Source organism: Micromonospora peucetia (genome assembly GCF_900091625.1).
Lineage (GTDB): Bacteria > Actinomycetota > Actinomycetes > Mycobacteriales > Micromonosporaceae > Micromonospora > Micromonospora peucetia.
Map to the genome: position 1 here is coordinate 7,142,477 of NZ_FMIC01000002.1, position 114,458 is coordinate 7,256,934.

Genomic DNA, 114,458 nt, shown 5'->3' on the forward strand with positions numbered 1-114,458 from the left:
GACACGATCATCGAGGTCGACGCGGACGACTGCATCACCGGCATTCCGGTGCGCTCCCGGCTGCGACGGGGACAGACCCCGCAGGCGTTCCGCTCCGGCACCATCCGGGAGGCGTACCGGCGGGCCGAGGGCGACCCGGACTTCGCCGCCACGGACGACTGCGGCGTGGTGCTGCGCTACCTGCCCGGCACCCCGATCAAGGTGATCGACGGCGCCGACGAGAACATCAAGGTGACCCATCCGGTCGACGTGCACCTCGCGGACAAGCTCTTCCAGCTCGCCGCCGCGCAGTCGCACCAGCTGGCCGACCACCGCGGCTACACCGAGGAACTGGCCGGCCGGACGATCGTGGTCTTCGGCGGCAGCTACGGCATCGGCCACGAGCTGGCCGAGCTGGCCACCCGCTTCGGCGCCCGGGTCTTCCCGGTGAGCCGGTCGGCCACCGGCACCCACGTGGAACGCGCCGAGGACGTCGAGGCGGCGCTGCGCACCGCCTACGAGGCGACCGGCCGGATCGACCACGTGGTGGTCACCGCCGGAATCCTGGAGAAGGGCGCCCTCGCCGAGATGGACGAGGAGACCATCGACCGGCTGATCCGGGTCAACGTCGTCGGCCCGGTGACCGTCGCCCGGCGGGCCCTGCCGTACCTCCAGCAGACCCGTGGGCACCTCCTGCTCTACACGTCCAGCTCCTACACCCGGGGCCGGGCCCGGTACGCCCTCTACTCGGCGACCAAGGCGGGCCTGGTCAACCTGACGCAGGCGCTGGCCGACGAGTGGGGCGAATTCGGCGTACGGGTCAACTGCGTCAACCCCGAACGGACCGCGACACCCATGCGTACCCGTGCCTTCGGGGAGGAACCGGCGGGCACCCTGCTGTCGGCGGAGGCGGTGGCGCAGGCGTCCCTGGACGTGTTGTTGTCCGACCTCACCGGCCAGGTGATCGACGTACGCCGGTCCGCCGACGACCCGGCGCGGGAGGTGCGCGCGGCGGTGGTCCCCGCGCAGCCCGGCGGCCCGGCCGACGGCACCGGCACGGCAGCGGCGGGAGCGGAACAGCATGCGTGGTGACCTCGTCCGGAAGCTGGCCGCCCGGGGCCTGGCCACGGGCCTGGCCGTGTCGGCCTTCCTCGTCCTCGCGCTGACCGGGGCGACCGGCTGGGGCCTGGGCCTCGCGGTGGCCGCCCTCGCCGCGGCCGGCTGGGAGCGCCGCGTCCGCCCCGGCGCCGACAACGTCGCCGAGACCGTCCTGGTCGCGGCGGGGGTCCTGGTCGGGTACGCCCGGCGGCTCGACGCCGGATTCGACCCCGTGTTGGCCGCCACCGCGCTGGTGCTGCTGGGGCTGGTCCTGCTCGCGGGTCCGGTGCGCGAGGCCGCCAACCTGGAGGTCCGGACGGCCAATCTGCCGGTGCGGTCCTGGACCCCGCTGGTCGCCGCGCGGCTGGGCGACGCGCTGTCGGTGCTGCTCGCCGTGGTGGCGGTGGCCGCCGTGGCAACCCTGCCGGCCGGCGTCGCCCTCGCGGCCGTCCTGCTGGTCGGCGCCGCCGCCGGCGCGGTCGCGCTGGACCTGGCGCGACGGCGGTTCCGGCCGTCGGCCGGCGGCTCGGCGGTCTCCCGCGCGCTGCGCCGGCACCAGCCCGAGTTCCTGCTCCACTTCTCCGCGCCGCCCGGCTCGGAATACCAGGTCACCATGTGGTTGCCGTACCTGGAACGGATCGGCCGGCCGTTCCTGGTGATGCTGCGCGAGCCGGACTTCCTGCCCGCCGTCGCGGCGGCCACCAGCGCGCCGGTGGTCTACTGCCCCACCACGAAGGCGATGGACGAGGCACTGGTGCCGAGCCTGCGGGTGGCGTTCTACGTCAACCACGGCGCCAAGAACAGCCACTGCATCCGGTTCACCCAGCTGACCCACGTCCAGCTGCACCACGGCGACAGCGACAAGGCCCCCAGCGCCAACCCCGTCTCGGCGATCTTCGACCGGATCTTCGTCGCCGGCCGGGCGGCGATCGACCGGTACGCCCGCGCCGGGGTGGACATCCCGGCGGAGAAGTTCGTCATCGTCGGCCGCCCCCAGGTCGAGTCGATCGAGGTACGCCCGGGGCAGGTGCCCGCCCGGGCCAACCCGACCGTGCTCTACACGCCGACCTGGACCGGGCACAACGCGGACGCCAACTACTGCTCCCTGCCGGTGGCCGAGGCGCTGCTGCGCCGGCTGCTCGACCGGGGCGCCACGGTGATCCTGCGGGCCCACCCGTACACCTCGCAGAACCCGGCCTCGGCCCGGCAGTTGGGCCGGTTGACCGAACTGCTCGCCGCGGACCGGTCCCGTACCGGCCGGCGGCACGTTTTCGGTGCCGCCGCCAGCCGCGAGCTGACCCTGACCGAGTGCGTGAACCGCTCCGACGCGCTGGTCTCCGACGTCTCCGGGGTGATCTCCGACTACCTCTTCTCGGGCAAGCCGTACGCGGTGACCGACATGGTGGACTCCGGCGACCGGTTCCCCGAGCAGTTCCCGCTCGCCGGGTCGGGCTACGTCCTGCGCCGGGACATGTCGAACGTGGACGAGGTGCTGGAGCGGTTGCTCGACAGCGATCCGCTGGCCGAGACCCGGTGGGCCACCCGGAGCCGCTACCTGGGCGACTTCCCGGCCGACTCGTACGCCGAGGGGTTCCTGGGCGCCGCCCGCCACGAGCTCGACGCCGGTCGTCCGGTGCCCGCGCCCCGGACGGCCGGCGGGCCGAACCCCGCCGCGCTCTCCCCCACGCCCTGAGCCCGACGTGCGGCCTGCCCCCGTCCGGCCCGGCCGCACGCGAGGTCGGGTGGGCGGGGGAACCTGGTTCAGCGGTACGGTTCGACGAGCTCCAGGACCGCCTCGGGGTCCTCGACGTGGGCGTTGTGCCCCAGGCCGGGCAGGGTGGCGACCGGCACGCCCAATTCCTTGAGCTGCGCGTCGGTGACCATGGGGTCGTGCTCGCCGCGGGCCAGCAGCACCGGCACGTCGGTCGCCGCCAGCAGGGCGGGCAGGTCCGGCTCGCCCACGCCGAACCCGGCCGGGTCCATCGCCAGCCGCCAGCGGCCGTCGACCTGCCGCAGCCCGGCCTCCACGACGGGATCCTCCGGGGCGAAGAGCCCCGTCAGGCCGGCCACCCGCAGGTAGCGGCGGGCCGCCTCGTCCCGGCTGGCGAACCAGGTCACCGGCCGGGCGGCCAACTCGCCCGCCTTGGCCAGCTCCGCCGGGGACCAGACCGCCTTGATGCCGATTCCGACCACGGCGTCGACCGGCAACCCGGCGCTGCGGGCAGCCAGCGCCAGCCCGACCACCCCGCCGAGGGAGTGCCCCAGCACGACGAACCGGCCCCCCGCCGCGAGCCCCGTGCCGATCCGCGCGGCCAGCTCCGGGAACGAGTACGCCAGCAGTGGCGGCGACCAGCCGTGGCCGGCGAGGTCTGGCGCCAGCCACCGCCCCGACCACCGACGCTCCAGCAGCGGCGCCCAGGGCAGCCACACGTCGCCGGTCGCGCCCATGCCGTGCAGCAGGAGAAGCACCCGCCGGTCGTCCCGGTCACCCGATTCGTCGACCATGGGCGCAGTGTGCCACCACGGGGCGGCACCGGCGAGGGCCGTGACCCGGACACGACATCGGGCGCCGGCCCCCGGGGTGGGGAGCCGACGCCCGACGGTGTCGATGTCGGTCAGGCGGAGTAGCCGCGGGTGGCGGCCCAGTTCGCCAGGGCGATGGTGCTCATCCAGTACGACGCGGTCGCCGGGTTCGCCGAGTCGGCGATCTTCACCAGCTTCCCCTCGTCCTGGTAGCCCACGACAGCGACGTAGTGGCCGCCGGGGAACGAGTGCCAGCCGCCGTCGGTGTCCGTGGCGCTGCCGGCCACGTTCACCACGACGCCCCGCGCGTCGGTGATGGCCGCGACCACGTCGGCCTGGAGCCGATCCATCTGGGCCGGGGTGGCGGAACCGCCCGGGATCATCCGGGTCCGGTACGGGTCACCCTTCACCGTCGCGTTCAGCACGCGGGTGGTGTCCTCGGCCGAGTCGGTGCCCATCTCGTCGGTGCCCAGCTGGGCGCCGAGGGCATCCTGGCTGCGCGCGATGCCGGCGGCGCTGAGGGCGTTCCGGACGGCGGCCGGACCGCAGTTGTAGAAGGTGGTCTGGGCCTGGTAGTCGTACTTCAGGGTCTTGGCCGCCGGCGGCTTCGGCGCCTCCGGCTTACGGGTCAGGTCCGGATCCGGGGCGGCGCTGGTGGCGCTGGCCGACGGGGCGGCGCTGGACGCGGCCGGGGCGGCGCTGGACGGGGCGGTCGCGACCCGGGCCTGGCTGCGCGAGGCGGCGGTGTCGTCCCGCAGCTCGGTCGCGGCCACCGGGGCCTGCGCGGCGGCGGGGGCCTCGTCGGCTCCGGCCAGCAGTGCGCCGGTGCCCGACGCCAGCACGAGCGCAGCGGCAGACGCGGCGGCCAACTGGTAGGGACGCTCGGACGCGAGACGACGTAGCTGTCGCTTGAGGTGGTGCTTCACAGTTTCCTCCACGGGCTCGGGGGTGAGCGGCCGTCGGTCCGCACCGAAGGCAGGGCGGACCGACCGCGCGGACGGCAGTCCGGACGGGTGGTGGACCACTCAGGGGATGCGCCCGGGATGCCGGGCGACGGACGGTGACCGGTGGATCAGCTCGTGGCCTGCGGGCGTACGAGCGCGGGCACCGCGGTGCCGTGGAGACGGCGGAACAACCGAGAGGTGGGTGGGTGCTGCACGAGGATGAAACTCCTTCCGACACCGCCGACCGGGTTAGCTGACGGATTCGGGCGGGAAGAACGCCCTACCACGGGCCTGCGGCCCACGGATTCACCCCACAAGCACTGGGTCCCCGGTTCGTCGTTCACGATTAGGCGGGTCGGCGCGGCGTCGCCTCTTGCGATCGGTTACCGCACCGGACGCGCCGACACTACTGGCCGTTCCACACCCCTGCCAACCCCGTCCCACCTGCTTAAACCTTGATCAGGAAACAATTTTTGCGGGCACCCGAGCACTGACGTGACTCAATGGGACAGCCGTTCTCAGAGGCGCTTCGGGGCAACAACGGGACGAGTGGCGGACATCGGCGCCGAACCCCCGACGAGAATCGGCCCACCATGCCGGAATGACCGTTTCCCCGCCACCGTGACCGGCATCACCAAAACCACCAGCCCACACCCCCGCCCGCCACCCCGCCGCGCCCCTGCCGCCCCTGCCCGCGCCCCTGCCGCGCGCCCCGCCGCCCCGCCGCCCCGCGATCTTGCACTTTGGGCCCCTGGAGTACGGCAGATGTCTTTTTTTGTCGGGGCGGAAAGTGCAAGATCGCGGAGTCTGGGCGGGGCGGCGGGGGCGCGGTGAGGGGCGGCAGGGGCGGGGTTGGCTTGCCCCGGGCAGGGTGCCAGCGGGTGGAGGGAACGCGACGCGGCGGGCACCGAGGGCTGCGCGGGAAGCCCGGTTGGTCGGAGTTCGGTCAGGATGGAGCGGGGTCCGGGCCGTCAGCGCGAGTCGACGTACGTCGGTCGGTGGTCGGCCTGCGGGTCGGCGGGGCGGGGGCGCGGCACGACGTTGCCACGCTCCCCCGCCGCCGGCCCCGGGGCGCCGGGCCGCTCCCCGGCGGCGTCCGCGCCCTGCGGCGTCGCCCGGGCCGTCCGGCGCGGGGTGAGCAGCCGCATCATCGGCGTCTCGACGAAGCGGTGCAACAGCCCGGCCAGGGCCAGGTTGACCAGCAGGAAACCGAGCACCACCGCCACCCCCCACCAGCCGGTGAAGCCGGCGCCCCAGTCGCCGGTGAGCCGCAGCACAGTGATCATCACCAGGACGTGCACCAGGTAGAAGGCGAAAGAGACCTCGCCGAGCCAGATCATCGGCCGGGACCGCCACGGCGAGCGCCGCCCGCGCACGTCCGCGTCCGCAGCCGCGGCGATGACCAGGATGTACGCCATCGAGAGCAGCGCCGCCCACAGTTCGGCGCGGACCCACTGCGCGGCGACCACCCATGTGGCCACGAAGACCAGGCTGGCCACCGGCAGGCCCGGCCCCCGCCACCGGCCGCGCCGCATCAGCTCGGCGGCGGCCACACCCATCCAGAACTCCAGCGACCGCACCGGCGGGAAGACCTGGGTGAACCACCAGCGGCTCTCCTCCGGCACCAGTGCCTGGGCCGGCCAGAGCGCCAGGATCAGCAGCGGCACCGCGACCACGACGGCCCACAGCGCCCACGGCCGGGCCCGGCGGATGAACGGCAGTGCCAGCGGCAGGCAGAGGTAGAAGAAGAACTCGCAGGACAGCGACCAGCTGACCGTGTTGATGCTGTAGAAGTAGCCCGGTCGCGGGTCCCAGGCCTGGAGCAGGAACAGGTTCTCCAGCGCGACGCCCCGACCCACGGGGTCGGCGAACCAGGCAGCGACCGCCAGGGCCGCCGCCCACAGCACCACGTGGCTCGGCCAGATCTTGGCCACCCGGCGACGCCAGAACGCCCGACGAGTGTCGGTGGGTCGGGCCGACCAGACCAGCACGAAGCCGCTGAGGATGAAGAAGAACTGCACGCCGGAGAGACCGAGGGTGAAGAACCAGTCCATCACCGCCTGGTGGCCGGGCTCGGCGATGATGCCCATCGTCCCGGCATGGAAACCGAAGACGAGCAGGGCAGCGACCCAGCGCAGCCCGGTCAGCGACGGCAGGCGACTGGCCGGCGACGCCAGCCGGACGGCCGGCGCGGGGGTCGGGGTGCCCGTCATTCCGGGATCCCGACGGTCCGCAGGGTCACCAGCACGTGCGTCTCCTCCTCGGCCGGTCGGCACTCGGCCCTCGGCGGCCCCCGGTCGGGACCGTCCCGCCGGGCACCTTACCCGGCGAACGGGGCGAGCTCGTACGTACCGCCCGTGAGGGCCACGCCGCCGGACGTCGGATCAGGGCAGCCCGCAGGCGAGCCGGGAACCGCTGAACGTCCGGCGTCCCGGCGCCGCTCAGGATCGGGCCACCACCCCGCCAGCGTCCGCTCCCGACCGCACGGGGTCATCGAAGCATGCTGATCGCTGTAGAGTCCGACATCTGGCACCGGGCGGGCCCGCCCGCCGAGTCGGTCCTGATTGGAGCATCCCTTGCGTCGGAGGAATCGGTCAGCACAACTGCTGGCGGCACTCGCGCTCGTCGCACTCACCGCGGTCCCGGGCCCGCAGGCATCGGCGCTGGCCGCCGAAAAGGGCGACACGTCGGCCACGGCGCAGGACCGGGTCCTGCGGGTCTACAACAACAACATCGAGAACCTGGTGGTGAACAACGCCGGCGGCACGTGCACCCGGATCTCCGGGCCGGAGCACCTGACCTCGATGCTGGTGGACGACAGCGGCCGGGCGGGCACCGCCGGCGTGCTGGCGCCCGACATCCTCATCGTGCAGCAGGTTCGCGGCACCGGACAGGCCGAGGCGTACGCCGACCAGCTCTCGGCGAAGTTCGGCTACCCGGCGGGCACCTACGGAGCGGTCGTGGCCTGGAGCGACCCGGAGCCGTGGGGCAGCACGCACAAGTGCAGCTCGCAGGAGCTCGGTGACCTGAAGAAGAAGCAGACCAACGGGATCATCTGGAACAAGCAGACGCTCAGCCTCGCTGCCGGTGACATCTCGAAGTACTGGAGCGCCGGCTGGCTGAAGCCGGGCACCAGCTACCAGGGCGGCGCCGGGTGCACCCTGTACAAGCCGCCGAACAGCGACCCCGACACCACCGACTACCACAAGTGGAAGCGTACGAGCGCCATCGCGGCCCGGTTCACCATCAAGGCGACCGGCACCACCGTCTTCGCCGCCACCATGCACCTGCCTCAGGAGAACCGGCAGAACGCGTGCGCGGGCGACGGCTACACCGGCATCGCCGACACCGGAATCCACCTCGGAGCGGACGCCACCAGCCTGATGAACGCCTCGACCATCCGGATCGTCGGGATCGACGCCAACCGCACGGGCATCGCGCCGAGCACGTTGAGCGGCTTCGGCATGACCGGCTACGGGTCGGCGGCGACCAGCGGATCCAGCAAGATCGACTATCTCTTCATCAAGGGCGGCGTGCAGCCGTCGCCGGTCGACCACACGGTGAGTGGCACCAGGTCCAACCACCTGGCCCTGTACGGCTTCATCACCTACTGACGCCGGGTGCCGGCGCTCCGGCACCCGGGCCACTCCACCACGGCCACGGGTCGCACACCTGTGCCAAACCAGCCGGTACGCTGGGCGGATGACCGGGGCCGCCTACCAGCCGTCGATGCTCGACCTCACCGCCGCCGAACCGTCACTCGGCCCGCTGGCCGGCGGGCTGCGCCGGCACCCGCTCACCCACGGCGCGTGGGTCGACCATCTCCCCGGCTGGGTCACCGGCTCCGACCAGGTCTTCGACGTCCTGCTGCGGGACGTGCCCTGGCGGGCCGAACGCCGCACGATGTACGACGCCGAGGTCGACGTGCCCCGGCTGCTCTGCTGGTATGCCGGGCACCGCCCGCTGCCACACCCGCTGCTCACCGAGGCGCGCACCGCCCTCACCCGGCACTACGCCCCCGAGCTCGGCGAGCCCTTCGTCACCGCCGGCATGTGCCTCTACCGCTCCGGCCGGGACAGCGTCGCCTGGCACGGTGACACCCAGGGTCGCTCCGCGCACACCGACACCATCATCGCCATCGTCTCGTTCGGCTCGCCCCGCTCGCTGCTGCTACGGCCTCGCGGCGGCGGCGAAAGCCTGCGCTTCCCCCTCGGCCACGGCGACCTCGTGGTGATGGGCGGCTCCTGTCAACGCACCTGGGAGCACGCCATACCCAAGACCACCCGTTCTGTCGGGCCCCGGGTCAGCGTCCAGTTCCGCCCCGTCGGCGTCGCCTGACAGCGGACGTGGTCACATCCACCCGGGCCACCGGCCGGGCCGGGCCGGGCCTCTGCTAGAAACGACTCCTGGGTTTCACCTGCGCCCCCGTCATCTCTTGACGACGCGAAGGGCCTGCCATGACCCAGTCCTCCACCGAGCCTCGCTCCCGATGGTCCGCGTGGTCGATCCACGGCGACGGCCGGTCCGTCCGCCCTGGCGACGTGGTCCACCCCGGCGAACGCCTCTCCTGGCCGCGAACCCTCGGCATCGGCGTGCAGCACGTCGTGGCGATGTTCGGCGCCACCTTCACGGTGCCGCTCATCACCGGCTTCCCGCCGGCCACCACGCTCTTCTTCTCCGGGCTCGGCACCCTGCTCTTCCTGCTGATCACCGGCAACCGGCTGCCCTCGTACCTCGGCTCGTCCTTCGCCTTCATCGCGCCGGTGCTGGCGGCGAAGGCCGGCGGCGACATCGGCCCGGCGCTCGGCGGCATCGTGGTCGCCGGCGTCGCCCTGGCCGTCGTCGGGCTGGTCGTCCAGCTCGCCGGGTCGCGTTGGATCGACGCGCTGATGCCACCCGTGGTGACCGGCGCGATCGTCGCGCTGATCGGCCTGAACCTCGCCCCGGTCGCCTGGGACGGCGACGGGAGCGGCACCGGCGTGAAGGCGCAGCCGCTGATCGCGGTGGTGACGCTGGCCGCGATCCTGCTCGCCACGGTGGCCTTCAAGGGCTTCCTGGCCCGGCTGTCCATCCTGCTGGGGGTGGCGGTCGGCTGGGCACTCGCCGCCGCGCTCGGCGACCTGGACCCGAAGGCGGTCGACGGACTGCGCGACGCCGCCTGGGTCGGCCTACCCGAGTTCCACGCGCCGAGCTTCAGCCTGCGCGCGGTCGTGCTGGTCATCCCGGTGATCCTGGTGCTGGTCGCCGAGAACGCCGGGCACGTCAAGGCGGTAGCCGCGATGACCGGCCGCAACCTGGACCGGGACATGGGTCGCGCGTTCATGGGCGACGGGCTGGCCACGGTGCTCGCCGGCTCCGGCGGCGGGTCCGGCACCACCACATACGCCGAGAACATCGGCGTGATGGCGGCCACCCGGGTCTACTCCACCGCCGCGTACTGGGTGGCCGGCCTCACGGCGGTGCTGCTGGGGCTGAGCCCGAAGTTCGGCGCGCTGATCCTCACCGTGCCGGCCGGTGTGCTCGGCGGCGCCACCACCGCCCTCTACGGCCTGATCGCCATCCTCGGCGCGCGGATCTGGATCGAGAACCGGGTCGACTTCCACGACCCGGTGAACCTGATGACCGCCGCCGTCGCGGTGATCGTCGGCGCGGCCAACTACACCCTCACCGCCGGCGACCTCTCGTTCAACGGCATCGCCCTGGGCACTGCCGCCGCCCTCGCCGTCTACCACGGCATGCGTCTGGTGGCCCACCTGCGCGGCACCACCCACACCCCCCACACCACCCACCACACCCCCACCGACCCCACCCCCTGACCGCCCTCCGAAACCAGCCACCCGCTTCAGGCCCCAACCCGGCCCCACCCGGCCCGGCCCCGGCCCCGGGCCGCGTCGATCATGAGGATGGCGGTGCAAGATGTCCGGTTCCGAGCGGTCAACCTCATGATCGACAGCGACATGTGAGCCGACGGGGCTGCCGGGCCGGATCGGGGGCGTGGAGACAGGAAGGGCCGGCTGCACACACAGCCGGCCCTTCCTGTTGGTGGGTCAGTCGCGTTCGATCTGGTGGCCGACGACCGTGGGGCCCAGCATCACGGCGAAGCCGGAGCCGTCCCGGCGCGGGTCCGCCGCCGGTAGCTCCACCGGCTCGCCGGTGGCGGTGGCGCCCACCGGGCGCGCCCCCACCCAGGCCACGACCACGTCGGTCTCACCCTTGAGGAAGCGATGGGCACGCACACCGCCGGTCGCCCGCCCCTTCGCCGGGTACGCCTCGAACGGCGTGACCTTCACCGTGGCGTCCGTGGAGGTGACCACCATCGGCTCACCGTGGCCCGGATCGTCGGTGCGGACCGCGCCGAAGAACACCACCCGGGCGCCGGCCGTCAGGTTGATGCCCGACATGCCGCCGCCCTTGACCCCCTGCGGCCGGACCAGCCCGGCGGAGAATCGCAGCAGCGACGCCTCCGAGGTGACGAAGGTGAGCGCCTCCGCGCCATCGGTGAGCCAGGTCGCCCCGACCACCTCGTCGCCCTCCCGCAGCCCGATCACCTCGAACTCGTCGGAGCGGACGGGCCACTCCGGCGCGCAGATCTTGACCACGCCCTGCCGGGTGCCCAGCGCCAGCCCCGGGGAGCCCTCGGCCGTCGGCCCGAGCGGCGCCAGCCCCACCACGCTCTCTCCCGGTTCCAGCGGCACCAGCTCGGCGGCGGCCATCCCGCCGCGCAACGACACCGTCCCCGCCTGCTCGGGCAGGACCGGCAGCGGCAGCACGTCGACCTTGAACGCCCGGCCGGCGCTGGTCACCAGCAGCACCCGGCCCCGGGCAGTGGAGTGCGCGACGGCGCGTACGGCATCGTGTTTGACCCGGCCGTGCCGCCGGCGCCCCTCGGACGCCTCCTCCGACTCGGCCGCCGTCCGGGCTACCAGCCCGGTGGCGGAGAGGATCACCTGGCAGGGATCGTCGGCGACCTCCAGCGGACCGGCCGGCACGGACGCGGCCAGCACCTCCTTGAGGTCCCCGTCGACGAGCGTGGTGCGCCGTGGCGCGCCGAACTGCTTCACCACCGCCGCCAACTCGTCGGAGACGACCTTCTTCAGCACCTTGGGGTCGTCGAGGATCGTGGAGAGCTCGGCGATCTCCTTGCGGAGCTTCTCCTGCTCGGCCTCCAGCTCGATCCGGTCGAACTTCGTCAACCGGCGCAGCGGAGTGTCCAGGATGTAGGTGGCCTGGATGTCCGAGAGGCCGAACTGGCGCATCAGGCCGTCCTTGGCGGCCTGCGCGTCGTCGCTGCCCCGGATCAGCTTGACCACCTTGTCGATGTCGAGCAGGGCGATCAGCAGGCCGTCGACCAGGTGCAGCCGCTCCTCGCGCTTGCGGCGGCGGTAGGAACTGCGCCGGGTGACGACCTCGTAGCGGTGGGCCAGGAAGACCTCCAGCAGCGCCTTCAGCCCGAGGGTCTGCGGCTGCCCGTCGACCAGCACCAGGTTGTTGACGCCGAACGACTGCTCCAGCGGGGTGAGCCGGTAGAGGTCGGCGAGCAGCGCCTGCGGGTTGACCCCGACCTTGCACTCGACCACCAGGCGGGTGCCGTTCTCCCGGTCGGTGAGGTCCTTGACGTCGGCAATGCCGGTGAGCCGCTTGGTCTTGTTGACCTCGTTGGTGATGGCCGCGATGACCTTCTCCGCGCCGACGCCGTACGGCAGCTCCACGACAGTGATCGCCTGCCGGCCCCGGCTGCCCTCCAGCGGGCCGATCTCGACCTTGCCCCGCATCCGCACCACGCCGCGACCGGTCTCGTAGGCCCGGCGCACCTCGTCCAGCCCGAGCAGCAGCCCACCGGTGGGCAGGTCAGGCCCGGGTACGAACTCCATGAGCCGGTCCAGCGTGGCGTCCGGGTGGTTGATCAGCCACCGGGCGGCGGAGACGACCTCGCCGAGGTTGTGCGGGATCATGTTGGTCGCCATGCCGACCGCGATCCCGGACGCGCCGTTCACCAGCAGGTTCGGGAACGCGGCGGGCAGCACGGTGGGCTGGGTCAGCGAGCCGTCGTAGTTGGGCTCGACGTCGACCGTGTCCTCGCCCAGCTCGCCGACGAGCAGCATCGCCTCCCGCGACATCCGGGCCTCGGTGTATCTCGACGCCGCCGGTCCATCGTCCGGGCTTCCAAAGTTTCCATGCCCGTCGATAAGTGGCGCGTTCAGGGAGAAGCCCTGGGCCAGGCGGACCATCGCGTCGTAGATCGCGGTGTCGCCGTGCGGGTGGTACTTGCCCATGCAGTTGTGGACCACGTAGCCCTCAGCCGCGAAGGCGTGCTCGTCGGAGTCGACCTGGATGTCGTAGGTGGTAGCGGAAGTCACGGCCTCGACGGCGACGACCCGCAGGAACGACCGCCCAGCCAACGCCTCGAGCCGGCCGGCGAGGGGCGAGCCGATGCGCCGGAGTTTGCGGACCCAACCGTCCCGCTCCGCGCGCCAGAGAGGAAACGACCGCTCCGGCAAGGGCAGGCCGTTGCGGTCCTTGCCGTACCGCACCTTGCTTCCGGGGCCTGACAGGGACGCCCGGAAGGCGTTCCCGTCCTCGTCGCGGAACCATCCACCGCCCTGATGGGCGCTGGTGAACTCCTGCATCACCGGCCGGCACGGCAGGCGGTCGTTGCCCTGTTTACCCCCATACCGATAGCCCAGCTCGACCACCCGCCGAAGGTCGTCGCTCTTGTAACCGATTCGCACCCAGGGCAGGAGCAACTCGGCGACCACAGCAGCATCCCGTCCGGTGACGGAGAGGCCGAAAAGCGGGCGGTGGCCGTCGCGCCTGCTGTTCCAGTGGTGACCGTGCACCCCCAGGTCGGCGAGCATGGAGTAGATCTGACGCACCAACACCTCGCTGGTGCTCACGAAGACGAGTTCGCGGGAACGCTTGCGGACGTAGCCATCACCGTCGAAGAAGCCGGCGAGGAACGGCGTCCACGCGGAACGATTTCCGAGCACGTCGTCGGGCACACGCTTCGCGTGACTGAGTGGCGTGCCGGCCTCGAGCAGCCCCTCGTGCCGTGCGAATGTGAGGATGTGCTGGTCGCGATGGCGCGGATTGCTTGCTTCGCGCTTGCCTCGGGAGGCGTTCAATCCATTCGCGATGGCCCACCCGTGTGCGACGTCGAGCGGTTCGACGTCGCACATGTGCAGCCGTACGCGGCCGTCCGCGTCGCGAGACCGATCGACGGCGAAGCCTTCGGCCACCACGAGCCCACGGACATAGTCGTACGGGTCGCCGCCAGATGCGGGTGCCGCCCCGCGGCGCGTCCCGTACGCGACAGTGAGCTGTCCCGTCAGGTCTCGGGCTTCCACCCACCGGACAGCCAGGTCCTCATCCACCACACGGAACCGCTGTCCGGGCGTCACGACCATGGTGTGGCCGTTGCTCCACGTGACCCGGACCAGGTCCGAGTCCGGGTTCCGATAAGCAGCGGCCACCGGGATGGCAGCCCCGTCGCCGTCCAACACGAGGTCACCGACGTCGACATCCTCGATCGGCCGCAGGCCCTCGGGCGTCGAGACCAGGGTCCCGGCGACGAAGCAGTCGCCGACGATGCGGGCGGACTTCACGTGCCCCCGGTCGGGGCGGTACCCCTGCTCGTGCATCGACCAGAGGATGCGCCGGTGCACCGGTTTGAGGCCGTCGCGGGCGTCGGGCAGCGCCCGGGAGTGGATCACCGAGAAGGCGTACTCCAGGTAGGAGTCGGAGACCTCGGTGACCAGCGGGTTGTCGAAGACCCGCGCGCCGGCCTGGTCGAAGGCGGAAAGGTCCGCCTTGGCGCGGTCGTCCTTGCGGCGTGCCATCGTTCAGCTTCCCTTTCGGCGGGCGGTGCTCATGCGTCGATCGCCTCGCGGTCGACCCGGTCGGCGGAGTCGATCAGCCAGTTGCGGCGCGGCTCGACCTTCTCCCCCATCAGCAGTTCGAGGATCCGCTCGGCGGCGTCGACGTCGTCGAGGGTGATCCGGCGGACCGCCCGGGTGGCCGGGTTCATCGTGGTCTCCCACAGCTCGTCGGCATCCATCTCGCCGAGGCCCTTGAACCGCGGGATCGGGGTGACGATCTGCTTGCCAGCCTTCTCCAGCTTGCGGACCGTCGCCTCCATCTCCGCCTGCGTGTAGGTGTAGATGATCTGCGGGTTGCGCCCCCTGGTGGTGATCTTGTGCAGGGGCGGCATCGCCGCGTAGAGCCGGCCGACCTCGATCAGCGGCCGCATGTAGCGGGCGAAGAGCGTGATCAGCAGGGTGCGGATGTGCGCGCCGTCCACGTCGGCGTCCGCCATGATCAGCACCCGGCCGTAGCGCAGCGCCGACAGGTCGAACGTGCGGCCGGAGCCGGCGCCGAGCACCTGCACGATCGCGGCGCACTCGGCATTGTCCAGCACCTGCTGGAGGTTGGCCTTCTGCACGTTGAGGATCTTGCCCCGGATCGGCAGAAGCGCCTGATATTCGGCAGATCGAGCAAGTCGGCCTGTCCCGAGGGCGCTGTCCCCCTCCACAATGAACAATTCACTGCGGTCGATTCCGATCGCGCGGCAGTCGACCAGCTTGGGGGGCATCGACGCGCCCTCCAGGGCGGTCTTGCGCCGGGCGGCGTCCTTCTGCTGCTTCTGGGTCAGCCGCACCCGGGCCGCGTCGACGATCTTCTGAAGGACCGTACGTGCCTCGGCCTTGGTCCTGCGGTCCTCCAGCCAGGCCTTCAGGTGCTGCTCGACCAGTGCCTGGATCACCTTGGTGATGCCGGCGGTGGAGAGCTCGTCCTTGGTCTGCGAGGTGAACTGCGGCTCCGGGATCCGGACGTGCACGACCGCGGTCATGCCCTCCAGGACGTCGTCCAGGGTGGGCGGATCCTCCTTGGCCTTGAGCAGGCCACGGGTGTTGCGGACGGCATCGGCGAGGGTGCGTGCCAGGCCCCGCTCGAAGCCCTTGCGGTGGGTGCCGCCGTGCGCGTTGCGGATGGTGTTCGTGAAGCACTCGACGGTGCGCTCGTAGCCGGTGCCCCAGCGGAAGGCCACCTCGACCTCGGCCCGACGCTGCACGTTGGACTGCATGACCCCGTTGGCGTCGGCGGCGTTCTCCCGGTAGGTGCCCTCGCCGGTGACCATCAGCATGCCGGAGACGGGCCGGTCGCCGGCCGGGGCGAGGAACTCCACCATGTCGGTCAGGCCGTCGGGGTAGTGGAACCGCTCCTCGGTCCGCTCCTCCCCGGTGTGGTCGCGCAGCATGTAGCTCACGCCCGGCACGAGGAACGCCGTGTTGCGCAGCTTCAACCGCACGGCGTCGGCGTCCAGCGCGGCGCCGGTCTCGAAGTAGCGCGCGTCGTGCCACCAACGGATCGAGGTGCCGGTGCGCTGGCCGCGCTTCATCGCGCCGACGATCTGGAGCCCGGGGCCCGGGGTGAACGTCGCGTCGGGGCTGTCACCGTCGAAGATCCCCGGCACGCCGTGCCGGAAGGACATCGCGTGGACCTTGCCACCCCGGCGAACCGTGACGTCGAACCGGAGGGACAGCGCGTTGACCGCCGAGGCGCCCACGCCGTGCAGGCCCCCGGAGGTCTTGTAGCCGGAGCCGCCGAACTTCCCGCCCGCGTGCAGCCGGGTGAGCACCAGCTCGACACCGGAGATGCCGGATTTGGCATGCACGTCTGTGGGGATGCCCCGTCCGTCGTCGTCGACCTGGACCGAGCCGTCGGCGTGCAGCGTCACCTCGACCTTCGTGGCGTGGCCGGCGACGCCCTCGTCCGTGGAGTTGTCGAGGATCTCGTTGACGAGGTGACCCACGCCACGGCTGTCGGTGGAGCCGATGTACATGCCGGGCCGCTTGCGGACGGCGTCCAGCCCCTCGAGGTGCGTGAGGTCGTCGGCCCCGTACAGGGTCTCAGGCTCTGCGGTCAACTGGTCGTACTCCCAGGTCTCGGCGATGTGTGTGCCGCGTCCGACGCCGTGGGTCGGCCGGCGCGCCGCAGCGAGCGTAACCGGGAGATCCGACAGGACGACGGCGCCCCGCAGCGAGGCGTACGCCTCGTCGCGGCGTGGAGCGGGCGGCGTCGTCGTGCGTTCCGTCCGGATCCGGCACGTCGGTGCCGCTGTGACCGGTTCGTGAACGAGCCGGCCGCGGGCGGGTCCACCTGGACAACAACCATGCCCTGGCCGGCCTTCCCCGACGCGCACGCCGTGGCCGGGAGGACCGCGCGGCGGAGACATCACGGGCACGGTGGTTCCAGCAGGAGCGTACGGGTTGCCGGGCAGTCGAAGGCGTTGCGGTACCGGACTCCCCCGTCGTAGCGGTTCAGGGCGGTGTCCGCCGGGCGGACCCCGCCGGCCGTCAGGTCAGTGCGTGCCGCTCCCGCCAGGGGCGCTTGAAGTCGTCGAGGCTGGCGCGGAGCACGGGACGACCGGTGGCGCTGATCCGTTCGACCAACTCGTGGCCGAAGCTCATCCTGCCGGCAAGGGCTGCTGCCAGGTGGAGATCGACCGGTACACCAGGGCGGATGTGCCCTCCATCGAAAGATCTTGTTACAACTCATTGACGCCCGTCACATCGAAGTGATGTGATCTCGCTCTCAGAGGATCTTTCATATTTCGATGGACAGATGGGGGACGTCATGTCCAGGTTCCGTCGTACCGCTCTCGCGGCGGCGCTCGCCGTCGCCACCGCCACCCTGTCGACCGCTGTCGGACTGACCGCCCCGGCCTCGGCGGCCCCACCTACCGCCGCGGTGGCACTCGGCGACAGCTTCATCAGCGGCGAGGGGGCCGGGGCGTACACCCCGGTGGCTGACGCCAACGGGGTCGCCCAGGGCTTCCCTGGCTGGACCGCCCCGAACAACAACGCGTTCTTCTGCCACCGCTCGGCGAACGCGTCACTGCACAAGGCCAGCCTGCCGGGCATCCAGGACCGGTTCAACCTCGCCTGCTCCGGCGGCCAGCCGCACGACATCGCCGCCGCCTCCTCGGCCCGGGCCAGCGGCCGTCAGGTGGCCGCCCAGCTCGACCAGCTCCGCGCGGTCGGCCGGACCCACGACATCGACCTGGTGCTGCTCGGGCTCGGCTCGAACAACAGCTCGTTCACCTTCGGCAGCGTCGCGGAGAAGTGCGCCAACCGGTTCATCGCCGACGCCTGGACCGGCTGGTGGGAGTTCTGGGCCTACCTGGGCGGGCCGGTGGAGCAGAAGCCCTGCACCGACGCCGACCTGGCCACCGCCGCCCAGTGGAACGCCGCGACCGCGGAGACCACCTCGGCCGTACGCCAGCTCCTCACCACGCTGCGCGAGATCGACACCGACGGTCAACACCGGATCGTCTTCCAGGACTACACCAACCCACTGCCGTTCGACCTCGCCCCTGGGTTCCACGAGGAGGACAGCCGGGACGACACCCGGGACAAGTTCCGCGCGCTGGGCGCCGAGCGGTACGCGGCCGGCTGCCCGATCCACCGGGCCAGCCTGCTGCCGGGGCACCGCTTCTCGCAGGGACTGGGCACCCTGGTGAAGTCCACCCGGGACACCCTGGCCGCCGAGTTCCCCGGCGCGGACCTGGTCTACCTCAACGTCCAGCGGGCCTTCGACGGCGCCCGGCTCTGCGAGTCGGCGGCCAGCCCGACCGGAGCCCTGGCCACCCCGATCCGGCTCCAGGACAACCCGCCGAACGGCGCCTTCGTCACCAGCCTCGCCGGCAAGGACAAGATCGCCATCCAGCGGATCGCGAACACCTGCGTGAGCTACTTCCAGACCTGCCAGGAGTCGTGGCACCCGAACGCCGCCGGCCACCAGGTGCTCGGGCAGTGCCTGACTGGCGCGGCCACCACCGGTACCCGTTCCGTGGCCTGCGTCCGCGCCGGGGACGGCTCGATCACGGTCTCCTGACCCCGACCGCGTCGGTGGAACCCCGCGCCGCCCGGCGCGGGGTTCCGCCGCGCCCGGCCCGGATCGCGGCCACCGGATCGCGGCCGGTGTGGCAGCCGTCGCAGAACCACGGGACGGGAGACCGTGCTGCGGGAAATCGTCACTCCTCGGACCGGGTCTGGTACGGCGCGTCGAGTGCCGGCCGGGGGCGGGGCAGGCCGAGGGCGAGCAACACCGGGCCGGTCGGCCCGTCGACGAGCCCGCCGAGGGTCACGCCGTCCAGTACGGCGAGGAAGGCGTCCCGGGCCCGGCGCAGTTCGCCGCGCAGCCGGCAGGCCGTGCGCAGCGTACAGGCCGGCTCGTCGCAGGACACCACCTCGTCGTCGCCCTCGAAGGCCCGCACCACCTGCCCGACCGTGACGCCCCCGCCGCTCTCGGCGAAGGCGACCCCGCCGGAGCGGCCCCGGATCGTGACCAGCACCCCGAGTCGCTGCAACCGCTGCACGACCTTCGCGACGTGGTTGCGCGGCAGGTCGAGCCGGTCGGACAGCTCGTCCACGGTCATCCGTCGCGGGTCCGCGGCGGTGAGCATGGCGATGCGCAACGCCATGTCGGTGGACCGGTTGAGCTTCACGTCCCGACCCTAGCCAGCGCGGTCGGGCACCCACCACGGCCCATCGTCCCCCCGGTGTGATCCGGACGACTCTCGACACGGGACCTTCGGCCCTTAAGAGGTATTTCAAATGCCTGTTTTGCTGTCGGTGTCAGAGCGTTTCAGCCCAGAAGGAGACAGCCGTGCTCTCGAAGTCCTCAGCAGCAGTGGTGACGGCGACCCTGCCCGCCGTGCAGGCGCACGGCGAGGCCATCACCGGCCGGTTCTACCAACGGATGTTCGACGCGCACCCCGAACTGCTCGACATCTTCAACCGCAGCAACCAGGCCACCGGCGCCCAGAAGGCCGCCCTCGCGTCCGCCGTGGTCGCGTACGCGGAGCACCTGACCGGCGGCAGCAGCGTGCCGTGGGGCCCGATCCTGGACCGCATCGCGCACAAGCACGCCTCGCTGGGCATCACCGCCAGCCAGTACACGATCGTCGGCCGGCACCTGCTCGCCGCCGTCGGTGAGGTGCTCGGCGACGCCGTCACCCCGGAGGTCGCGGCGGCCTGGGACGAGGTCTACTGGCTGCTGGCCTGCGAGCTGATCGCCCGGGAGGCCCGCCTCTACACGGTGGCCGGGCTGGCCGAGGGCGAGTCCGTCTGGCGGGACTGGCGGGTCACCGGCCGGGCCACCGAGGCGCTGGACGTGGTGTCGTTCACCCTGGTCCCGGCCGACGGCGGCCCGGTACCCAGCTTCGTCCCGGGCCGGTACACCTCGGTCGCCGTCGATCTGGACGGCGGGCGCGGCCAGCAGATCCGCCAGTACAGCCTCTCCGGCCGCCCGGGAGCCGACCACTGGCGGATCACCGTCAAGCGGGTCCGCGGCACCGGCGACGCCCCTGACGGCATGGTCTCCACCTTCCTGCACGAGCACGTCGGTGTCGGCGACACCCTCCGGCTCAGCCCGCCCTTCGGCGAGGTCAGCGCGGTGGCCGGGCAGGGCCCGCTGCTGCTGGTCAGCGCGGGCATCGGCCTGACCCCGGCGATGGCCGCGCTGGAGCACCTGGCCACCACCGAGCCGCAGCGACCGGTGGTGCTGGTGCACGCCGACCGGGCCGGCGCGGCGCACGCGTTCCGCAACGACCTGCCGCGCCTGCACGCCGCGCTGCCCAACCTGCGCACCGCGCTCTGGTACGAGGACCTCACCGACGGCGAGTTGGCCGGGGTGACCGCCGAGGTGGCCGCCGGCCGGATCGACCCGGCGCTGATCCCGCTCTCCCCCGACGCCCACGTGCACCTCTGCGGGCCGCTGCCGTTCATGAACACGGTCCGGGGCGGCCTGCTGCGCCGGGGCGTGCCGGTGGAGCGGATCGCCTACGAGGTCTTCGGGCCGGGCATGCTCCACGACGATCGGACCTGACCAGATGTCATCGACCGGTGACGGGCGGTGGGCGGTTCGCTCCGCCGCCCGTCGGCGCCCGCACAGCCGACCCGCCGCCACGTCCGGAGAACCCGGGCAGGCGGCGGTTAGGAGAGGAGGCCGGGGGTAGGGACTCCTGCGGCGGGGTCCGGAGGCGTTGAGGGGAAGACGCCCGGGCTCGACCGGTCTCCCGCCGACCGGGCCGGGGAGATGGAGGATGCACATGCGTATCGCGATGATCTCGGAGCACGCCAGTCCGCTCGCCGTCGGAGGGGCGGACGGGTCCGGCGGTCAGCACACGCACGTGGCGGAGCTCGCCGCCGCCCTGGTCGGCGAGGGGCACGACGTGCGGGTCTACACCCGCCGGGACTCCGCCGTCCAGCCCGAGTCGGTGGGCACCCCCGACGGCTACCGGGTGTGCCACGTGCCGGCCGGCCCGACGCTGCGGGTGCCGAGGGACGAACTGCTGCCGCACATGGGCGAGTTCGGACGCTGGCTGGCCGGCCAGTGGCGCGACGGCGACTGGACGCCGGACGTGGCGCACGCCCACTTCTGGATGAGCGGGCTGGCCACATTGCACGCCGGCCGGCGCACCGGGGTGCCGGTGGTGCTGACGTACCACAGCCTCGGCTCCGTGAAGCGGCGGCTGTCGGGCGCCCGGGAGACCAGCCCACCGGGCCGGGTCGGCTACGAGCGGGCCCTGGGCCGGGCCGCCGACCGGGTCATCGTGCAGTGCCAGGACGAGGTCGGCGAGCTGGTCCGCCTCGGCGTGCCCCGGTCCCGGATGGCGCTGGTCCCCGCCGGGGTCAACCAGGAGCTGTTCCGTCCCGACGGACCCGTCGCGCCGCGCGACCCGGCCCGCCCCCGGATCATCACCGTCGGCCGGCTGGTGGAGCGCAAGGGCATCCAGGACGTCATCCGGGCCCTGCCGGCCGTGCCGGACGCCGAGTGCGTGGTGGTCGGCGGCCCGCCGGCGGAACTGCTCCCCGCGAACGGCTTCGCCCGCCGGCTCCACGCGCTCGCCGAGTCCTGCGGGGTCGCCGACCGGGTGAAGCTCCTCGGCGGGCTGCCCCGGGAGCAGTTGGGCCGCTGGTACCGCTCGGCGGACCTGCTGGTGGCCGCCGGCTGGCACGAGCCGTTCGGGCTCACCCCGCTGGAGGGCATGGCGTGCGGGGTGCCGGTCGTCGGCACGAACGTCGGCGGGATCGCCGACAGCGTGGTCAACGGCCTGACCGGCGACCTCGTGCCACCCCGCGACCCCCGGGCCCTCGGCACCGCGGTCCGCCGGCTGCTCGCCGACCGGGTCCGTCGCTTCGCGTACGCGACGGCGGCGCTGGACCGGATCCGCAACCGGTACTCGTGGAAGCGCTGCGCCGAGCAGCTGAGCAGCGTCTACGCCACGGTCAGCACGGTCGGCCGGCCCGCTCCGGCGGTGGCGTGACCCGGCGCGGCCGGCGGTCGACGACGGCACGTGATGCCCACCACCCCACGGTTACCCACCGGTAGTACCGGGCCTTAGCCTGGGGCGGTGAACGCGACGGGGGAATACCGGCAGGAGTTCGTCGAGGTCGACGGGGCCCGCATCGGGCTACAGGTGTATCCCGAGCCGGACGGCGTCGACGACGCCCCGCTGGTGCTGATCACGCCCGCGATGGGCGTCCGGGCGCGCTACTACCGGCCGTTCGCCGCCGCGCTGCGCGCCGCCGGCCTGGCCGTGGCGGTGGCCGACCTGCGCGGCACCGGGGAGAGCACCCCGAAGCCGAGCCGCGCCTGCCGGTACGGCTATCCGGAACTGGCCGCCGACGTGGGCGCCACGCTGGCGGCGCTCAAGACCCGGCGGGACGGACGGAAGACCGTGCTGCTCGGGCACTCCCTCGGCGGGCAGGCCGCGCTGCTGCACCTCGCCCTGCACGGCGAGCACGACGTCGACGGGTTGGCGCTGATCGCCGTCGGCGTGCCGTGGTGGCGCAGCTTCCCGGGCCTGCGCGGGTACGGCGTCCTGCCGTACACCCAGGGGATCGCGGCGACCGCCCGGCTGCTCGGCGTCTGGCCGGGCTGGGGCTTCGGCGGCCGGCAGGCGCGCGGAGTCATCCGGGACTGGGCCCACACGGCGCGGACCGGCAACTTCCCGCACCTGGACGGGGTGGACGCCGAGGCGGCCCTGCGGGCGCTGCGTACCCCCGTCCTCGCGGTCAGCGTCGACGACGACCAGTACACCCCGCACGAGACGCTCGACCACCTGTGCGCGAAGCTGGCCGCGGCGCCCGTCGCCCGCGAGCGCTACACCGCGGCGCAGGCCGGCGCCCGGATGGACCACTTCACCTGGGTACGCGCGAGCACGCCGCTGGCGGCCCGGGTGGCCCGCTTCGCCACCGACCTGCCGGCCCGCTGACCCGCTCCCCGACCTGCCGGCCCGCTCCCGGGCGACGCGCCCGCCGCCCGGGAGGCGCGCTCACTCGTCGGCGTCGACGGGCACCATCTCGCCGTCGCGTTCCACCAGGATCGCGCCGTGCTCGGCCGGCGGCGGCACCTCGGCGGTGGTCTTGCTCAGATCGTTGTCCGGGTGCTTCAGCACCTGATCGGTCGAGGCGGTCTTCTCCCGGCTCTCCTCGGGCTGCGACATCCTCTTCCCCTCTCGCTCGGATCGTCCGTCCGGCGATCTACCCGCCACCGGCCCGCCGACTCCCCCCGCCCCGTCCCGTATCAGCGGGCGACGGCCGGGATTAGCCGACCGGACGGCGGGTATGCCGCACCGCCCGACACGGTGGATAGGGGGATCAGATGTCCGAACGGCACACCGCACTGCGCTCGATGCACGATCTGGGTCTGGCAGCCTGGTTCGGGGGCTCCCTGATGGGAGCCTTCGGAGTCAACGGCGCGGCGGCACAGATGAACGACTCGACCCAACGGTTGCCGATGGCCTCGGCCGGCTGGGCCCGGTGGACCCCGGTGAACGCCGCGGCGATCGGCGCCCACCTGGCGGGGGCCGTCGGGGAACTGGTGACCGAGAGCCCCCGGGTGGCCGCCCAGTCGGGAGTGGCCCGGGCCAGCACGCTCAAGACGGCGTTGACGGTCGGCGCGCTGGCCGTGACGGGCTACAGCCGGCTGCTCGGCATGAAGCTGGAGAAGGCCGGCGGGCCGCCGGTCGAGGGGGTCACCGAGCCGAACTCGCACACGCCGTCGAACGTGGCGTCGTGTCAGCGGCAGTTGCGGATGCTCCAGTGGGCGGTCCCGGCGCTGACCGGGGCGCTCATCGTGGTGACGGCGTACATGGGCGAGCAACAGAAGCCCAGCGAGGTGTTCCGGGGGATGCTGGCGCGCGTCGGCGGGATGCGGCACGCGCCGAAGGGGATGGGCGCGCTCGTGGCGATGGGCGCGGCCAAGCAGAGGCGGATGGCGAAGTCCGGCCACTGCTGACCGGACGTACCGGCGGACCGAGCAGCGAGGTGGCCATGACGGCAGGAGACGGACGCGGCGGGGACCGACGCACACCGGAGTCGGTCGCCCCGTGGGTGACCAGGGACGGACTCGACGCGGATCCGCCGTGGGGTGCCGGCGAACACGACCCCATGGACGAGGGCAGCGAGGAGACCGCCGTGCCGGAGGTGCGGCGCGGCGAGCGGCGGGCCGGCGAGCACGCGGGGCCGTCCGGACCGGCCGGGCGGCACGGCTTCGGCCCGGTCGAGACGACCCCGACCCGGCCGGCGGGCCCGGGCGCACCACCGGACCCGGCGCCGGCCCGACGGTCCTTTCCCGACGCCGCCGACGTCGAGGATCGGACGGAGGACGCGCTGCGGACCAGGGGGCGACGCTCCTGACGGCACGCCCGGTACGCGGCCGGGTCGGGCGCGGCCGGAACGAATTCCGGTCCAGGTGCCGGGGCGGTCAGGCGCTCGCTGCGGCGCGCAGCAGCCGGAGTTGCCCGATCTCGGCCGCGTTCTTCATCAACTCGGCGTTGACCCAGCCGAGCATGTGCGCCACGGTGTGCTCGTCGTCGTCCTGCCACGGGAATGGCGCGGTGCCGTCGAGGTCGGCGTCGGTGAGGCGATCGAGCTGACCGAGCCACTCGACGCGCAGGCCCCGCAGCCAGGCGACTGTCGGCTCGCCCGCGCCCGGCCATCCGACGTCGGTGCGCTGCCGTACTGGCCGTCCCCCGAGATGGTCCGAGGCCACCGTCCACCACCAGCCGATGTGCCACGACAGCCAACCGATCGTCGGGACCGGGATCGGGTCGGGTTCGGTGTCGGCCCAGTCGGGTGTCCAACCGCCGTCGGAACCGCGGCGCACCGTCCAGCAGTACGCGGCCGGTTCCCAGAGGAAGTCCGCCGCGTCAAGGCGCTCGAGGTGGTATTCGAACAGCGACCAGGTCAGGTCGAACTGCCAGCGCAGGAGCACCCGGGAGGTTACCGACATCCGGCGATCATGCCGCAGCCCGGTGGCCCGGTCGATGGAATAAGGACCCGGTCGGTCCTTCGGGGACGCCCGGGACCGGACCGCGGCCGACGATCCGCGCGGAGGGGCACCGGGGGTCAGGAGGGCGAGCCGGCTCCCGCCCGCACCGCCCCGTCGGGTGCCACCGGCCGCACCCCCAACAGCTCCGCGAGCCGGGCGGCGTCGCGCTGGGCCTGGTCGCCGCAGCAGTTGTTGAACAGCGCGTGCAGCTCGCCGGCCTGCCCGGCCAGTTCGACGAGCAGCTCCGACCAGCGGCGGAGTTCCTCGTCGCCGTACGCGTAGCGGAACTTCTCCTGCTTGTCCCCGGTCGCCCAGGCGGCGCTGTGCCCGTGGAAGCGGACGACCGCCAGCTGTGCCGTGGCGAACAGGATGGGCGGCACCGACGACGGGTGTCCCTGCGGCATGTCGACGCAGACGAATGACAGCCCGCGCTCCCGCAGGAACGCGAGCGTGTCCAGCGCCGCTGTGCCGTCGAACCAGGACCCGTGGCGCAGCTCGACGGCGACCCGCCACGGCCGGCACCGCTCGGCCAGCTCGGCGATGCGCCGCTGGGCGGCGTCCCCACGGGCCAGCCACGGCGGGAACTGGAGCAGGACCGCGCCGAGCCGGTCGGCCGCCGCGATCGGCGCCAGTGCCGCCCGGAACCGGTCCCACAGCTCGTCGTACGTGGCCGCCGGGAGGTCCCGGCGGCGGATCCGGTCCGGGCCGCCGGCCGGGCGCAGGTCACGAGGCAGCGCCGCCACCGGTGTCGGGTGCCCGGTGAAGAGACTGAACGCCTTGACATCGAAGGTGAAGCCCTCGGGGGTGGCGTCGACCCAGCCCCGCGTCGTCTCCGGCACGGGCACCGCGTAGTAGGAGGTGTCCACCTCGACCAGGGGGAACCGTCCGGCGTAGAAGTCGAGCCGGCCGGCCGGGGTGCTCGCCGCACGCGGATACCAGCCCGAACTCAGCAGCATCCGGTCCGCCCAGGACGACGTGCCCACCTTGATCACACCCATGTGACCCAGTGCACCGCGGACCGGACGAATCGGCAACCGCTGACGGAGAACGCCCGTAGCGCCGCTGTTGACGGCGGTCCGCACCGGCGAGTTGGCCGGGGCGGAGGTTGCCATACGGGCCTACCGGCCGACCTGGGCCGGGTGGACGGACGACCCGGCCGGAGGCGTCACCGCAGCCGGCGCCGGGAACTGCGCTCCCCGGCGCCCCGATCCCGGCCGTACGCGTCGGCGAGCCCCCACCGGCCCGGGACGTCCAGCAGCTCGACCCGGCCGAATCCCGCCGGCAGGGCCGGATCGACCAGCAGGTTGTCGCCGCACGGTTCGAGGCCGAGCAGGGTGCCCAGCAGCATCAGCAGCGCGCCGGAGGACCACGCCTGAGGGCGACCGGCGACCGGAAGCCGGACCGGAAACGTGGTCAGCTGCCGCGGATAGCCGGCGATCACCTCCGGCACCGGACCGCCGATCGTCCGCGCGACGTCCAGCACGCCGGCGGCGATCCGGGTCGCCTGCTCGTCGCGGCGGTAGCGACGCAGCCCCGCGACGATCAGCGCGTTGTCCGACGGCCACACCGCCCCCAGGTGCGAGCCGAGCGGGTTGTACGGGCGCTGGCCGGCCGCGACCGTCCGCACGCCCCAGCCGGAGAAGAGGTCCGGGCCGACGAGGTGGTCGGCGACGGTCCCGGCCCGCTCGTCGTCGACGATGCCGCTCCAGAGCAGGTGCCCGACATTGGACGTGAGCGTCTCGACCGGCGTGCCGTCGGGCTCCAGCGCCAACGCGTAGTACCCCCGGTGGGGCAGCCAGAAGTCCCGGTTGAACCGCTGTCTCAGCTCCGCGGCCTGGCGTTCCAGCCGGTCCGCGTACGCCGGGTCGTCCCAGAACTCACGGGCCAGCCGGGCACCGCGACGCTTCGCGTCGTACGCGTAGCCCTGGAGTTCACAGGTGGCGCGGGGGAAGCCGGGCTCGCGGCCGTCGCGGTGGACGATCGCCCCCGGGGAGTCCTTCCAGCCCTGGTTGACCCTGCCGTGGCGGGTGTCGCGGCACTGGTAGCGCAGGTAACCGTCGCCGGTCAGGTCGCCGTACTCGTCGATCCAGTCCAGCGCCATCCGGGCCGGGTGACGCAGCTGCCGCACCAGCTCGGCGTCGCCCGACCAGCGTTCGTACTCGTCGAGCAGGATCACGAACAGGGGCGTGGTGTCGGCCGCGCCGTAGTAGAACGCGCCCAGTTGCTCGTCGAACGCGGCGGCCTCGCCGTAACGCAGCTCGGCCAGGATCTTGCCCGGCTCCTCGTCGTGCCCGTCGTCGAGCCGGCCGCCTTGGAGCAGGGCCAGCAGGCGCAGCGTCGGGGGCGTCAGTTCCGGGGTGAACGGCAGGGTCTGCAGGCAGCTGATCATCGCGTCCCGGCCGACCAGCGTCATGGCCCAGGGCAGGCCGCCCACCGGGACCAGGGCGGTCGACGACAGCGGCTCGTAGCGCAGCGCGGCGAGGTCGGTGAGGCTGTTGCGGTACAGCGCGGTCAGGACGTCGTCCTCGGCGACCAGTCGTGGCGCCCGGGCCAGCCAGTCCCGCAGCTCGTCGCGCATCCGTACCCGGACGTGCTGCTGGTGGGTCGTGAGGTCGGCCCGCATGTCGTGCCCGTGCTCGCCCAGGCCGACCATGGTCACGTGCAGGTCGGTCTCCCAGTGCCCGTTCGGCTCCACCCTGATCCGGAACGTCATGCCGTTGCGGTCGATCTCGGCCGGGGCGGTGCTGGAGATGACGGTGTCCCGCCCGAACCGCTCACGCCGGTAGCGCAGCCTCAGCTGCCACCGCGCCCGGTCGATGTCGAACGCGATGTCGCGGCGCCGGGGCTGACGGATCTCGGAGATGTCCGCGAAGTCGTTGCCGATTTCCATGCGGACGGTGAGCTCCGCCGGCTGCGCCGAGTGGTTGAGCACGGTGAGCCGCTCGTTGAAGCTGTCGTCCAGGGAGCGGTGCCGGATCACCGAGACGTCGGCGTCGATGTAGTGGCTGGCCGTCCCGGGGACGAGGAAGAAGCGGGTGTCGAAGTGCGTCATGTCGTCCCGCGAGAGCGTCTTCAGCCGCTCGCCGTCCACGGTCAGCAACCAGCGGGACAGGAACCGGGTGTCGAACGAGAAGAGCCCGACCGGCGCCTGCGGGTCCGGCTCCATGTCCCCCTGCGCGTCGCTGATCGCGAAGGCGTTGCCCGCCAGCACGTACACCCGCTCCTGCCTCACCTGGCGGCATCCTCTCGTCGGGCGGCCTCCCGCGGGTGCCGCGCGTCGGGCGGCCCGGGGAAGATACGCCGCAGGAGCATGAACAGCCGGAAGTCGCCCCGCACGGTCAGTTCGTTGCGCATCAGCGCCGTCGCGGGGTGGATCCGCCCGGCGGCGAGCTGGTCGAGAACCCGGCGGTCGGCGCGGACGACCAGGTCGGCGTCCTCATCCGAGCGGGTCACGTCGACGTGCTGGTCGGCGACGGTGAGATACCAGTGCTCGGTGCTGCTGCCGGCGTCCCGCACGTCGAACCGCAGGGTTCCGTTCGCCGTCTCGGGCAGGTCCGGGCGGCGGCCGGAGCCCAACCCCCGCAGGTACTCCGTCACCGACACCGTCATCGTCCCTCCCCACCCCTGGCACGCTGGCATCACCCGGGGTGAGACCGGCTCACCCGGACCGGGTGAACCGGGGGTACGCCGACGGGCGTTTGACCTGCGGCTGAGCGGGCAGCCGAAGGACGGACCGGAAGCCGGAGAACAGGAGACGTCCCGATGCGCGCACTGCGGTTGCCGAAGTGGAAGTCGGAGCCCGAGCTGGTCGAGGTCGACGAACCGACGCCCGGCCCGGGTCAGGTGGTGGTGAAGATCGGCGGATCCGGCGCCTGCCACTCCGACCTGCACCTGATGCACGACTTCGAGACAGGCTCGGTGCCGTGGAACCCACCGTTCACCCTCGGCCACGAGAACGCCGGCTGGGTGCACGCGCTCGGCGACGGGGTCACCGGGCTGACGGTGGGCCAGCCGGTGGCCGTGTACGGGCCGTGGGGCTGCGGCACCTGCGCCCGCTGCCGGGTGGGCGTCGACACCTACTGCGAGAACGTCGCCGAGGCGCCGGTGCCCGGCGGGGGCGGCGGCCTCGGCCTGGACGGTGGCATGGCCGAGTACATGCTGGTGCCGCAGGCCCGGCAGGTCGTGCCGCTGCCCGACGGGCTCGACCCGGTGCTCGCGGCGCCGTTGACCGACGCGGGGCTCACCCCGTACCACGCGGTCCGCCGTTCCTCGGCGAAGCTCGGCCCGACCAGCACCGCCGTGGTGATCGGCGTGGGCGGGCTCGGACACGTCGGCGTGCAGATCCTCAAGGCCACCACCGCCGCCCGGGTGATCGCGGTGGACACCCGCGAGGATGCGCTGAAGCTCGGCACGGAGTGCGGCGCGGACCTCACCATGCTCTCCGGCGAGGACACCGCCCAGGAGATCCGCCTTGCCACCGGCGGCCGGGGCGCCGACGTGATCCTGGACTTCGTCGGCGCCGACGCCACCCTCGCGCTCGGTGCCGCCGCCGCCCGCACCGTAGGTGACCTCACCATCGTCGGCATCGGCGGTGGCACGCTGCCGGTGGGCTTCTTCTCGGTGCCGTACGAGGTGAGCATCCAGACCACGTACTGGGGCAGTCGGCCGGAGCTCATCGAGGTGCTCGAACTGGGCGCCCGGGGCCTGGTGAAGCCGAAGACCAGCACCTTCCCGCTGGAGAAGGCGGTCGACGCGTACCGCAAGATGCGCGAGGGCACGCTGGAGGGACGGGCCGTCATCGTGCCGTGACCACCGCGCCCCTAGGCTGATCATGTGGTCGCCGCGCTGGAGCTCTACCTGGACACCGACGCCACCCGACGGATCCGGGTGCTCTGGGACGCGCTGGAGTCCGAGGGCGTGCAGAGCATGCGTTCGCTGCTGGAACAGCGTCACCGGCCGCACGTCTCGCTCGCCGTCGCGCCCCGATTCGATCCGGAGCGGGTCGCGACGGCGCTGCGCGGGACGGTGGTGGCGGCGCCGCTGCGGCTGAGCTTCCAGCACGCCGGGCAGTTCGTCGGCCGGGTGCTGTGGCTGGGCCCGACCCCCACCGCCGAGTTGCTCGCGCACCACGCGCGGGTGCACGGCCGGCTGGCCGAGGCGGGAATCGGGCTGGTCGAGCACTACCAGCCGGGGCGCTGGGTGCCGCACTGCACGCTGTCGATGCGGGTGCCGAACGCCCTGATGGCCGCCGCGGTGCGCCGCTGCCTGGAGGTGCTGCCGCTGGAGGCGACCGTGGTCGGCGCGGCCCTCACCGACCACGCCCGAGGCATCTCCCACCCGCTGCCCTAGCCGGCCCGCACCGGTGGACGCACGCCGAGGATGTCGGTGCCACCCCGTACGGTCTGCGGTCGTGAGTGAGATCAGCGACCCGTTCGACTTCCTGGCCCGGGGTGACGTCGCCACCACCGTGGCCACGGTCGATGCCCTCGACGAGCAGCGCCGCCGACGGTTGGGCGCCGAGCTGGTGGCGCACGTGCGCCGGCGGCGCGACACCTGGTGGGCGGACGACGAGGCGACGGCCCTGGCGGTCTGCGCGGTCGGCTGCCTGCCCACCGCGGCGAAGGCCGCCGAGCTGTTGGGCCGGCGGTCCGTGTTCCTGCGGTCCGCGGACCCGGCACCGGTGATCGGGATGGCCCGGCGGCGGGGAGCCACCTGGCTGCCGGAGCTGGCCCGCCGGCTCGCCGACCGGCTCGACCGGACGGACCCGGCGGAGAGCTGGTCCTTCGTCGCGGATCTGCTCACCGCCGAGAACGTTCCGCCACCCACCGACGACCGCTTCGTGGAGGGCTGGCTAGCGACGATGGCGTGGCCGGCGGAGCGGTTGCAGCCGCTCCCGCTGCTGGAGCGGCTGCGCGTGGATCCGTTCCTGGTCGCGATGGTGCCCCGACTGTTCGAGGTGGACGGCATCGGTGCCCGGATGCCGGCCCCCGATTTCCGAGGCATCGAGGAGACGGGCCTGCCGGGTGCGCTGGCGCGGCTGGCCGGCGAGGGCCGGTTGGCCCGCGCAGAACTGCTCGACGGGTGCGTCAACCGGTTCCTGCGGGGCGACCGGACCGCCGCGCTGCGACCGTTCGTCGCGCTGCACGCCCTGCTCGCGCCCACCGCCGCCGAGATCGGCGAGCGGCAGGCCAGCTACCTGCGGCTGCTCGCCGACGCGCCCACGCCGGTGGCGACCCTGGCGCAGAAGGCGTTGCGGGGACTGGCCGACGTGGAGTTCGACGCGTTCATCGAGGCGTCCCGGGCCGTGCTGGCCCGACCGGACAAGACGCTGGTCCGCACCCAGCTCAGCTGGCTGGACCAGGTCGCCCGCCGGCATCACGACCGGGCCGGGGAGGTCGCCGACGTGTTCGCGACGGGAGCCGAGCACCCCGTGGGCGACATCCGCGACCGGTCCGGCGCGCTCGCCGTCAAGCACGGGCACCGGGCCGCCCCGCCCGTCGTGACCGCCCCGGTGGGCGAGAGCCTCCCGCAGCCGCCCCCCGTCGCGCCGGCGCCAGCACCGATCACCGACCCCGACGAGCTGGCGGAGGAGGTCGTCGCCGGCGCCACCCGTTCGGCGATGGCGCTGGAACGGGTCCTCGACGCCGTCGTGCGTCTCGCCGGGGAGGACCGGCAGCGCCTGGGCGCGGCCCTCGCCCCGGTGCTTCGCCGCGAGCCAGGCCGTTTCGGAGGCGGGGAACACCAGTGGGACCCGTGCTGCCTGTGCGGCCTCATCGGCGACGTGCTGCACGCGGCCACCGACCCGCTCGCGGCGGACGCCCGCCGGGACCGGTGGACCGCCCCGCTGGCGGCCTGGCCGGGCACCGTACCCGGCCCGGCGCCCCAGGCCACTCCCCCGGGCCCGCCCCCCGTCGATCCCCGGGTGCCCACGCCCCAGCGCCTCCTGCGGGCCCGGCTCGCCGAGATCGGCAGCCTGGTCGGCGCACCGCACGCGGGCCTACTCGCCGCGCCCACCCTGACGAGCGGCGCGCTCGACCCGGTCGCCCTCTACGAACGCCTGGTGCGCCTCGGCGACCGCGACCCGTGGTCGACGGACCTGACCCAGGCGTTGCTGCGGCTGCCCGCCGTCGTCGACGAGCCGCTCGCCGCCCGGGCGGCGGCACTGCGCACACCGGCGGGCGACCGGCTCGCCGCCTGGCTGCGCACCGGCGGGCTGCCCCGTCCGACGCAGCGGGTCGTCACCGTGCGCCGACAGCTGCCGCCCGACTGGAAGGCCCGCGGGCTGCCGCCCCAGCGCACGCATGTGGAGCTCGCTCCGCCGGAGGGCTTCGCCGATCCGCTCGGTCTGCTCACCGTGCCGCCGCCGACCAACACGTGGCACGGCGACTGGGTGGCGTTCTGGCCGGCGGCGCTGCCGGGCTACCGGGGTCTGGTCGCCGCCCACGTGCTGCCGACCGTCGCGAGCGGCGTCCGCGACGACGCCTCGGGCACCGCCGCCGTCCTGCCGTTGCTGGCCGAGGGCACCGGGACCGGCGGCCCGGCCCTCGACCTCGCGCTGGCCTACGGGCTCGGCGCCCGGCACGAGGCCGACCAGGTCGCCGCGCTGGACGCCCTGCTCCTGCTGGCTGGCAGCGGTGACCTCGACGCGACCGCGGTCGGCGCGCACCTCGGCACCCTGGCCGCCGACGGCGTGTTCCCTCCCTCCCGGGCGCTCCGGCCGCTGCGGGACGCGGCGGCGGCCGGCGCCCCGCTGACCGTCTGGCATCTCCTCGCCGCGGCCCTGCCCGCCGTGCTCGCCGCGTCGCCCGCGCCGCGCGGCACCCCGGACCTGCTCACCCTGGCCGCCGAGACGGCCGGCGCGACCGGCGTACGGATCGAAGTGCCGGGCCTGGCGGACGTCGTCGCCCGGCGCGGGTCGGCCCGCCTGGTCACCGAGGCACGCCGGCTGGCCACGCTCCTCGACCGGTAGGCGACGGCCCGGCTCCCGCTGCGACGGCCGGGCCGGGCCGGCCCCGGCCCGCGCCGCGTCCACCGCACGGCGGACCGACAGCACCCCGGGCACGCCCGCCGGGACGCCGGGGCCGCACGTGGAATCCGGCCCGCCGCTTGTCCGCGTCACGCCCGAGGGTGGATCCTCTATGGAATCGACAGAGACGAATTCATGGAGGTTCGATGCGTCGTCTCCCACTCCCCCTGCTCCTGCTCGCCGCGCTGCTGCTCGGCCTGCCGGCACCCGCCCACGCCGCCACCGACCACGGCGAGTCCACCCCCGACCACGACGCCGGCCGCGCCGCGGCCACGCTCGCGGAGATCCGCACCGCCGGCACCGCCTGGGGGCTCGACCCGGCCACCGGACGGATGACCCTGACCGTCGACGACACCGTCTCCGCCCGGGACGTGGCCGCGCTGCGGGCGACCGCCGCCCGGGCCGGCGCGCTGCTCCGCCGGGAGCCGGGTGCACTACGCATCCTCATCGCCGGCGGACAGGCGATCTACGCCGGCGGCGGGCGGTGCTCCCTCGGCGCCAACGTCCGCAGTGGCACCACCTACTACTTCGTCACCGCCGGCCACTGCACCACCGTCGCGTCCACCTGGTACGCCGACGGCGCGCAGAGCACCGTCCTCGGCACCCGGACGGGCAGCAGCTTCCCCGGCAACGACTACGGGCTGGTCCGCTACACCGGCCGGATCTCCCACCCCAGCGCCGTCTACACCTATCCCGGCCTGCTCACCGTCAACGGCGTCGGCAACGCGTACATCGGCCAGGCGGTCTGCCGCAGCGGTGCCACGACCGGAGTGCGCTGCGGCACGGTCACCGGGCTCAACGCGACCGTCAACTACGCCCAGGGCAGCGTCTCCGGCCTGATCCGGACCAACATCTGTGCCGAGCCGGGCGACAGCGGCGGACCGCTCTACGTCGCCGCCACCGGGGTCATCCTCGGCATCCTCTCCGGCGGCAGCGGCAACTGCACCAGCGGCGGCACCACCTACTACCAGCCGATCACCGAGATCCTGGCCGCGTACGGCGTGACGATCCCCTGACCTGGCCACCCGCGGGCCTGGCCCGACCCGCACGACGGGCCGGGCCCACCGGGGCCAGCCCCTGCCGGCTCGGAAAGGGGTCAGGCGGCCTGCGGGGTGAGGAGGTAGTCGTCGGCTTCGGCGCTCCACCGCAGGTCGACGACCCCGCTGGTGGCGGCCGCCTTGCAGAACTGGAGGAAGCTGCGGTAGCCCAGCTTCTTCTCGCTGAAGTCGGGCCGCGCCCGGCGCAGCTGGTTCTTGAGGCCGGAGAGGGCCACCGCCCCCTCTTCGCCGGCCAGGTCCGCCACCACCGAGCCGAGCAGCCCGAACGCGACCTCGCGGTCGCCGTGCTCGGGCAGGGAGACCTCGGGATCGCCCTTGGCGGGCCCCTCCGCCAACTCGACGACGTTGTGCTGGGCAAGGTGCCGCAGGAGTTCCCCGAAGGTGCGGAACCCGTAGTCGGACTCGCTGAACGTCGGGTCCTTGCGGAGCAGGGTGCGCTTCAACGTCGAGGCGGTCACCTCGCCGCTGGAGCTGCCCTGGAGGCCGGCGACGGTCTGGGCCACGAGCACGGCGAGGGTGTCGACGTCCCGGGCGGCCTCCTCGGCCGCCGGCTGCGGCTCGGGCTCCTGCTCCAGCCGCGGTACGTCCGGGCTGGGCAGCCGGGCCGGGCGACCCCGCCGGGCGCGGGCCGGCGGGATGTCGACGCCCTCCAGCCGGTCGTAGTAGAGGAACTCGTCGCAGGCGGGCGGCAGCAGCGCCGAGGTCGACTTCTCCACCCCGACGCCGATGACCCGCTTGTTCAGCTCGCGCAGCTTGTGCACCAGCGGGGTGAAGTCGCTGTCGCCGGTGCAGATCACGAAGGTCGAGATGTAGCCCCGCTCGAAGGCCAACTCCACCGCGTCGACGGCCATCTTGATGTCGGCGGCGTTCTTGCGCGACGCCCCCATCCGCTGGGGTATCTCGATGAGCTCGACGTGCGACCTGGTGAGCATCCGCCGGTCCTCGTCGAAGTACGACCAGTCCGCGTACGCCCGGCGCACCACCACCCGGCCACGCTCGGCGAGGGCGTCGGCGATGGGACGCAGGTCGAAGGCCGCGCCGTCGAGATGGTCGCGTGCCCCCAGCGCGAGGTTCTCGTAGTCGAGGAACAGGGCGATTCGGTCCTCTTGATCCACGCGACCACCCTACGCCGCCGCCGGGCCGACGACCGGCCACCCGGCGGGCCGCGGGCCGTGATTCTCCTGCTGGCCGGGCCGTCCGGGGCGGTACCGGGGGTAGTGCTGGGTATACCCCGGGACTACGCCCAGCCGGCTGGGGCGGCGATCCGGCCCGGACTAGCGTCTGCGGCATGACCACAGCTCCACCCCCGCACCTGGCCGAGGCCCTGCGCCGGCCCGGCTACCTGCTCTCCGGCTGGCCGTGGCGGGCGCTCGCCTACGCGGTCACCACCGTGCCGATCGCGGGTGCGCTCTCGGTCGGGTTGCTCGTCGTCGGGGCACCGGTGCTGGTGGCCGTGAACTCCGTACGGCAGGGCCGTCCGGTCGAGCTTCCCCTCGTGCTCTTCCTGACCGTCGGCGCGCTGATGATCCTGGTGTCGGCCCCGATCGTGAGCATCGCGGTGACCACGGTCGAGCGACAGCGTCTGGGAATCGTGGATCCGCGCCCGGTGCCCGCGTACCGCTGGCAGGGCCTGGCCGCGCGGTACACCACCGCCGCCGCGTGGCGGGAGGTCGCCCACACGTTCTGGCTGGGCGGTCTCGTGCCGCTCGGGTACGCCGTGTTCACCCTGCTCGTGCTGCTCGACCTCACGCTGGTCGCCAGCCCCTGGCTGGCCAACGTCGACGACGAGGTCATCGTGATCTGGAACACCATCGACACGCCCGGTCAGGCCGTCCCGTACGCCGTCGTCGGGGTGCTGCTCCTCCCGGCGCTCACGTACGGGCTCGGCGTGCTCGCCGCGGTCCAGGGCGCGGTGGCCCGGTGGCTGCTCGCCCGGCCCGCCGACGGAGCGGCGCTGCGGGAGATCAACCGCTCGCGGGCCCGGCTCGTGGACACGTACGAGGCCGAACGCCGCCGCATCGAGCGCGACATCCACGACGGCGCACAGCCCCGGCTGACCAGCCTCACCCTCCAGTTGGGCCTGGCCCGGCTGGACGTGCCCGAGGACTCCCCCGCCGCCGCTCCGCTCGCTGTCGCGCACGACCAGGCCAGGAACCTGATGGTCGAGCTCCGACAGATCGTGCAGGGCATCCGCCCACAGAGCCTCACCGACCTCGGCCTGGCCGGCGCGGTACGGGAGTTGGCCGGCGAGGCGACCATCCCGGTCACCGTCCACGCCGACCTCGGGCAGCCACTGCCCGAACTCGTCGAGAGCACCGCCTACTTCGTGGTGTCCGAGTCGCTGAGCAACGTCCTCCGGCATTCCGGGGCGACCCGGGCCGAGGTCCGGCTCGCCCTGGCCGGCGGCGAACTCGTCGTGGAGGTCTCCGACGACGGTCACGGCGGCGCCGACCCGGCGCGGGGCACCGGCCTGACCGGTCTCGCCGACCGGGTCGCCGCGGCCGGCGGGCGGCTGCTGCTCGCCAGTCCGCCCGGCGGCCCTACTCTCGTACGCGTGGAACTGCCGTGCCACCGATGACGCGGGTCGTGCTCGCCGAGGACGAGGTCCTCCTGCGCGAGGGCCTCGTCGGCCTGCTGGCCAGGTTCGGCTTCGAGGTGGTCGCCGCCGTCGGCTCGGCTCCGGCGCTGCGGGAGGCGGCCCGGGCGCACCAGCCCGACCTGGTGGTGACCGATATCCGGATGCCGCCCGGCCTCCACGACGACGGCCTGCGCGCCGCCGTCGCCCTGCGCGCCGAGCGTCCCGGGCTCGCGGTCATGGTGCTGAGCCAGCACGTGCAGGCCGAGTACGCCTCGGCCCTCCTGGCCAGCGGCGACGGCCGCGGCGTCGGCTACCTGCTCAAGGACCGGGTCGCCGAGGTGACCGAGTTCGCCGGCCAACTGCGCACGGTCGCCGGCGGCGGCACGGTCGTCGACCCCGACGTGGTACGGCGACTGCTGCACCGCCCGCGCGATCCGCTCGAGGCGCTGTCTCCCCGCGAGCGGGAGGTGCTGATGCTTGTCGCCGAGGGCCACTCCAACGCCGCCATCGCGGCGAAGCTGCACGTCACCGAGGCGGCCATCGGCAAGCACATCGGCAACGTCCTGGCCAAGCTCGGCCTGCCGCCCAGCGACGACACCAACCGCCGGGTGGTGGCGGCTCTGACCTATCTGGGGGCCGGCGGATCATTCGCGACCGGTACCGGCGGGAGTCCCGGCCCGTCCGGCGGCCCGGGGGCGTAGACCGGTCGCGCCGAAATTTGCGCTCCCGATCTCCCGGCGTTCACGCCCGCACCGCTAGCATCGCTGCTCATGAATACGAAGAGCAGTATCCGCTCGGGGCCCAGAAGGCTGGCGATGGCGTTCGCGCTGGTCGTCGTGCTGGTGGCCCCCGTGGCGGTGACGGCGGCGGCGTCAGCCGCCACCACCCTGACCGTCGCCCAGGCGCTCGCCGCGCAGGACGGTCGGAACGCGACCGTGACCGGCTACGTCATCGGCCAACCGACCAGCGCCACGACCGTGCTCAGGTCAGGCTTCACCTCGGACACCGCGATCGCGATCGCCGACACGGCCGCCGAGACCGGCGCGAGCAGGATGCTCTACGTCCAGGTCAGCGCCGCCTACCGGAGCACCTTCGGGCTGCTCACCAACCCGGGCCTGCGGGGCCAGCGGATCACCACCACCGGCACGCTGACCGCCTACTTCAGCCACGGCGGCCTGAAGAACCCGACGGCGATGACCCTCGGCGGCACCACGCCCTCGCCGAGCCAGTCGCCGACCCCGGTGCCGACCCAGTCACCGACGCCGGTGCCGACCCCGACCACACCCGGTGGCGACTACGACTCCACCTACTACGCCACGGCGATCGGCAAGTCCGGCACGGCGCTGCGCGGCTCGCTGCACTCGATCATCAAGGTGCAGACGAAGCTCTCCTACGACCAGGTGTGGGAGGCGCTGCGGGACACCGACCAGGACCCGGCCAACAGCAGCAACGTCATCCTGCTCTACACCGGGCGGTCCCAGAGCAAGACCAGTAACGGCGGCGGCGTCAACGACTGGAACCGCGAGCACGTCTGGGCCAAGTCGCACGGCGACTTCGGCACCGCGACCGGCCCGGGCACCGACGTGCACCACCTGCGGCCGACCGATGTCTCGGTCAACTCGACGCGCGGCAACAAGGACTTCGACACCGGCGGCAGCCCCGTCGCCGAGGCGCCGGGCTGCTACACCGACGCCGACTCGTGGGAGCCGCGCAACGCGGTCAAGGGCGACGTGGCCCGCATGATCATGTACATGGCGATCCGGTACGAGGGCACCGACGGCTGGCCCAACCTGGAGCTGAACCAGTCGGTCAACAACGGCAGCGCGCCGTACCACGGCAAGATGTCGGTGCTGCTCCAGTGGAACCAGGCCGACCCGCCGGACACCTTCGAGAAGCGCCGCAACCAGCGGATCTACGAGCGCTGGCAGGGCAACCGGAACCCGTTCGTCGACCACCCGGAGTGGGCGACCGCAATCTGGGGCTGATCCGCCACACCGAGGTGTCGCCGCCGGTCCTCCCGTTGGGGGGACCGGCCAACCGGGTAGGCGGTTCCGCTGCCACGCGTCGTCGGCGGCGCTCCAGAGCCGGGTCGCCAAGCTCGCCCAGCGTCGTGACTTCGTCCTCGAACCGGGCCACACGGGCCGTCACCCACGCGGCGGACGCCTCCGGTGACGGTGGGGTGTAGCAGCGCCCCGAGGGGGTATCCCGCGCGGTCAGGATCCGTCGGGCAGGGAGGTCGCGGTGGAGAGTCGGGCCAAGGCACTGGGCCACGGGATCCATCCCATGATGATCGTTTTCCCGCTGGGGCTGTTCCCACGGCGGTGATCTTCGACATCCTGTACCTGATCACGGACCGCGCCGGATTCCAGATCTCCGCCGCGTACACCATCGGCGCCGGCGTCATCGGCGGCCTCGTCGCCGCCGTCTTCGGCTTCACGGACTGGCGGGGCATCCCGGCCGGCACCCGCGCCAAGCGGGTCGGCGCGATCCACGGCATCGGCAACGTCGTCGTCGTGCTGCTGTTCGCGGTGAGCTGGTTGGTACGGGCGTCCGCGGTGAACTGGGAGCCGAGCGTCCTGGCCCTGGTCTGCAGCTTCGCGGGCATCATCCTGTCCGGGATGACGGCCTGGCTCGGCGGCGAACTGGTCGAGCGGCTGGGCATCGGGGTCAGCGACGACGCCGGCGTCAACGCGTCGAGTTCCCTGTCCCGTCGTCCCACGGGCCGCGCCCGCGCCTGACCGGTCCGCCCGTGCCGGCCGAGGAGGTCCTGGCCGGTCAGGTCGGTCGGCCCCGGGATCGTCACCGCGCACCGGTGGGTGCCGGGACGAACGGCAGGTTCCTCGGTTCCACCGGCTCGGGCCCGCCGGCCGGGTGTCGCCACAGCCCGCGCTCGCGCAGGATCGGCAGCACACCCTCACCGAACCAGTACGCCTCCTCCAGGTGCGGGTGGCCGGAGAGGATGAACTCGTCCAGGCCGAGCGCGTGGTACTCGGCGATCCGGTCGGCCACCTCCGTGTGGCTGCCGACCAGCGCCGTGCCGGCGCCGCCCCGGACCAGACCGAACCCGGCCCACAGGTTGGGCGCGACCTCCAGGCCGTCGCGGGAGCCTCCGTGCAGGTCGAGCATCCGGCGCTGTCCCTCGGACTCGCTGCCGCGCAGCCCCTCCTGGGCGGCTCGGAGGTCGGACTCGGCGATGCCGTCCAGCAGCCGGCGGGCCTGCGCCCACGCCTCCTCGGCGGTGTCCCGGGTGATGACGTGCAGCCGGATGCCGAAGCGCAGCTCGCGGCCGGCCTGCGCGGCCAGCTCGCGGACCCGGTCGAGCTTGCCGGCCACCTGGGCCGGTGGCTCGCCCCAGGTGAGGTAGACGTCGCTGTGCCGCACCGCCACCGGCAGCGCGGCTGCGGAGGATCCGCCGAAGTAGATCGGCGGGACCGGGTCGGGCAGCCGGCTCAGTCGGCCTCGCTCGATCCGCAGGTGCCCGCCGGTGTGGTCCACCGTCTCGCCGCGCCACAGCGCCCGCACGATGTGCAGGAACTCGTCGGTGCGCGCGTACCGGGCGTCCTTGTCCAGGAAGTCGCCGTAGGCGCGCTGCTCCTGGGACTCGCCGCCGGTGACCACGTTGACCAGCAGCCGGCCGCCGGAGAGCCGCTGGAACGTCGAGGCCATCTGCGCGGCCAGCGCGGGCGTGAGCAGGCCGGGCCGGAAGGCGACCAGGAATTTCAGCCGCTCGGTCACCTCGGTGAGCATCGCGGTGCTCAGCCAGGCGTCCTCGCACCAGGCGCCGGTCGGCGTGAGCGCGCCGACGAAGCCGAGCTGCTCGGCGGTCCGCGCGATCTGGCCGAGGTAGGCGACGGTTGCCGGACGGGCGCCGCCGGCCGTGCCGACCGGCACGCCGTGGCCTCCGCCGACGATGTCCCGGCTGTCGCCGTAGGTGGGCAGGAACCAGTGGAAGGTGAGGGCCATCCGGATCTTTCCTCCAGTACGCGGCGGAAGCGGGTGCGGCGGGGCGCCCGGCGGGCAGCCGGACGCCTCCTGAGGGGTGGGACGATTGCGGGGACAGCCTACCCATAAAACCTATCGGGTTAGTAGGCTTCATTCTCGCCGGCCGCTGTCGGAGCCGTCACATCCCCAGGCCCATCCCCGTAGGAGCTGTCATGCGTACCCCTGGAACGGTCTTCTCCCGCCGACACCGCCCGGTGACGGCCCTGCTCATCGCCCTGGCGCTGGTCGCGGCCACCGGGGTCAGCGCCTGCGGCGGCGGGAGCGCGAACGCCGGCGACGGCGACACCGGACCGCTGCGGATCGGCTACCAGCGATTCGGCGGACTGAGCCTGGTCAAGGCCCGCAACGCCGCCCCCGACGTGGAGTGGGCGCTGTTCGAGAGCGGGCCGGCGCTGACCGAGGCGCTCAAGGCCGGCTCGATCGACATCGGACAGGTCGGCGAGGCGCCGCCTGTCTTCGCCGCGGCGGGGAAGATCCCGTTCTCCGTCATCGGCACCTCGGCACCCGTCCCGCAGGGCGAGGCGGTGCTGGTCAAGGACGCCAGCGGCTACCGCAGCTTCGCCGACCTGAGGGGGAAGACCGTGGCCCTCAACAAGGGCTCCAACGTGCACTGGCTCCTCGTCCGCCTGCTGGAGGCGAACAAGATGACGTTGGACGACATCAACGTCAAGTATCTCAAGCCCGCCGAGGGGCGGCCCGCGTTCGACAACGGGCAGGTCGACGCCTGGATCATCTGGGACCCGTACTTCGCCCTCGCCGAGCAGCCCGGAGTCCGGGTGCTCGCCGACGCGACCGGCCTCGCCAGCAACCGCGAGTACGTGTTGGCCTCCCCGGACGCCGTGCGGGACCGGCCGGACGACATCCGGGCCTTCCTGCGGACGTACCGCACCGTGACCGACTGGGGCATCGCCAATCCCGACGAGCGGGCCCGCACCCTCGCGCCCGAGTTGAAGATCGCGGAGGACGTCACCGGCCGCGCCCTGCTCCGCAGCGCCAAGCCCCTGGCCCCGGTCACCCCGGCCATCGGCGACGAACTCCAGGCGATCGCGGACGGCTTCGTCGCGCTGAAGCTCATCCCGGGGCCGGTCGACATCCGGGGCCGCGTCGACGATCGCTTCAACGAGGTCCTCCAGTGAGCCGTACGACGCTGGCCGACACTCCCGTCCCCGTCACCGTGACCGCACCGGTGACGCCCCCGCGATCCCGGCGGCCGGCCCGCCGGTGGTGGCGGCTCGTCAGCCCGGTCCTGCTGGTCCTGTGCTGGGAACTGGCCGCCCGGGCCGGGCTGCTGGCGCCCGAGAAGCTGCCCGCGCCGAGCGACGTGCTGGCCACCGGATGGCGGCTGTCCCGCGACGGCACCCTGACCACCCACCTGCTCGACTCGCTCACCCGCGCCGGCGCCGGCCTGCTCGTCGGCGGCGGGCTCGCGCTGCTGCTCGGCACCGTGGCGGGACTGCTACGGCTCGGCGACGACCTCGTCGACCCGCCGGTGCAGATGGCCCGGATGCTGCCCCACCTGGGCCTGGTCCCGCTGCTGATCATCTGGGTCGGCATCGGCGAGTCGCTCAAGATCAGCCTGGTCGCCCTGGGCGCGTTCTTCCCGATCTACTTCAACACCTACGCCGGCATCCGGGACATCGACGAACGCCTCGTCGAGGCGGCCCGGACGTGCGGGCTGGGGCAGGCGGCCCGGCTGCGCCACGTGGTGTTGCCCGGCGCGCTGCCCGCCCTCTTTCTCGGCCTGCGGCTGGCGATCGGGGCGGCCTGGCTCAGCCTGGTCGTCGGCGAGCAGGTCAACGCCCAGACCGGGATCGGCTTCCTGATGATGGAGGCGCGGGAGTTCAGCCAGACCGACGTGGTCGTGCTCGGCCTGCTGATCTACGCGCTGCTCGGCCTGGCGTCCGACCTGGCGCTGCGGGTCGCGGAGAGGAGGACGCTGACATGGCGTCGCGGACTGCGGGCGACCTGACCGGCGCGGCGCCGGTGCTGACCGCCCACGCGGTACGCCGGGCGTTCGGCCCCACCGTCGTGCTGGCCGGCGTCGACCTGGCGATCTCCCGGGGCGAAGTGGTGGCCCTGCTGGGCGGCAGCGGCTCCGGCAAGAGCACCCTGCTGCGCATCCTCGCCGGCCTGGACGGCGAGGCCACCGGAGGAACCACCGTGCACGGCACGGCCGCGGTGGTGTTCCAGGAACACCGGCTGCTGCCCTGGAAACGGGTCGCGGAGAACGTCGGGCTCGGCCTGTCCGGCCCGGACACCGACCGGCGGATCAGCCAGGCACTGGCCGAGGTCGGGCTGGCCGACCGACGCCGCGCGTGGCCCGCCGAACTGTCCGGCGGCCAGGCCCAGCGGGTGGCCGTCGCCCGGGCGCTGGTCCGCGAGCCCGACCTGCTGCTGCTCGACGAACCGTTCGGTGCCCTCGACGCGCTCACCCGGCTGCGGATGCAGGGGCTGCTGCGCCGGCTGCGCGCCGAGCACGGCTTCGCCGCCCTGCTGGTCACCCACGACGTGGAGGAGGCCCTGCTGCTCGCCGACCGGATCCTGCTGCTGGAGGCGGGCGTCATCGCGGAGGAGCTTCCCGTCGACCTGGGGCACGGCCGTACGCCGGACGATCCGGCCTTCGGGGCGCTGCGTCGCCACCTGCTCGACCGACTCGGCGTGCCCGCCGCCTGACCGCCACCACACCCCGACGACTCCGGCCTCGGCCCCACACCTCGGTGGCGGCCGGGGCCGGTCTCGCCGCCCCGGGCCCGAGCGGTGCGCCTGACCCGGCTCGGTACCGCGATGGGTGCGCTGGCCGCCGCCGCGGCCGGTGAGCGCGACCCGGTCGGCGGCCTGGACCCGGAGTACGTCACCGGCGGGGTGAACCTCGGCCGGGTACGCCGGCCCCCTGCCGATCGGCAAGGCCCTCGACGACGTGCTGCTCGCGTACGAGATGAACGGTCGTCCGCTGCCGCCCGACCACGGATTCCCGGTGCGGGTGGTCGTGCCGGGCTGGATCGGGATCTCGTCGATCAAGTGGGTCGGCCCGGTGGAGGTCTCCGCGACCGCCCTGTTCTCACCGTGGAACACCCGGTTCTACCGGATGTTCGGTCCCGGCTACCCCGACGACGGTGGGCTCCTGACGACCCAGGCCGTCAAGAGCGCCTTCGAGCTGCCCTGGGACGCCCGGATACCAGCCGGCGTGAGCGTGCTGCTGCGCGGCCGGTCCTGGTCCGGCAACGGCCCCGTCCGGCAGGTCGAGATCAGCACCGACGACCGGGACGACTGGCGGCCCGCCGACCTCGTACCGGACGACGAGGGCGGGCCGTGGCAGCGGTGGACGGCGCTGTGGCGCCCGCCGGGGCCGGGCCGCTGGACGCTGCGGGCCCGGGCCACCGACAGCACCGGAGCCGGCCAGCCCGAGCTGGCCAGGCACAACACCCTCGGCTACATGTTCGACGGGATCGTCCGGCACCCGGTCACGGTCGGCTGAGCCCGCCGGCTCCCCGTCGGCGGGCCCGACGGGGAGCCGGTTCAGGCGGTACGCCGGACCGCCCCGGCCGCCAGCCCGGCGTACCGGCCCTGGTGGTGGAGCAGGGGCGAGCCGGCGTCGGCGTGCCGGAGAAGTTCCGGCTCGGCCAGCACGACGGCGTGGTCGCCGACGGGCACCCGGTCGACCACCCGGCAGAGCAGCCAGGCCAGGACACCGGCGAGGATCGGCACCCCCTCCGGTCCGGTACGCCATCGGGTGGGTACGGCGAACCGGTCGATGCCGCTGGTGGCGAACGTCCGGGCCAACTGCTGCTGGTGTTCGGCGAGCAGGTGAACCGCCACGTGCCGGGCACCGGCCAGGGTGGGCCAGCTGGACGAACCGACGTTCACGCAGAACGACACGATCGGCGGCGCCAGCGACACCGAGGTGAACGACGTGGCGGTGAAGCCGACCGCCGGAGCGCCGGGCGCGGTGACCACGGTGACGGTGCTGGCCTGGTGGCGCAGCACCGTCCGCAACGCGTCGGCGTCGGCCGCCCAGCCGCTGTCGATCCCGTCCTGCCACCCACCGATGAGAGGGTCGGTGTCGTGCCGCGCGATGACCATCGGAACCTTCCGGAGGAGTCAGGCAACGAAATCGTGGAAGAACAGCGTCGCCAGCCCGAGCGCCAGGGCCAGGTTGAACACGGTGGCCCCGGCGAAGACCGTGACGGGCCGCCACCCGGCCTCCCGAATCGACGCCACCCGGACCTCCAGGCCGATGCTGACGAAGGCCAGGATCAGGAACCAGACCCGCAGGTCGTTGACGACGGCGATGGTGGCCTTGCCGTCCGCGCCCGCCGCGTCCAGGTACCAGGTGGCGATCACCGAGGCGGCGACGAAGCCGAGGACGAACTTCGGGAACCGGCGCCACAGCTCCCCCACGCCGGGCCGGGCTGCCCCCGGCCGGCGCTCCACCCGCAGGGTGAAGTACGCGGTGAGGGCCACCGCCACCACCCCCATCAGGGCGTTCTGGGTGACCTTGACGATGCTGGCGATCTGCAGGGCCTCCTCCCCGGCCAGCGCCCCGGCCGCGGTGACCGCCGCGGTGGTGTCGATGTTGCCGCCGATCCACGCGCCGGCCACCGCGTTGGAGAGCCCGAGCAGGTCGGCCAGCCACGGCAGAATGAAGATCGACGGCAGGGCGAAGACGATGACCAGGCTGGCCGTGTACGCCAACTGCTCGCGGCGGGCCCGCACCGCGCCCGCGGCGGTGATCGCGGCGCTGACCCCGCAGATCGACACCGCCGAGGCGAGCAGCGCCCGCAGCTTGTCGTCGAGCCCGAGCCGGCCGGCCAGCCACCAGGTGAACAGGAACACCCCGCTGATCAGCAGGACCGCCTGGGCGAGCGCCGGGCCGGCGGCACTGGCGATCACCGCCAGGTTGATCGAGGCACCGAGCAGCACCAGGCCGGTCTTGACGAAGAACTCGGTACGGAACGCCGCGGCGATCCGGTCGTGCAGCCCGAGCCGGGTGACCGCGACGTTGCCGAGCAGCCCGAGCAGGATCGCGTACACGGGATACTCGACCGCCGCGGCGACGTCCTCGACGGCGCTGCCCTCGGCCCAGGCCGGGACGTTCTGCTCCAGGATGCGGGTGAGCGCCGCGAGGACCAGCACCACGAGCAGGCCCAGCCCCGTCCAGGCCCAGTACGGGCCGGACCTGGCGGTGCCCCCGGGCGGGGTGTGGACCGGTTCTTCGGCCGGCGGCGTGGGGGCCGGTTCTCCGACCGACGCGGCGGGGTCGGTGGCGACGTTCTGCCCGGCGGCCGTCAGGGCACCGGACCGGGCGGGATCCTGCCCGGCGGCCATCAGGGCACCAGCCCGGCGGGAATGGCACCGACCAGCACCAGGCCGACAAGCACGAGGCCGAGGACGGTGGCGGCCCAGTCCTCGTTGAACGCGAGCCGGGACTCGTTGTCGGTGGGTGTGGTCTGGGGTGACGGATCACTGCTCATGGCGTTCCTTCGTATAGGGCGGTCGACCGTGCGCGGGCAGGGTCACCTGAGGAGGGGCGCGGCCGTGCCGCGGGAGTGAACGGAGACCCCGCGGAGCCGGCGCGCGACGGCGGGGAGTGTGTGGGCGGCGCGCAGCGCGTGCGTGACGCCTCGGGTGGGCTCGGCAGCTGACCCGGATCGCGGTGGCGCTGGCGGTGAACGCGCCGGCTCAGCCTGTGCCCGGGTGTGGCAGCGGACGGCCGGCGAGGCGGAACCGGACGGTCAGGCCGTCGGGCGCGGGCCGGGACAGAGCTGCGAGGCGACCCGCATCAGGTCGATGACCCGACGGGAGGTGAGCACGCGAGCGGCCAACATGGCCCCAGTTTCCTACTTAACCAGTAGGAATACAAGACCCTTTCACCCTTCGATTGCCGGGTGCGGCCGGCGCGATGCCCAGCGCCAGCGCTGCCGCGATGCGATGCGGCGCGATGCGATGCGGTGCGGTCCTTCGGCGGTGCGGTTTGCACAAGCGGTGCGGTGCGGTGCACCAGCGGTTGCGGTTGCGGTGCGCCGCTCAGCGGCGGCGGGCGTACGCCAGCGGCAGCGGGCTCGGCTGGCCGCTCCAGGTGCCGGTCAGCACCGCGCCGTCCGACGCGGTGCCGCCGTCGAGGCGGCGGACGACGGCCAACTCCACGGAATCCGTGACGATGAGGGTGAGATCGTCCCCCACCACGTCCCGTACGGTGCCGACGGCCGGGACGTCGGCGCCCCGGGGGCCGCTACCGGCGATGGCCATCGTCGGCTCGCGGTGCTCCCGCCGGCCGTCGACCTCGAAGAACACCTCCGCCTGCCCGGCATCGGCGAGCACGGCCGCCGCCAGCGTCGCGGCGTAGACGGGGTCTCCGCAGGCGTCGTACACCCAGCGGCGGCCGAGCACGGAGTGCTCGGTGGTGCCGACAAGGAAGTCGTCGCCGCCGTCCAGGGGTGCGCCACGGTATGTGAGCGGGACCTGGTGGATCGGCCCGTCGCCGACCCTGACGAGCAGCGTCTCGACGCCCACGGCGCCGGCCGGGTCATCGAACCGGTAGGCCGCCACGCCTGCGAGATCGGGGGCGGCCGGCCCCTGGTACCACGCCCGGGCGGGCAGCCACGCCGCCAGGAGTGCGAACTTCGTGGGGTGCATTTCCGCCCGGTGCAGCAGTGCCATACGCCGCATCGTAGGCGCACGGCCGCGCCCCGCGTCGACCCGACCACCCACGGCGCGCGCCCAACGCCACGGTGGACCCGGCACCGCCCAGGTCACGCGGTGGCGCAGCAGCGCAGCCCGTCGACGTCACGCGGTGGCGTAACAGCGCAGCCCGTCGACGTCGGCCCGGGTCAGGCGGCTCTGCGCGACCAGGAGTTCCAGGTGTGCCGCGGTCTCGGTGACGGCGAGCATCGCGTTGAACACGTCGAGGTCGGCCAGCCGGTGTTCCCGCCGGGTCCAGCGCAGCTGCGCGGCGACCTCGTACGCCGACCCGGCCCCACGGGCGACGGCGGCCTCCGTCTCGTCGAGCCGCGCGCCGTGGTGCGCGATCAGTTCGTCGACCCGCGCGTGCACGCTCGGGGTCACCGGCCCGTGCGCCGGGAGCAGTCGGGCGTCCGGTCGCTGCCGGACCAACGCGAGCGACCCCAGGAAGTCGCCGAGCGGGTTCGCGGAGAGCACGGCCTCGAACCCGATCGAGGGCGTGATGGTGGGCAGCACGTGGTCGCCGGCGAACAGCAGGTGTGAGCCGGTGTCGTGGAAGACGACGTGGCCACGCGTGTGGCCCGGCGTCTCGACGACGTGCAGGGTGTGGTCGCCGTGCCTGATCTGCTGACCGTCGTGGAACCAGTCGTCCGGCATTTCCCAGTCCTCGGTGCTCAGCCGCGCCCCGGTCAGCCCCGCAAGGGTGTCGGCCAGCTCGCCGGCACCCAGCAGCCGCAGGCGGCCGAGCTGCTCGGCGAGCGGGTTCCGGTGCGGCGTCATGGACACCGCCAGGCTCTCGCGTTCGCCGGCGCCGAGGCTTACCCGCATGCCGTACTCGCGGCGCAGGTGCACGGCCTGCGTGTAGTGGTCCCGGTGGACGTGCGTCACGAGGAACCGGCGCACGTCCCCCAGTGAGCAGTCCAGCTCCTTGAGCGCCGCGTCGAGCGCGGTCCTCGCCTCGGCGATCGCCCAGCCGGAGTCGACGAGCACGAGGCCGTCGTCGTCGCGCAGGACGTACACGTTCACCGCGCGCAGGCCGTCGTTGGGCAGCGGCAGCGGCACGCGATGGACGCCGGGGGCGACCTCGAACGTTCCGGGCCTGGTCCAGTCGTCGCGGTCGCCGCTGTCCGAGGTCATGGCCCGACCATAGTTCCGGCCCGTGCCCGTTGCGCCGCCGGTCCTTGCCGCATGATCGGGCGAGCCGCACCCGGTGTTGCCGACCCAGCGGGCGTGTGGTTGGTTTCGGGGCAGGCAGATCAGCAGCACACCGAGGAGACGCGCGTGGACGATCCGGTTCTCGTCGAGCGGGACGGTGCCGTGGAAACGTGGACGATCAACCTGCCGGAGGCCCGCAATCCGATCTCCGGCGACGACGTGATCGACGCGTTGGTCGCCCGGGTCGACGCGGTCAACGCCGACCGGGCGGTCCGGGCGGTCATCCTCACCGGCGCCGGCAGCGCCTTCTCCGCGGGCGGCAACGTCAAGGACATGGCGGACCGGGTCGGCCTCTTCGGCGGCGCCCCGCACGAGCTGCGCGACAGCTACCGGCGCGGCATCCAGCGGATCCCCCGGGCGATGTACGCGTGCGACGTGCCGCTGATCGCGGCGGTGAACGGGGCTGCGGTCGGTGCCGGCTGCGACCTGGCGCTCATGTGCGACCTGCGGATCGCCTCGGAGCGGGCGTTCTTCGCGGAGAGCTTCGTCAAGCTCGGCATCATCCCGGGCGACGGCGGCGCCTGGCTGCTGCCCCGCGCCGTCGGCGCCGCCCGGGCCGCCGAGATGGCGCTCACCGGGGACCGGGTGGACGCGGCGACCGCGCTGGAGTGGGGGCTGGTCTCCCGGGTCGTGCCGCACGGGGAACTGCTCGCCGAGGCACGCCGGCTGGCGGACCGGGTGGCGGCAAACCCCCCGCACGCCGTACGGATGGCCAAGAAGCTGCTGCGTGAGGCCCAACACCAGAGCCTCGACAGCATCCTGGAGCTCTCCGCCGCGATGCAGGCGCTGGCCCATCAGACCCGGGACCACGAAGAGGCGGTGCGGGCCTTCCTCGACCGCCGCGATCCGCACTTCACCGGGGAGTGAGCGCAATGGGCAGCCGGCTGGTGCCGCCGGTGACACCGGAGCCGCCGGACCTGGCCGCCCTCCGGACGCGGGTACGCGACTTCCTCCGCGAACAGATCGCGCGGGGCGTCCTCACGCCGGGCGTGGACACCTGGCTGACCCGCTGGGACGAGGACTTCACCCGCGCCCTCGCCGCCCAGGGCTGGGTGGGCATGACGATCCCCACGGAGTACGGCGGGCACGGCCGGACCTTCCTGCACCGGTTCGTCGTCACCGAGGAGTTGCTCGCGGTCGGCGCCCCCGTCGCCGCGCACTGGGTCGCCGACCGGCAGATCGCGCCCACGCTGCTGAGGTTCGGCACCGAGGCGCAGAAGCGGCGGTTCCTGCCGGCGATCGTCCGGGGCGAGTGCTACTTCGGCATCGGGATGAGCGAGCCGGACTCCGGCTCGGACCTGGCCAGCGTCCGTACTCGGGCGGTGCGGGTGGACGGCGGCTGGCGGCTCACCGGCACGAAGGTGTGGACCTCCGGGGCACACCGGGCGCACGCGTTCTTCGCGCTGGCCCGGTCCGCGCCGCTGGACACCGCCGACCGGCATGCCGGGCTGAGCCAGTTCATCGTCGACCTGCGCGGCCCCGGGGTCACCATCCGCCCGATCACCTCGATGAACGGCGCCCACCACTTCAACGAGGTCTTCCTCGACGACGTCTTCGTTCCGGACGACATGGTCCTCGGCGAGATCGGCGCCGGCTGGCGGCAGGTCAACTCGGAGCTGGGCTACGAACGCAGCGGGCCCGAGCGGTTCCTCTCCACGGTGCCGCTGCTCGCCGAGACGGTGGCGGCGATGCGCCAGGGCCTCCTGCCCCGGCACACCGACACCGGGCGGTACGTGGCCCGGCTCACCGGGCTGCACCAGATGTCGCTGGCGGTCTCCGGCGCCCTGGAACGCGGCGAGCCGGCCGACACCGCCGCCGCACTGGTCAAGCTGCTGGGCACGGCAACCGAGGGCGACATCGCCGAGTACGCCGACCAGCTCTCCGACGACCGGGCGGAGCTGTCGGAGCGGTTCACCGACCTGCTCACCGCCGGCCTGCTCCAGCGTCCCGGATTCACGCTCCGGGGCGGCACCAACGAGATCCTGCGCGGCGTGATCGCGCGGGGGCTGGGGATGCGACGATGACCGGGCCGGAGCGGGTCGACCCCGCCCTCGTCGACATGCTGGACTCGGTGTTCGCGGCGCACCGCCCGGCGCGGACCGAGGTCGCCGCGACGCTGGACGTCGAGCTCTGGAAGCTGCTGGAGTCGCTGGGCCTGACCCGGCTCACCGGCGCCGAACCGTACGGTGCGGGCGCCGGCTGGCCGGAGGCGGCGGCGTTGCTGGCGGCGGCTGCCCGGCACGCGGTGCCGCTGCCGCTGGCCGAGCACGACCTGCTCGCCGGGTGGCTGCTGGAGCGGGCGGGGCTGCCGGCCGACGGGGCCCTGCGTACCGCCTGCGTGCTGGACGCGGACGGGCGGGCCCGGGCGGTGCCGTGGGCGCACGCCGCCGCCCGGATCGTGCTGCTCTTCCCCGCCGCCGACGGCTGGCGGGTCGCCGACGTGCCGGCCGCGGCGGTCGCGGTGACCGAAGCGGACAACGTCGCGGGTGAGCCCCGCGACGCGGTCGCGGTCGACCTCGCCGGGCTCGACGGGACGCCGGTCGACGCGGATCTCGCCGAGCGGCTGCTGCTGCGCGGTGCGCTCGCCCGGGCGGTGCAGATGTGCGGCGCGATGGACCGGGTCCTGGAGCTCTGTGTCGCGCACACCACCGCCCGGACGCAGTTCGGGCGTCCGCTGGCGGCCTTCCAGGCGGTGCAGGGCCTGGTGGCGGACATCGCCGCCGAGTCGTCCCTGGCCCGCGTCGCCACCGACGCGGCGGTGCTCCGCGCGGCGGAGGGTGACGACGACGGCCTGGCCTTCGCGGTCGCGGTGGCCCGGTCCTGTGCCGGTCACGCGGCGTCGGTGGTGGTCCGCAACGCCCATCAGGTGCACGGCGCGATCGGCACCACCCTCGAACACGAGCTACACGGGCTCACCCGGCCGGTGCTCGCCTGGCGCTCCGAGTTCGGCTCCCTCCAGCACTGGGACGAGCTGCTGACCCGGGCCGCCCTCGATGCCGGCGGCGACGGGGTCTGGGCGCTGATCAGCCAGGGCACCCTGCCGACACCGCGCCGCTGACGCCGGTCGCCCACCTCGGCCCCGGTAAGGAAGGGTCCCTTCCTATCGCCTATTGCATAGGAAAGGGACCCTTCCTTCAGGCCAGTGCGCGTCGCGCTGGGCGCGGGCCGGCGGTCAACGCTGGACACGCGCGCCGGCGCCCCGCACGAGCGCCTCGACCTCCCGGAGGCTGGCCATCGAGGTGTCGCCGGGCGTGGTCATCGCCAGCGCGCCGTGGGCCGCGCCGTACTCGACGGCCATGGCCAGGTCACCCTTCTCCAGCAGTCCGTAGATCAGGCCGGAGGCGAAGCTGTCGCCGCCGCCGACCCGGTCCATGATCTCCAGGCCGGGACGGTGGGTCGCCTCGACGAACCGGCCGTCGGCCCAGGCGATCGCGCCCCAGTCGTTGACGGTGGCGGTGTGCACCGTACGCAGGGTGGTGGCGACGACCTTGAAGTTGTCGTACTCCCCGGTGGCGGCCTCGATCATCCGCTGGAAGTTGGCCACCTCCAGGTGGGACAGCGCGGCGTCGGTGCCGGGCACCTCGAAGCCCAGCGAGGCGGTGAAGTCCTCCTCGTTGCCGATCATCACGTCCACGTAGCGGGCCAGTCGACGGTTGACCTCCCGCGCGCGGTCCTGCCCGCCGACCGCCTTCCAGAGGCTGGGCCGGTAGTTGAGGTCGTACGAGACAACGGTGCCGTGCCGGGCGGCGGCGGCCATCGCCGCCTCCATCGTCTCCGGGGTGGTCTCGGACAGGGCCGCGTAGATGCCGCCGGTGTGCAGCCACCGCACCCCCAGCGTGCCGAACAGGTGGTCCCAGTCCACCTGGTCGGGCCGCAGTTGACTGGCGGCGCTGTGGCCCCGGTCGGAGGTGCCGACGGCGCCCCGGACGCCGAAGCCGCGCTCGGTGAAGTTGAGGCCGTTGCGGACGGCGCGGCCGACCCCGTCGTAGGGCAGCCAGGTCACCAGCGAGGTGTCCACCCCGCCCTGGAGCACGAGGTCCTCCAGCAGCCGGCCCACCTCGTTGTCGGCGAACGCGGTGACCACGGCGGTCCGCAGCCCGAAGCAGCGGCGCAGGCCACGTGCCACGTTGTACTCGCCACCGCCCTCCCAGGCCCGGAAGGTGCGGGCCGTACGCACCCGGCCCTCGCCCGGGTCGAGCCGCAGCATGATCTCGCCCAGCGAGACCAGGTCGTACCGGCACTCGCCGGCCGGACGGATCGACAGCATGGCTCAGGCCTCCCCGGTGGGTCGGGCGGCCTCGACGGCCGCGGCGGTGCGGGCGGCGACCTCGTCCCAACGCCCGGCGGCGATCAGGTCGGGGGCGACCATCCAGGTGCCACCGACCGCCAGCACGGCGGGCAGGGCCAGGTAGTCGGAGAGGTTGCCGGTGTTGACCCCGCCGGTCGGGATGAACCGCACCGAGCGGTACGGCGCGGCCAGCGCCTTGATCGTCCCGACGCCGCCGAGCTGCTCGGCGGGGAAGAACTTGACCGTGTCGAGCCCGGCGTCGAGGGCCATCTGGATCTCGGTGCCGGTGGCGACGCCGGGGAAGACGGGCACGCCCAGCTCCTGGCAGCGCCGGACGACCGCCGGGGAGAACCCGGGGGTGACGACGAACCGGGCACCGGCCTCGACCGCCTGGTCGACCTGGGCCGGGCTCAGCACGGTGCCGGCGCCGACGAGCAGGTCGGGTCGCTCGGACATGACGCGGATCGACTCGGCGGCGGCGTCGGTGCGGAAGGTCACCTCGGCGCAGCGCAGCCCGCCCCGCAGGAGCGCGTCGGCCAGCGGAGCGGCGTCGCGGGCGGCGTCGAGCACGACGACCGGCAGGATCCGGGCCGCACCGACGGCCGCAACGGCCGCATGTCTCTGTTCATCATCTTGTACGCCAGTCACATATGTGACCATAGCCGGGTCAGCCTGGCTGTCAACCCCGCTAGAGTGGCGGCCATGACGCTGCCCGGCGGGTTCCAACCCGTGAAGTCCTCCACCCGGACGCTGGAGGTGCTCGAGGCGCTGGCCGCCTCGCCGCAGCGGCGTTCCCTGGTCGACCTGGCCCGCGCGCTGGACATCCCGAAGAGCAGCCTGCACGGCATCCTGCGCACCATGGCCCAGCGCGGCTGGGTGGAGAGCGATCCCACCGGCACCCGGTTCGGGCTGGGGGTGCGCGCGCTCCAGGTCGGCGCCGCGTACCTCACCAGCGACGACACCGTGGGCCTGCTGGGCGGGGTGCTCGACGACCTGTCCCGGCAGTTCGGCGAGACCGTCCACCTCGGCCGCCTGGACGGCGCACACATCGTCTACCTCGCCAAGCGCGAGTCGGTGCACCCGCTGCGGCTCTACAGCGCGATCGGACGGCAACTGCCGGCGCACGCCACCGCCCTGGGCAAGGCGCTGCTCGCCGAGCGCCCGGACGAGGCGCTCGACGGGGTGCTGACCTGGCCGCTGCCCGCGCTCACCCCGCACACCGTCACCGACCCGGACGCGCTGCGCGCCGAGCTCGCCGCCGTCCGGGAGCGCGGGTACGCGGTCGACCGCGAGGAGAACACCGAGGGCATCGTCTGCTTCGCCACGGCCGTACCCCTGGCGCTGCCGGCGACCGACGCGATCAGCCTGTCGGTGCCGGTGGCCCGGCTGGATGCCGCCGGCGAGGACCGGATCGTGATGGCCCTCCGTCGGGCCGTCGACCAGGTACGAGCAGCGCGCGGCCTGCTCTCCACCGCCTGACGCCGGGAAGCAGCAACCGACAACTTTCTTGACAGAAACCTGACACATCGACAGACTTCAGCGTGAGAGCGCTCTCTTGAATGCGCTGCCGCCCTCGCCGCACCGGGAGGAACCTCTTGTCTCGAAGACTGCGCGTGCTCGTCCCCGCCGCCGCCCTTCTGCTCGTCGGCCTGACGCCGTCGGCGGGCCAAGCGAGCGACAGAGCCCCCGACGCCCCGGCCCCCGGCCCGGCGGCCACCACCGGCCCCGCCCCCGCCCTGGTCGAGGCGATGCGCCGCGACCTCGGCCTCACCGCCGCACAGGTCGACGAACGCCTGCGCACCGAGGCGACGGCACCGGTGGTCGAGAGGCGCCTGCACGCGAAGCTCGGCCCCGCGTTCGCCGGCGCGTGGATCCCGCCCGGCGCGCAACGCCTCACCGTCGCCGTCACGGATGCCGCGCTCGCCCCGGCCGTCCGCGCCGAGGGCGCCGACGTCGCGGTCGTCGCCCGCAGCCAGCGCACCCTCGACGCGGTCAAGCACGCCCTCGACCGGCGCACCGCCGCCGCCGATCCCCGCGACGTCCACGGCTGGCACGTCGACGTCGCCCGCAACAGCGTGGTCGTGACGGCCCGGCCGGACGCCGCCGCCGAGGCGGTCGCGTACGCGAAGGCCAGCGGCGTCCCCACGGACGCCATCCGGGTGGTCACCTCCCCCGACGCGCCCCGCCCGCTCTACGACATCCGTGGCGGCGACCAGTACGTCATCAACGGCAACACCCTGTGCTCGGTCGGCTTCGCGGTCGTCGGCGGTTTCGTCACCGCCGGCCACTGCGGAGGCGTCGGCAGCCCGACCCTCGGCTTCAACAACGTCTCACAGGGCACGTTCGCCGGGTCGTCGTTCCCCGGCAACGACTACGGATGGGTGCGCACCAACGGCTCCTGGACGCCGCAGCCGTGGGTGAACAACCACGCCGGTGGGAACGTGACGGTGGCCGGCTCGCAGGACGCGGCGATCGGCAGCTCGGTCTGCCGCTCCGGGCGCACCACCGGCTGGCGCTGCGGAACCATCCTCGGCCGCAACGAGACCGTCAACTACCCACAGGGTGCGGTGTCGGGCCTGACCCGCAGCAACGCCTGCGCCGAAGGAGGCGACTCCGGCGGGGCCTGGATCTCCGGCAACCAGGCCCAGGGCGTCACGTCCGGCGGTTCCGGCAACTGCTCCACGGGCGGCACGACCTGGTTCCAGCCGGTCAACGAGATCCTCGGCGTCTACGGGTTGTCCCTGGTCACCACCGGCGGCGGCGGGAGCCGGCTGATCAGCAACTGGAACAACCGGTGCATCGACGTGCCGAACTCCAACTTCTCCGACGGGATCCCCCTGCAGACCTGGACCTGCAACGGCACCAACGCGCAGGCCTGGAGTTTCACCGGCGGCACCCTGCGTACCCAGAACAACATGTGCGTGGACGTGGCCTGGGGCTCCACCGCCAACGGCGCGACGATCCAGATCGCCACCTGTAGCGGCAACCCGGCGCAGCAGTTCGTCCTCTCCGCAGCCGGCGACCTGGTCAACCCCCAGGCGAACAAATGCGTCGACATCAGGGACTGGAACAACTCCGACGGCGCCCGCCTACAGCTGTGGGACTGCGCCGGCACCGCCAACCAGAAGTGGCGTCGCGGCTGAGCCGGCACCCGGCCGCGCCGCCCCGCCCCATGCCGATCGGCCGATCGTCCGCCGCGAGAGACCTCGCGCCGGCGCAGTTGCCAAGGAGGTCCCACATGTTCGGAGTACGTAACCGTCGCCGGCGACGGGCGCTCGCCCTCGCCGCGATCGCGATCATCGGTGCCACGGTGGCCCTCGTCCTGCCGGTCCGGCCCGAGCCTGCCGAAGCCGCCATCGGGGGATCACCTGGCAGGACGAGTTCAACGCGCCGGCCGGCACGCCCGTCGACCAGAGCAAATGGCGCTTCGACATCGGCGGCGGCGGTTGGGGCAACAACGAACGGCAGTACTACACCAACAGCACGAGCAACGCGGTGCACGACGGCCAGGGCAACCTGGTGATCACCGCCCGCCGGGAGAACCCCGCCAACTACCAGTGCCACTACGGCCGGTGCGAGTACACCTCGGCCCGGCTGCTCACGGCGGCGACCTTCACCCAGGCGTACGGCCGCTTCGAGGCCCGCATCAAGATCCCGCGCGGGCAGGGCATCTGGCCGGCGTTCTGGATGCTCGGCAACGACATGGGCAGCGTGGGCTGGCCGAACGCGGGCGAGATCGACATCATGGAGAACATCGGCAGGGAGCCGAACACCGTCTACGGCACCATCCACGGCCCGGGCTACTCGGGCGGCGGCGGCATCACCGGCAGCCGCACGATCGGCCAGCCGCTCGCCGACGCCTTCCACACCTACCGGGTGGACTGGGAACCGAACTCCATCATCTGGTACCTCGACGGCGTCGAGTTCCACCGGGTCGACCCGGGCCGACTGGGCGGCAACCGCTGGGTGTTCGACCACCCCTTCTTCATGCTCCTCAACGTGGCGGTGGGTGGGAACTGGCCGGGCTACCCCGACGCCTCCACCCAGTTCCCCCAGCAGATGCTCGTGGACTACGTACGGGTGTCGGGCTACACCTCCGGCGGCAACCCGCCGACCGGCACCACCCGGCTGCGGGGCGCGCTGAGCGGTCGCTGCGTCGACATCCCCAGCGCCAACCCGGTCGACGGGGCCAAGCTGCAGATCTGGGACTGCAACACCACCGCCGCGCAGGCATGGACGTTCGCCTCCGACGGCACCGTCCGGGCGATGGGCAAGTGCATGGACCCGGCCTGGGCCGGCACGGCGAACGGCACCGAGGTCAACCTCGTCACCTGCAACGGCAACCCGGTGCAACGCTTCACCCTCAACGCCGCGGGCGACCTGGTCAACCTCAGCGCGAACCGCTGCGTCGACGTACGCGACCGCAACCCCGACAACGGAGGCAAGCTGCAACTGTGGGACTGCTCCGGCGACGCCAACCAGAAGTGGTCCCGCGCCTGACCCGTCGGGGAACCACGCGGGCTTCGCCCACTGAAGTTCGTCCGACGAGGCCCGGCGTGAGGCGGGCTCGGGTCTGCCGCTGGCTTAGTCTGGCTTGGTGACTCACGCGGCTGATGGCAGTCCCGGGTCGACCCGAGCGGTCTATCCAGGGACGTTCGATCCGTTCACGCCGGGTCATCTGGATGTTGTCGACCGCGCGCGCCGCATGTTCGATCAGGTCACAGTCCTCGTTGCCGTCAACGACGGCAAGCAGCCGTCTGGGACGACTGTTGCGCGGGCGAGGGAGATCCGGGGCCTGCTTCCGGCGGGCTGGGAGAACGTCACGGTGGCCGCGTGGCATGGGTTGACCGCCGACTATTGCCGGCGGAATGGGTGCGGGCTGATCATCCGCGGGGTCAGGAACTCGACCGATTTCTTGCGTGAGTACGAACTCGCCACGATGAATGAGGCGCTGGGCGTCACGACGTTGTTCATGCCTGCCCGGCCGGAGTTGGCGACGATGTCGTCCACTGCGGTGCGGGCTCTGCGAGCCTGAGCTGCTCAGGACGGTCGTCGAGCCGGTCGACCCGGACCGGACCCGGCCGCCGCTGCGCCGCTGGCAGTGGGCCGGGTACGGGCAGAGCCGACCGTACGAGCTGGTGATCCCGCTCGCGGGCATGACGCCCGGCCGGGGCGTACTGCGCCGCGAGCTGGCCCGCCGGCTGCCCGGCCACGCCGCTGGCTCCCGATCCGTTGTGTGACCTGACCGCCCGGAGGATGTCGTGCCACAAAGCGGCTTGCCGGTGTACGCGAGCTTCGCTTACCCTCGTCGGACACCTCCCGGTGCGCAGGCAACGGCTACTTCCGCTTTCAACGGGGAGACGCGGGTGCAAATCCCGCCGCCGCCGAAAGGCGGTGTCGATCAGCAGCCCAGGTCACCTTGGCCCGCGAGGGCCGGTCTCCGTTGCCGTTCTGATCTCGGAAGGGGTGCCACGCCGCGTACCCCGGTGCGACGGAGACAGCTACTTCCTGGCTTGCAGCCTGGCCCGCGGTGGGAATCCGCGAAGCTGTGTCCGACCTTGATCTCGGGTACGTGGCGTCGCCCGTTTCCGGCCTCCGTGACCATGGGCCGGCAAACTCCGTTGTCCGCCTGTCGCCGCCACCGCTACCGTCGTGCCCGCACCTCCCGGTGCGAAGGCGACGGTTACATCTTGGAGGGGCGCACGCCCCGTTGAAGAGCCCGTCCGTCGCCGGCTCAGATCTCGGGAGGCGCGACCACACCGGTATCCGGTGCGCAGGCAACGGTTGCTTCAGTGATCCCCCATGGGGGTCTCGGTCCGCCGGACACCCACGGGTGGACGGCAGCCACCTCCGTCGCCGACCTCGGTCTCGGATACCCGGTGCGGTCGTGCCTCCTACCGCTCGACGGCATGTGGGGGACACGATGGCCAAGTTCAACCTCAAGCGGGGCAACCAGCAGGACGTCGTCACCGCCGAGGGCGCGCCCGGTTTCACCCGCGAGCCGCGCACCGAACTGTTCCTGCTGGGTGTGTCGAACATGGTCGGTGAGGACACCTTCTACGAGGGCGTCGCCGACCGGGACGCCCGGTTCCGTGAGCTGGTCGCCGCCGTGGCTGTCGCCGACCCCGACTGGTTCGCGCGCTTCGTGCGTTGGCTGCGTACCGGCGCGATGCTGCGTTCGGCGTCCGTCGTGGCCGCCCTGGAGGGCGCCCGCGCCCAGGTCGCCGCCGGCATCCCGGGCTCCCGGGCCGTGGTCGACTCCGCGTTGCAGCGGGCCGACGAGCCGGGCGAGGCCATCGCGTACTGGCTGGGCCGCCACGGGCGGGCGATGCCCAAGCCGGTCAAGCGGGGCATCGCCGACGCGGCGGTGCGGCTGTACCACGAGCGGAGCCTGCTCAAGTACGACGCCGACGGCAGCGCGGTACGGTTCGGCGACGTCATCGACCTGACCCACCCGACGGCGCGGGACGAGCGGCAGGGCGACCTCTTCCGACACGCGTTGGACCGCCGGCACAAACGCGACAACCCGTTGCCGCAGTCCCTGACGGTGCTGGCGGCCCGGGCCGAGCTCATGGCGTTGCCGGTCGAGCGGCGCGCGGAGGTCACCGACCCGGCGGTGCTGGGCGCGGCCGGCATGACCTGGGAGGCCCTCGCGGGCTGGCGGCAGACCGCGATGGACGCCGCCGCGTGGGAGGCGGTCATCCCGAACATGGGCTACCTGGCGCTGCTGCGCAACCTGCGCAACTTCGACCGGGCCGGCGTCAGCGACGCCGTCGCCGAGGCGGTGGCGGCCAGGCTGGCCGATCCGGACGAGGTCGCCCGGTCACGCGTGCTGCCGATGCGGTACCTGTCGGCGTACAACGCGGCACCGAGCCTGCGGTGGGCGTACCCGTTGGAGAAGGCGTTGCGGCAGGCGCTGGCGAACGTGCCCGCCCTGGACGCGCGGACCCTGATCCTGATCGACACGTCGGGGTCGATGAACAGCGCGTTCAGCAGGGACGGCACGCTGCGCTGCTGGGACGCGGCCACCGTGTTCGGCCTCGCGCTGGACGCCCGAGCGCGGGAGGCCACGGTGGTGTCGTTCTCCAACGCCAGCGCGGTGTTCCCGGCCGTCGCCGGCGAGTCGGTGCTGGCGGCGGTGCGCCGGTTCAAGGAGGGCGGCTTCTTCTACGGCCGCGGGACCGAGACCGGGAAGGCGGTACGCGAGCACTACGACCGGCACGACCGGGTGGTCATCCTCACCGACGAGCAGGCGCACTGGCAGGGCGCACATGACGTCACGGCCGCCGTGCCCGCGCGGGTTCCGGTGTACACCTGGAACCTGGCCGGATACCGGGTCGGACACGCGCCGACGGCCGGCAACCGGCACACGTTCGGCGGCCTGTCCGACGCCGCGTTCGCCATGATCCCGCTCATCGAGGCGGGGTCGCGCGGCCACTGGCCCTTCTGACCGGCGTCGCGGCGTCGGGCCGGGGCCAGCGCCGTGGCACGGGCCGGTGGGCGGCGGCCATTGACGACGATCCACGTACGTTGCAAGATGCGAGCGCACCGTCGTGGTGTGAGGATCCGGTGATCCCTGGCGTACGCGATCAGGAGGCCCAGCCGTGAATACCGGTTTGTCGCTTGTGCTCTTCCCCGTCGCGTTGGGCATCGTCATGCTCGGACTCGGCCTCACCCTGACCCTGGCCGACTTCCGCCGCGTCGTCGCTTATCCCCGGGCCGTGATCGTCTCCCTGGTCTGCCAGATGCTGGTCCTGCCGGCCATCTGCCTGGGCCTGGTGCTCGCCGCCGACCTGCGTCCGGAGTTGGCCGTCGGGATGATGCTGCTCGCCGCCTCCCCCGGCGGCAGCACGGCCAGCCTCTACAGCCACCTGTTCAAGGGCAACGTCGCGCTCAACGTCACCCTGACCGCCATCAACTCGGTGCTCGCCCTGTTCACGCTGCCCCTGATCGTCAACCTGTCCGTCACCGCGTTCATGGGTTCGGACAGTTCACTCGGCCTCCAGTTCGACAAGGTGCTCCAGGTCTTCGCCCTGGTGCTGATCCCGATCGTGGTCGGTATGATCGTCCGCCAGCGTCGTCCCGAGTTCGCCGCCCGTATGCAACGACCGGTGAAGATCCTCTCCATCGTGGTCCTCGTTGTCGTGATCATCGGCGCGGCGCTCGGCGTCAAGGACGAACTCGCCGCCACCATCGGCGCGGTCGGCCTCGTCGCTCTGCTGTTCAACCTGCTCAGCCTGGCCATCGGGTACGCGGCGCCGCGCCTGCTGCGCGTCGGGCACCGGGATTCGGTCGCGTCGTCGTTCGAGATCGGCGTCCACAACGCCACCCTGGCCATCACGATCGCGCTCAGCCCGGCCCTGCTCGACAACACCGACATCGCCATGCCGCCCGCGATCTACGGCATCCTGATGTTCTTCACCGCTGCCGCCTTCGGCTTCGTCGCCGCACGCCGTGGCAGCGCCTCGGCCGAGCCCACGCACCAGCCGACCAGGACGGTGTGAGCGGCGCGGCCCGGGGCCGGCCCGGCGGCGACGCGAAGGAGGCGTACACCTTCCGGGCGCTCGGCTCCAGCCGGAATCCGCACCAACTTCCCTGCCTCGGGGGATGGACCGGCGGGTCACCGACGGTGACCATTGGTAGTTGGTCGAACGCTGTGGGTTGATGGGGTGGCGGCGGGACGTTCCCGCCGCCCGCCTTCAACGACCTCGGTCGCGACCGGCAACCACGTCACCGCGCACCGAGGAGGCACGTCCGTGACCCGAGCCGAACGGGACACCACATCGGACCAGCCAGCCCCAGCCCCAGCACCGACGGAGTCGGTGCTCCCGGAGCTGCGGACCATGTTCTGGGAGACGGGAATGCAGGCGCGGGCGGAAGCCGGCCTGTTCACCGTGTTCGCCGAGTTGCCCAGGCTGGTCTGGGCGGCAGTCCGGATCAGCTGGCGGGCCGACCGGCTCCGGACCTCGGTGGTGGCCGCCGCGACGCTCGGCGGCGGGGCGATGGCCGCCTTCGGGCTGCTGGCCACCCAGCGGGTGCTGGTGGAGCTGTTCGCCGGTGGCCCCACCGCGGACAAGGTGGTCGCCGCACTGCCCGCGCTCGCCGTACTGGCGGCGGCGACCGCGCTGCGCGCCGGGATGGGCATCGCCACCGGGTACGCACAGAACGGACTCACCCCGCGGGTGAGCCGGGAGGTGGAGCGCGGCCTGTTCGAGGTGTCCACGGCGGTACGGCTGGAGGCGTTCGACGCCGATGCGTTCGCCGACGACATGGAACGGGCCTCCCGGGGCACCGAGTCGACAGTCTCACTGGTGGAGGCGTCGATGAACCTGCTCGCCGGGCTGGCCGGCCTGCTCGCCGTGGCGGTCGCCGTCGTCCTCATCCACCCGTTGCTGCTGCTGGCGCTGCTGGTGGCGACGTTGCCCAAGGCCTGGGCGTCGCTGCGGGCCGGGCACCTGCGGTACCGGACCTACACGGCGGGGTCGGTGCGACGGCGGCGGTTGTGGTTGCTGCACCGACTGATGGCCGAGCGGGACTCCGCGCCGGAGCTGCGCTCCTACGGGCTGCGCCGGTTCCTGCTGGACCAGTACGACCGGGTGATGGAGGTGGAGACCGACATCGAGCTCACCCTCGCCCGCCGGGTCACCACGACCACCACCGTCGGGGCGGTGATCGGCGGAATCGCCACCGGCGTGGTCTATCTCCTGCTCGGGCTGCTGCTCATCGACGGCCAGATTCCGCTCGCGGCGGCGGCGACCTGCGTGGTCGCGGTGCAGTCCGCGCAGCGCTCGCTGTCCGTCGCCACGTTCCAGGTCGACCGCGTCTACACCGAGGGCCAGCACTTCAGCGACTACACCGGGTTCATGCTCCGGGCCGCCGCCTACCTGCCCGATGCGGCCACGAGCGCCACGGACGCCGCACCCGGTCCGCTGCGCGAGCTGACCGTACGGGAGGTCAGCCTGCGCTACCCCGACCGGGACACGCCCGCCGTCGACCGCGTGACGCTGACGATCGCGGCGGGGCAGACGGTGGCCTTCGTCGGCGAGAACGGCTCGGGCAAGACCACCCTCGCCGCGATGATCGCCACCCTCCGCGCCCCCACCGAGGGGGTCATCTGCTGGAACGGGCGGCCCCTGCCCGAGTGGAACCTCGCCGGGCTGCGGGCCCGCATCGCGGTGGTCACCCAGGAGTATCACAAGTGGCCGTTCACCGCCGCGACGAACATCGCCGTCGGCGATGTCGAGAGCGAGGCCCGGCAGGACCGGATCGAGGCCGCCGCCGCCCGCGCCGTCGCGCACAACATGATCCAGGACCTGCCCCACGGGTACGAGACGCTGCTCGACCGGACCTTCGCCAAGGGTCAGGACCTCTCCGGCGGCCAGTGGCAGCGCATCACCGCCGCCCGTGGCTTCCTCCGCGACGCCGACCTGCTGGTCATGGACGAGCCGTCCTCCGCCCTCGACCCGCGCGCCGAGGACGCACTGTTCCAGGCCATCCGGGACCGGCAGGGTCGGGCGACCACCATCCTCATCACCCACCGGCTGGCCAACGTCCGCCACGCCGACCGGATCTTCGTCCTGCATGACGGCGCGCTGGTCGAGGCCGGCAGCCACGACGAACTCGTCGCCGCCAACGGCCGGTACGCCGAACTGTTCGCCCTCCAGGCCGCCGGCTACGACGACACGCACAGCGACCGCGGCCCCGCACCGCGGCAGCGCCCCCTCACCACGCCCTGACGGCCGGCACCGCTCGGCGGCACCGGTCCGCGGACGGTCGGCCCGCGCCGCGAGGTCCCACCGGACGGTCGGGCCGCCGGGGTGGTGTCCCGGCGGCCCGAGCGGTACGTCAGTGGATGATGACGGGAGCCTTGGCCTGCCCCGCCTGCTGGTCGTCGAGCAGGTGTGACGGCTCGCGCCGCCGGGGCAGGAACGCCGCCGGGATGAACGTGACCAGCACCAGCGCGAACGCGACCCAGAACGTGGTGGCGAACGAACTGGCGGCGTAGTCGAGGCCACGGGAGATGAGCGACGGCTCGACCGGGAACTGCTGGGCCAACTCCGGCTGCTGCTGGACGGCGATGGCGAGGCCGGCCTCGGTGATCGGCTCACCGCTCGGATCGGTCGCCCCGGGGATCGGCCGGGATCCGTTCAGCTCGTTGGTGAGGATCACCGACATGATCGCGGCACCGACCGACCCGCCGATCTGCTGGATGATGTTGACCAGCGTGGAGCCGCGGGCCACCTCGTGGGCCGTCAGGGTCTTCAGCGCCGAGGTCATGATCGGCATCATGGTGCCGCCCATGCCCAGGCCCATGACGAACAGCGACCCGCAGAGCAGCACGTACGACGTCTCCGGGTCGACCTGGGTGAAGGTGAAGAACCCGAGGGCGATGAGTCCCAGCGCGAACGGCACGGTACGGCCGACGGGCATCTTGTCGGCCAGCATCCCGGCCACCGGCATGGTCACCATCGCGCCGAGACCCTGCGGCGCCATCAGCAGGCCGGCGGTCAGCGTCGACTCGCCGCGGACCTGCAGGAAGTAGCTCGGGAACAGCAGGCCGGCGCCCATGAACGCGATGATGAACACGAACATGGTCACGGTCGCGATGGTGAGGTTGCGGTTGGCGAAGAGCCGCAGGTCCAGCAGGGGGTGCCGGGGCCGGAAGGAGTAGAGGACGAAGGCGACGAGGAGCGCGCCGCCGACCAGCATGGGCGCCCACACCTTGGTGTCGGCGAACGTCCCGGTCTCGGGCAGCGAGGAGATGCCGTAGAGGAAGAGGGCGAGCCCCGGCGAGAGCATCAGCATGCCGATGAAGTCGAACGACTCGGACGGCTCGGGGTTGTCCTTCGGCAGTGCCAGGGCGGCGTAGACGAGCGCCACGGCGCCGATCGGCAGGTTGATCAGGAAGATCCAGTGCCAGCTCGCGACGTCGATCAACCAGCCACCGAGGATCGGGCCCCCGATGGGCCCGAGCAGCATCGGGATGCCGAGGACGGCCATCAGCCGGCCGATCCGGTGCGGCCCGGCCGCCCGGGTCATGATCGTCATGCCCAACGGCATGAGCATGCCGCCGCCGAGACCCTGGAGCACGCGGTAGCCGATCAACTGCCCGATCGTGTCGGCGTTGGCGCACAGCCCCGACCCGATCGTGAACAGGGCCAGCGCGATCATGTAGAGCCGCTTGGTGCCGAACCGGTCGGCGGCCCAGCCGCTGAGCGGGATGACCGTGGCCAGCGACAGGGTGTAGGCGGTCATCGTCCAGGCGACCTCGGCGTAGGACGCGTCGAACTCGCGCTGGAAGGTCGGCAGGGCGACGCTGACGACCGTCACGTCGAGGATCGACATGATCGCGCCGATGACGACGACCCCGGCGATCTTGAGGACCGAGCCGTCGAGCCTGTCCGAGGCCGCAGTGGATTGCTGTGTCACGAAGTCTCCTGAAATCCCCGTTGTGGCCGGCGGGTGCCGCGCCTGGACTCGTCACGTACCGAGCAGTGTCCGCAGGCAGACTAACGACCGGCACCGACGATCCGCGTCAGGTTTTCCGACCGGCAGAATGTGGGATACGCCATGATGCCGTGCGCCGATCGGGGTGGGGTCGGGATCCCCAGTCATCCGGTGAACGAGCCGGCGAGTTCGAGCCGGCTGCGTACGCCGAGCTTGTGGTAAGAGCGCTGTAGGTGGTTCTCCACGGTTCGTACCGACAGACGCAGCCGGTGGGCGATCGCGGTGTTGTCCAGCCCGGTGGCGGCCAGTTCGCAGATCTCGCGTTCCCGGCCGGTCAGCGGGCTCGGCGCGGACTCGACCTGCCCGCACCACGCCGGCCAGTACGCGTCGCAGCGCCGCCGCAGCTTCTCGGCGCGCGCGGCGTGCGCATTGGCGGCGCGGTGCTCGCCGCGCCCGCGCCGGGCCGTCCCGGCGGCGACGGTCGTCTCCAGCACCAGGGTGGTGTATCCCCCTTCGTCGAACGTTGCGGCCAGCCGCTCCAGCGCGTCGGGGTCCGGCCGGGCGAGCGCGGCGGCCAGGTCGGCGTGCAGACGGAAGAGCGGGCTGTCGCAGGCGTCGGCGACCTGTCGCAGCTCCGAGGCGGCCGACGCGGACGGCGACACCCGGGAGAGCAGGTGCAGGGCCTGCGCGGCGATGGTGAGCACGCCGTTCTCGCGGGCCCGCGCGGCCAGCGCGACGAGCTGCCCGGCCGCGACGGCGAGCCGCCCCTCGGAGACGTGGGTCCAGGCCTCGGCGAGGCCCCAGAAGTCGGCGGGCCCGCTGTGCGTGGGAAACCGCCCACCCAGCTCGTCGCGTACCTCCCTGACGTCGCGCGCCTCACCGGCCTGCGCGGCGAACCACGCGCCCACCGACAGGACGTAGCCGCGGATGGGAAACAGCGTCCGCCCGTCGACGAGGGCGCGGGCCTCGCGCAGCCAGCGCAGCGCGTCCCGCAGCCGCCCCCGGTGGTAGCGGCAGTTGCCGACCATCAGGGCGAGCAGGGCGACGCCGTCGGACGAGCCCCGGTCGACCGCGTCCAGGTAGTAGGCCTCCGCCGACTCCGTCGCCTGGGTCAGGTTTCCGGACATCACCAGCGCCTGCACGTGCAGGGCCTGGGTGGCGGCGCGCATGGTGGGCCAGGCCTGCGGGAAGGTGACCTCGGCTCCGTCGAACATCGCCGCGGCGCGGGCCGGCTCGCCGGAGAAGACCAGCAGGTAGGGCAGGAGCGGGGTGCCGGCCATGCCCAGCAGCGGGTCGCGCGGCGGATGCTGGCCGAGGCGGGTGACGGCGTCGCGCCCCTCGGCTGTCCGGCCGTCGAAGACGGCCATCGCGGCGACCGCGGTCAGCAGCCCGTCGTGCACGGCGGCGGGCAGTGCCGCCGCCGCGTCGGCGAGCACAGCACCGGCGGCCCCGGGGCGGCGCAGCCCCCAGAACAGGTTCACCGCCCGCAGCGCCGCCGTCTCGGCTCGGTCGCGCGGGTCGTCCAGCGTCTCGTACGCCCTGCGCAGGTGCTCGTCGGCCTCCTCGCCGCGACCCTGCGCGACCAGGGCACGGCCGAGCTGGCGGGCGCCCCGGGGCGAGGCGACCCGACGGGCGAGCCGTTCGGCGAGGCGGGCCCCGCGCCGCAGCAGCGCCGACTCGGAGGCGGCCAGCAGGTCCGCCTCGTCGACCGCGAGGTCGGCCTCGCACCGCCACGACACCACGCGCAGGTGGTCCTCGTGCCGCGCCGTGGAGGTGGCTTCCAGGGCGTCCGCCAGTTCGCGCAGGATGCGGCGGGTGCGCAGCGCACCGGTGCTCGCGCGGGCCGCCTCGGCGTAGAGCGGATGCGTCACCCGGACCAGGCCGCGCTGCTCGCCGGTGGTCAGTTCGATGAGTCCCCGCTCCTCCAGCCGCTCGGCGACCTGTGCCGGGACGAGTCGCTCGATGACGGGCAGCGGCGCGGGCTCGCCGTGCGCGACGTACTGCAACGCTTCGATCTCGTCGGGGCCGAGCAGGCTGAGCGTCTCGGCGATGAGATCGTTCAGGTGCGGATGCTCCAGCGGGGTTCCACGCCAGGTCCACACGCCGCGTCGCCGGGCGAGGGCGCCGGTCTGTTGCCCGCCGCGCAGCATCTCCCGCAGGAACAGGGGGTTGCCGCGTACGGCCTGCCAGATGGTGGCGAGGGTCAGGCCGTCGGTGGGCCCGCCGAGCATCGCCTGGACGAGTTCGGCTGTCTCCTCCTGGCTCATCGCCGCCAGTTGCACGCGCTCGACGGGGCCCTGGCGACGCAGGGCGGTGACGGCCGGGCTGGCGACCGCCTCGCTGCGGGCGCTGGCGAGAACCCGTACCGCCTCGCCGGCCACCAGCCGCTCGAGCAGCGCCGACGAGGCGTCGTCGAGCCAGTTCACGTCGTCGACGACGACGAGGACCGGCCGGTGCCCGGCGATGGCGCGCAGCCTGGTGGCGATGTCACGGAAGGCCTCGGCGACCGAAGGGCCCACCGGCTGGGCGACGAGCTGGGCGAGCACCCCGAAGGGCACACTCTGCCAGCCCGGCGTCGCCGTCACGCGCAGCGCCAGGAAGCCCCGCCGTTCCGCCTCGCCCAGGACCTCCGTGGCCAGGCGGCTCTTGCCGATCCCGGCCTCCCCGGTGACGAGCGTGCACCGGGTCACGCCGCCGGTCAGGCTGTCGGTCAGCCGGTCCAGCTCCCGCCGCCGCCCGACGAGTGGCCATGATGTGGACAACGGTTCCCTCCCCCACAAGACGGTCTGCCGTGACAGACGCTGTCAGCGGCGCGCGAGGTTGTCGGCGGGGATGACGGTAGGGCAACCGCGATCGTTGAGTACCGGGTTCTTCCGGCCCTGAGTAGCCCCGCCGACCACCACGTACGCATGCCGACCTGCGCATGTAGCTAATTTTCAGGGAAGGCGCCATCTCGCGGCGTCAGGTTTCAGACACCGTCGCCCGGGTCGCGTCGCGAACCCGGCGGTGACTGTTTCGCGACTGCGATGGAGTACCGGCTACTCACGCCCCGCCCCCTGCGCTCGGCGAGTCTCAGATGGACGGACCGCGGCACCCGGCCGCCGGTCGCCACCGAGGAGGAACCAGATGTCGATCACCGATGTCGTCCGCGCCTGGAAGGACGAGTACTACCGGGGCGAGGCGTCGCCCGACCACCCCGCCGGGCTGGTCGAGCTGAGCCGCGAGGAACTGGAGACGGTCGCCGGCGGCATGGCGCCGATCGACGGGCACACCGAGAAGTGCTGCCACTGCATGTCGCCCTGCTGACCTGTCCATCACGGCGACTGCGCCGGAGCCCGGCCACCGGCCGGGCTCCGGCGCACCGCCCTCACCCGAGGATCGGCGATGACTGTTGGGTTCCTACCCGCCCTCTCGCTCACCGAGCGCGTCCCGGTCGACGGGGCCGGCTCGTACCCCGTCTCCGACCGCGCGCGCTGGCGGCTCTCCCGGTGGCGCGGCTCGCAGGCCTTCGCCACCGCCGGAGCCTGGCAACGCCGCCTGGCCGCCGACGCGTGCGACGAGGACGCCCTGCTGCGCCTGCTCGACGAGCCCGCCGCGCGGATCGCGGAGCGGCTCGCACACCCCCCGGACTGGTCACGACGGTTGCAGCGCCTGTACTCCGGGCCGGCCGCGGACGACTGGCGCCCCGAGCGGCTGCCGGGACGGCCGCTCGACGACGCCCTGATCATCGCCGCCCCGATCCTCGCCGACGCCCGCCGCCGGGTCCGCGAGGCGGCGGCGGAACTGGCCGGCCCCGCCACCCCCGTCGATCCGCGGACCGCTGACACGCTCGGCATCGCCGACCTGCTCGACGAGCTGGTCCGGCTGCTCAGCCGCGCGAGCGTGCTGGAGCTGAACGTCGCCCGCGTGCGCGGCGAGCTGACCGGGCAGACGCCGGCGCAGCGGTTCGCCGCCTTCTTCGCCGGGATGGCGCAACCCTCGGCCGCCTCGGAATTCCTCGCCGAGTACCCCGTGCTGGCCCGCCAACTCCTGGCCGTCGTCGACGCCTGGGCATCGTCCACCATCGAGTTCCTGCGGCGGCTGCACGCCGACTGGGCCGCGATCGCGCCGGCTCTCGACATGGATCCGCGCGTGCGGCTCACCGGGCTCACACCCGCCGGTGACGCCCACCGGGGTGGTCGCCGGGTGTGCCTCGCCAGCTTCGACGACGGTTCACGGGTGGTCTACAAGCCCCGCGACCTCGGCGTGGACGCCCGTTTCCAACTGCTGTTGGGCTGGCTCAACCGGCGGGACCCCGACCTGGGCCTGCGCACCATCGCGGTGCTGACGCGCGACGGCTACGGCTGGGCCGAGTTCGTCGCCGCCACCGAACCGACGGCCGTCTCCCGCTACGCCCGCCGCTACGGGAGCCTGCTCGCCCTGCTGCACACGCTGGGCGCCAGCGACTGCCACCCCCGCAACGTGGTGGGTGCCGGCGACACGCCGGTGCTCGTCGACCTGGAGACCCTGTTCACCCCGGCGCTGACGCGCGGTTCCCGTGACGCCGCCGCCGGCGAGGCCGTCGCCGCCTCCGTGCTCGCCGTCGGCCTGTTGCCCGCCGCCGAGCAACCGGCGGGCGAGGCCGCGGCGTGCAACTGCGCCGAATGGCTCGGCGCCGGCACCGACGAGATGCAGCTGCACGTCCCGGGCGTACACATCGGGCACGGGACACCGGCCGCTCCCGAGGGCGTCCGACCCGCCGACCTGCGCGCGCACGAGGCCGACGTCGTCGCCGGCTTCCGCCACGCGTACGACCTGCTGCACCGCCACGCCGGGGTGCTGGCCGACCGGGTACGCGCCTTCGCCGGTGACGAGATCCGAGTGGTCCTGCGCCCGACGCGCACCTACGCCCGGCTCCAGGAGGCGCTGCTGCACACCGACCACCTGCGCGACGCGCTCGACCGGGACCGGCTGCTGGACTGGCTCTGGGTCGGCGTGGAGGAGCTGCCGGTCCTCGCCACCACGATCGCCGCCGAGCGCGCCGACCTGGCCGCCGGGGACACGCCGCTGTTCACGTCCAGGGTCGGCTCCCGCGGGCTGTGGACCGGCGACGCCCAGCAGTTGCCCGGCGCGCTGGCCCGCTCGGCGTTGGACGAGACACTGCGCCGCATCGCCGGCCTGGGCGAGGCAGACCAGGAACGCCAGGTCTGGCTCATCCGTGCCGCGTTCGCGTCGCTGGCCGAGCTGCCCGACGCCCCGCACGCCGAGGTGCGCTGGCGTCCCGGGCCGGTGCCGGTCGAGCCGTCCGCGTTCCGGCCGTTGCTGGCGCATGCCGCCGAGGTCGGCGAGCGGGTCGCGGCGATGGCCCACGGCGGGACCTGGTTCACGTTCGGCCCCACCGTGGGGGCCCGCTGGGCGCCGGTCCCGATGGGCGCCGGCCTCTACGACGGCCTGTCGGGCCTGGCCCTCTTCTACGGTTACCTGGGAGAGACGACCGGGCACGAGGACTTCACCGACCTGGCCGCCGGGATCGCGCGAAGGCTCGGCGACCGGCTGCGCGCCGACGGGCTCCCCACGACCGCCGTCGGCGCGTTCAACGGCTGGGGCGGCCTGTGCTACGCGTACGGTCACCTGGCCACCCTGTGGGACGACGACCCGGGCATCCGCTCCGGCCTGGACCTGGCGCTCAGCCGGTTGGAGGCCCTCGCCGACGACGCCGACGACGCCGACGTGGTCAACGGGCTGGCCGGCGCGGTGCTCGCCGTGCTGGCGTGCGGCGCGGACCCGCAGCGCACGGTCGACCTGGCACGCCGCCTCGGTGACCGCCTCCTCGCGACGGGCCCGGCGCTCCGGCTGGGCGGCCTGTCCCACGGCGCCGCCGGGGTGGCGGCGGCGCTGTTCGAGTTGTGGAGCGTCACCGGTGAGGACCGCTACGCCGAGGCGGGACGGTCCGCGCTGGAGTTCGACCGCTCGCTGTTCGACCCGGCCTCGGGCAACTGGGCGGATCTGCGCCGGCCAGGCCTGCTCAGCAACGCCTGGTGCCACGGCGCGCCCGGGATCGGGCTGTCGCGGGTGCGGATCCGGCAGGCGCTGACCCGCCGCCCGCTGCCGCTGCTCGACGGCCTCGACGCCGAGATCGCGGTGGCGCTGGGTACGACGTTCACGCACGGCTTCGGGCGCAACCACTCCCTGTGCCACGGCGATCTCGGCAACCTCGACCTGCCGCTGCTCGCCGGGTCCGACCCGGCGGCGGTCGGCGCGGTCGTCGACGGCGTGCTGCGCGACGTGGCCGCCCACGGGTGGCGCTGCGCCAATCCGGCCGGGCTCGACTCGCCGGAGCTGATGACCGGGCTGGCCGGGATCGGGTACCAGTTGATGCGGCTGGCGGAGCCGGAACGCGTGCCGTCGCTGCTGACCCTGGCGGGCACCCCGTGAGGCGGCGCCGCCGGGTGCCCGTCGTCCTGCAGATGACCGACGCCGACTGCGGTGCCGCCTGCCTCGCGATGGTCCTGCGCCATGCCGGCGTCCGCGCCTCGCTCGCCGGGTGCCGCGAGCACCTCGGCGTGGGCCGCGACGGGGTCAGTGCGCTGGCCCTGCTGGACGCGGCAGAGGAGATGGGACTGCGCGCGAGCGCCTACCGGGCGGCCCCGGAGGATCTCGTGTCGCTGCCGATGCCGCTGATCGCACACTGGGAGGGCTCGCACTTCGTCGTGGTGGAGCACCTCACCCGGCACGGGTTCTCGATGGTGGACCCCGCCCTGGGCCGCAGGACCGTCCCGTTCGCCGAGGCGGCCGAGTTCCTCACCGGCACCGTGCTGGTCTTCACCGGTCGTACGACGACAGCCGGCCCGGCCAGGCTCGCCGCGGGCCCCCGTACGCCGTGGCTGCGCCGCGGCTACCGGATGGCGCGCGCGTTCCTGCCGGCGCTGGGGACGGTCCTGTCCGTCTCCGTGGTCCTGCAACTGCTCGGGCTCGCCCTGCCGCTGGCCATGTCGACCGCCCTCGACGCGATCCTGCCCGCACGGGAGACCGGGCTGCTGCCCTATCTCGGCCTGGCCGTGCTGGCGCTGGCCCTGACCCAGTTCGGCCTGGCGCACCTGCGTTCGATGCTGCTGGTGAACCTCCAGTCCCGGGTGGACCGGGAGCTGATGACCCGGCTGTTCGCCCACCTGATGAGCCTGCCGTTCCGCTTCTTCCAGCAGCGCTCCAGCGGGGACCTGATGCAGCGGCTGGCGAGCAGCGTGCTGCTGCGGGAGATCGTGACGACGCAGGTGCTGACCGCCGTGATCGACGGCGCGCTGGTGGTCGGGTACTTCGCGGTGCTGTTCGTCGCCGACACCGGGTTCGCCACGGTGGCGTTGGGGATCGGTCTGGTCCAGGTGTGTGCGGTCGCGGCGGTCAACCGCCGTCTGCTGCACCTCAACCACCGCCAGCTCACCGTGCAGGCGGAGGCGGAGAGCGTGCTCATCGAGGCGCTGTCGGGTATCGCCACCATCAAGTCGATGGGCGCCGAGAAACACGTGTACGACCACTGGCTGGGCCGTTACTCGGCGGCGCTCGCGGTGGATCGCGCGCGCAGCCGGCTGTCGTCGACCGTCGACAACGTGGCGGCGACCGTACGGCTCGTGGGGCCGCTGGCCCTGCTGTGGCTGGGCATGTACCGGATCTTCGCCGACGGCATGAGCCTGGGTGACGCGATGGGCCTGCAGATGCTGGCGCTGGCCGCGATCGCCCCGCTGGGTTCGCTGGTCGCCAGCGCACAGGTGCTCCAGTCGGTCGCCTCGACCGTGCAGCGGCTGCGTGACGTGTTCTCCGCCCGGCCCGAGATCGAGGACACGTCGCAACTGCTGTCACCGACGCTGCGCGGAAGGGTCGAGGTACGTGGGCTCAGTTTCCGGTACGACGGCACCGGCCCGTACGTGCTGCGGGACGTCTCGTTCACCGTCGAGCCGGGCCGGACGGTGGCGGTCGTCGGCGCCTCGGGCAGTGGCAAGAGCACCCTGGCGATGCTGCTGACCGGGCTCTACCGGCCCACCGGCGGCCGGATCCACTTCGACGGGGTGCCGCTGGAACGCATCGGCCCGGACGCCCTGCGCCGCCAGTTCGGCGTGGTGTTCCAGGAGAGCTACCTGTTCCGGGACTCGATCCGGCGCAACATCGCCCTCGCCCGGCCGGACCTGCCCCTGGCGGACGTGCGGCGGGTCGCCCGGCTGGCCGCCATCGACGCCGACATCGAGGCGATGCCGATGCGCTACGACACCCGGGTCGCCGAGCGCGGCCAGGCACTCTCGGGCGGGCAGCGACAACGGCTGTCCATCGCCCGGGCGCTCGCCGGTGAGCCGGCGATCCTGCTGCTGGACGAGGCGACGAGCCACCTGGACGTGGCCACGGAACGACGGGTGAGCCGGGCCGTCGCGGGGCTGCGCTGCACCCAGATCATCATCGCGCACCGGCTGAGCACGGTGCGGCACGCCGACGAGATCCTCGTGCTCGACGGCGGCACGGTCGCCGAGCGCGGCGGCCACGACGAGTTGCTGGCGCTCGGCGGCAGGTACGCCGACCTGGTCCACGCACAGCTCGACACCCAGGCCGACCCACAGACAGACGCACAGGCCGACGGGCCGCCGGAGCATGAGCCGGCCGTCGCCGGAGGGAGTCACCGATGAGCGTCACGTTGCCGTTCGAGCGGGTCCTCGTCGCCGCCTGCGGATCAAGCGGCGCCATGTCGCTGCCGCAGTCGCTGCTGGCGATGAGGCACGCGCTCGGTCTCGAGGTGCGGGTGGTGATGACCGAGGCCGCCTCGACGTTCGTGACCCCCACGGCCCTCGCGGCGATCACCGGCCACCCGGTGACCGTCGAGGAGGCCCATGGGCAGCCCGGGGTTCCCCACCTGGACCTGACCGAGTGGGCACAGCTGGTGCTCGTGCTGCCCGCCACCGCCAACACCCTGGCCAAGGCGGCGCTGGGCATGGCCGACAACCTGGTCACGGCGTGCGTGCTGGCCTCGGCGGCGCCCGTGGTGTTCGTACCCGCGATGAACGTGCGGATGTGGGAGAAGCCCGCCGTCCAGCGCAATGTCGCGCAGTTGCGCGCGGACGGGTACGGCGTCGTGCCCCCCTCGCGGGTGATCGCGCTCAGCTCCGGCACGGCCACCGGCATCGGCGTGCCCGGCATCGAGACGGTGCTGGAGTGGACGGTGGGCCACCTGACGTCGACCGGGTCCGGTGCGGGCGTGGACGGGGCGGCCTCCGATGGCTGACCCCCTCGGGCGCGAGGCGCGGGCGACACGGTGGGTGGCGGGGCTGATGGCGCTGCTGGGCGTCGGCCTGCTCGGCTGGGTGGCGGTGCCGGTCGCACGGCAGCGGCTGGCGCCGCCCGCGCCGATCGCGTCGTTCGGGGTGGCCGGGACGGCGGCCGGCTGCGATCCGGAGCTGACCGACCCGGTGTCGGGCAAGGGGGTACACGTCGGGCGTGGGGCGCGCGTCGCCTACCTGACGGTGCCGCCGTCGTCCGGGCCGCACTACGAGCTGCCCGCGCCGATGCGCCGGTTCTATCTCAGCGGTGACCGGCCCCCGGTGGAGGTGCTGGTGCACAACCTGGAGCACGGCTACACGGTGGTCTGGTACTCGGACGACCTGCCGGCGCCCCAGGTGGAGGCCCTGCGCGGCCTGGCCGCGAGGCTCGGCGCCGACGAGCGGACCGCCAAGTTCGTCGCCGCGCCGTGGGACGAGGCCTACGGCCGGTTCCCGCCGGGGCGCCGCGTCGGCATCAGCCGCTGGGGCGCCACCGCCGGCTACCGCCTGCTGTGCGAATCGGTCAGCGGCGCCGTCATCGAACGTTTCCTCGCCGCCCACCCGCCGACCGACTCGCCCGAACCGGAGGGGGCGTGACACCACGGCGTCCCACGCGCGAGCCCGGCCCGGTGCGCCCTCCGCCTCCGGTCAGCCCACCTTGGGTACGGCCCGGGAGATGATCGCGGTGAAATCGACACCGCGGGGCAGCGTGCCGTACGCCTGGCCGTGGTCGCCGCCGAGCCGGGAGACGCAGAAGGCGTCGGCGACGGCGGGGTGGCCGTGCCGCACCAGCAGCGAGCCCTGAAGAACCAGGGCGAGCCGTTCGACGACGCGGCGGGCCCGCAGTTCGAGGTCGTCCTGGTCGGACAGGTCGGCCCGCACCTGGCGTACGGCGGCGTCGAGTCGCGCGTCGGTGCCGGCGGCGGCGGTCACCTCGGCCTGGAACGCCGCCATGACCTCGGGTTCCCGGGTGAGGGCGCGCAACACGTCCAGCGCGGCGACGTTGCCGGAACCCTCCCAGATCGAGTTCAGCGGGGACTCGCGGAACAGCCTCGGCAGGCCCGACTCCTCGACGTAGCCGTTGCCGCCCAGGCATTCGAGGGCCTCGGCGGCGTGTCCCGGCCAGCGCTTGCAGACCCAGTACTTGCCGACGGCGAGGGCGAGCCGCTTGAACGCGGTCTCGCCGGCGTCGCCGCGCGCGGACCGGTCGGTGGCTCCGGCGAGCCGCATCATGAGCACGGTGGCGGCCTCGGACTCGACCGCAAGGTCGGCGAGCACGTTGCGCATCAGGGGCTGGTCGACGAGGTACCGGCCGAATGCCTGCCGGTGGGCGGCGTGGTGGGCAGCGGTGATCACGCCCTGGCGCATCCCGGCCGCCGCGCCGATGACGCAGTCCAGGCGGGTGAGGTTGACCATGTCGATGATGGTGCGCACGCCACGCCCCTCGTCCCCGACCCGCCAGGCGACCGCGTGCTCGTACTCGACCTCGGCCGAGGCGTTGGACCGGTTGCCGAGCTTGTCCTTGAGGCGCATCAGCCGCATCGGGTTGCGCGTGCCGTCCGGCAGGACGCGCGGGACGAGGAAGCAGGTGAGCCCGCCCGGCGCCTGGGCGAGGGTGAGGAAGACGTCGCACATCGGCGCCGACGTGAACCACTTGTGCCCGAGGAGCCGGTAGGTGCCGTCCGGCTCGGGGTGGGCGGTGGTGGTGTTGGCGCGTACGTCCGAGCCGCCCTGCTTCTCCGTCATCGACATGCCGGCCAGCAGTCCCCGCTTGGCCAACGGCGGGCGCAGCCCGAAGTCGTACGTGGTGGCGGTGAGCAGCGGCTCGTACGTCGCGGCCAACTCCGGGGCGTGCCGCAGCGCCGGCACGGCGGCGTAGGTCATCGAGATCGGGCAGCCGTGACCGGCGTCCGGACGCCAGGTGTAGAACTTGGCCGCCCGCGCGACGTGGGCGCCCGGCCGGTCGTCCGCCCACGGCGCGGCGTGCAGGCCGTGGGTGACCGCGACCCGCATCAGCTCGTGCCAGGCGGGGTGGAACTCCACCTCGTCGATGCGGCGGCCGTGCCGGTCGTGGGTGCGCAGGACCGGCGGGTGTTCGTTGGCCAGCCGCCCGTGGTCGATCGCCGGCTCGGCGCCGCCGAGCCGGCCGAGCTCGTGCAACTCGGCGGCGGCCCAGCCGGCGCCCTCGCGTTCGAGCCCGTCGAGCAGTGCCGGGTCGTCCGCCGCGTCGTAGCCGGCCAGCGGGGGAACCTGGTTGAAGACCTCGTGCGTCGTCACGGCGACACTCCCAACGCGCGGTGGAGAAACGTGATCAGGTGGGCGTTGGTGTCCGGGCCGGCGACCCCGGCGGCCAGGGGGCCGACCATGGCCTCGGCCAGGGCGCCGACCAACGCGGTGGCGGTCAGCTCGGGATCCTGCGGGGGAAGCTCGCCGCTCGCCACCCCCTCCGCGACGTGACCGGCGATCAGCTCGGCGTACGCCCGGCGGAAGACGAGCCGCTCGGCGTCGACCGCCGGATCGGCCGGCTCGGCGAGCAGCGCGTACGCCAGTCGTGGGGACCGCAGCGCCCGGCCGGAGAACGTCTCGACGATGGTGGACACCCGTTCGGCGACGGTGGTCTCCAGCGCCGCCGCACGGGCGACCGCGTCCACCTCGCGCTGCGAGGCCGTGCGGAACACCTCGGCGACCAGGTCTGCCTTGGTGGGGAAATGCCGGTAGACGCTGCCGGTCGCCAGCCTGGCCCGCTCGGCGACGGCGACGACGGAGCAGCCGGCGTACCCGTGCTCGGCCATGAGCTCCAGCGCGGCGGCGATGATCCGCTCCCGGGAGGCGCTCAGCCGGGCCTTCACGCGATCGGTGCTCCGGTAGACCACGCAAGGATTGAACCATCATTCAATCCTTGCCGGCAAGACATCGTCGTACGAGCCGTCAGGGCTTGGCGCCGCTTCGGTTACTCAGCCGGCGCCTGTCCCGGGTGCTCCGCCATGCCGCCGGGTGATCCGCGCCCGGTGGGGCGGTGGTGCTCGCCGGGCCGGCCGGCGGGCGAAAGCGTCTCGTACGACGCTGTCGAGCTGAGTCGTCTGCGACATCAGGCGGTCTGGGCCGCTGTGGCACCAGACGGCGGTGAATCGTCTGCGACATCAGCTCGACAGCGTCCCGCGTGCGGATCCCCCACCGGCCGACACCGAGCAGAAAGGCCACCTCCCGGTCTCGGAAGGTGGCCTTCGAACTGCGTTGGCGACACGTGGATCCGCAGGCGGACCAGGATGGTAGTGGGTCAGCAGCCCTGGCGTCGGCTGAAGATCTGGTGGCGCTGGCCGGCCCAACCGATGTAGCCGACCGCCTCGACGCAGTAGTTCGCCGTGCCGGTGACGCCGACCGGGCCGGCGTGGTAGCTGAAGTCACCCGAATCGGTGTCCGCGGCACCCGAGCGCGTGCAGTGCGCGCCCTCACCGGAACGCTCCGCGCAGCGGTAGATCTGCACGAAGGTGGGCGCCGACTTTCCGTAGGCCGCGCCGCGGTGGTAGAAGCACGCGCTGTTGGTGCCCCCGTTACTGCTGTTGTAGTAGATCACCAGTTCGCCGAAACCTGACGACTGCACCTGGCTGTAGATGATCGTGCCCGAGCAGGAGCCGGCCGCCTGAGCGGCAGGCGCGCCGACCGTCATGACCGTCGCGGCGGTCACCAGCGCCATCAGCATCGAGAACACTCTTCTCATGGTCACAAGATCCAATCCACACTCGACTGTCGTACGTTGTGGATCATGATCGCACGACGTGGACCCTCACGCTCCCGCGCCCCGAGTTGGGCAGGCTGAGCTGCCACGGGACGTACACCCGACTCCCGCACGTCACGCGGCGGTCTTGACCGCCCGGCGGGCGGCGGGTCTACTGGTGGCTGTGTTGGATCGCGGCTCAGGCCGAAAGCCGGAGGACACGACCGGGGGAAAGCCCCATCCCGGGTTCTCGGCAGAGGAATACCTCGCCGAACGGCTCGCCCAGTACCAGTCCTGGTACGACAAGAAGGCAGTCAGGGCAAAGGCCACACACCTGCGGACGCGCACCGCTGCCGTCGTCGGCGGCTCGCTGGTCCCGGTGCTCGTCAACCTTGACTTTCCCTACGCGCAGGCAGTGACCACCGTGGTGAGTCTCGTCGTGGCCGGGGCCGTGTCGCTGGAGAGCGTGTTCCGCTATCGGGAGCAGTGGAAGAACTACCGGTCGACGGAGCAGACCCTCGGGCACGAACGGGTCTACTTCCTCACCCGGACCGGGATCTATACCGGCATGGATGAAACAACGGCGTTCTCCACCCTGGTCGAGCGGGTGGAGGCGACGATCGCGAACGAGAACGCCGCGACCCTGAGCGTGATGACGCAGGTCGGCTTCGCCGGCGACGACGGGCAGGCAGCGGTCGAACACCGAGGCAACAGGTAGCAGAACGCCCGTGCCCAGGCGTCCGACCGGTACGGGAGCCGTCAGGCGATGACCGGAAGACGCCGCGCTGCCGGGGGAACCTCGTTGATGCACGCCACCGGATGCCCGGCAGCGCGCCGGACCAGGGCGGGTTGCTCCTCGGCGCAGGCGTCGATGGCCTGCCAGCAGCGGGTCCGGAACCGGCAGCCGCTGGGCGGGTTCACCGGACTGGGTGGGTCGCCCCGGAGCAGGATCTGCTCACGCTCGTGGTGCGGGTCCGGCACCGGCGCGGCGGACAGCAACGCCTTGGTGTACGGATGTGCCGGGCGGTCGAATATCTCCGCCACGGTGCCGGTCTCCACCACCTTGCCGAGGTACATGACGGCGACCCGGTGCGAGATGTGCCGCACGACGGACAGATCGTGGGCGATGAACACGTACGCCAGACCGAGGTCCCGTTGCAACCGCCGGAGCAGGTTGATCACCTGCGCCTGGACCGACACGTCGAGCGCCGACACCGGCTCGTCACAGACCACCACCTCGGGCTGCAACGCCAGGGCACGGGCGATGCCGATCCGCTGCCGCTGGCCGCCGGAGAACTGGTGCGGGTAGCGGTTGACGTTCTCGGGGTTGAGTCCGACGGTCTCCAGCAGCTCCTGGACCCGCCGCCGGCGCCGGTCGGCGGTGCCCAGCTCGCCGTGCACGGCGAACGGCTCGGCGATGATCTGGCCGATCGTCATCCTCGGGTCGAGCGACGAGTACGGGTCCTGGAAGACGATCTGGATACGCCGTCGCAGGTCACGCAACTCCCTACCGCGCAGCCCGGCGATGTCGGTCCCCCGGTAGTGGATCTGCCCGCCGGTCGGCTGGTCCAGCCGGGTCAGCAGCTTGGCGAGGGTGGACTTGCCGCAGCCGGACTCACCGACGATGCCCAGCGTCTCACCGGCCCGGAGCTGGAACGAGACGCCGTCGACGGCCTTGACCACACCCGCCGCCCGTTTGACCAGGTTCCCCCGCCGGAGGGGGAAGTGCCTGGTCAGCCCGTCGACATCGAGCAGCACATCGGGGGTCATGCCGCGCTCCCCCGGGGGCGGCCGATGACGAACCCGAAGTTGTACGGATGCACCGGATGGCTGCGCGGAACCGACAGCAGGATCCCGTCGCCGGGCGACCGGTACTCCTCGATGACGGTGAGGTCGACCGGGGAGATCAGCCGGCCGAGCAGCTCTCCCCCGGTGGTGGCGGTCAGCAGCCGGTCCTCGGTGATCTCGGGTACCAACATGCCGCCGTGCCCGGGCCGCAGGTCCCAGGCGACCTCGACGTCGGTGACCGGCCGGGGCGGTGCCGGCTCGTCGAGCATGCCCAGATGGGCCATCACCCGGCGGACGCCGTCGACGTTCCGGGCGATCCAGTCGTTCTCGCTGCGCGAGCCGAAGCCGAGGCCGCCGACCTCGATGCCGATGGCGGACACCCCGGCGGCACTGGCCGCGTCGAACACCGAGTTCGGGAACGCGACCGCGGCGTCCTCGCCCTGGATGTACGGCATACCGAAGGCGACGGCCAGCTCCCGGCTGGCGGCCGACAGCGGGCCGGTCGCGTCGTAGAGCACGACGCCCCAGGTGGTGCCCCACGGGCCGGGGTGGAAGTCCAGCAGGTGGGTGGAGCGGTCGACGATCTGTTCGACGAGCACCTGGCCGGTCCGTCCGGTGATCGACTCGGTGTCGCGCAGGATCGCCTTGTTCATGTTGACGAAGCCGACCTGCTGGATGTCGTTGGAGTAGCGGGTGACGGTCCGCAGGGCGTACGGGTTGGCGGCCGGCACGACCACCAGGGTGCCGCGCAGCGTCGCCGGGTCGGTGCCGGCCAGCACCGCGCGCAGCACCGCGTGCGAGAACCACTCGTTGCCGTGCACCCCGGAGATCAGGGTGAGCGTCGGCCCGTCGGCGGTGCCCGTCAGCACGTGGGCGTGGATGGCCAGTTCCGAGCCGTCCAGATCGGTCAGTACGGGGAACCGGAGGATCTGGCGTTCCCCGGCACGGGTTCGCAGCGGTACACGGGAGGTCATGTCGTCACGGCCTTTCGGGGATGGACGAGGTGGTGGTCTCCGGCAGGGCATCGCCGGGTGGGGGCAGGAGCAGGCACGCCGCCAGGTGGCCGACGGTCACCGGGACGAGGTTCGGCACGGCGGTCGAGCAGTCGGGCGTACGGAGCCCGCAGCGGGGGGCGAACGCGCATCCGGCCGGCAGTGCGGTCATGCTCGGCGGTGAGCCGGGGATCGCCCACAGCTCCTCGTCGGCGGGCCGGTCGAGGCGGGGCACGGAGCCCAGCAGACCCTGGGTGTAGGGCATCGAGGGGTTGTCGAACACGTCGGCGGCGGTGCCGACCTCGACGAGGCGGCCGGCGTACATCACCGCGATCCGGTCGGCGATCTCGGCCACGATCCCGAGGTCGTGGGTGATCATCAGGATCGCCGCGCCGGTACGCTCCCGGACGGCCCGCAGCGCGGCGAGCACCTGGGCCTGGACGGTGACGTCCAGGGCGGTCGTGGGCTCGTCGGCGATGATCAGATCCGGGTCGTTGGCGATGGCCATCGCGATCACCACCCGCTGGCGCATGCCGCCGGAGAACTGGTGCGGGTAGTCGCCGAGCCGGTTGCGGGCGTCCGGGATCCCGACGGTGTCCAGCAGCTCCACGGCACGGGCCCGGGCGGCGGCCCGGGAGCAGCCCTGGTGTACGCGGACGGCCTCGGCGACCTGGTCACCGATGGTGTGCACCGGGCTCAGCGAGGACATCGGGTCCTGGAACACCATGGCGATCCGGCTGCCTCGCAGCCGCCGGAACTGCGGCTCGGCCAGTCCGACGAGTTCCTGGCCGGCGAAGTGGACCGAGCCGCTGACGGTGGCGGTGGGCGGCAGCAACCCCATCAGCGCCGCGGCGCTGACGGACTTGCCCGAGCCGGACTCGCCGACCAGGCCGACGACTTCGCCACGGCGCAGGTCCAGGTCGAGGTGGCGGACCGCGGGCACGTCGCCGCCGTCGGCGGCGAACACCACCCGCAGGTCGCGGACCGACAGCAGCACGTCGTCGGGTACCGCGTCGGTACGGGCCGCCGGCTGGGCCAGGTACCGGCGGCGGCGCGGGCCCCTGGTCTGGGTCGGGTCGAGGGCGTCGCGCAGCCCGTCTCCGACGAAGTTGATGGACAGGGCGATGAGCAGGATGACCAGGCCCGGGAAGTAGAACAGCCAGGGCCGGGTGGCGACGGCGGACTGCGCGTTGGCCACCAGCAGGCCGAGGGAGGTGTCCGGCGGCTGGACACCGAAGCCGATGAACGACAGCGCGGTCTCGGCGAGGATCGCGGTGGCGACCAGGATGGTCACCGACACGATGATCGGGGCGGCCACGTTGGGCAGGACGTGCCGCAGCATGATCCGGACATCGGACGAGCCCAGCGCCCGGGCGGCGGAGATGAACTCGCGTTCCCGCAGGCCGAGTACGACACCACGGACGACCCGGGCGACGCTGGTCCACATCAGCGCGGCGAGTACGGCCGCGATGAGCATCCATCCGCCGCCGCTGCCGGCGAAGTTGTGCCCGAGTACGGCGGCGACCGCAATCGTCGGCACAGTGAGGAAAAGGTCCACCAGCCGCATCAGCAGTGCGTCGGTGCGACCACGGTAGTAGCCGGCCACGATGCCGATCACGGTGCCGACCACCGCCGCGCCGAACGCCACGGTGAGCGCGATAAGCAGTGACTGCTGGGTACCGCGCATCACCTGGGCGAGCAGGTCGTGGCCGAGCGAGTCGGTGCCCAGCGGGTGGGCTCCCGACGGCGGCTGCGAGTTGTCGGGTGTGATGTCGTCGTGACCGTAGCGCCACAGCAACGGGCCGACGAACGCGAACAACGCGACGAGCACGAGGACCACCAGCGCGGCCGCGGCGAGCCGGTGCCGGCGGAACCGGGCGAGGACACCGCGCCATGGACCGGGCGCGGCGACGGGTGCGGACACCGGTGGCGATTCAACGGACACGACGGATCCTCGGATCGAGAGCGGCGTACAGGATGTCGGCGAGCAGGTTGAACAGGACCACCGCGACCGCCGCCACGAGCAGCCACGCCATCACAGCGTTGACGTCCCGTCCGTTGATGGACTCCAGCAGGTAGTCGCCCATGCCCCGCCACTGGAAGACGGTCTCGGTGACCACCGCCCCGGCGAAGACGGCGGTGAAGTCCAATGCGATGACCGTCACCAGTGGGGTGAGCGCCGTACGCAGGGCGTACTTGCGTAGTACCGTGCGCCGTCGCAGGCCCTTGGCGGTGGCCAGCTTGACGTAGTCGCTGCCGAGCACGTCCAGCATCGAGGAGCGCTGGAACCGGCTCCACGCGGCGAAGTTGATCAGCACCAGCGTGATGGTCGGCAGCACCAGGTGGCCGGCGAAGTCGGCGATCCGGCCGCCCAGGGTGGGCGGCGGGATCACCGAACTGTCGCCGACTGTGTAGATCAGGGTGCGGCCGGCGAGGGTGTTCAGTTCGATGCCGCCCTGCTTGAGCAGTACGGCCAGCCAGAAGGAGGGCATCGCCAGGAACAGGAAGCCGGTCGAGGTGAACAGGTAGTCCAGCCAGGAGTACTGCCGGACCGCGCTGACGACCCCGACCAGGATCGCCAGCACGGCCGCGATCAGCATCGCGATGAGGACGAACCGCATCGTGATGCCCAGGCGCGAGCCGATCTCCATGCCGATGTCGGCGTTGCGGTCGACCGACGGACCCAGGTCGCCCTGGAGGACCCCGGTCAGCCAGTTCCAGTACCGCTGTAGCACGGGCTGGTCCAGCCCGAGCCGTGCCTCCTCGGCGGCGATCGTGTGTGGCGGCACCGGTGGTTGTCGCTCCCGGAGTTCGGCCAGCGGATCACCCGACTTGGCCACGGCCAGGAATATCAGGAACGTCGACACGAACAGCACCGGAATGGCGACGAGCAGCCGCCGCAGGGCGAAGCCCACGATCTCCATGAGGAACCTTCCCGCGCCCGCTGCCGGCTAGCCTTCGCCGCCGGTGATCTTCCGGAGGCGACCCCAGTGCCAGAACGGGATCCGGAAGTCGACCTGGTCGGCCCAGCCGAAGAACTGGTCGCTGCGCAGCAGGTAGATGCAGTACCAGAACAGTGGCACCACGCTCGCGTCGCGGGCCCACACCTCCTGGAGCTGCCGGTAGTGCGCGATCCGCTCGGCCATGTCGGTGGTGGACCGGGCGGCGACGTAGCAGGCGTCCGCGTCGGGATTGGCGAGCGCGAGGTGGTTGCGCTGCCCGCCGCCCGCCAGCCGGCTGGCGGTGATGTCCGGGTCGGGCATCATGTTCCCGCCGCTGATGGTCAGGTCGAAGTCGCCGTCCCGGCCGATCTGCCGCGACCACGTCTCCGAGTCCAGCCCGGCGTACTCGACGTGCACGCCGATCGCCGCGAGGTCCTCGGTGACGCTGCGCGCCAGCCCGCCGTGGCCGTCGAAGGTGGCCATGTAGTACATCCGCAGCGACAGCCGACGACCGTCCGCGCCGCGCGGGTATCCGGCCTCGTCGAGCAACTTCTCGGCCGTGGCCGCGTCGTGGCCGACCGCCGTGACGTCACGGGCCACGCCGAAGCTGTTGCCGGGGAAGAAGTTGGCCCACGGCTCCGACCAGCCCGGCTCGGCGAAGCGTTCGAGGCGGCTGCGGTCCACGGCGTGCGCGAGCGCCATCCGCAGCCGGCGGTCGGCCCACCGCTCCTGCCGGTAGTTGAAGCTCAGCAACGCGACGCCGGGACCACGCTCGCGGTACACGCTGGCGTGCTCCGACCCCTCGGCCAGCGGCAGCCGCTTCATGGTGAGCACGTCCTGCGGCGCGTAGTGTGCCCTGCCGTCGGCGATCATGCGTACGCACTCGTCGAGGTCCGGTTCGACGACGATGGTCACCTGGTCCACGCCGGCCGGCGGTCCCCAGTACCCGTCCCAGGCCTCCAGCACGATCCGCCCGTTGGGCACCATCTCGACGAACCGGAACGGGCCGGAGCCGACCGGCTGCTGGTTGTACGGGTTGGTCGCCCAGTCGGTGCCCTCGTACAGGTGCTTGGGCAGGATGTGGGTGGCCGCGAAGTTTCCGAGCTGGGTGAGGAACGCGGCGTTGGGCTGCTCCAGGTGGTATTCGACCAGGTGGTCGTCGAGCACCTTGATGTCGGCGATGCCGTGCAGGAACGACGCGGCGTGGTACCCGTTCGCCAGGGCGGTCAGGTGGGTGTAGGCGACGTCGTGGGCGGTGACCGGCCGGCCGTCGTGCCAGCGGGCGTGCCGGTTGAGGGTGAACCGCCAGCGCCGGGCGCCGTCCAGGCATTCCCAGTGCTCGGCCAGGTCCGGGTAGGACGCGGCGCCACCGACCTCGGTGACGACGAGCCGGCTGAAGATGTTGTTGGCGACGAAGTAGCCGGCGCCCCCGACGAAGTTGCGGTACGACTCGTTGATCTCGGTCGTACCGTTGGGTACGACGACGATGTACTCGTCCAAGACCTCTCCTCGGTGATCAGGGCGGGGATTGCCCAGGTGTCCTACGGATGGATGGAAGGGTCAGCGCACGGGCCGGATCCGGCCCCAGTGCCAGAACGGCACCCGGAAGCCGACCTGGTCCGGCCAGCCGAAGAAGCTGTCGCTGCGCAGGTAGTAGGCCGCGTACCAGAACAGCGGCACCCAGTCGACGTTGCGGGCCCAGACCCGCTGCAGTTCCCGGTAGTGCTCGCCGCGCTGGTCCCGGTCGGTGGTGGCCCGGGCAGCCGCGTAGCAGGCGTCGGCCTCCGGGTCGGAGAGCCGGGCGTGGTTGCGTCCGCCGCCGGTCTCGAACCGGCTCGCGGTGATCTCCGGGTCGGGGACCATGTTGCCGCCGCTGATCGTGAGGTCGAACGCGGCGTCGCCGGCCACCTGGCGGGCCCAGGTCGGCGAGTCGAGCCCGGCGACCTCGACGTCCAGCCCGACGGCACGCAGGTCCTCGGCGACCGCCGCGGCGATACCCGCGTGGCCGGTGAAGTTCTTCATGTACGCCAGCCGCAGCGTCGGCCGGTCGGCGCCGGCCGACGTGATCCCGGCCGCGTCGAGCAGCCGGACCGCCTCCGCCGGGTCGAAGGCCGGTGCGGTCGCGTCATCGGCGTACGCCCAGTCCACGCTGCGCGGCAGGTAGTGGGCGTACGGCTCGGACCAGCCCGGATCGGACAGCGGGGCCAGCCGGCGGCGGTCGACCGCGTGCGCGACGGCGGCGCGGGCCCGTCGGTCGCCCCACCGTTCCTGGGTGTGGTTGAAGCCGAGCACGGCGATCCCCGGGCCGCGTTTGCGCCACACCGACGCGACCTCGCTCCCCTCGGCCAGGTGCAGCCGGGGGAAGGTGAGCACGTCCTGGACCATGTAGTGGGCCCGCCCGTCGGCGACCTTGCGGACGGCCTCGTCGAGGTCGGGCTCGATGTCGAGGATGACCCGGTCGACCTGGGGGCGGGGCCCCCAGTAGCCGTCCCACGCCTCCAGCACCACCCGCTCGCCGGGTACGTGCTCGACGAACCGGAACGGGCCGGAGCCGACCGGCTGCTGGTTGTACGGGTTGGTCGCCCAGTCGGTGCCCTCGTACAGGTGCCTGGGCAGGATGTGGGCGAACACCAGGTTGCCGAGTTGGGCGAGGAATCCGGCGTTGGGCCGACGGAGCACGTACCGCAGCTCGTGCGGGCCGAGCACCTCGATGTCCTGCACGTCGTGCAGGAACGACGCGGCGTGGTATCCGTTGGCCAGGGCGGTCAGGTGGGTGTACGCGACGTCCTCGGCGGTCACCGGCTCACCGTCGTGCCAGCGGGCCTGCCGGTTGAACTGGAACCGCAGCGTACGGGCGTCGGGCGCCATCTCCCAGTGTTCGGCGAGGTCCGGGTATGCCGCCGGGGATCCGGTGTCGAACACGACGAGGCGGCTGTAGATGTTGTTCGCCACGAAGTAGCCGGCCGAGCCGACGAAGTTGCGGTAGACCTCGTTGAATTCCACGGCCGGGGACGGGACCTCGACGATGAAGTCCCGGCCGGGCCGGTGCTCACCCGTCATTCCTTGACCCCCCACTCCTGGGTGTTGTAGCTGGTGCCGAAGCGGGTCGGGTTGACCCGGATGTTGCCGAGGTCGCTGCGGTACGCGACCAGGGTCGGGGTCTGGTAGATCGGCAGCGTCACGGCCTGCTCGCTGATCCGGGTGTCCACCTTGTTCAGCAGGTCGACGACCTGCTTCGGGTCCAGGGTGCGGGCGGCGTCGGTGAGCCAGCCGTCGATCTCCTGGTCCTTGTAGCCGGTGTGGGTGCCCTTCGAGCCGAACACGGACTGCGCGGTGGCGGTGGGGATGACGTCGAGGTTGGTGCCGAAGACGATCAGGTCGAAGTCGCCGGTGTTGACCGTGGTGCCGAGGCTGTCGGTCTCCTGGAGCTGGAGCGTGACGCCGAGCTGCTTGAGCTGGTTCTGGACGAGCACCGAGGTGTCCAGCCGGACCTGGTTGCCCTTGCTGTAGCGCATCCGCAGCGGCGGTACCGGCTTGCCCTTCGGGTCGGTGAGCTGGCCGTTTCCGAGCACGTAGCCGGCGTCGGTGAGGATCTTCTTCGCGGCCTCGATGTTGCCGTCGCCGAGCCCCGCCGAGGTCACGTTGTCGGTGTAGGCGTCGACCCCTTCGAGCTTCTGGCCGGGCATGAAGTTGCGGTTGCCGAGCGGCTTGGTGCCGGCCGCGAACTGGCCGATGGTCTTGTCGATGATCGCCTGCCGGTCGACCGCGGCGAAGATCGCCCGGCGCAGGGCGACGTCGGCCAGGGCCGGGTGGGCGGTGTTGATGTCCAGGTGCTCGTAGACCAGGCCGGAGGCCAGCGACGTGGTGACGTTGCTGATGCCCTTGAGCTGCTGGACGAGGTCGAGGGTGGGGCGGGGTACGACGACCTGGATCTCGTTGTTGGCCATCGCGGTGACGGCCTGCCGCTCGTCGGTGAGGATCCGGAAGACGAGCTGGTCCAGGTGTGGGCCGTCGCCGTACCACTTGGGGTTCTTCTTCATGGTGACCGACTGGTTCGGCACGTACTCGGAGATCACGTACGGCCCGCCCGACCAGGTCGGCACCGTGCTGCTGAAGTGGTCGTTGAACGAGGTGGCCAGGTCGCCGTGCTGGGCGGCGATGTGCGCCGGCAGCAGGTGCGGGAACATCAGCCGCCACGGCTGGTAGGTGTTCTTGAACTCGACGGTGACGGTCTTGCCGTTGTCGCTGCCGTTCACCGAGGCCACCTGGTCGTACCCGGCCTGGGTGGCCGGCTCGCAGGTGGGGCACTGCTGCGGGTCCTGGACCTGCCAGGTGTACTTGAAGTCGTCGGCGGTGATCGGCGTCCCGTCCGACCAGGCGGCTTCCGGCCGGATGCGGTACTCGACGGTCTGTGGCGAGTCCTTGACGACCTTGACCTCGGTGACCAGCGCGTCGTTCTTGGCCATCGTGAAGTCGGGCTGGGAGATCATCGCGTGTGGCAGCACCGGGTTGAGGATCTGCCGGTAGCCGAAGACGTCGCCGGTGGCGTGCAGGATGTTCCAGTTCTTGACGTCGACCTCGATCGAGTAGGCGAGCGTTCCGCCGTCCTTGACCTTGGCCTGGTTGGCATCGACCTGGCCGGCCTTGATGCCGTCGCCGACGTTCTCGTCGCCCCCGCCGGTGCTACAGGCGGCGAGCAGTAGGGGCAGCAGGGCGAACCCGGCTGTCGCAGCCCGCAGGCGGCGGTGTGGTTTGCGGTGAGACACGGATGACCTCCCGGTATGTGGACGTTCGTCGTGCTGCGCGGGGTCAGGGGGTTCAGACCGCGATGCGCTGGTACCGGGGGCCAGGCTGGCCAGCCGGCGTGGCCCCGACATGCGCACCAGGACCAGGTGGCGTGCATCGACCGGAGCTTCTTTCCACAGAGTGGATAGTAGTATCCGCATCGCGCACGTCAAGTGTTCGTTCGGAGGATCTGATCTGACCGGGCGGATACGCCGCCACCGGCACCGAACGGCAGGCGGGTGGCTACAGCGCCGACACCGCCGCACGGCATACGATGTGCGCCGCGCTGGCATCAGCGGAGGATCACGGCAGCACGGGAACGAGGGGGCATGGGGCGCGAAGGCGACAGCGGAGGAGGCGGCGTCCAGTCCGTCATGCGGGCATTGCAAATCATGAATGTCATTGCCGACACCGGGGCGCCGTGCGGGCTGTCCGAGCTGGCGACCGCCACCGGCCTGCCGATCGCCACCATCCACCGGCTACTTCGGACGCTGATCAACGCGGGCATGCTGCGGCAGGAGCCGGACCGCCGATACGCCCTGGGCAGCGCCCTCATCCACCTCGGCGACCAGGCCCTGACCATGATCGCCCCACTGATCCGGCCGCACCTGGCCACGCTGGTCGAGGCCCTCGGGGAGACCGCCAACGCGGCACGGCTGGAGGGGACCCACATCGTCTACCTTGCCCAGGTCTCCTCCCGTCACCAGATGCGGATGTTCATCGAGGTCGGCCGGCGGGTGGAGGCGTACCGGACCGCTGTCGGCAAGGCGATGCTCGCCCAACTCGACGACCGGGTCATCGCCGACGTGTATGCCAACACCGAGTTCGTCGCGGCCACGCCGACCAGCATCACCAGCCTGGACGACCTGCTGCGGGAGTTGCGGGCGGTGCGGACGAACGGCTTCGCCACCGACGACGGCGAACAGGAGATCGGGGTGCGATGTGTCGCGGTGGCCGTTCCCGGTCCACCCGGCACCCTGGCCCTGTCCGTGTCGGGGCCGACCGCCCGGATCAACGACAGCCTGGTCGCCCAGGCCGTACCGCTGCTGCAACAGTCGTCGTCCATGATCGCCGCGGCGACCCGCGCCGCCCACACCGGACTGCCGGCCCCTCGGGCACACCGTTAGACCGGTTCCCCGGCACCTGCCCGGACCGCCGGGCATTACGCCCGACGGTCCACGCTCGCCGGCCGGGCAGCTCAGTCGTCGAGCAACCGGTATGCCGGCAGGGTCAGGAAGTCGACGTAGCTCGTGCCGAGCGCGACCTCCTCGAACACTTCACGCGCCACTTCGTACCGGCTCGCGGCGAACCGCTGCTCGCCCAGCTCGGCCCGCAGCGCGGCGATCTCCTCGGCGATCAGGCCGCGGACCAGGTCCACTGTGACCACCGCGTCGGTGTCCAGCACCGTCCCGGTGCGTACCCACTGCCAGACCTGCGAACGGGAGATCTCCGCCGTCGCGGCATCCTCCATCAGGTTGAAGATGGCCACGGCGCCGGTACCGCGTAGCCACGCCTCGACGTAGCGAAGCCCGACCGCGATGTTGTTGCGCAGGCCCGTTTCGGTCACCGCGCCGGGGGTCGACGCGATGTCGAGCAGGTCATCGGCCGTGACCTTCACGTCCTCCCGCTGACGGCCGACCTGGTTCGGCCGGTCCCCGAGGACCGCGTCGAACACCTCCCGGCAGACCGCGACCAGGCCCGGGTGCGCCACCCAGGAACCGTCGAAGCCGTCGCCGGCCTCGCGCTCCTTGTCCGCCCGCACCTTGGCCAGGGCCGCCCTGGTGGTCTCCGGCTCGCGCCGGTTCGGGATGAAGGCCGCCATGCCCCCCATCGCCACCGCGCCGCGCCGGTGACAGGTCGCGACCAGCAGGTCGGTGTACGACCGCATCATCGGGGCCGTCATCGTCACGGAGTTGCGGTCCGGCAGCACGAATCCGGAGCCGGCATCGCGGAAGGTCTTGATGATGCTGAACAGGTAGTCCCATCGTCCGGCGTTCAGGCCGGAGGCGTGCTCGCGCAACTCGTAGAGGATCTCGTCCATCTCGAAGGCGGCGGTGATGGTCTCGATCAGGACGGTGGCACGGATCGTTCCGGTGGGGATGTCGAGCGCCTGCTGCGCGTACCGGAAGACGTCGTTCCACAGCCGGGCCTCCCGGTGGCCCTCCAGCTTCGGCAGATAGAAGTACGGTCCACTCCCGGCCGCGATCAACCGGCGGGCGTTGTGGAAGAAGTAGAGCCCGAAATCGACAAACGCACCGACCGCCGGTGCGCCGTCGACGAGCAGGTGCCGCTCGTCGAGGTGCCAGCCACGCGGCCGGACGACGATCGCCGGCAACTGGTCGCCGGTGAGCCGGTACTGCTTGCCCTCGGCGCTGGTGAACTCGATCCGCCGCTCGATGGCGTCGGTCAGGTTGAGCTGACCACCGACGACGTTCGCCCAGGTCGGCGCAGTGGCGTCCTCGAAGTCGGCAAGCCACACCTGCGCACCGGAGTTCAACGCGTTGATCGTCATCTTCCGGTCGGTCGGACCGGTGATCTCCACCCGTCGGTCGCACAGGTCGGCCGGTGCCGGCGCGACCCGCCAGTCGGCCGCCCGGACGTCGGCCGTGTCCGGGAGGAAGTCCAGACGCCCGGCGCCAGCGATCTCAGCACGGCGGCGTACCCGGTCGGCGAGGATCCGGTCCCGGTCGGCGCCGAACCGGCGGTGCAGGTCGGCGACGAAGGCGAGCGCGTCCGGGGTGAGCACCTCCGCACCGCCCACGACGGCCGGTCCAACGATCGTCACCGAGGCATCCGTGGCCATACCCCAACCCCTGTCTTTCGCATTGTGAATAATGATTTCCGCATTGCGGAAGTCGGTGGGTACCATATCATCGGTGCGGGCCATCCGGTACCGCGACCAACACCACGAGGGGAGCCTGGGTGCCGCAGGAAGCGCCGACCGGCCGGTCCGGCGTGCAGTCCCTTCAGCGCGCCTTCGACCTGCTCGAACACCTCGCCGACGCGGGTGGCGAGATGGGGCTCTCCCAACTCGCCGCCGTCGCCGGTCTCCCCCAGCCCACGATCCACCGGCTGATCAGGACCCTCGTCGAGCTGGGTTACGTGCACCAACAGCCGTCCCGCCGTTACGCACTGGGCGCCCGACTCATCCGACTCGGCGACACCGCCAACCGGCACTTCGGCCAACGGGCCCGCCCGATACTCGCCGACCTCGTCGCGGCGACCGGCGAGACGGCCAACCTGGCGACCCTGGACGGCGACCGGGTGGTGTACCTGGCGCAGGTGCCGTCACCGCACGCCATGCGGATGTTCACCGAGGTGGGCCGAAGGGTGCTGCCGCACTGCACCGGAGTGGGCAAGGCGCTGCTGGCCCAGCTACCGGCGACGGAGGCGCACCGGATACTCGCCCGCACCGGGCTGCCGGCGATGACCGCGCACACCATCACCGACCTGGCGGAGTTCGACCGCGAACTCGACCGGGTCCGCACGTCCGGATACGCGATCGACGAGGGCGAGCAGGAGGTGGGCGTCCGATGCGTCGCCGCACCGGTCGTCGGGGCGCCCACGATGACCGCGCTCTCCGTCTCCGGCCCGGAAGGACGGCTGACCCGGCAGGCGGCCGAACGGATCGCACCGTTGCTGCGTTCGGCCGCGCAACGGCTCGCCGCCGACATCGCAGCCGGCAGCTGACGGCCTGCCCGGGGCTCCGGGGCGAGGCCCGATCCCCTGCTCGCGCCGCCAGGGCCAGCGGCCCCGTGTTGCTCCCTCCCGAAGTTCCCGATCCGGTGAACTAGCGTGGGCGGGGTGCTGTTCGAGGAACGTCTGGAAGCGCACCGGGTAGAGCTGACCGGCTACTGCTACCGCATGCTCGCCTGCGGCGCCGAGGCCGAGGACGCGGTGCAGGAGACCCTGTTCCGTGCCTGGAAGAACGCTGATCGGTTCGACGAGGGCAGGGCGGCTCTGCGCACCTGGCTGTACCGGATCGCCACCAACGTCTGCCTCGACATGACTCGCAGTGTCCAGCGGCGCGCGCTCGCGATGGATCTCGGCCCGTCCTCACCCGTCGGGGGTCTCCTCGGTGCGCCGGTGGGTGCCGCCGCCTTCGTGCAACCGGTCCCCGACCGGCTCGTGCTGCCCCTGGAGGGCGACCCGGCCGAGCTCGTCGTCGCGCGTGACACCATCCGGCTGGCGTTCGTCGCGGCCCTGCAACACCTGCCACCACGCCAGCGGGCCGTGTTGATCCTGCGTGAGGTGCTCTGCTGCTCGGCGGAGGAGGTGGCCGGGCTGCTGGGCAGCAGCCCGGCCGCGGTCAACAGCGCCCTGCAACGTGCGCGGGCCACCCTGTCCGCGTGCCGCTCACCGGGCACGGGCGGCGAGGTCGACGAGGACCTCCTCGACCGGTACGTCGAGGCGTTCGCCGCCGACGACGTCGACGGCCTGGTGGCGCTGCTCCAGGAGGACGCCACGATGTCGATGCCACCGTTCGCCTGGTGGCTCGACGGCCGGGCAGCGATCCGGGACGCCCTGCTCGGCGCGGCCGGTGTGTGTGCCGACGACCGGCTGGTCCGCACCGCGGCCAACGGCTCACCGGCGTTCGCGCAGTACCGCGACGGGAGGGCGTTCGGCCTGGTCGTCCTGGATGTCCGGGACGGGCGGATCGCGAGCACGACGACGTACCTCGACCCGTCGCTGTTCGTGTCGTTCGGTCTGCCGATGAATCTGGAGCGGGCATCCCGTATGTAGTGCATGACCGACATCGTTGATATGTGGTACGACGAACGCGGGGCTGGTGATCCCGTGGTGCTGCTGCACGGCGGGCTGACCGACAGCCGCTGTTTCACCGGCAATCTCGACGGGCTCGCCGACACGTTCCGGCTCTACCTGCCTGACCGACGCGGGCACGGCCACACGCCTGACGCGCCCGGCCCGATCACCATCGAACTGATGGCGCAGGACACGATCGCGTTCCTGGAGAGGACGGTCGGTGGTCCGGCCCGGTTGGTGGGCTACAGCGCCGGCGGCACGGTAGCCCTGTGGGTGGCGATGCACCGCCCCGATCTCGTCGAGCGTCTCGTCCTGATCAGCGCGGTCTACGACGTCGACGGACTGGTCTTCAAGCCGCAGGCGGGTGGCGAGATGCCCGCCGCGATGGTCGACGACTACGCCGAGGTGTCGCCCGACGGCCGGGACCACTTTCCGGTCGTCATCGGCAAGATCGCCGAGGCCGCCGCAACCGAGCCGAGCCCGGACCCGGCCGACCTGCGCGCGGTGACGGCCCGGACCCTTGTCCTGGCCGGCGACGACGACCTGGTCACGCTCGACCACACGGTGCGGCTCTTCCGGGCGCTGCCCACCGCCGAGTTGACCGTGCTGCCCAACGCCAGCCACCTGCTGCTGATGGAGCACGCCGAGACGGTGCGTGCCATGATCCAGAAGTTCCTGACCACGGAGGCCGCCCCGACGTACCTGCCCATCGCACGTGCCCGTCGAGGAACCCCGGAGGCGGGATGACGACCGGACGCTGCGGCGCGGAATCCGGCGTCCCTGCTCGTCGGTGCCGGACCGGACGCTGAGTCGACGTACGCCTAGGGTGGGCGCTATGGCGAGCCCTGACCCCTCCTCGGCCCAGAACCCGCTCACCCTGCTCACGCTGGACGAGCTCCGGCAGCGCAGCAGCGTGAAGTGGCGCCTGCACGCGCCCGACGTGCTCCCGCTCTGGGTCGCGGAGATGGACGTGCCCCTCGCTCCCCCCGTGGCCGAGGCGCTCCGCCGCGCGATCGACCTCGGCGACACCGGTTACCCGTACGGAACGGCGTACGCCGAGGCGCTCGGCGACTTCGCCGCCCGGCGCTGGGGCTGGCACGACTTCCGCGTCGAGCACACCACTGTCGTACCCGACGTGATGATGGGCGTCGTCGAGGTGCTCCGGCTGGTGACCGACCCCGGGGACGCGGTCGTGGTCTGCTCCCCCGTCTACCCGCCCTTCTACGCCTTCGTCAGCCATGCCGGCCGGCAGGTGATCGAGGCCCCGCTCGGGCCCGACCTGCGGATGGACCCCGCCGCGCTCGAAGAGGCCTTCCGACGGGCCAGGACCCACGGCCGCCGGCCGGCGTTCCTGTTGTGCAACCCGCACAACCCGACCGGGGTCGTCCACCGACGCGACGAGCTCGAGACCGTGGCCGAACTGGCCGGCCGGCACGGCGTACGGGTGATCTCCGACGAGATCCACGCCCCCCTGGTGCTGCCCGGGACGCACTTCACGCCGTACCTCACGGTGGCCGGCGCCGAGGACGCGTTCGCCCTGGTCTCCGCCTCGAAGGCGTGGAACCTCGCCGGCCTCAAGGCGGCGCTCGCGGTCGCCGGGCCGCGGGCCGCCGCCGACCTCGACCGGATGCCGGAAGAGGTCAGCCACGGGCCTAGCCACCTGGGCATCATCGCGCACACCGCCGCGTTCCACGCTGGTGAATCGTGGCTCGACCTCCTGCTCGACGGCCTCGACAGCAACCGCGCGCTGCTGGCGACGCTGCTGGCGGAGCACCTTCCGTCCGTCACGTGCCACCGCCCCGAGGGCACCTACCTCGCCTGGCTGGACTGCACCGGGCTGGGCATCGCCACGGAGCATCCGGTCGGCGGAACCGGCGTGGTCAGCGACGTCGCCGGGCCCGCGAAGGTGTTCCTCGACCACGCGCGGGTGGCCGTCAGCTCCGGGCACGTCTTCGGCACCGGTGGGGCGGGCTTCGTACGGCTCAACTTCGCCACCTCACCCGCGATCCTCACCGACGCCGTCGCGCGGATGGGCCGGGCAGCCGACGCGCACCTGTCGGCGAGCTGAGCTGCCACAACTGAGCCCGTGAGCAGGGGCCCGCTCAGGCCCCTGCGTCGGGTGATCCGGACAGCGGCAGCGGCAGTTCGACGGCGGCCACCGCATCGACCCGCACGGCGGAGTGCTCCGGCGGTAGCCGGTCGGCTCGCGGCGAGCGGCTGTGCACCCGGCCCTGGCCGGTCGGGTCCGGCCGCCTGCTCACCTCACAGGTCACCATCCGGATCGGCGGCGGCGGCGCGGTGAACCGGCCGGTACCCCAGCGCAGCCAGAGCACGATCCGCCCCGCGTCGGCTTCGGCGACCAGCTTCTCCCAGGTGCGGCGGCGCGTACCGTGATCGACCTCGACGACGACCGGCGGCCCGTCCGGGCGGGCACACGCCACGTCGAGCACCGACTGCTGTGCGGACATCGGCGGGGGCAGCGGCAGCACGCTGGCCGCCCGCCGGTAGACCCGCCAGCCCCGCTCTCCCGCCCAGTCGACCACCGCGTCGATCAGCCGGGCAGTGACCTGTTCCGTGGTCAGGTCGGCAAAAGTGACCGCGTCGAGCCGGTCGGTCAGCGACGCCGCCAACCGCTCCCCGTCCTCACCGACCACCACCGCCGCAGGGTAACCGCGCAACCGGCCGTCCTCGCCAGCGGGGCAGCGCGGAAGCAGGCGCGGCGACGGCTGACGCTGCCCGGAAATCCGTCCGGCGGGCACAGTTCGCCCTACCGCTCCCGTCACCGACCGCCAGGCGCCCGACCCAGAGCCCGCGCCGCGTTGTCGGTGGCCACCTGCCGGGCGTAGTCGGCGCCCCGGTGCGCCACCGTGGCGGACGGAGCGTCGGTGCCCATCGGGAACGGCCAGTCGCTGCCGAGCACCAGCCGGTCCGCGCCGAAGACCGACACCGCCAGGTCGACCACCTTCGGGTCGTGGGCCAGATTGTCGACGTAGAGGGCGCGCACCGCCTCGGCCGGGGTGGGCGACAGCACCGGTACGCCCGGCCGGGTGGTGGTGTGACCGCGCTCCCAGCGCCCGACCACCGCCGGCACGCAACCGCCACAGTGGACCAGCACGAACCGGATCCCCGGGTGCCCGCCGAGCACCCCGCCGAAGACGAGCTGGGCCACTGCCACAGTCGTCTCGACCGGGTTGCCCAGCAGGTTGGCCAGGTAGTAGGGCTCCAGACGGGGGTCCGCCGAGTGCGCCGGGTGCAGTTGCACGGTGCGCCGGTCCACGTCGAGACGCTGCCACAGGGGATGCAGCGCCGGGCCGTCGAGCGGTCCGGCGTCTCCACCGGCGGCGCCCACCACCCCGGCCCAGCGGTCGGCGGCGGCGATCCGGTCGTACTCGGCGAGGGCCACTTCGGGATGTTCGAACGGCAGGTACGCCAGCGGGGTGAGCCGGGGCCGGTCGGCGACCACGGCGAGCAGGCCGTCGTTGACCGCACGGACCCACGCCGCCGACTCCGGGGCGGACAGCCCCTGACGGTAGAAGGGCGGCGGAACGCTGACGATCGCCTCGTCCAGCCCCGCCTGGTCCAGGTGGTTCTCGAGCCGGTCCGGGTGGTACAGGTCGGGCGGGCCGACCCGTCTGCCGCCGAGAACGGCGACACCGTCACCGTCGACCGCGACCCCTGACAGATCGGCCGAGCGCAGGTCGGGGGCGAGGTGGGCGTGCATGTCGATGCCAGGCAACGGGGGCTTCCTAACGGTTGGCCCGACCGGCGGTCACGACAGGACGCGCCGACGGTACGGGGTGGTGGCTGGCGTGGCCGCTCACCCGACGGCGGACAGTCCGTCGGGGCAGAGGTGCCCCGACGGTTGGAGGACGGCGCCCCCACGCGGTGACGCCGGCGGTCAGCAGCCGGTAGGCGCGGGCCCCGGTGCCCGGGCGGCAGGCACCGCAGCGGCGTCGGTGTTCATCTTGCCGATCACCCGGTCGGCCGCGTGCTGGATGTGGACCTGCACGGCGGCCACCGCCGCCGCCACGTCCCCCGCCACGCACGCGTCGAGGATGGCCCGGTGCTCACGGAACCGCTCCTCGTGCTGCCCCGTCGGGGTGACCGTCGCGAACCGGTACCGCTCGCTGTTCTCCCAGACCGGTTCCAGACCGCGCAGCAGCCAACGCGATCCGGCCGCCCGGTAGATGGTGAAGTGGAACTCGGTGTGTGCCCGGCGGGCAGCCGTGGCGTCGCCACGCGCGGACGCGGCGACGTGCTCGTCGAGTGCCGCCTCGGCACGCCTGGCGTCCCGGGCGGTGAACCGGGTCGCCGCCCGTTCGATCAGGGCCGTCTCCATGGCGATCCGGGTCTCATGGGTGTCGACCGCGTCCTCGACGGTCAGCGGCATGACCCAGGCGCCCTTGTGCTGGACCACCTCGACCAGGCCCAGCGCGGCCAACCGGCGGATCGACTCGCGGACCGGGCTCATGCTCATGCCGAGCAGGTCGGCCATCTCGTTGAGCCGCAGCGGGGTGCCGGCCGGCAACCGACCGGTGAGGATCGCCTCGTGCAGGACCGCGGTCGCCGAGTCGGCGAGGGTGCGGTGCTGTCCGTCGGCTCCACCGGCCCGGCCGTCGTCGTTGGCGTCGCTCAGGACGGATCGACGATGCGTTGTTACCACGGTTTGCCTCCGGATAGAGCCGCTGGTGGATGCCGTGCTCGTCCCGTTCCCACGGGACATGATCCATGGTTCATGGGTGCTCGGGTGATCCCACAAACGCATCAGGGCCCTGGAAATGGTACCAATTTCGTCGCTGTGGAATGGTGCGGGCCGGCGCCGCGCCGCGCCGCCCCGCACCCGTCGCGGGGTCAGTGCAACTTCGTGAGTCGCACCCGGTTGCGCAGCTCACCAAGCGCTTCCACCCGGGTCACCACCAGATCCCCGTCCTTCAGGAACACCTGTGGATCACGGGCGTTTCCGATGCCACTCGGCGTACCGGTGAGCACCACGTCGCCGGCCCGCAGGGTCATCCCCCAACTCAGTTCCGCGATGATGCGGGCGAATGGGAAGGCCATCTGCCCGGTCGACGCGTCCTGGAGCAGCACGCCGTTCACCTCGCACTGGATGCGCAGGTTCGCCGGGTCCGGCACCTCGTCCACGGTGGTCAGCCACGGCCCGAGCGGCATGGTGGCGTCGATGCTCTTGCCCTTGAGCCACTGACCGCCGTGCGCGCGTTGCAGGTCGCGCTGCGACACGTCGTTGGCCACACAGAACGCCGCCACGTACGACAGCGCGTCCGCCTCGCTCACCGAACGGCAGTCGGCACCGATGACCAGTGCCACCTCCGCCTCGTAGTCCCACTTGGCGGAGATCTGCGGGTCGTACGCGATGTCGTCGTACGGGCCGACGACCGTGTCCGGGCCCTTGGTGAAGAAGGTCGGGTGCTTGGGCGGTTCCGCGGGGTCCTGCCCTTCCCGCTTGCCGCGCGACTCCTCGAAGTGGTCCCAGTAGTTCCAACCGGTGCAGAGGATGTCCCGGTTGAACCGGCGCAGCGGCGCGTCGAGCCGGACCTCGGCCAACGGCACCGCCACGACCTGCCGCGCGGCGGCGCGGACGGCCTCCAACGCGTCCGCGCCACCTCGGATCGCCTCGTCGAGCTCGCCCAGCTCGGCGGGGAGCACGGCGATGGTGTCACCGTCCACCACGCCGATCCGCCGGCCGGTTCCGGTGCGAACGCTGGCGAGCTTCATCAGGCGTCCTGCTCGTCGTCGATCACGCCAATCGCGTTGATCTCGATGAGATAGTCCTTGTTCACGAACTTGGAGACCTCCACCATCGTCGAGGCCGGCGGCTCACCGGTGAAGTACTGCCGGCGCACCTCGTGGATGGCCTGGAAGTCCTCCATGTTGCGGACGTAGACGTCCACCCGCACGATGTCCTCCAGCGACCCGCCGGCAGCCGTCATCGCGGCGCGCAGGTTCTGGCAGACCTGGTGCGTCTGGGCGGCGACGTCACCGACGCCGGTGACCCCGCCCTCGCGGTTGCGGGCGGTCATGCCGGACACGAACACCATCCGGCCCCGCGCCCTGATCTGGGTGGCCTGGGCGAAGTGGCCGTTCGGGACGGCCAGCTCTGGGGAAACAATCTGCTGCTTGGGCATCGTCATCTTCTCTTCTTCGAGGTGGAGCTAGTGGGCGTCCGCCGGGTCGGTGTACCAGTCCGGCTGGGTCGGGTAGTGCGGCCCGTCGTAGATCTCCAGCAGGACGCTCTCCTCTTCGGCGAGCGTGGGCCCGTGCAGGCTGCCCTTCGGGTTCCAGTAGAAGGAGCCCGGCGTGAGGGTGAGCCCGGTGGGCACGTAGGTGTACCGGCCGCTGAGGCAGAACATGAACTGGTTGGACGCGTGCGAGTGGCGCAGCGGGATGCCGGCGCCCTTGCGGAACCGGATCAGCGAGATGGACGCCTCGGTCTCCTCGTTGCGCCACAACGCCTTGTGGGAGAGGCCCGCCAACGTCTTGTCCGCCCAGTCCAGCTCGTCGGTCTGGAGCAGGATCTCGCGGAAGCGGGCCAACACCGCGCCGTCCGGGCCGGGCACCAGTTCCTCCCGCGAGCGGTCGGCCGCCTCGCCGCCGTAGTTCGACGGCTCGGAGAGGTTGTTGGCCCACTCCTGGCCGTCGACGCCGGTCGGCACCGGCGGGGTCGGTACGAGCGGCTGCTCGCTCACCGCTCGCCCTGACCGGACACGAGGTTCTCCCCCAGGCACTTCAGCTCGACGAGGCGGCTGCGGTACCGGGTGGTGCCGTTGTTGGTGAGCATGTGGACCTCACCCGGCTCGCGGTAGACCACCCCGCCGATGGCCTCGTGCACCAGACGGGGGTCGCCACCGGCGAGCGCGTCGATCCGGTTGTCGGCGGCTTCCAGCGCGATCACCATGTACGGGTTGAGGTGGTGGTGCCAGGGCTGCTGCTCGCCGGGCGCCAGGTTGATCTCCCAGACCCGCACCTGGTCGTTCTCGAAGACCACCTGCTGGCCGACGGCACCGAGCTCGACCTGGGTTCCGTCCGGGGCGGTCGCGTGACCATAGTTACTCATTGTCATCCCTTTCGCAGACGAGGGTGTTGTCGGACCGGGTCACGGGCGGTGGACAGCCGGTGACCCGGGCGTATAGCTGGGCGGCCGTGTCGATGCCGGAGACGGGGTCGAACGGGACGATCGCCGCCACGTGCCCGTCCGGGCGGACCAGCACCAGGGTGTCGTTGTCGACTCCGAAGCGGCGCCGTACCCGGTCTCCCGGGTCGAACAGTGCCCGGTCCCGCAGCCCGGAGTCGTGCGGCGCGTCCCACCGGCTCACCACGTAGTGCCGCAGCGCGGGCGACTCCTGTGGCGGCAGCGCCGGGCCCCGGCGCGGGTCGGTGAAGTAGAGCGCCACGAAGGCGTCGGCGACCAGGTCGTGCAGGTGCACCGTGCCGGTCTGACCGAACAGCGGCAGGTCGGGGCTGCGCGCCCCGGCCAGCACCGGCAGCGGCTCGTCGCCGGCGGCGACCATCGACCAGTCGCCCGTGCCGCCCACGTCTAGGCGTACGCCGAGCATGGCGCGGGTGAACGCGTTGCCCCAGTTGCCGGCGGTCATCACCCCCGGGTCGTCGGCGCGCCGGGCCATGTAGGCCCGCGCCGCCGCGGCCATCGCCGCGGAGCCCTTGGTGGCGACCGGCTCCTGCTCGACCTGGTAACCGTCGAGCAGGCTCGGCTCGGCCCAGCCGCGCAGCACCCAGGCCATCCGCCAGGGCAGGTTGGAGGCGTCCAGGACCCCGGTGTTCAGGCCCAGCGCCCACATCGGGGTGATCAGGTGGGCGGCGTCGCCGAGCAGGAAGACCCGCCCGTCCTGCCAACGGTCGGCCACCCGCTGGTGCACGTTGTAGATGTTGGTGCCGACGATCTCCAGGGTCTTGGTGTCGCCGATGAACCGGCGTGCCTTGTCGACCAGCTCATCCCGGCCCGGCTCGGCCTGCCCGGCCGGCAGCGGATAGAGGAAGCGCCAGCAGTGCGGCTGGCGGACCAGGATCATCCACTCCTGGGGGTCGCCGAAGTAGGCCAGGTACGGGTAGTCGCGCGGGTTCTCCACGTCCAGGTCGACCTTCAGGTCGACCAGCATGTAACGCTCCTGGTACGTCTCGCCCTCGACCCGCGCGCCGATCTGGTCCCGGACGGCGGACCGACCACCGTCGCAGCCCAGCAGGTACCGCACCGGAACGGTCCGCTCCCCCTCGGCGGTACGCAGCCGCACGTCCACCCGGTCGGGGTGCTGGACGAAGTCGAGCAGCCGGTGTCCCATGTGCAGCGCGCCGGGGGCGGTGGCGTCGAGCCGCTGCTGCAGGATGGGCTCCAGCTCGTGCTGCGGGATGTTGATGACGAACGGGAAGCGGGTGTCCTCGGTGAGGTCCCCGGTCCGGACGCTGAGGGTCTGGGTGTTCGTGGCCCGGTCCAGCTCACCGATCTCGTCGATGCGCAGCGACCCGGCCAGCACGTCGTCCAGGGCGCCGTACCGGTGCAGCACCTCCAGGGTGCGGGTGAGGACGGTGCCCGCCTTGGTGTCCAGCGACAGCCGCTCGTCCTCCTCGAAGATGACCACCGGCACGCCGTAGTGGGCCAGGCCCAGCGCGGTGACCAGGCCGACGGGCCCGGCGCCCACGATACCCACCGGCAACTGCTCTGTCGGGCTGCTCATCGCTCTTCGCTCCTCGGGTACGCCCGGTCACGGGTGAGAGTGGATCCGGTCATGGTCGCGGCGGGCGAGAGCAGGAACATCAGCGGACCGACCACGTCGGCCGGCATGCCGATGCCGGTGGCCCGCGCCCAGTGCTCCCGTTCGCCACCGGTCGGGTTGGCCTGCTGGAACTGCGGGGTGTCCACCACACCGGGGAAGACGGTGTTCACCCGGATCCGGTGCTCGGCGACCTCGGCGGCGAGCGACTTGGCGAAGGCGATCAACGCCCCCTTGCTCGCCGCGTAGGCCGACGCCTGCGCCCGGCCGGCGGTGGCCAGGCCCGAGGCGAAGACCAGGATCGCGCCCGACCGACGGGCGATCATGTCCGGCAGGACCGCCTGCGCGCACCAGACCACCCCGTCGAGGTTCACCGCCAGCGTGCGGCGCCACTGCTCGGGGTCCATGTCGACCACGTCGCACCGCGGCTGCACCGCCGCTCCGGCCACCAGAGCGTCGATCCGTCCGTGCTCGGCGAGCACCCGGGCGACCGCGGTGTGCACCGCGTCCCGGTCGGACACGTCCACCCGGTGCTCGTGCACCCGCCCGCTGGGGTGCGGCTGGCCCGAGGTCACGTCGAACACGACGGCCGTGCCCCCCGCGTCCGCGTACGCGTGGGCGAGGGCGGCGCCGATCCCGTTGGCGCCCCCGGTGACCACGAGCACCTCGCCGGTGGCGTCGAAACTGGCCTGCATGTCTTCCTTCCTCCTTCGTCGGACTCGACCGGGGTCAGCCGACGCTGGCCGGTGACTGGAGCGGCACGCCCAGCCCGGCGGCGACCTCCACCAGTCCGGCGAAGACCGACGGCTGGAGCGCGACACCGTCGCGCGCCGCCCGGTCGTACCGGCCGGCTTCGATGTCACCGGGCAGGTGGACCCGCTCCGTGCCGGGTGCCAGCGCGGAGCCGAGCACCTGGTCGGCCAGGTCGTCGACCCGACGGGCGAGCTCCTCCGCGTCCTCGGCGAACGCCTCGGCGTCCAGGGCGAGGAAGAAGTGCGCGCAGTCGTTGGGCACCGACACGTCGGCGTAGAGGCCCTGGACCCCCTGGCCGTACGCCCCGCCGGACAGCACCCCGGTCAGTACGTCGATCATGAGCGCGAGACCGTATCCCTTGTGGGCGCCGGAGGGCAGCAACAGTCCCTTGAGCGCGGCGGCCGGATCGGTGGTGGGCCGCCCCTGCGCGTCGGTCGCCCAGCTCGCGGGGATCTCACGGCCCTCACCGGCAGCCAGCCGGACCTTGCCGAGCGCTGCCTCGGAGAGCGCCACGTCGAGGATCACCGGCTTGCCGCCCGCGCGGGGTACGCCCACCGCGAGCGGATTGTTGCCGACCACCGCCGAGGCGCCACCCGGGGCGGGCATCAGCGGGCGGGTGTTGGCCGCCGCGATGCCGACGCATCCGCTGTTCGCGGCGAGGTCCACGTAGCGGAACGCCCCACCGAAGTGGAACGCCCGGCGGACGGTGACCACGCCGACGCCGTACGTCTGCGCCTTCGCCACCGCCAGCCGCATCGCCTGGTCACCGGTGAGCTGACCCAGCGCGTGGCCGGCGTCGAGCACCGCGATGGCGCCCTTGTCCCGGACCGCCTCGGCCCGCTCGGCCCGGCTGACCGAGCCGGCCCTGATCCGGTCCACGTACATCGGCAGCAGCATCACCCCGTGCGAGGAGATTCCTCGCATGTCGGCGTCCACCAGGGAGCCGGCGACCAGACCGGCCGCCTGCTCGGAGTAGCCCAGTGCGCCGAAGACCGAGGCGACAGCGTCGGTGAGCCACCGGACCGGGACCGTCGGCGGGAAGTCCGGCGCGCTCATGACCGGTCCGCCCACGGTACGAAGAACCGCTCGATCGCGGCGAGCAGGTAGAACAGCACGACACTCATCACCCCGAGCAGGATCATCGCGGCGAAGGCCAAGGCGGTGTCGGCGCTGGCGCCGGAGGCGACGATCGCATAGCCCAGCCCTTCGGTGGCACCGACGAACTCGGCGATCACCGCGCCGATGACGGCGAGGGTGATGGCGAGCTTGAGACCGACGAAGAGCTGCGGGATGGCGGCCGGCATCCGGATCATGCGGAACGTCTGCCACCAGTTGGTCTTCAGCGACCGGCCCAGCTCCACCAGGTCGGCCGGGGTGGAGCTGAGGCCGGCGGCGGTGGAGATGACGATCGGGAAGAAGCAGACCAGGAAGACCAGGAAGACCTTGGGGAACTGACCGAAGCCCATCCACACCACCAGCAGCGGCGCGACGGCCACCTTCGGTACGGCGTTGAGCATCAGCAGCAGCGGGTAGACGGTCCGCTCCAGCATCCGCGAGGCGGTGACGATCAGCGCCAGCGGCACCCCGACCGCGATGGCCAGCAGGAAGCCCAGCAGCGTCTCGGTGAGGGTGACCAGGGTGTTGTCCCACAGGTAACCGGCCTGCTCGACCATGCTCTGCGCCACCTGCACCGGGGACGGCAGGATGAAGCTCTCCACCTCGAAGACGACCGTGATCGCCCACCACAGGGCGGTGGCGGCCACGACGCCGAGCACGGGCGGGAGTTGCTGGACCAGGCGGCTCCCGGCGCGTGGCTTGTCGCGGCCGGTACGACGGGTTTCGGTGACCGTCACCGTGCCACCTCCTCGGGGGTCATGAGCAGATCGTGCAGTTGGGCGCGCAGCACGCCGAGTTCGGCCGAGTGGCCGTCGCGTCCCAGCGAACGCGGACGAGCGATGTCGATGTCCACGATCTGCCGCAGCCGGCCCGGTCGCGGGCTGAGTACGACGACCCGGTCGGCGAGCAGCACGGCCTCGTCGACCGAGTGCGTCACGAAGAGCACCGTCGAGGCGTGCTTCATCTGCAGGCGCTGGAGTTCGACCGTGAGGTCGGCGCGGGTGAGCGCGTCGAGTGCGGAGAACGGCTCGTCCATCAGCAGCACCCGCGGCTGCTGGATGAGGGCCCGGCACAGCGAGACCCGCTGCTGCATCCCGCCGGAGAGTTCGTGCGGCAGGCGCTTCTCGAAGCCGTTCAGCCCGACCAGGTCGAGCAGTTCGTGCGCGCGGTTACGGGCGTCCCGTCGGTCCTGCCTGAACACCTCGGTCGGCAGCAGCACGTTGTCGATGACCGACCGCCACGGCAGCAACGCCGGGCGCTGGAACATGAAGCCGATGTCCCGCCGTGGCCCCCGGATGGGGGTGCCGGCGACGGTTATCTCGCCCGAGGTGGCCTCCTGGAGGCCCGCCACCAGCCGCAGCAGGCTGGACTTACCGCACCCGGAGCGCCCGACGATCGCCACGAACTCGCCGTCGGCGACCTCCAGCGACACATCACGCAGGGCCTCCACGTCACCGGCCCGGGTGCGGTAGATCTGCGAAACGTTACGAATTCCGATCATGGTTTCGCCCCTCGCGGTGCACGCGGCAACCAGCCGCGCGCACCGCCGTCGAAGAGGAAGTTATGGCTTTGCGATGTCGTAGACGCCGAGGTCATCGGCGCTCGGCGTCGACTTGAGGGTGCCGGTGCCGGCGAGCAGCTTGATCATCGCCTCCACCCGCGCCCGGTCGAGCTTCCCGGCGGTCCCGCCGTCGACCAGGACGTACGGCCGCATCTCGGTGAGTTCGGCGGCGGCGACCTTCTCGTCGGCCGTCCGGTCGTGCTTCTTGAGCAGCTGGGCGGCTTCCTCGGGGTGCTCCACCGCATAGATCAGGCCCTTGACCAGCGCCGCCGTGAACTTCTCGACCTCTGCGCGGTCGCTGTCCAGCTTCGTGGCGGAGACCAGCAGGCCGTTGCCGTACAGGTCGGGCAGCTTGTCCGCGTACGGCAGCATGGTGACGGTCTTGCCACCGGCCGCCTTCTCCAGCAGCGGCTTGCCGGCGGCGAACTGGCCGATCGCGTCCACCGAGCCGGCGGCGAGCAGCTGCGGCAGCGACTGCGGCGAGGACGGGACGAACTTCACCGACTTCGGGTCGATGCCGGCCGCCTTGGCGTACGCCGGGAAAATGATCATGTTGGTGGAGCCGGAGCTGTCCGCGATGCTGGCGCCGGGCAGCTTCTCCGGCGAGTCGATCGCCTTGTCCAGCGAGGCGATGCCGGCCATCGACCGCTGGTGGATGGCGGCCACCGCGCGCACCGGCATCTTCTCGTTGGCCATCGTGGTGATGACCCCGGAGAGGTCGCCGGTGCCGTAGTCGGCCTGCCCCGACCCGATCAGCTTCATGACGTCGACAGTGCCGGTGCCGGGCTTGATGGTGACGTTGAGCCCGGCCTCCTTGAAGTAGCCCTTCTCCAGGGCGACGTAGGCGTACGAGTCCCGACCGAACGTCCCGAAGGAGGTCAGGTAGGTGACGGAGGCGGCATCGGGGGAAGAATCGGCCTCCTCCGAACCACCACAGCCGGCGACGGTGAGGGCGAGAGCCGCTGTGGCAACGGCCGCGACGAGACGGGTACGAGCTGACATGAGACCTCCTGCATCGGCGGGATTTATCAAATGTCAAACTTCCCGACTCGTCAAGACCTTGTTTTGGAAACACCGCCCCACCCCGGCGGCCCCAGCCCGGCGACCTCACCCCCACCAGGCCCACTGACCTGGCCGTACGCAACCCCGCCCTGGCGGCAACCACCTTCCCGGTTGGATCAAGTCACGCTCCCACCGGCGATCCCGTCGTCGCACGACTCGGCACCGACCCGGTGGTTTCAAGCTGTGCTCGGACGGCCGGTTGCATCGGAAACCGTTCGACAGAGGACTTGTACAGACTTACAATTTGTATCCATGTACAGATTTGACCGAGAGATGACATCGTGCGGGCCATGAGTCGGGACGAGGTGCGGGGTGCGATCGCGAACCTGGACGTGGTCGAGAGCAAGGTGCGTCTGCCGGCCTGGTTCGACGAGATCGCGTGGGGCAAGCTCGACTACCTCGGGTGGCGGGATCCCCGAGCGCCAATGCGCGCCTACCTGGTCACCGACATCGACGGTACGGCGTCGGGCGCAATGCTCCGCCAGAGTCCGAGCCGGGCTGAGCTCGGCGGGCGAGCGGTCATGTGCTCGCTGTGCCACTTCATGCGCCGCTTCAACGAGGTCGCCCTCTTCGCCGCACCGCGCCCCTCTGCGGACAAGCGCCAGCGGCTGAGCACGCTCGGCATCCTCGTGTGCACCGACCTCGACTGCGTCACGAAGGTGCACAGCGCGCCCGTCCTCGGGCCGCTCGACCCACCGGTCGACGAGATGATTCAGGCGCGCAGGGAGGGGCTGCGGGTGCGTACCGTCTCGTTCCTACGCTCGGTGTCGAGCACTCCGCGAACCGTACGAGGGAGGGGATGATGGCGTACCTGGCGCGTGCAGAACGGCGACGCTCGATCGTGGAGGCGGCGGCCACCGTCGTCGAGCGCGATGGCTTGAGTGCGGTGACGGCCAGAGTCGTGGCGGACGAGCTTGGTGGGTCGCAGGGCCAGATCCACCACCACTTCGCGTCGACCGACGAGCTCGCCGGGGAGGCCTGGCGACACTACGCCGCGCAGCAGATCGATGAATACGAGCACGAAATCGACGGCCTCGATGCGTACGACGCGCTCGTGCTCTTCTTCGCCGACCTCGTCAGTACCGACGGGGACGGGCACGCACTCGCGCGGTGGGCCGAGGCGAACGCACACGCGCAGCAGCGTCCCCTCGTCGCGAAGAGCTACGTCGAGACGCTCACCCGGCTGACCGACGTCCTCGCCTCCGTCTTGGCCGGGGACTCCGACGCCGCGCGTGCGCGAACGGCCGCCTGGCGGATCCTCATGCTTGGGGTCGGGCTCGCCGGGCTCACCCGCATCACCGAGGACTCACCCGTGCCGGCCCGTGACGTCATGCTGTCGGCGATCCGAGCAGAGACGGATTGACGTCTCGCCTGCGGCGGGAGTTGCAGTGCCGATCAGCGGTACGGTTCGGGCGTGCTTGCCGTCGGCACGCGTCCGCCGATCTTTGTCGACATCGATGGTGTGCTCCTTCCGTTCCGGATCCGTCCGACTGGCGCGGATCGCCGTTCGAGCGTTGGCGCGAGCGCCGCTCCCGACCACTCCGGCAACCCGCTCCTGGAACGACTCGACCCCGGTGACGGGAAGCGTCTGCTCGGCCTGCCCGGCGACCTGGTCTGGGCGAGTACCTGGATGGCCGAGGCGAACGAGGTCGTCGCGCCCAGGCTCGGACTTCCCGCTCTGCCGGTCGTCGATTGGCCCGATGCGCGTACGGCACCAAGACCGGCATTCGGGCGGTCGCCGGGTCCGCCCGGCACGATCACGGCGAGGACGACGTCCGCCCGCGCTCGTGTGGTGTCCGGCTGCGGCGCCTGTCCGCAAACGGGCGCCGCGGGGCAGGTAGCGCGATGGTGGCGGATAGCCGCCGGGCGACCGCCTGCGATCAGTGCGCTACCGCCGGGCGGTGGCGGCCCGCTGGCGTGCCGATTCGTACAGCACGACAGTCGCGGCGGTCGCCGCGTTCAGGGAGCTGGCGGACCCGAACATGGGGATCCGGACGAGTTGGTCGCATGCCTCGCGCCACCCGGAGCTGAGGCCGGTGGTCTCGTTGCCGATCAACGTCAGGGTGGGTTGTGTGAAGTCGTACTCGGCGGCGTCCAGGATGCCGTACTCATCTGTTCCCATGATGCTCATGCCGATGCCGTCGGCGCGGACGTCAGCGACCCAGGATAGAACGGCCTGGTGGGAGGGCACCCGGACCACGGGCAAGGCGAACAGCGAGCCGGTGCTCGCCCGGACCGCCTTCGGGTCGTACACGTCGGCGGCGTGGCCGGTGACGATGACGCCGCCGGCGCCGAAGGCGTCCGCCGACCGAACGAGGGTCCCGATATTGCCGGGGCTGGTGGGCCGATCGAACACGACGGTGAGCATGGTCGGACCGACCGGGATACGGCGCAGGTTGTCCTCCCGCAGCGCGACCACGGCCAGCAGCTCTGGAACCGTGTCTGCCTTACCTCCCAGTTCGTGCATCAGTTCACGCGAGACGGCGAACTTCTCGGCCCGGACTGTGTCCAGGGCCTCGCGTGCCCAGCTGGACAGCTGCGCGCTGGTGTCGTAGAGCAGCTCCCGGATCTGCCAGCCGTGTTCGACGGCCATGGTGATCGGACGCACGCCCTGCACGAGGAACTCGCCGCGTCGCTGCCGCTTGGTCCGATTGCCGAGGAGAGCTTTCCACTGCTGGAACCGCGCATTGCGGCCACTCACTCGCAGAACCACTGCCAACCCGCCTCCGTCGCACGTAGCCCGCCCATGCCCTGCCTGCCACACTTCACCGGCCTCTGGCTCCCCGAGGTTTCCGACAAGGCCTTCGGCCAGGCGCTCAGGAACGGACGGGGCTTGTCGCCCCGGCGCCGCGGTCGGTGCCGTCTCCGTCCGGACCGAGGGCGTCCTGTCCGAGACCCTGACGGATCGCGATCTCTACGGGTGAGTATGCCCCGTCGGCCCGCTCCAGTTCGTACGGTGCGGCTGGCATCAGCGGCGGTTGGGCCATAAAGCGAGGCCGCGTTCCGTGGTGCGGTTGCGCCGCGTGCACCAGGAATGGGTGGCACAGGAAGACGTCGCCCGGAGATCCGGTGGCGAGGGCGAGCGGCCGGTGTTCGGACGCCGCCACCAGGTCGGGCGCAAGGGCCAGTCCGCTCGCTCCGTCCTCCCCGTACTTCTCCAGCACCTTCGGCACGTCGAGGTGTGAGCCGACCCTGATCCGGGTCGGGGCGTCCTTCTCACCGACCTCACTGAACAGGAACAGCATCAGCAGTGCCCGGCCCCGGGAGCGCACATTGGTGAAGTACCAGCTCTCGCCCTCCGGCAGATAGCTGCCCTCGATGTGCCAGCCCGCGTCGTTCGGCTCCTCTTCGTGCGGGAAGCGCAGCGGGAATGTGCCCAGCGAGTAGCGCGGCTCCCAGCGGCCCGCGCCGACGAGCAGGTCGTACGCGTGATGGAGGAACGGGGAGTTGGGAGCGGCGACGAACGGCCCCTGCGCCATGCCGGGCACCCAGTGCACGGGCTGCGTCCACGTCGCTGGATCGTCCGGGTCGCAGCCCGTCTCCCGCCACAGCAGCCGCGCGCAGTCCGCTGCCACGCGCGGCGCGACGGCGCCCTCCAGCTTCACGAAGCCGTCGCGAAGAAAGCGGGATACCAAGGTCGTGTCATCCATGCCCCCATCGTGCGGCGGCGCCGGTCTCGATCACCCGACATTTTCCGCGCCGCTTTTGTCGGGCGCTGCCCGGTGCGCTGCGACCAAGGTTGACGTCGGACAGAGGCTTGATGATCTCGACTCCGTCTGACCGTCGAAGGGAGCGAACACGTGGACGCCCGCATCGTCGACCATCCCGAGTTCCGGCTCGTGGGGCACGCGGCCCGCGTCCGGCTGGTCCATCAAGGCATCAACCCGCACATCCAGCGGCACATCACCGCACTGCCGACCGAGGAGCACCTGCGCTTGAAGGCTCTCGGCAACACTGAGCCGAGCGGCCTGCTCGCGGTCAGCGACGACCTTGACCCCGACTACGCCGAGGGCAGCGAGCTGACCTACCTTCACGGGGTCGCCGTATCCCCGGGTACGCCGGTCCCCGACGGCCTCGACATCATCGAAGTTCCGGCCGGCAGATGGTTGATCATCCGGACCACGGGCCCGCATCCGCAGACCCTGCAGAAGGCCTGGGCCACGGCCGCAGCCGCGTGGTTCCCGTCCAACCCGTGGCGTCTGCGGCCAGGTCCGGAGATCGTCGCGGCGCTTGAGCCTACGAACGACTTCAGCACCGCGACCTGTGAACTCTGGCTGCCCGTCGAACCGGCGTAACGATCTGGCGAGCATCCAGACAGCATCAGGGGTCCGGCCCGGCGGCCAACAGGATGGCCCAGCCGCGGCAACCGAGCGCGAATATCCGGATCTGCCGCCGTCCGTGCGCGCACACTGATCGCGGTTGTGGTCACGCTCAGTAGCTGATCTTGAGCCGAGCAGGCATCCTGATCTACCGAGTTGAGTGCGTTGGTTTTCCGGACGATGTAGGGTTTTCTGTCGGTTTAACGGAAGGCGATCACCGTTCCGATCGCGGCGGTGGCTGGTACGAAAAGCTCTCCGGATGCTGCTCGACAGAGCGGAACCTTATTGGTTTGGAGGAGGTCCTTCGTCGCGGCTAGGTCGCGGACTTCGACCGTGTAGGCAACGAGGGCGGGCAGTGCCGGTGGTTGCTGTCCGGGCAGAGCCTCGGCGAGGCGGGATGCCTGCACCAGGGTCAGTGTTGCCGCGCCTAGATCGAACACATACCCACGCCCGTTGGCCCTGGGTGTGCGGTCAAGGTAAGCCTCGTAGCGTGTCCGGACAGCGTCCAACCCAGAGTCGGCGATGCCGAGCGTAGCGTCGACGAGACCGAAGGCGCCGTTGGGATGGTCGGCCGCGCGGGAGCTCTGGATTCCGGGATCCAGATCCGCGGCGACGCCGATCCTGCCTTCTGCCTCCACGCCAGGTTGGACGCCGTCGATCTCCAGATATCGGACTGTTTCGACTCGGGGGCCTACTGGGCGTCGCACGGTGTTGACCCCGCCGTGCTTTATCCCGGAGTTCGTTAGACGAGCTGCCGTCGCCTCGATATCGGACGAGGACAGCATCAGGATGTGCAGGCCCTCGTACCGGTCCAGGCAGTCGGACAGGTTCGCGCTGGTGGCGTTGATCCGCTCCATCAGCGATGGCAGCACGCTGGGCGGGGCGTTCAGCGGGACCAGTCGCGCGTCGGCAGGCACTCGACTACCTACGCCGTCGACGTTGACGACGGTCACCAGTTCGACGAAGTCCTGAGGAAAGTCGGCGTGGGTGTTGGCTGCGCCGAACGGCTCGAGTGTGCCTCCGTCCTGCGGCACGATCGCGGGATAACTCGGCGTGGGCAGCGCGAACCCTAGCCGTCGATACAGCTTGAGCGCGGCGGTCATATCGCGGACCACGTGACCGATGTGGTGCAGGCGGGTGATCTCAGGAGTCATGTCGACCACGCTAGAAGTAGCCTGACCGTATGGTCAAGCTACTTTGGGGGTGGGTACCCTGAGACGAATGAGCGCGCAGCACGTAGACGGCAGGCGTCTGCGTTACCAGCACCGGCGGCCCGAACTGCTCGATGCCGTGGTCAACTACGTTCTCGCGCATGGGTTAGCGAATCTGGCGATGCGGCCGTTGGCCGAGGCAGTAGGGGTCAGCCACGGGGCTCTGCTGCACCACTTCGGCACAAAGGAGGCCCTCCTCATCGAGGTGACCGATGTGCTTCGCCAGCGGTTGGCCGACGCGGCCGGCCTGGCCGACTCATCCGGCAGCCTGGCCGACCTCGGCTCGTGGTGGCGGCGGTCGATGACCGCAGACCGCCTGCCGGTCTATCGCTTGTTGTTCGAGGTCTACGCTCAGGCCACACGAGAGCCGGAGCGCTACGAGCGTTTCCTTCAGCAAGCAATGCACGACGCGCTTGGGCTCGTACAGCGGCTAGTCTTGGCAGAAGGATGCCCCGGCGAGCAAGCGCCCATGGTCGCATCGATGATCGTGGCCCAGGCACGCGGCCTGCAACTCGATCTCCTGGCTACCAACGACCGCGAACGCGTCGACCACGCCTTCTCTGTCTTCATCGGCCTGATCGACCGCCTGAGGCAAAGCTGGACCGGCGAGCAACCACCAACGCAGCCGCGCTGACGAGGACCGCGAACTCCCACCCCCTCCTCCGAGATCGCTTCGCAGTGCACGCTCATGGCCGCGGGGTGCGCGTTGGACCGCTCGCCGATGTCCGCTAATCCTCGAAGTCGAACGCGAAGGTGCCCGCCTCGATGCGGTCGATGAGTTCGCCGACATCATCGGCTTGTCGGATGGCGTTGTCCCATCCGCTGCTGGTGATGTCGACCAGCAGTACCGGTGCGGGGTCGCTGCGCAGGTCGAGCACGAGCTGTTCACGGGATCCGTCACCGCCGATGATCGCGATGCCGGGGTGCGCGTCGGTGCTCTCGTCCCATGCGTGGTGCAGCTCAAGCATCTCGCGTGGCGTGTTGAGCCAAACATAGGCTCCGCCTGTCATCCACCCTCGCCGGAACCACGACGCACCTTGCAGGTAGGCCCGCCACGCGGCCGGTAGCGCTCTGCCCAGCGCGTGGTGGGCGTCGGTGAACTCCTGGTCGCCCACGGGACCGCGGTAGTCGGCTTCCTCGATGATCGCGCCGACGATGTGGGCGTTGAGGTCGGCAAGCTCCTCTGCGGGGATCCAGTACTCCAGCACGTCGCGGCCACCGACCTGATGAACCTCGTAACGGTCCAGGTACGCACGCTGGACCTCGAACCGGGTCACGTAGCCGACGCCACCGGCAGGAACGTTCCACTCGCGGGCGATCTTTGTGGCGTACCAGCGGTTGAGTACCGGATAGAAGATCGGCTGGTCCGGCAGGCGGGGTGGCCAAGCCCGCCATCCGGACGCCGCGACAAGGTCGAGTTCGGCCTGCCCGGTGGGCCGCCACAGGATGATCGTGTCAGAGGCGTCGATGGGCCTGCTCCCCGCATTGATGGTTATCGCGCGATCGTGGCGAGCCACGCCTGCAACTTTCTGATGCTGTCGGCCCCGGACGTTACCGCGGCCAGTTCGGCCAGGGTCGATGACACATGGAACCCAGGCACGGATCTGCCGCAGCCCGCGCGTCGTGGAGCGCAGCCGGCCGACGGAGGGCAACGCGCAACCGTGTCGTTGACAATGCACAGGTCCAGCCGGCGGCTTGCCGGCAGCCATCGGATGTCGTCGGCGCTAGTCGCCGGGCCGGGTCTCGGGCGGCGAAGGCGAGAGTGCTGCGCTGAAGCGGGCCGCGACCGTGGCCACGGCGGCATGGAGTTCGGGGCCTTCTTCCACAGAGAAGTCGAAGGGGACAACGGCCAGCCACTCCTGGGCGTACATCGCCGGGTTTCGGGTGCTGCCGACCAGTACGCACCGGTCGCCGTCCGGCTCGAGGCGGCCCATCGGTGGCCGGATCCACGGTGCCACCTTTTCCCACGACGCGTGGAACCGCACGCGGGTGCGGTACTTCCATCCTGCGCCGAGGTTTTCCTCAAGTGCGGCAACCGGATCCAGGTCGTCGGGCGGTGTGAAGCCGTGCGGCAGATGCCGCACGGCCCGAACCCGGTCGATACGGTACGTGCGGATCGCGTCCGCGCGGTACGAGTGGCACAGCAGATACCAGCGCCCGTACCGCACCACGACCGCCCACGGGTCGACCTCGGCGTCCCACTCCTCGCCGCTCTTGCCTCGATAGGTGACCAGGACGCGGCGCCGGTCGGCGACGGCGGC

The 114,458-nt window shown here is 72.1% G+C and carries 98 protein-coding genes, 4 pseudogenes and 1 riboswitch (2 of these 103 running past the window's edge); of the genes and pseudogenes, 49 read left to right on the forward strand and 53 right to left on the reverse strand.

Going from position 1 to position 114,458, the window contains the following annotated elements; translation table 11 throughout:
• Positions 1-1,071 carry the 3' portion of a bifunctional cytidylyltransferase/SDR family oxidoreductase gene (locus GA0070608_RS31210; protein ID WP_091633703.1) on the forward strand. The gene continues 462 nt to the left of window position 1, outside the view, so 1,071 of the gene's 1,533 nt are visible here — the last part of the coding sequence; its start codon lies beyond the left edge, outside the window; it ends in the stop codon at positions 1,069-1,071.
• Positions 1,061-2,770 (forward strand): CDP-glycerol glycerophosphotransferase family protein, encoded by a 1,710-nt coding sequence (locus GA0070608_RS31215; protein ID WP_091633707.1) that lies wholly within the window; start codon positions 1,061-1,063, stop codon positions 2,768-2,770. Before GA0070608_RS31210 ends, GA0070608_RS31215 begins: the two co-directional genes overlap by 11 nt.
• 68 nt (positions 2,771-2,838) lie before the next feature.
• On the opposite strand, the gene GA0070608_RS31220 is transcribed toward GA0070608_RS31215, so the two are convergent.
• The 3 genes from GA0070608_RS31220 to GA0070608_RS31230 all read right to left on the reverse strand — a co-directional run bounded on the left by GA0070608_RS31220 (position 2,839) and on the right by GA0070608_RS31230 (position 6,757).
• On the reverse strand, positions 2,839-3,582 hold the full coding sequence (locus tag GA0070608_RS31220; RefSeq protein WP_091633712.1) for an alpha/beta fold hydrolase: 744 nt from the start codon (positions 3,580-3,582) through the stop codon (positions 2,839-2,841).
• A gap of 110 nt (positions 3,583-3,692) precedes the next feature.
• Positions 3,693-4,538 (reverse strand): C39 family peptidase, encoded by an 846-nt coding sequence (locus GA0070608_RS31225; RefSeq protein ID WP_091636672.1) that lies wholly within the window; start codon positions 4,536-4,538, stop codon positions 3,693-3,695.
• 229 nt (positions 4,539-4,767) lie between these two features.
• Positions 4,768-4,907, reverse strand: a riboswitch (cyclic di-AMP (ydaO/yuaA leader).
• Between the two features lie 608 nt (positions 4,908-5,515).
• The gene (locus tag GA0070608_RS31230; protein WP_091633716.1) at positions 5,516-6,757 is read right to left on the reverse strand and encodes an acyltransferase family protein; all 1,242 of its coding nucleotides are present in this window, start codon (positions 6,755-6,757) and stop codon (positions 5,516-5,518) included.
• A 363-nt stretch (positions 6,758-7,120) separates the two neighbouring features.
• Here GA0070608_RS31230 and GA0070608_RS31235 point away from each other — a divergent pair, with 363 nt between their 5' ends.
• From GA0070608_RS31235 to GA0070608_RS31245, 3 genes are all read left to right on the forward strand, one after another.
• The gene (locus tag GA0070608_RS31235; protein WP_218107613.1) at positions 7,121-8,158 is read left to right on the forward strand and encodes a hypothetical protein; all 1,038 of its coding nucleotides are present in this window, start codon (positions 7,121-7,123) and stop codon (positions 8,156-8,158) included.
• 88 nt (positions 8,159-8,246) lie between these two features.
• Positions 8,247-8,882, forward strand: a complete 636-nt coding sequence (locus tag GA0070608_RS31240; protein WP_091633723.1) for an alpha-ketoglutarate-dependent dioxygenase AlkB — start codon at positions 8,247-8,249, stop codon at positions 8,880-8,882.
• Positions 8,883-9,001: 119 nt separating this feature from the next.
• The gene (locus GA0070608_RS31245; protein ID WP_091633727.1) at positions 9,002-10,360 is read left to right on the forward strand and encodes a uracil-xanthine permease family protein; all 1,359 of its coding nucleotides are present in this window, start codon (positions 9,002-9,004) and stop codon (positions 10,358-10,360) included.
• 231 nt (positions 10,361-10,591) lie between these two features.
• Here GA0070608_RS31245 and GA0070608_RS34215 read toward each other — a convergent pair whose 3' ends face one another.
• From GA0070608_RS34215 to GA0070608_RS31255, 4 genes and pseudogenes are all read right to left on the reverse strand, one after another.
• Positions 10,592-13,171 carry a DNA topoisomerase (ATP-hydrolyzing) gene (locus GA0070608_RS34215; protein ID WP_411970799.1) on the reverse strand — a complete coding sequence of 860 codons (2,580 nt, stop codon included), beginning with the start codon at positions 13,169-13,171 and terminating at the stop codon, positions 10,592-10,594.
• A gap of 144 nt (positions 13,172-13,315) precedes the next feature.
• Positions 13,316-14,146, reverse strand: a pseudogene (locus GA0070608_RS34220) (LAGLIDADG family homing endonuclease); the annotation flags it as partial.
• Positions 14,120-14,380, reverse strand: a pseudogene (locus GA0070608_RS34225) (DNA gyrase subunit A); the annotation flags it as partial. The pseudogenes GA0070608_RS34225 and GA0070608_RS34220, both read right to left, overlap by 27 nt.
• Before the next feature lie 29 nt (positions 14,381-14,409).
• A complete protein-coding gene (locus tag GA0070608_RS31255; RefSeq protein WP_091633734.1) occupies positions 14,410-16,467 on the reverse strand; it encodes a DNA gyrase/topoisomerase IV subunit B in 2,058 nt (685 codons plus the stop codon).
• 710 nt (positions 16,468-17,177) lie between these two features.
• Here GA0070608_RS31255 and GA0070608_RS31260 point away from each other — a divergent pair.
• A complete protein-coding gene (locus GA0070608_RS31260; RefSeq protein ID WP_091636675.1) occupies positions 17,178-18,437 on the forward strand; it encodes an SGNH/GDSL hydrolase family protein in 1,260 nt (419 codons plus the stop codon).
• Positions 18,438-18,576: 139 nt separating this feature from the next.
• Here the strand turns inward: GA0070608_RS31260 and GA0070608_RS31265 are convergent, their stop codons facing one another.
• Positions 18,577-19,050 (reverse strand): RrF2 family transcriptional regulator, encoded by a 474-nt coding sequence (locus GA0070608_RS31265; protein WP_091633737.1) that lies wholly within the window; start codon positions 19,048-19,050, stop codon positions 18,577-18,579.
• A 161-nt stretch (positions 19,051-19,211) separates the two neighbouring features.
• Between GA0070608_RS31265 and GA0070608_RS31270 the strand changes: the two genes are divergently transcribed.
• From GA0070608_RS31270 to GA0070608_RS31280, 3 genes are all read left to right on the forward strand, one after another.
• Positions 19,212-20,432 (forward strand): globin domain-containing protein, encoded by a 1,221-nt coding sequence (locus tag GA0070608_RS31270; RefSeq protein WP_091633741.1) that lies wholly within the window; start codon positions 19,212-19,214, stop codon positions 20,430-20,432.
• A 223-nt stretch (positions 20,433-20,655) separates the two neighbouring features.
• A complete protein-coding gene (locus GA0070608_RS31275) occupies positions 20,656-21,873 on the forward strand; it encodes a glycosyltransferase (RefSeq protein WP_091633746.1) in 1,218 nt (405 codons plus the stop codon).
• A gap of 87 nt (positions 21,874-21,960) precedes the next feature.
• On the forward strand, positions 21,961-22,824 hold the full coding sequence (locus GA0070608_RS31280) for an alpha/beta hydrolase family protein (RefSeq protein WP_091633750.1): 864 nt from the start codon (positions 21,961-21,963) through the stop codon (positions 22,822-22,824).
• Positions 22,825-22,884: 60 nt separating this feature from the next.
• On the opposite strand, the gene GA0070608_RS32940 is transcribed toward GA0070608_RS31280, so the two are convergent.
• Positions 22,885-23,055 carry a hypothetical protein gene (locus tag GA0070608_RS32940; RefSeq protein ID WP_176733907.1) on the reverse strand — a complete coding sequence of 57 codons (171 nt, stop codon included), beginning with the start codon at positions 23,053-23,055 and terminating at the stop codon, positions 22,885-22,887.
• A gap of 158 nt (positions 23,056-23,213) precedes the next feature.
• Here GA0070608_RS32940 and GA0070608_RS31285 point away from each other — a divergent pair, with 158 nt between their 5' ends.
• Together GA0070608_RS31285 and GA0070608_RS31290 are read left to right on the forward strand one after the other, a co-directional pair.
• Positions 23,214-23,849 carry a hypothetical protein gene (locus GA0070608_RS31285; protein ID WP_091633755.1) on the forward strand — a complete coding sequence of 212 codons (636 nt, stop codon included), beginning with the start codon at positions 23,214-23,216 and terminating at the stop codon, positions 23,847-23,849.
• Positions 23,850-23,884: 35 nt separating this feature from the next.
• Positions 23,885-24,250, forward strand: a complete 366-nt coding sequence (locus GA0070608_RS31290) for a hypothetical protein (RefSeq protein WP_091633758.1) — start codon at positions 23,885-23,887, stop codon at positions 24,248-24,250.
• A gap of 67 nt (positions 24,251-24,317) precedes the next feature.
• Here the strand turns inward: GA0070608_RS31290 and GA0070608_RS31295 are convergent, their stop codons facing one another.
• The 4 genes from GA0070608_RS31295 to GA0070608_RS31310 all read right to left on the reverse strand — a co-directional run bounded on the left by GA0070608_RS31295 (position 24,318) and on the right by GA0070608_RS31310 (position 28,493).
• Positions 24,318-24,845, reverse strand: a complete 528-nt coding sequence (locus tag GA0070608_RS31295) for a DinB family protein (RefSeq protein WP_091633760.1) — start codon at positions 24,843-24,845, stop codon at positions 24,318-24,320.
• A gap of 116 nt (positions 24,846-24,961) precedes the next feature.
• Positions 24,962-25,882 (reverse strand): DUF72 domain-containing protein, encoded by a 921-nt coding sequence (locus GA0070608_RS31300; RefSeq protein WP_091633763.1) that lies wholly within the window; start codon positions 25,880-25,882, stop codon positions 24,962-24,964.
• A 167-nt stretch (positions 25,883-26,049) separates the two neighbouring features.
• Complete coding sequence (locus GA0070608_RS31305) at positions 26,050-28,116, reverse strand: amylo-alpha-1,6-glucosidase (protein WP_091633768.1); 2,067 nt, start codon at positions 28,114-28,116, stop codon at positions 26,050-26,052.
• Positions 28,113-28,493, reverse strand: coding sequence for an SCP2 sterol-binding domain-containing protein (locus GA0070608_RS31310; protein WP_091633772.1), 381 nt, complete (start codon positions 28,491-28,493; stop codon positions 28,113-28,115). The genes GA0070608_RS31305 and GA0070608_RS31310 overlap by 4 nt, the downstream gene beginning before the upstream one ends.
• 153 nt (positions 28,494-28,646) lie before the next feature.
• Here GA0070608_RS31310 and GA0070608_RS31315 point away from each other — a divergent pair, with 153 nt between their 5' ends.
• The 4 genes from GA0070608_RS31315 (at position 28,647) to GA0070608_RS31330 (ending at position 33,926) form a co-directional block, all read left to right on the forward strand.
• A complete protein-coding gene (locus GA0070608_RS31315; protein ID WP_091633775.1) occupies positions 28,647-29,693 on the forward strand; it encodes an NAD(P)-dependent alcohol dehydrogenase in 1,047 nt (348 codons plus the stop codon).
• A 24-nt stretch (positions 29,694-29,717) separates the two neighbouring features.
• Positions 29,718-30,233, forward strand: a complete 516-nt coding sequence (locus GA0070608_RS31320; protein ID WP_091633778.1) for a 2'-5' RNA ligase family protein — start codon at positions 29,718-29,720, stop codon at positions 30,231-30,233.
• Between the two features lie 61 nt (positions 30,234-30,294).
• The gene (locus tag GA0070608_RS31325) at positions 30,295-32,853 is read left to right on the forward strand and encodes a thioesterase domain-containing protein (protein ID WP_091633781.1); all 2,559 of its coding nucleotides are present in this window, start codon (positions 30,295-30,297) and stop codon (positions 32,851-32,853) included.
• 203 nt (positions 32,854-33,056) lie between these two features.
• Positions 33,057-33,926 carry a S1 family peptidase gene (locus GA0070608_RS31330; protein WP_091633784.1) on the forward strand — a complete coding sequence of 290 codons (870 nt, stop codon included), beginning with the start codon at positions 33,057-33,059 and terminating at the stop codon, positions 33,924-33,926.
• An 80-nt stretch (positions 33,927-34,006) separates the two neighbouring features.
• On the opposite strand, the gene GA0070608_RS31335 is transcribed toward GA0070608_RS31330, so the two are convergent.
• Complete coding sequence (locus tag GA0070608_RS31335; RefSeq protein ID WP_091633787.1) at positions 34,007-35,083, reverse strand: PIN domain-containing protein; 1,077 nt, start codon at positions 35,081-35,083, stop codon at positions 34,007-34,009.
• Positions 35,084-35,256: 173 nt separating this feature from the next.
• On the opposite strand from GA0070608_RS31335, the gene GA0070608_RS31340 reads away from it, so the two are divergent.
• From GA0070608_RS31340 to GA0070608_RS31355, 4 genes are all read left to right on the forward strand, one after another.
• Positions 35,257-36,546 carry a sensor histidine kinase gene (locus GA0070608_RS31340; RefSeq protein ID WP_091633790.1) on the forward strand — a complete coding sequence of 430 codons (1,290 nt, stop codon included), beginning with the start codon at positions 35,257-35,259 and terminating at the stop codon, positions 36,544-36,546.
• Entirely contained in the window at positions 36,543-37,247 is a 705-nt protein-coding gene (locus tag GA0070608_RS31345; RefSeq protein WP_411970757.1) for a response regulator, read from the forward strand. The genes GA0070608_RS31340 and GA0070608_RS31345 overlap by 4 nt, the downstream gene beginning before the upstream one ends.
• A gap of 69 nt (positions 37,248-37,316) precedes the next feature.
• Positions 37,317-38,531 (forward strand): endonuclease, encoded by a 1,215-nt coding sequence (locus GA0070608_RS31350; RefSeq protein WP_091633796.1) that lies wholly within the window; start codon positions 37,317-37,319, stop codon positions 38,529-38,531.
• A gap of 336 nt (positions 38,532-38,867) precedes the next feature.
• Complete coding sequence (locus tag GA0070608_RS31355) at positions 38,868-39,284, forward strand: DUF2231 domain-containing protein (RefSeq protein WP_245716039.1); 417 nt, start codon at positions 38,868-38,870, stop codon at positions 39,282-39,284.
• Between the two features lie 61 nt (positions 39,285-39,345).
• On the opposite strand, the gene GA0070608_RS31360 is transcribed toward GA0070608_RS31355, so the two are convergent.
• Complete coding sequence (locus GA0070608_RS31360; protein ID WP_091633799.1) at positions 39,346-40,509, reverse strand: LLM class flavin-dependent oxidoreductase; 1,164 nt, start codon at positions 40,507-40,509, stop codon at positions 39,346-39,348.
• Positions 40,510-40,700: 191 nt separating this feature from the next.
• Here GA0070608_RS31360 and GA0070608_RS31365 point away from each other — a divergent pair, with 191 nt between their 5' ends.
• The 4 genes from GA0070608_RS31365 (at position 40,701) to GA0070608_RS31380 (ending at position 44,023) form a co-directional block, all read left to right on the forward strand.
• Entirely contained in the window at positions 40,701-41,684 is a 984-nt protein-coding gene (locus tag GA0070608_RS31365; RefSeq protein ID WP_091633802.1) for an aliphatic sulfonate ABC transporter substrate-binding protein, read from the forward strand.
• A complete protein-coding gene (locus GA0070608_RS31370; RefSeq protein ID WP_091633806.1) occupies positions 41,681-42,517 on the forward strand; it encodes an ABC transporter permease in 837 nt (278 codons plus the stop codon). The genes GA0070608_RS31365 and GA0070608_RS31370 overlap by 4 nt, the downstream gene beginning before the upstream one ends.
• The gene (locus tag GA0070608_RS31375) at positions 42,490-43,221 is read left to right on the forward strand and encodes an ABC transporter ATP-binding protein (protein ID WP_091633811.1); all 732 of its coding nucleotides are present in this window, start codon (positions 42,490-42,492) and stop codon (positions 43,219-43,221) included. The genes GA0070608_RS31370 and GA0070608_RS31375 overlap by 28 nt, the downstream gene beginning before the upstream one ends.
• 244 nt (positions 43,222-43,465) lie before the next feature.
• Positions 43,466-44,023, forward strand: a complete 558-nt coding sequence (locus GA0070608_RS31380) for a molybdopterin-dependent oxidoreductase (protein WP_245716040.1) — start codon at positions 43,466-43,468, stop codon at positions 44,021-44,023.
• Positions 44,024-44,064: 41 nt separating this feature from the next.
• On the opposite strand, the gene GA0070608_RS31385 is transcribed toward GA0070608_RS31380, so the two are convergent.
• The 5 genes from GA0070608_RS31385 to GA0070608_RS31400 form a co-directional block, all read right to left on the reverse strand.
• Entirely contained in the window at positions 44,065-44,628 is a 564-nt protein-coding gene (locus tag GA0070608_RS31385) for a flavin reductase family protein (RefSeq protein ID WP_091633816.1), read from the reverse strand.
• An 18-nt stretch (positions 44,629-44,646) separates the two neighbouring features.
• The gene (locus GA0070608_RS31390; RefSeq protein WP_091633820.1) at positions 44,647-45,873 is read right to left on the reverse strand and encodes a YeiH family protein; all 1,227 of its coding nucleotides are present in this window, start codon (positions 45,871-45,873) and stop codon (positions 44,647-44,649) included.
• Entirely contained in the window at positions 45,873-46,019 is a 147-nt protein-coding gene (locus tag GA0070608_RS32945; protein ID WP_176733908.1) for a hypothetical protein, read from the reverse strand. The genes GA0070608_RS31390 and GA0070608_RS32945 overlap by 1 nt, the downstream gene beginning before the upstream one ends.
• Before the next feature lie 553 nt (positions 46,020-46,572).
• Positions 46,573-47,205 carry a CG0192-related protein gene (locus GA0070608_RS31395; protein ID WP_091633824.1) on the reverse strand — a complete coding sequence of 211 codons (633 nt, stop codon included), beginning with the start codon at positions 47,203-47,205 and terminating at the stop codon, positions 46,573-46,575.
• Positions 47,206-47,331: 126 nt separating this feature from the next.
• Entirely contained in the window at positions 47,332-48,363 is a 1,032-nt protein-coding gene (locus tag GA0070608_RS31400; protein WP_091633828.1) for an MBL fold metallo-hydrolase, read from the reverse strand.
• A 144-nt stretch (positions 48,364-48,507) separates the two neighbouring features.
• Here GA0070608_RS31400 and GA0070608_RS31405 point away from each other — a divergent pair, with 144 nt between their 5' ends.
• The 3 genes from GA0070608_RS31405 to GA0070608_RS31415 are packed head-to-tail and all read left to right on the forward strand — an operon-like array spanning position 48,508 to position 51,499.
• The gene (locus tag GA0070608_RS31405; protein ID WP_176733909.1) at positions 48,508-49,308 is read left to right on the forward strand and encodes a crotonase/enoyl-CoA hydratase family protein; all 801 of its coding nucleotides are present in this window, start codon (positions 48,508-48,510) and stop codon (positions 49,306-49,308) included.
• A gap of 5 nt (positions 49,309-49,313) precedes the next feature.
• Positions 49,314-50,465: an acyl-CoA dehydrogenase family protein gene (locus GA0070608_RS31410; protein ID WP_091633834.1), complete on the forward strand. Its 1,152-nt coding sequence runs from the start codon at positions 49,314-49,316 to the stop codon at positions 50,463-50,465.
• Positions 50,462-51,499: an acyl-CoA dehydrogenase family protein gene (locus GA0070608_RS31415; protein WP_091633838.1), complete on the forward strand. Its 1,038-nt coding sequence runs from the start codon at positions 50,462-50,464 to the stop codon at positions 51,497-51,499. The genes GA0070608_RS31410 and GA0070608_RS31415 overlap by 4 nt, the downstream gene beginning before the upstream one ends.
• 114 nt (positions 51,500-51,613) lie before the next feature.
• Here GA0070608_RS31415 and GA0070608_RS31420 read toward each other — a convergent pair whose 3' ends face one another.
• Positions 51,614-52,708 carry a sugar kinase gene (locus GA0070608_RS31420; RefSeq protein WP_091633841.1) on the reverse strand — a complete coding sequence of 365 codons (1,095 nt, stop codon included), beginning with the start codon at positions 52,706-52,708 and terminating at the stop codon, positions 51,614-51,616.
• A 3-nt stretch (positions 52,709-52,711) separates the two neighbouring features.
• Complete coding sequence (eda, locus tag GA0070608_RS31425) at positions 52,712-53,377, reverse strand: bifunctional 4-hydroxy-2-oxoglutarate aldolase/2-dehydro-3-deoxy-phosphogluconate aldolase (protein WP_245716041.1); 666 nt, start codon at positions 53,375-53,377, stop codon at positions 52,712-52,714.
• 54 nt (positions 53,378-53,431) lie between these two features.
• On the opposite strand from eda, the gene GA0070608_RS31430 reads away from it, so the two are divergent.
• From GA0070608_RS31430 to GA0070608_RS31460, 7 genes are all read left to right on the forward strand, one after another.
• Positions 53,432-54,208 (forward strand): IclR family transcriptional regulator, encoded by a 777-nt coding sequence (locus tag GA0070608_RS31430; protein WP_245716042.1) that lies wholly within the window; start codon positions 53,432-53,434, stop codon positions 54,206-54,208.
• 116 nt (positions 54,209-54,324) lie between these two features.
• Positions 54,325-55,872, forward strand: a complete 1,548-nt coding sequence (locus GA0070608_RS31435; RefSeq protein ID WP_245716043.1) for a ricin-type beta-trefoil lectin domain protein — start codon at positions 54,325-54,327, stop codon at positions 55,870-55,872.
• A gap of 352 nt (positions 55,873-56,224) precedes the next feature.
• Complete coding sequence (locus tag GA0070608_RS31440; RefSeq protein WP_342672648.1) at positions 56,225-57,229, forward strand: ricin-type beta-trefoil lectin domain protein; 1,005 nt, start codon at positions 56,225-56,227, stop codon at positions 57,227-57,229.
• Between the two features lie 97 nt (positions 57,230-57,326).
• On the forward strand, positions 57,327-57,764 hold the full coding sequence (gene coaD, locus GA0070608_RS31445; protein WP_091636679.1) for a pantetheine-phosphate adenylyltransferase: 438 nt from the start codon (positions 57,327-57,329) through the stop codon (positions 57,762-57,764).
• Positions 57,765-58,652: 888 nt separating this feature from the next.
• Positions 58,653-60,179, forward strand: a complete 1,527-nt coding sequence (locus tag GA0070608_RS31450; protein WP_091636683.1) for a TROVE domain-containing protein — start codon at positions 58,653-58,655, stop codon at positions 60,177-60,179.
• A 154-nt stretch (positions 60,180-60,333) separates the two neighbouring features.
• Positions 60,334-61,233, forward strand: coding sequence for a bile acid:sodium symporter family protein (locus GA0070608_RS31455; RefSeq protein WP_091633856.1), 900 nt, complete (start codon positions 60,334-60,336; stop codon positions 61,231-61,233).
• Positions 61,234-61,485: 252 nt separating this feature from the next.
• On the forward strand, positions 61,486-63,465 hold the full coding sequence (locus GA0070608_RS31460) for an ATP-binding cassette domain-containing protein (RefSeq protein WP_245716044.1): 1,980 nt from the start codon (positions 61,486-61,488) through the stop codon (positions 63,463-63,465).
• A gap of 109 nt (positions 63,466-63,574) precedes the next feature.
• Here the strand turns inward: GA0070608_RS31460 and GA0070608_RS31465 are convergent, their stop codons facing one another.
• Both GA0070608_RS31465 and GA0070608_RS31470 read right to left on the reverse strand, forming a co-directional pair.
• The gene (locus GA0070608_RS31465) at positions 63,575-65,158 is read right to left on the reverse strand and encodes a DHA2 family efflux MFS transporter permease subunit (RefSeq protein ID WP_091633860.1); all 1,584 of its coding nucleotides are present in this window, start codon (positions 65,156-65,158) and stop codon (positions 63,575-63,577) included.
• A 182-nt stretch (positions 65,159-65,340) separates the two neighbouring features.
• Complete coding sequence (locus tag GA0070608_RS31470; RefSeq protein ID WP_141719607.1) at positions 65,341-67,938, reverse strand: AAA family ATPase; 2,598 nt, start codon at positions 67,936-67,938, stop codon at positions 65,341-65,343.
• A 364-nt stretch (positions 67,939-68,302) separates the two neighbouring features.
• On the opposite strand from GA0070608_RS31470, the gene GA0070608_RS31475 reads away from it, so the two are divergent.
• The 5 genes from GA0070608_RS31475 (at position 68,303) to GA0070608_RS31495 (ending at position 75,045) form a co-directional block, all read left to right on the forward strand.
• Positions 68,303-68,482 carry a mersacidin/lichenicidin family type 2 lantibiotic gene (locus GA0070608_RS31475; protein WP_091633868.1) on the forward strand — a complete coding sequence of 60 codons (180 nt, stop codon included), beginning with the start codon at positions 68,303-68,305 and terminating at the stop codon, positions 68,480-68,482.
• Between the two features lie 78 nt (positions 68,483-68,560).
• Positions 68,561-71,590 (forward strand): type 2 lanthipeptide synthetase LanM family protein, encoded by a 3,030-nt coding sequence (locus tag GA0070608_RS31480; protein ID WP_091633871.1) that lies wholly within the window; start codon positions 68,561-68,563, stop codon positions 71,588-71,590.
• 14 nt (positions 71,591-71,604) lie between these two features.
• The gene (locus GA0070608_RS31485; RefSeq protein ID WP_141719608.1) at positions 71,605-73,821 is read left to right on the forward strand and encodes a peptidase domain-containing ABC transporter; all 2,217 of its coding nucleotides are present in this window, start codon (positions 71,605-71,607) and stop codon (positions 73,819-73,821) included.
• Positions 73,818-74,414 (forward strand): flavoprotein, encoded by a 597-nt coding sequence (locus GA0070608_RS31490; protein WP_091633879.1) that lies wholly within the window; start codon positions 73,818-73,820, stop codon positions 74,412-74,414. Before GA0070608_RS31485 ends, GA0070608_RS31490 begins: the two co-directional genes overlap by 4 nt.
• Positions 74,407-75,045: a DUF3105 domain-containing protein gene (locus GA0070608_RS31495; protein ID WP_091633883.1), complete on the forward strand. Its 639-nt coding sequence runs from the start codon at positions 74,407-74,409 to the stop codon at positions 75,043-75,045. The genes GA0070608_RS31490 and GA0070608_RS31495 overlap by 8 nt, the downstream gene beginning before the upstream one ends.
• A 51-nt stretch (positions 75,046-75,096) precedes the next feature.
• Here the strand turns inward: GA0070608_RS31495 and GA0070608_RS31500 are convergent, their stop codons facing one another.
• The 3 genes from GA0070608_RS31500 to GA0070608_RS31510 all read right to left on the reverse strand — a co-directional run bounded on the left by GA0070608_RS31500 (position 75,097) and on the right by GA0070608_RS31510 (position 78,166).
• Positions 75,097-76,725: an isovaleryl-CoA dehydrogenase gene (locus tag GA0070608_RS31500; RefSeq protein WP_091633888.1), complete on the reverse strand. Its 1,629-nt coding sequence runs from the start codon at positions 76,723-76,725 to the stop codon at positions 75,097-75,099.
• Complete coding sequence (locus tag GA0070608_RS31505) at positions 76,722-77,321, reverse strand: TetR/AcrR family transcriptional regulator (RefSeq protein WP_091633891.1); 600 nt, start codon at positions 77,319-77,321, stop codon at positions 76,722-76,724. The genes GA0070608_RS31500 and GA0070608_RS31505 overlap by 4 nt, the downstream gene beginning before the upstream one ends.
• 404 nt (positions 77,322-77,725) lie before the next feature.
• A complete protein-coding gene (locus GA0070608_RS31510; RefSeq protein WP_091633899.1) occupies positions 77,726-78,166 on the reverse strand; it encodes a hypothetical protein in 441 nt (146 codons plus the stop codon).
• A 175-nt stretch (positions 78,167-78,341) separates the two neighbouring features.
• On the opposite strand from GA0070608_RS31510, the gene GA0070608_RS31515 reads away from it, so the two are divergent.
• Complete coding sequence (locus tag GA0070608_RS31515) at positions 78,342-78,881, forward strand: DUF4231 domain-containing protein (protein ID WP_218107614.1); 540 nt, start codon at positions 78,342-78,344, stop codon at positions 78,879-78,881.
• A gap of 41 nt (positions 78,882-78,922) precedes the next feature.
• Here the strand turns inward: GA0070608_RS31515 and GA0070608_RS31520 are convergent, their stop codons facing one another.
• The 7 genes from GA0070608_RS31520 to GA0070608_RS31550 are packed head-to-tail and all read right to left on the reverse strand — an operon-like array spanning position 78,923 to position 88,651.
• Positions 78,923-79,933 (reverse strand): ABC transporter ATP-binding protein, encoded by a 1,011-nt coding sequence (locus GA0070608_RS31520; RefSeq protein WP_091633903.1) that lies wholly within the window; start codon positions 79,931-79,933, stop codon positions 78,923-78,925.
• Positions 79,930-80,925 carry a succinylglutamate desuccinylase/aspartoacylase family protein gene (locus GA0070608_RS31525; protein ID WP_176733910.1) on the reverse strand — a complete coding sequence of 332 codons (996 nt, stop codon included), beginning with the start codon at positions 80,923-80,925 and terminating at the stop codon, positions 79,930-79,932. Before GA0070608_RS31525 ends, GA0070608_RS31520 begins: the two co-directional genes overlap by 4 nt.
• Before the next feature lie 4 nt (positions 80,926-80,929).
• Entirely contained in the window at positions 80,930-82,888 is a 1,959-nt protein-coding gene (locus tag GA0070608_RS33880) for a dipeptide/oligopeptide/nickel ABC transporter permease/ATP-binding protein (protein ID WP_091633911.1), read from the reverse strand.
• Positions 82,878-83,867, reverse strand: coding sequence for an ABC transporter permease (locus GA0070608_RS31535; RefSeq protein WP_245716045.1), 990 nt, complete (start codon positions 83,865-83,867; stop codon positions 82,878-82,880). Before GA0070608_RS31535 ends, GA0070608_RS33880 begins: the two co-directional genes overlap by 11 nt.
• Before the next feature lie 27 nt (positions 83,868-83,894).
• Positions 83,895-85,385: an ABC transporter substrate-binding protein gene (locus GA0070608_RS31540; protein WP_176733911.1), complete on the reverse strand. Its 1,491-nt coding sequence runs from the start codon at positions 85,383-85,385 to the stop codon at positions 83,895-83,897.
• A 60-nt stretch (positions 85,386-85,445) separates the two neighbouring features.
• On the reverse strand, positions 85,446-86,945 hold the full coding sequence (locus GA0070608_RS31545) for an ABC transporter substrate-binding protein (protein ID WP_091633918.1): 1,500 nt from the start codon (positions 86,943-86,945) through the stop codon (positions 85,446-85,448).
• Positions 86,942-88,651: an ABC transporter family substrate-binding protein gene (locus GA0070608_RS31550; RefSeq protein ID WP_176733912.1), complete on the reverse strand. Its 1,710-nt coding sequence runs from the start codon at positions 88,649-88,651 to the stop codon at positions 86,942-86,944. Before GA0070608_RS31550 ends, GA0070608_RS31545 begins: the two co-directional genes overlap by 4 nt.
• Positions 88,652-89,044: 393 nt before the next feature.
• On the opposite strand from GA0070608_RS31550, the gene GA0070608_RS31555 reads away from it, so the two are divergent.
• Positions 89,045-89,797: an IclR family transcriptional regulator gene (locus GA0070608_RS31555; RefSeq protein WP_281186171.1), complete on the forward strand. Its 753-nt coding sequence runs from the start codon at positions 89,045-89,047 to the stop codon at positions 89,795-89,797.
• A 71-nt stretch (positions 89,798-89,868) separates the two neighbouring features.
• Here the strand turns inward: GA0070608_RS31555 and aceB are convergent, their stop codons facing one another.
• Positions 89,869-91,455 carry a malate synthase A gene (aceB, locus tag GA0070608_RS31560; protein WP_245716047.1) on the reverse strand — a complete coding sequence of 529 codons (1,587 nt, stop codon included), beginning with the start codon at positions 91,453-91,455 and terminating at the stop codon, positions 89,869-89,871.
• A gap of 137 nt (positions 91,456-91,592) precedes the next feature.
• Here aceB and GA0070608_RS31565 point away from each other — a divergent pair, with 137 nt between their 5' ends.
• From GA0070608_RS31565 to GA0070608_RS31580, 4 genes are all read left to right on the forward strand, one after another.
• On the forward strand, positions 91,593-92,360 hold the full coding sequence (locus tag GA0070608_RS31565) for an IclR family transcriptional regulator (RefSeq protein WP_091633934.1): 768 nt from the start codon (positions 91,593-91,595) through the stop codon (positions 92,358-92,360).
• Between the two features lie 114 nt (positions 92,361-92,474).
• A complete protein-coding gene (locus tag GA0070608_RS31570) occupies positions 92,475-93,413 on the forward strand; it encodes a sigma-70 family RNA polymerase sigma factor (protein WP_245716048.1) in 939 nt (312 codons plus the stop codon).
• Between the two features lie 3 nt (positions 93,414-93,416).
• Entirely contained in the window at positions 93,417-94,181 is a 765-nt protein-coding gene (locus GA0070608_RS31575) for an alpha/beta fold hydrolase (protein ID WP_091633941.1), read from the forward strand.
• A gap of 88 nt (positions 94,182-94,269) precedes the next feature.
• Entirely contained in the window at positions 94,270-95,502 is a 1,233-nt protein-coding gene (locus GA0070608_RS31580; protein WP_091633945.1) for a MalY/PatB family protein, read from the forward strand.
• A 34-nt stretch (positions 95,503-95,536) separates the two neighbouring features.
• Here GA0070608_RS31580 and GA0070608_RS31585 read toward each other — a convergent pair whose 3' ends face one another.
• From GA0070608_RS31585 to GA0070608_RS31645, 13 genes are all read right to left on the reverse strand, one after another.
• Positions 95,537-96,091: a hypothetical protein gene (locus tag GA0070608_RS31585; RefSeq protein ID WP_091633949.1), complete on the reverse strand. Its 555-nt coding sequence runs from the start codon at positions 96,089-96,091 to the stop codon at positions 95,537-95,539.
• 122 nt (positions 96,092-96,213) lie between these two features.
• Positions 96,214-97,170 carry an amidohydrolase family protein gene (locus tag GA0070608_RS31590; protein ID WP_091633953.1) on the reverse strand — a complete coding sequence of 319 codons (957 nt, stop codon included), beginning with the start codon at positions 97,168-97,170 and terminating at the stop codon, positions 96,214-96,216.
• Between the two features lie 162 nt (positions 97,171-97,332).
• On the reverse strand, positions 97,333-98,097 hold the full coding sequence (locus tag GA0070608_RS31595; RefSeq protein WP_218107615.1) for a GntR family transcriptional regulator: 765 nt from the start codon (positions 98,095-98,097) through the stop codon (positions 97,333-97,335).
• A 188-nt stretch (positions 98,098-98,285) separates the two neighbouring features.
• The gene (locus GA0070608_RS31600) at positions 98,286-99,167 is read right to left on the reverse strand and encodes a fumarylacetoacetate hydrolase family protein (RefSeq protein ID WP_091633960.1); all 882 of its coding nucleotides are present in this window, start codon (positions 99,165-99,167) and stop codon (positions 98,286-98,288) included.
• Positions 99,167-99,583, reverse strand: a complete 417-nt coding sequence (locus tag GA0070608_RS31605) for a RidA family protein (protein ID WP_218107616.1) — start codon at positions 99,581-99,583, stop codon at positions 99,167-99,169. The genes GA0070608_RS31600 and GA0070608_RS31605 overlap by 1 nt, the downstream gene beginning before the upstream one ends.
• A gap of 21 nt (positions 99,584-99,604) precedes the next feature.
• Complete coding sequence (locus tag GA0070608_RS31610; protein ID WP_218107617.1) at positions 99,605-100,138, reverse strand: cupin domain-containing protein; 534 nt, start codon at positions 100,136-100,138, stop codon at positions 99,605-99,607.
• On the reverse strand, positions 100,135-100,506 hold the full coding sequence (locus tag GA0070608_RS31615) for a cupin domain-containing protein (RefSeq protein ID WP_091633965.1): 372 nt from the start codon (positions 100,504-100,506) through the stop codon (positions 100,135-100,137). The genes GA0070608_RS31610 and GA0070608_RS31615 overlap by 4 nt, the downstream gene beginning before the upstream one ends.
• The gene (locus tag GA0070608_RS31620) at positions 100,499-102,139 is read right to left on the reverse strand and encodes an FAD-dependent monooxygenase (RefSeq protein WP_091633969.1); all 1,641 of its coding nucleotides are present in this window, start codon (positions 102,137-102,139) and stop codon (positions 100,499-100,501) included. The genes GA0070608_RS31615 and GA0070608_RS31620 overlap by 8 nt, the downstream gene beginning before the upstream one ends.
• Positions 102,136-102,870, reverse strand: coding sequence for an SDR family NAD(P)-dependent oxidoreductase (locus GA0070608_RS31625; RefSeq protein ID WP_091633973.1), 735 nt, complete (start codon positions 102,868-102,870; stop codon positions 102,136-102,138). The genes GA0070608_RS31620 and GA0070608_RS31625 overlap by 4 nt, the downstream gene beginning before the upstream one ends.
• Before the next feature lie 34 nt (positions 102,871-102,904).
• Entirely contained in the window at positions 102,905-103,984 is a 1,080-nt protein-coding gene (locus GA0070608_RS31630; RefSeq protein WP_091636703.1) for an Ldh family oxidoreductase, read from the reverse strand.
• On the reverse strand, positions 103,981-104,781 hold the full coding sequence (locus GA0070608_RS31635; protein WP_245716049.1) for an ABC transporter permease: 801 nt from the start codon (positions 104,779-104,781) through the stop codon (positions 103,981-103,983). Before GA0070608_RS31635 ends, GA0070608_RS31630 begins: the two co-directional genes overlap by 4 nt.
• Positions 104,778-105,545 carry an ABC transporter ATP-binding protein gene (locus tag GA0070608_RS31640; RefSeq protein WP_091633976.1) on the reverse strand — a complete coding sequence of 256 codons (768 nt, stop codon included), beginning with the start codon at positions 105,543-105,545 and terminating at the stop codon, positions 104,778-104,780. Before GA0070608_RS31640 ends, GA0070608_RS31635 begins: the two co-directional genes overlap by 4 nt.
• A 60-nt stretch (positions 105,546-105,605) precedes the next feature.
• A complete protein-coding gene (locus tag GA0070608_RS31645; RefSeq protein ID WP_091633981.1) occupies positions 105,606-106,607 on the reverse strand; it encodes an ABC transporter substrate-binding protein in 1,002 nt (333 codons plus the stop codon).
• A gap of 350 nt (positions 106,608-106,957) precedes the next feature.
• On the opposite strand from GA0070608_RS31645, the gene GA0070608_RS31650 reads away from it, so the two are divergent.
• From GA0070608_RS31650 to GA0070608_RS33885, 3 genes and pseudogenes are all read left to right on the forward strand, one after another.
• Positions 106,958-107,470 carry an FBP domain-containing protein gene (locus GA0070608_RS31650; protein ID WP_218107618.1) on the forward strand — a complete coding sequence of 171 codons (513 nt, stop codon included), beginning with the start codon at positions 106,958-106,960 and terminating at the stop codon, positions 107,468-107,470.
• A complete protein-coding gene (locus tag GA0070608_RS31655) occupies positions 107,470-108,030 on the forward strand; it encodes a TetR family transcriptional regulator (RefSeq protein WP_218107476.1) in 561 nt (186 codons plus the stop codon). Before GA0070608_RS31650 ends, GA0070608_RS31655 begins: the two co-directional genes overlap by 1 nt.
• A gap of 51 nt (positions 108,031-108,081) precedes the next feature.
• Positions 108,082-108,372: pseudogene (locus GA0070608_RS33885) on the forward strand (HAD domain-containing protein); the annotation flags it as partial.
• 183 nt (positions 108,373-108,555) lie between these two features.
• Here GA0070608_RS33885 and GA0070608_RS31665 read toward each other — a convergent pair.
• Both GA0070608_RS31665 and GA0070608_RS31670 read right to left on the reverse strand, forming a co-directional pair.
• Entirely contained in the window at positions 108,556-109,386 is an 831-nt protein-coding gene (locus tag GA0070608_RS31665; RefSeq protein ID WP_091633990.1) for a TrmH family RNA methyltransferase, read from the reverse strand.
• 97 nt (positions 109,387-109,483) lie between these two features.
• Complete coding sequence (locus GA0070608_RS31670; RefSeq protein WP_091619704.1) at positions 109,484-110,317, reverse strand: phytanoyl-CoA dioxygenase family protein; 834 nt, start codon at positions 110,315-110,317, stop codon at positions 109,484-109,486.
• A gap of 150 nt (positions 110,318-110,467) precedes the next feature.
• Between GA0070608_RS31670 and GA0070608_RS31675 the strand changes: the two genes are divergently transcribed.
• Positions 110,468-110,962: a GyrI-like domain-containing protein gene (locus tag GA0070608_RS31675; RefSeq protein WP_245716050.1), complete on the forward strand. Its 495-nt coding sequence runs from the start codon at positions 110,468-110,470 to the stop codon at positions 110,960-110,962.
• Positions 110,963-111,186: 224 nt separating this feature from the next.
• Here the strand turns inward: GA0070608_RS31675 and GA0070608_RS31680 are convergent, their stop codons facing one another.
• Positions 111,187-112,140, reverse strand: a complete 954-nt coding sequence (locus tag GA0070608_RS31680; RefSeq protein ID WP_091634008.1) for a VOC family protein — start codon at positions 112,138-112,140, stop codon at positions 111,187-111,189.
• A 67-nt stretch (positions 112,141-112,207) separates the two neighbouring features.
• Between GA0070608_RS31680 and GA0070608_RS31685 the strand changes: the two genes are divergently transcribed.
• The gene (locus GA0070608_RS31685) at positions 112,208-112,831 is read left to right on the forward strand and encodes a TetR/AcrR family transcriptional regulator (RefSeq protein ID WP_091619708.1); all 624 of its coding nucleotides are present in this window, start codon (positions 112,208-112,210) and stop codon (positions 112,829-112,831) included.
• Between the two features lie 487 nt (positions 112,832-113,318).
• On the opposite strand, the pseudogene GA0070608_RS31690 reads toward GA0070608_RS31685, so the two are convergent.
• Together GA0070608_RS31690 and GA0070608_RS31695 are read right to left on the reverse strand one after the other, a co-directional pair.
• Positions 113,319-113,666 (reverse strand): annotated as a pseudogene (locus GA0070608_RS31690) (ADP-ribosylation/crystallin J1); the annotation flags it as partial.
• A 255-nt stretch (positions 113,667-113,921) separates the two neighbouring features.
• Positions 113,922-114,458, reverse strand: the 3' portion of a protein-coding gene (locus GA0070608_RS31695) for a helix-turn-helix transcriptional regulator (protein ID WP_091619712.1). 447 nt of this gene lie beyond the right edge of the window; the window shows 537 of its 984 coding nt (coding positions 448-984); its start codon lies off the right edge, out of view; its stop codon occupies positions 113,922-113,924.

Coding starts and splice junctions, on each gene's coding strand:
- GA0070608_RS31215 (WP_091633707.1), top strand. CDS start 1,061: ATGCGTGGTGACCTCGTCCGGAAGCTGGCCGCCCGGGGCCTGGCCACG.
- GA0070608_RS31220 (WP_091633712.1), bottom strand. CDS start 3,582: ATGGTCGACGAATCGGGTGACCGGGACGACCGGCGGGTGCTTCTCCTG.
- GA0070608_RS31230 (WP_091633716.1), bottom strand. CDS start 6,757: ATGACGGGCACCCCGACCCCCGCGCCGGCCGTCCGGCTGGCGTCGCCG.
- GA0070608_RS31240 (WP_091633723.1), top strand. CDS start 8,247: ATGACCGGGGCCGCCTACCAGCCGTCGATGCTCGACCTCACCGCCGCC.
- GA0070608_RS31245 (WP_091633727.1), top strand. CDS start 9,002: ATGACCCAGTCCTCCACCGAGCCTCGCTCCCGATGGTCCGCGTGGTCG.
- GA0070608_RS34215 (WP_411970799.1), bottom strand. CDS start 13,171: ATGCAGGAGTTCACCAGCGCCCATCAGGGCGGTGGATGGTTCCGCGAC.
- GA0070608_RS31260 (WP_091636675.1), top strand. CDS start 17,178: ATGTCCAGGTTCCGTCGTACCGCTCTCGCGGCGGCGCTCGCCGTCGCC.
- GA0070608_RS31275 (WP_091633746.1), top strand. CDS start 20,656: ATGCGTATCGCGATGATCTCGGAGCACGCCAGTCCGCTCGCCGTCGGA.
- GA0070608_RS32940 (WP_176733907.1), bottom strand. CDS start 23,055: ATGTCGCAGCCCGAGGAGAGCCGGGAGAAGACCGCCTCGACCGATCAG.
- GA0070608_RS31285 (WP_091633755.1), top strand. CDS start 23,214: ATGTCCGAACGGCACACCGCACTGCGCTCGATGCACGATCTGGGTCTG.
- GA0070608_RS31290 (WP_091633758.1), top strand. CDS start 23,885: ATGACGGCAGGAGACGGACGCGGCGGGGACCGACGCACACCGGAGTCG.
- GA0070608_RS31295 (WP_091633760.1), bottom strand. CDS start 24,845: ATGTCGGTAACCTCCCGGGTGCTCCTGCGCTGGCAGTTCGACCTGACC.
- GA0070608_RS31300 (WP_091633763.1), bottom strand. CDS start 25,882: ATGGGTGTGATCAAGGTGGGCACGTCGTCCTGGGCGGACCGGATGCTG.
- GA0070608_RS31310 (WP_091633772.1), bottom strand. CDS start 28,493: ATGACGGTGTCGGTGACGGAGTACCTGCGGGGGTTGGGCTCCGGCCGC.
- GA0070608_RS31315 (WP_091633775.1), top strand. CDS start 28,647: ATGCGCGCACTGCGGTTGCCGAAGTGGAAGTCGGAGCCCGAGCTGGTC.
- GA0070608_RS31330 (WP_091633784.1), top strand. CDS start 33,057: ATGCGTCGTCTCCCACTCCCCCTGCTCCTGCTCGCCGCGCTGCTGCTC.
- GA0070608_RS31340 (WP_091633790.1), top strand. CDS start 35,257: ATGACCACAGCTCCACCCCCGCACCTGGCCGAGGCCCTGCGCCGGCCC.
- GA0070608_RS31345 (WP_411970757.1), top strand. CDS start 36,543: ATGACGCGGGTCGTGCTCGCCGAGGACGAGGTCCTCCTGCGCGAGGGC.
- GA0070608_RS31350 (WP_091633796.1), top strand. CDS start 37,317: ATGAATACGAAGAGCAGTATCCGCTCGGGGCCCAGAAGGCTGGCGATG.
- GA0070608_RS31360 (WP_091633799.1), bottom strand. CDS start 40,509: ATGGCCCTCACCTTCCACTGGTTCCTGCCCACCTACGGCGACAGCCGG.
- GA0070608_RS31365 (WP_091633802.1), top strand. CDS start 40,701: ATGCGTACCCCTGGAACGGTCTTCTCCCGCCGACACCGCCCGGTGACG.
- GA0070608_RS31375 (WP_091633811.1), top strand. CDS start 42,490: ATGGCGTCGCGGACTGCGGGCGACCTGACCGGCGCGGCGCCGGTGCTG.
- GA0070608_RS31385 (WP_091633816.1), bottom strand. CDS start 44,628: ATGGTCATCGCGCGGCACGACACCGACCCTCTCATCGGTGGGTGGCAG.
- GA0070608_RS31390 (WP_091633820.1), bottom strand. CDS start 45,873: ATGGCCGCCGGGCAGGATCCCGCCCGGTCCGGTGCCCTGACGGCCGCC.
- GA0070608_RS32945 (WP_176733908.1), bottom strand. CDS start 46,019: ATGAGCAGTGATCCGTCACCCCAGACCACACCCACCGACAACGAGTCC.
- GA0070608_RS31395 (WP_091633824.1), bottom strand. CDS start 47,205: ATGGCACTGCTGCACCGGGCGGAAATGCACCCCACGAAGTTCGCACTC.
- GA0070608_RS31400 (WP_091633828.1), bottom strand. CDS start 48,363: ATGACCTCGGACAGCGGCGACCGCGACGACTGGACCAGGCCCGGAACG.
- GA0070608_RS31410 (WP_091633834.1), top strand. CDS start 49,314: ATGGGCAGCCGGCTGGTGCCGCCGGTGACACCGGAGCCGCCGGACCTG.
- GA0070608_RS31415 (WP_091633838.1), top strand. CDS start 50,462: ATGACCGGGCCGGAGCGGGTCGACCCCGCCCTCGTCGACATGCTGGAC.
- GA0070608_RS31420 (WP_091633841.1), bottom strand. CDS start 52,708: ATGCTGTCGATCCGTCCGGCCGGCGAGTGCCGGTACGACCTGGTCTCG.
- GA0070608_RS31430 (WP_245716042.1), top strand. CDS start 53,432: ATGACGCTGCCCGGCGGGTTCCAACCCGTGAAGTCCTCCACCCGGACG.
- GA0070608_RS31450 (WP_091636683.1), top strand. CDS start 58,653: ATGGCCAAGTTCAACCTCAAGCGGGGCAACCAGCAGGACGTCGTCACC.
- GA0070608_RS31475 (WP_091633868.1), top strand. CDS start 68,303: ATGTCGATCACCGATGTCGTCCGCGCCTGGAAGGACGAGTACTACCGG.
- GA0070608_RS31480 (WP_091633871.1), top strand. CDS start 68,561: ATGACTGTTGGGTTCCTACCCGCCCTCTCGCTCACCGAGCGCGTCCCG.
- GA0070608_RS31490 (WP_091633879.1), top strand. CDS start 73,818: ATGAGCGTCACGTTGCCGTTCGAGCGGGTCCTCGTCGCCGCCTGCGGA.
- GA0070608_RS31495 (WP_091633883.1), top strand. CDS start 74,407: ATGGCTGACCCCCTCGGGCGCGAGGCGCGGGCGACACGGTGGGTGGCG.
- GA0070608_RS31510 (WP_091633899.1), bottom strand. CDS start 78,166: ATGAGAAGAGTGTTCTCGATGCTGATGGCGCTGGTGACCGCCGCGACG.
- GA0070608_RS31520 (WP_091633903.1), bottom strand. CDS start 79,933: ATGACCCCCGATGTGCTGCTCGATGTCGACGGGCTGACCAGGCACTTC.
- GA0070608_RS31525 (WP_176733910.1), bottom strand. CDS start 80,925: ATGACCTCCCGTGTACCGCTGCGAACCCGTGCCGGGGAACGCCAGATC.
- GA0070608_RS31535 (WP_245716045.1), bottom strand. CDS start 83,867: ATGGAGATCGTGGGCTTCGCCCTGCGGCGGCTGCTCGTCGCCATTCCG.
- GA0070608_RS31545 (WP_091633918.1), bottom strand. CDS start 86,945: ATGACGGGTGAGCACCGGCCCGGCCGGGACTTCATCGTCGAGGTCCCG.
- GA0070608_RS31555 (WP_281186171.1), top strand. CDS start 89,045: ATGCGGGCATTGCAAATCATGAATGTCATTGCCGACACCGGGGCGCCG.
- GA0070608_RS31575 (WP_091633941.1), top strand. CDS start 93,417: ATGACCGACATCGTTGATATGTGGTACGACGAACGCGGGGCTGGTGAT.
- GA0070608_RS31580 (WP_091633945.1), top strand. CDS start 94,270: ATGGCGAGCCCTGACCCCTCCTCGGCCCAGAACCCGCTCACCCTGCTC.
- GA0070608_RS31600 (WP_091633960.1), bottom strand. CDS start 99,167: ATGAAGCTCGCCAGCGTTCGCACCGGAACCGGCCGGCGGATCGGCGTG.
- GA0070608_RS31605 (WP_218107616.1), bottom strand. CDS start 99,583: ATGACGATGCCCAAGCAGCAGATTGTTTCCCCAGAGCTGGCCGTCCCG.
- GA0070608_RS31615 (WP_091633965.1), bottom strand. CDS start 100,506: ATGAGTAACTATGGTCACGCGACCGCCCCGGACGGAACCCAGGTCGAG.
- GA0070608_RS31620 (WP_091633969.1), bottom strand. CDS start 102,139: ATGAGCAGCCCGACAGAGCAGTTGCCGGTGGGTATCGTGGGCGCCGGG.
- GA0070608_RS31625 (WP_091633973.1), bottom strand. CDS start 102,870: ATGCAGGCCAGTTTCGACGCCACCGGCGAGGTGCTCGTGGTCACCGGG.
- GA0070608_RS31630 (WP_091636703.1), bottom strand. CDS start 103,984: ATGAGCGCGCCGGACTTCCCGCCGACGGTCCCGGTCCGGTGGCTCACC.
- GA0070608_RS31640 (WP_091633976.1), bottom strand. CDS start 105,545: ATGATCGGAATTCGTAACGTTTCGCAGATCTACCGCACCCGGGCCGGT.
- GA0070608_RS31645 (WP_091633981.1), bottom strand. CDS start 106,607: ATGTCAGCTCGTACCCGTCTCGTCGCGGCCGTTGCCACAGCGGCTCTC.
- GA0070608_RS31650 (WP_218107618.1), top strand. CDS start 106,958: ATGAGTCGGGACGAGGTGCGGGGTGCGATCGCGAACCTGGACGTGGTC.
- GA0070608_RS31655 (WP_218107476.1), top strand. CDS start 107,470: ATGGCGTACCTGGCGCGTGCAGAACGGCGACGCTCGATCGTGGAGGCG.
- GA0070608_RS31670 (WP_091619704.1), bottom strand. CDS start 110,317: ATGGATGACACGACCTTGGTATCCCGCTTTCTTCGCGACGGCTTCGTG.
- GA0070608_RS31680 (WP_091634008.1), bottom strand. CDS start 112,140: ATGACTCCTGAGATCACCCGCCTGCACCACATCGGTCACGTGGTCCGC.
- GA0070608_RS31685 (WP_091619708.1), top strand. CDS start 112,208: ATGAGCGCGCAGCACGTAGACGGCAGGCGTCTGCGTTACCAGCACCGG.